Here is a 115343-nt window from a genome sequence, read left to right on the forward strand (position 1 = left end):
AGGCGTAAAAGCGACTCTGATTTTCCCGTGTTTGATTTCGGGGTGCGCAATTAAATATTCCATTGCCGTCATGATTTCAGAGATCCCCGCTTTATTGTCAGCGCCGAGCAAAGTCGTTCCGTCGGTAGTGATCAATGTATGTCCCGCATAATCTGCAAGCTCTGGAAATTCCTTGGGTGATAAGACGACATTGAGGGATTCATTCAGCACAATGTCCTTTCCGTCGTATTGTTCGATAACCTGCGGATTGACGTTCTTTCCGGTAAAATCTGTTGCTGTATCCACATGAGCCAAGAAACCGATTGTCGGCACCTCTTTTTCCGTATTTGAAGGAAGCGTCGCCATCACATAGCCGTTTTCATCGATTGTGACGTCCTTCATGCCGATCTCTTTCAGCTCTTCGACAAGCATATTGGCAAGCGTCAGCTGCCCGGGAGTGGAAGGTGTCGTCTGACTGTTTTCATTTGACTGCGTATCCACTTTCGCATAAGAAATGAGACGTTCAATCAGTTTGTTCTTCATGTTTCCTTCATCTCCAATTGTTGGTTTTATGTTTATCTTATCATTCATGGCGGGCGAATCGAAAACTTTTATTCCTGTATAGGAAAATTTAGTATAATATAGTTCTAAAGGATCATCACAATTGTAAGGGAGTATCACAATGGCTAAAGGTTATACAAATGAAGGAACAAAATGGGAGTTTGCACATTCTTTCTGGCTTGTGTTCACATGGGTTCCTTTTGGATTTTTAAGCTGGTTTGCATTTATTTATATCGCAGCGCGAACTAAACAAGGAAAATGGTTATTTGCCGGAATCGGATACGCAGCGGCAGTTTTATTGGCTGCCTTTACAGCCAGAACGTTTCTCTTCGATTTGGCAATGAAAGCATTACTCATTGTTTGGATCATCTCAATCATTCATGCTTTCAAAACAAGAGCCGAATATTTGGTGCGGCTTGAAGCCGTATATCGGATCAAACGATCAAGTATGAATGACCTGAGGGAAGAGCTTATACATGAACAGACCCCGCACGGCCCAACCGGAACTTCTAAAGTGACGCTGACAAAGAAATAAATAGAATCCGCTATTTTCAGTGAAATAGCGGATTTTTTTAATGCAGAGAAAAAATTCCATCCTTTTGAAACTTTTCTCATCAATTTCCCTCTCTAATGTTTGAAGGAGGCGCAGCAGTGAACCAAATCAGATTAGTTAAAAAAGCTGTCGCAGGCAATGCCAAAGCTTTTGAAATGCTGAAATACTGCAATCATAATTAAAGCTGCAGCAGCTGTAGATGTTATGGATATGTTATGGAAAGATGAGAAATTAAATGCAATTGATAATCCATACGGCACTTGTAGAGCACGTGTAAATGGTAATTGTCCTCTAGCATCTGAACCACCATGTCTTACTGCAAACGTTACCACTGGCACCAGTAAACATCACTTTCATTAGCTTTTCAATAATATCTGATTCAATTAGGTCGGTGCGATATAGATAATCATAAAAGCTTGCGGTGATGTTCTTTTCACAAGTATATGAACGTATAAATGCGCAAGTAACGTTAGATATTCGCTCTTTGTCGTTCGCCATGTTGTCCCATTCTGGTATTATTTCGAATCTTCATCCACCCCCCTCTTATCTCTAACTTTAATTATTATAAATACTACTACTGCAAAAGTGGAGTATTTTAATATCTGCCCTACCCTAATATAGCGCCTTATAATATTTCGATACGCATTTTCATGACAGTCTACATAGGAAATGCTTATTTTGTCCAGGATTCAACCACTTTCACACCATTTCCATCTTCTACAAAGTGCAGGAACTGCATCACATCACCAGCGGTTTTTTTACCTGTTGTTAAGTCCTGATTCGTGATCCTGTAATGAATGGCCGCCCAATCACCACTGATCAGCATATTATCAAAGTAAATCCGCTTCACATCCGTCGATTCAGCAGCTTCCTTTACAGCGTCCTTGTATTTTTCCAATGTCATAGTCCCCGCAGATGTATGGTACTGCATATTGCTATCATAATAGGTGTCCGCCCATGTCGTCCAGGCATCATAGCCTTGGTTCCAGTTATCAAAATCGTTCAAGATAGCGCTTTGAATTTTCTTAGCCATCTCGGTATCAATGGGGGTCGGATAAGCAACAGGGTATTTTTCTTCCAGATTCGAGGTATCCGGTATCGACGTATTGATGATTTTCTCTAATGCGGCCTGCTGCGCCGCCTTTTCCTCTTCGGTTTGGAAGCTAGATAATCCGGCAAAATCGGCTCCCTTTGTTCCAGCCCAGCCTTCCACAACCCGGGTACCCAGTTTGTCCCCATAATCCTTAAAGCGGACGAACTCCATCACACTTCCGTCTACTGCTTCACTGGTTTTCCTGTTAATCGTTGAGATATCATAACGGATCGCAGCCCAGTCCCCGCTGACAATCATATTATTAAAGTTGCCCATCTGAATATCGCTGGCTTTCAGCGTCTCATTCATGGAGTCCTGATATTCCTTCAGAGTCAGTTTCACACCGTGAACATTGTAAAGGGAATCCTCCGTATATAGAATATCTCCCCACGCCTTCCAAGCATCATAACCTCTATTCCAATTTTCAAAGCCATTTAGCAGCCGGTTTTGAATGTCTTTTCCCAGTTCTGTGTCGATGGGAGTAGGATTAATCACTGGAAATTTCCTTATAAGCTCTTTTGTATTTTCATAAGAATTGGAGATCTTGGACGGAGCTTTCTCATCCGTAATTCCCGTGTTCTCCGAGGAAGACTCCGAATCAGAAGAGACATGATCATCGCACCCTACTGCCGATCCTAAAATCAACATTGCCACTCCAGTTGCCATTATTTTTTTCATTTTCATCATAATTGGCCTCCTTACTATTATTTAAAACATTCCTTTAAAAGAACTTTTTTTAAATTAATTGTGCATTTATACCTTGCTGTTGTAGATTTTTAACCACTTGCTCTATTAATGAGCCATTCTTCGTAATAAAACTTATCCGAATTTTACTTTTTTGAACAATCTCATTAATTTTCAAATAAATCCTCCATATGAAAAGAATTGAATCGCTTTCTATCTTGTGATTCACTTTACTTATTTGGTCATGACACGTATACATTGCTCCTTTAACGTTTATTTATTTTCACTAATTTTTCTCCAGCGAATAAGAGCTAAAATTGATACACCACATAAAACTACCTATAGCACCTTATTTTTCATAATATTTAACCTCCTTGATTTTATTTGCTGCTACGAAAGAAGATGTATGACAAACTAATATCTTTAGGATCACTGCCACTAAATGTCCCTTGCATTAAATCTTCAGCTATATGATATTGTCATGTATCTTCTTTCGACAAAGAAGTGTGTCTTATAATTTAGTTTAAACTATTGGCATATTAAAAAACGTACATAAGTACATGTACGTTAGGGCAAATTCTATTCTTAAATCATCTACGATCTAAAATTGAAGCTCACACTGACAAATCATTCTAACTTGACGAAAATCTTACCTTAGTCGTTCAAGTTCCAAAAAAAGGATTGTGCATTTTTGATATGTTTAAAATGTACAATCCTTTTTAATCTAACGTTTTACTAGTCTTACCTAAATATAAAGTTGTCCTTCTTATGATGTGCACCCTTTATTCTCTCTTCGTTGGAAAAATAACCTTAATTTGAGTACCGTGATCAGGTTCGCTGTAAATTTCAATATCACCTTCGTGTGCATAAATGATCTGTCTGGCAATCGTCATGCCCAATCCAGTCCCTGAAGTGTTTGAAGAGGCGTTCGTTCCTCTGTAATAGCGATCAAATAAATGCTCCAATGTTTCTTTTTCCATGCCGATTCCGTTGTCTTCTATTAAAATAGTTAAAGAAAGAGATTCATCTTGCTGAATACTGACCTTTACCTCAGTCCCTGAAGGGTTATGTTTAATACTGTTGGCGATCAGGTTTTCCAAGGCGCGCTGCATGTATTTTTCATCCATATAAAAAGCAATTGCGTCTCGGTCCGTCTGAAATTCGAAATGTTTATCTTTCGATTCCGGCAAGCTTTGTAATGCGGATAAAGTTTCCCTTAACAAGCCTACAATGTCTTTTTCTTCTTTTTGAATCGGAAGGGCATCATTTTTTAAGCGGAAAGTGAGGTTGAATTCTTCTATCAATTCTTCCATATACTCTACCCGCTCGTTCAAGATGTTTGCAAAATCCCGTACTTTTTCCTGGTTCCATTCATGTTTTTCAGATGATAAAAGAATTGTGTATCCTTTAATCACTGACAACGGCGTCTTTAAGTCGTGGGATACGCCTGTCATCCATTCTTCCCGCGTTCTTTCCAGTTTTTCGCTTTCCGCTTTGTTTTTCTGAAGGATCGATGTAAGATTGCTCATTGCATTCATTAGTTCCTGGTACAGCTTATATCCGGGTTTTTTCTTTTTCTTTGGAATGAACGAAGAAAATGCCGGCTCTGCATATTTTCCCTTGGAGAGATTTTCAATCCATGAAACGATATAAAGCAAAGGTGCGCCAAGCTGTTTTCCGAAGTACAGCGCAACAATAATCCCCATCACGATCATGGAAAGGATCCACAGCTGGTTTGTCCAATAGAGAAACGGGTTGTCAGCTTTAAATGGTTCACCCAATATCCACGTCAATGTCCGGGTGTCTTTTGTATCATACCATGTTGAAAGATGGTAGCCTTTTTTAGCGGGATAAACATAATCCGAGACAAGTTCGCCGGGAATATATTGGCTGGGAATATGGCTTGGCTTGTTGGATGAATAAAGTTCGTTTCCTTCTTCATCAAGAATCTGAAGCCACATATGATATTCCTTTAAATGGCTGATCGTATCAGCTTCAACGGATATTTTTCCGTCTTTTATGGTTGTTTGGTGAACTACGCTTGATAAAGAAAGCGGTGATTGATGCGTCTCTCGATCATTGAGAAAAAAAGTAAAAAAAAGTGTGCTGATCACAAATAAAGCGATACAAATAACGATCAGGAGAATGATTCGGGATATAAAGTGAAATGCAATGCGGTCTCTTAGCTTCATTGCTTTCCACCTGTCGGCTGAACTTCAAAAATATAGCCAAGCCCCCTTGCCGTCTTAATCCATTTTGGGCGGCTCGGGTCTTTTTCAATTTTTTCTCTAAGCCGGCGAACATGTACCATGACCGTACTGTCGCCATTATAAAACTCTCCCCAAACATCTCTGTAAATCTTTTGTTTGCTTAATATTTGATTGGGGTGGTTGCAAAAATACAGTAGAAGCTTAAACTCTTGAGCCGGACACTCGATTCTTGTTCCATCAACAACCAGTTTCCCCGATGTCTCATCAACTTGAAAATCCCCGAAATCATAAACCGGCTTGGACGATGAAGGAGTGAAATCTTTATATCGTTTTAACTGGGCTTTAACACGGGCAACGATTTCAAGAGGGTTAAAAGGTTTGGTAATGTAGTCGTCTCCCCCAAAACTAAAGCCTTGCAGTTTATCCAAATCAGATGTTTTAGCTGTAAGAAAAAGAACGGGGATATTTGTAAATTGGCGGAATTGATTGCAAAGAGTGAATCCATCTGAATCCGGAAGCATCACATCAAGCAGGACGATATCCGGCTCTTGATGTTTTAAAAGATGGAGCGTTTCCTCTCCGTTCTTGGCGTTTAAGACATCAGAGAACCCTTCGTTTTCAAACACCACGTTTAATAAATCTAAAATATGCTGGTCATCATCAACGATTAACACTTTGCATTGTCCGAAAGAATGATCCATTTTATGACCTCCATTAATATACGCTTTCATTTTCACATGAAATAGCAGGCAAAGAAAGTTATGGCGGCTGAAATTTAAGTGATGTTCAATTTTCTTAAAATTCTAACTTTTATATTCCTTAACATTGCCTGGCGGAGGCGGTGTATGGACAATCATTTCTGAGTGCATTTGCTCATTTCATCATCATTCATATTGCAAGAGGCTGTTTCTTAACAAGAAAAACAGCCTCTTATTTTATATAGCATATATTTGTCGGGTTCCTTTTTTGGCGATGCAGCAGCTGTTTTCCCGTGTTTAGGCAATGTTCAGGAAGAGTTTAAGGCGCATTAATACAAATGAGTCTATGATGAAGGTGAGGTGAGGAACAGTGGAACAAAATATCGTGTTAACAAAAAATTTAACAAAAAAATTCGGAAAACAAACATCGGTCAGCGGGTTGGAGATGAAAATAGAAAAAGGACAAATATACGGGTTCTTAGGGCCGAACGGTGCCGGAAAAACCACAACGATCAGGATGCTGTTAGGCTTGATTAAGCCTGCAAATGGAAATATTCAGCTATTTGGCCAGGATATCCGTCAAAACCGTCTGCAAATCTTGCAGAGAATCGGTTCTCTAGTTGAATCGCCATCTTATTACGGAAATTTAACCGGAAGAGAAAATCTCGAGGTGATTCGCAGTGTTCGTGATTTGCCAGAGGGACGGATTGGGGAAGTGCTTGAGATCGTTCGTCTGACAAAAGTGGCGGATCGATTAACGAAAGAGTACTCGCTGGGAATGAAGCAAAGATTAGGGATTGCGGCTGCTTTAATGAGCAAGCCTGATCTCCTGGTGCTGGATGAACCGACGAATGGACTGGACCCTGCCGGTATTCACGAAATCAGAGAATTGATAAAGGAGTTGCCGGATAGATACGGCATGACCGTGCTGGTATCCAGTCATTTATTAAGCGAGATTGATCAGATGGCGACACAAGTGGGCATTATTTTGAATGGGAAGCTGATTTTCCAAGATGATATCGAAGCATTACGGAAAAAACAAAAACCGCTTCTGAAGATTGGAGCGAATAATATTCATGAAGCCCAATCCATTATACAAAACAGGGGGCTGCATGCAAAACTTCAGGAAGGAAACTTGTGGATCAGCGAAACATCGCCAGAATTTGTTTCCGAAATCAACGGAATTCTGGTACAGTCGGGAGTCTCTGTTTACAGACTGGAAGAAGTAAAACGGTCTTTGGAAGATATATTCCTGGAGCTGACTGGTACGGAGGGAAGTTTATGAGGCTGCGGGGTGATCTCCTGAAACTGAAGCGGTCCTCTTTGTTTATCGTCGTCTTCTTGGTTCCCCTTGTTGTTCTGGCATATGAGCTGTTGAATTTAACTTACCGTGGAGAGTATGCCCAAAAGCAAGCTGAAATGTTTAAGGCGTCCTCCATGTGGCAGTATATGCTTTTCGACAACAGCATGCTGTTTGGGCTGGGTTTTCCTTTAGCCGTAACGATTATTGCCTCCATTATTGCAAATATAGAGCATCAGACAAATTCGTGGAAGCAAACGCTGTCTCTGCCGGTATCAAGAGTAGGAATTTACTTAAGCAAATATATTTGGCTATTTAACAGCCTGCTCTTAACTGCAACGATATTTGCAATAGGGATGGTTGTACTGGGCAAGGCTTTGGGATTTGAAGGGCCGATACCGTGGGGGCTTTTGTTTGGGGACAGTTATGTCATGCTGCTGACGGCTTTGCCGATCATGTCTTTTCAATTATGGTTGTCCATCACATTTAAAAACCAGGCGTTTGCTATTCTCATTGGTACGGTAAGTTCAATTGTCGGTCTCTTTTTAGCTGCCGGAATGACGACGCGGTGGTTTCCGCTCGCTTATCCGAGCCAGTCTTCAACCATTATCCTGCAATATGAGGGTCTTGGGATCAATCCGGATCTATCGGCTTTTGTCATCATTAATGTTTTTGTCGGAATGCTGCTTTTGTTCATTGGGGCCTTTCATTTTAAAAAGCGAGATGTGCTGTAGGAGGGTGTATCATGTTAAAAAATATAATAGCTGCTGAAAGATTGAAATTAAAACGTTCGAAAATGTGGGTGTTGTATGTATTGGCCCCTTTTATCAGCGTCCTATTGGCTTACACTAACTTTCGCAATAACTATAAACTATTTGTGCAGCCTGGTGATAACGAGTGGATGGAAGCCTGGACACAGGTGGCCGTTTTTATGGGATCCTTTGTGCTGCCGATTCTTGTAGGTATATATGCTGCATTTGTGTGCAGAGAAGAACATGTGGGCGGAGGGTGGAAGCAATTGTTGGCTCTGCCGGTTTTAAGGTCCCGGGTTTTCTTTTCGAAAAGTGTTATGGTTGTGATGATGGTTGCTGCGACGATGGGCCTCTTATTCATACTTTTTATTCTATTCGGGTTCCTTAATGGTTTAAAAGGAGGTCTACCGTTTCTCGCAATTTTAGGATATGTCGTCCAAGGGTCCATTGCCTGCCTTCCGCTTATCGTGTTGCAGCTGATCATCTCCATCAGGTATAAGACATTCGGTATACCGCTGGCTGTCAGCATCGGGTTTACATTGCCTTCCATCCTTGCCGCCAATACTCCATTGGGGCAAATCTATCCCTGGACGCTTCCGATGCTGGGGATGTCCCCTCCCGATGAGTCGCCGATTGATTCATATCCCTTGTTTTATGGTGTGTTAATCGTTTTGTTTGTCCTATTAACGGCGCACGGGGTGAGGGATTTTTCACGGCGGGATATGATGTAGACTTTACATGATACAGTGTTTGAAAGAAACGGAGTATCGAGCGGGTCGACTGTGCTGCTGAAGAATCAGGTTATACATCGAAATCATCCCGTCTATAACCGGGATGATTTGAGGAGCAAAACAATCACATAAAATATTCGGGTCGGTTGATCATAATCTGTTTGTTCATTTGGCTGATAATGCCTTCACAGCGGAGTTTTTTCAGGACGGCGCTTACGGTTTCGCGCGATGTGCCGGAGATTTTCGCGATTTCCGAGGCGGTGATCGGACAGTTGATCACGGTTGAATCGCTTTCTTTTTGGCCGAGGCTTTCGGTCAAATAATAGATGGCCTGTGTCACCCTGTCGTGCGCATGGGAGAGAGTGATTCGTTTGAGCCTTTCTTCGTGAAGGGCAAGGATATCGGATAATTGATTCAGAACATCAAAGAGAAGGTTTTTGTTTTCCCTGACAAGATCTTCAAAAATGTTCATGGGAATATAGTAGAGTTCAATATCGGTTAAGGCTTCAGCGGCATAATGATAACATTCATCGCGAAACAGGCCGCCGAACGGAAAGAGTGTGTGAGGACGTACGTAGTCGGTATAAAACATGGATCCCGTTTCATTGGATTTTTCGAGTTTAATAAAACCGTCGAGAAGAAGATACATGCGTTCCCTGGGGTCTTCCTCCATGAATAAAATCTGGCCTTTATGGTAAGTGCGCCAATAGATAAACTGTTTCATACTTTCAAGCTCTTTTTTATTCAGGGAGGCGAATAGGGAAAACTTTTTCAGCTGATGTACAATGTCTTTGTTCTTCATATGAACGGATCACCCTTTTCGATTTTGTTAAGACTTGAGGTAATATATCTTAAATTTTACTTGTTTTTGACGATCGGCAAAAGGAAGAACCCTTATAGAGCGCTTCCTTTGCCGCGCTTAGGCTTGTTCGACAATGGTCCCTGCATGGCCTTTGAGCGCTTCTTTCGCCAGTTTCAGGGAGGTAATCACCGTCTTGTTTCCTTTTTTGGCTTCGGCAAACTGAATGGCTGCTTTTACTTTTGGCAGCATGCTGCCCTCTGCAAATTGCTTTTCTTTGATATACCCTTTTAATTCCTCAGCAGTCACATGCCCGAGCGCCCGTTCCGTCGGTTTTAAGTAGTTGACGGCGACATGGTCGACACCTGTTAAGATGATCAGTTCATCCGCATGAACAAGCTCCGCTAACTTACAGGCGGCGAAATCTTTGTCAATGACGGCGTCGATTCCGCGGATGGACTGGCTTTGTTCAAGCACGGGAACACCGCCGCCGCCAGCCGCGATGACGATATGCCCTTTTTCAACCAACTCGTTGATGACGTCATGCTCAAGGATCGACACCGGTGCAGGCGACGGGACGACGCGGCGCCAGCCTCTTCCGGCGTCTTCTTTAAATACGAGGTCACCGTTTTGGTTCATCAGCTTTTTCGCTTCCTCTTCGCTGTAAAACGGTCCGATCGGCTTTGTAGGGTTGCGAAAAGCTTCATCATCACTGCGGACGGCAACACGGGTAATCACAGTTGCCGCATGTCCGTCTTTACCTTTTGCACGCAGCGCTTGGTCGATGGCATTTTGCAGCCAGCAGCCGATCATTCCCTGTGTCATCGATACACACGTCTCAAGCGGCATAGCCGGTGTTTTCGGAGAGTCCGCCTGCTTTTGCTGAATCATCAGATTCCCGACTTGCGGCCCGTTTCCGTGCGTGATGATCAGTTCAGTTCCATTGTCGAGCATATCCGCCAAATACACAGCCGTTTCTTCCAATGCCCGTTTTTGTGCTGCTGCGCTGGCGTCATCTCCCGTTTGAATGGCATTACCGCCAAGCGCGACGACAATTTTTCTTTTTTTCATATGAAACACCTCTGTTTGTTAAATTGAAATGCTGCCCGACATTAATTCCGCGATGGCTACAATCGCCAATATTAGAATGATGACGGCGACGACAAGCTCGGCCTTATTGAATACAGGTTCTTTTTTGCTTTTCCGGACCGCCCGGAATACGAGAATGCCGGGTGCGTATAAAATCATCGTCAACAGCAGGTAGTCAAGGCCTGCCGCATAAATGAGCCAGATGCCGTAAATGCTAGCGATCAGCCCGATTGCGATGTTCTTGATACGGTCGGGTTCCTTGTGCAGCCAGCTGTATTTGAGCTGATAAAACCCGGAAAATAAATACGGGATTAAGATAGCTGAGGAAGCCAAGGAAAAAGCGAACTGATATGCCGTATCCGAAATGATAAATGTCAGCAAAAACAGCTGGATGATAGCGTTTGTCAATGTCAGCGCATTTGTGGGTGCGCCGTTTTTGTTTTCTTTTCCGAACCATTTTGGAAAAACGCCTTCACGTGCGGCGATCAGCGGCAGCTCTCCGGCGAACAATGTCCAGGCCAACCAGGCGCCCAACACTGAAATAATCAGTCCAAAGTTGATCAGAACAGCTCCCCATTTGCCGACGATATGCTCCATGATGGCTGCCATTGAAGGGTTGGGAAGACCGGCCAGGTTTTCCTGGTTTATGACGCCAAACGACAGCATGGTGATCATGATGTAAATCGCCAGCACGCTGATCAGGCCGATGACGGTCGCCTTGCCGACATCGCTCGATTTCTTGGCCCGGCTTGAAAAAAGAACGGCTCCTTCAATTCCGGTAAACACCCAGACGGTGACGAGCATCGTGCTTTTCACTTGCGAACCGATTGATCCAAGCGACAGTCCTTGTCCCCAAAAATCCTGAGTAAATAAATCAAGATGAAAAACAAAGATGACGGCGATGATAAAAGCAAAAATCGGCACCAGTTTTGAAATCGTTGTAATCAAATTAATCATGGCAGCGGACTGGACACCGCGCAGAATCAAAAAGTGTACGCTCCATAAAATCACGCTTGCACCGATAACGGATGCGATGTTTTGGCCGTCTCCAAATACGGGGATAAAATAGCCGACAGCGCTAAACAGCAGGGTTCCATATGCGACATTGCCGAGAAGGGCCGCGAACCAGTATCCCCAGCCGCTGTTAAAGCCCATAAAATGGCCGAATCCCTCCCGTGCATAAGTAAAAATGCCGCCGTCTAAATCAGGTCTTTTCGTCGTCAGATTTTGGAAAGAGAAGGCCAAGGCAATCATACCGACACCGGTAATGACCCAGCCGATTAAGATGGCGCCGGCCCCTGCCCCGGAAGCCATATCGCTGGCCAGATTAAAGGCTCCGCCGCCGATCATTGAACCGATCACAAGCGCGATGAGCGCAAACAGCCCCAGTTTTTTTTCTTCCGCCATTGTTGGTCACCTCATTCGGTTTAGAATGGAAAAGGGGATCTTTCACCCTTTTCCTATCAGTCAAGATCGCCCAATGTAGCCGCCATGACAGCTTTGATCGTATGCATCCGGTTTTCCGCTTCATCAAATACTTTAGAGTGCTTGCTGCGGAACACTTCATCTGTCACTTCCATTTCTTTGATGCCGTGTTTTTCGTAGACGCTTTGTCCATATGTTGTATGAAGGTCGTGGAAGGCAGGCAGACAGTGCAGGAAGATGACATGGTCATTTCCGGTTTTCCTCACGAGCTCCATGTTCACTTGATAAGGTTTTAAAAGCTGAATCCGTTCGGCAAACTTGTCTTCTTCCCCCATGGACACCCAAACATCGGTATACAGCACGTCCGCTCCGGAGACTCCTTTGTCTGTATCGCTTGTGACGGTCACTTTTCCTCCTGATTCTTTTGCGAAAGCTTCCGCCATTTCGACGATTTCCCGATCAGGGAAAAGGTCTTCCGGTGAGCAGATTCTGACGTCCATTCCGACTTTGGCTCCGCCGATGAGCAGGCTGTTGGCGACATTGTTCCGTCCATCGCCGATATAGGTGAGCTTGACCCCCTTCACGCGTCCGATATGTTCTTTTACCGTCATAAAGTCGGCCAGCATTTGTGTCGGATGCCACAAGTCTGTTAAGCCGTTCCAGACCGGCACACCTGAATGCTCGGCAAGCGCCATGACTTTTTCGTGTTCAAAGCCGCGGAACTCGATGCCGTCAAACATGCGGCCGAGGACTTTTGCCGTGTCTTCAATCGATTCCTTTTTGCCGAGCTGAATGTCGTCTTTGCCGAGATATTCCGGATGTGCCCCAAGATCGATGCAAGCCGTAGTGAAAGCACAGCGCGTTCTTGTTGACGGTTTTTCAAACAGTAAAGCGATGTTTTTGCCTTCCAAATAGCGGTGTCTGATTCCCTGTGCTTTTTTGTCTTTTAAATCTTGGGCAAGGTCGAGCAAATATAGGATTTCTTCTTCGGAAAAATCCTTTTCAGCCAAGTAGCTTCTTCCTTTTAAGTCAATTGTTTTTGCCATGATCTCTCTCTCCTTTTTCTGTTGAATTCGCCTATTTTACATCCTCACGGTAGAGCGGCATGCTCATGCAGCGCGGGCCTCCGCGGCCTCGGGAAAGCTCTCCGCTTGGGATTTCAATGACTTTGATACCCTGCTCTCTCAGGCAGGCGTTGGAAATATAGTTTCGATCATAAGTCACCACTACGCCGGGAGCGATGGCCAGCGTATTGGAGCCGTCGTTCCATTGCTCGCGTGCTGAAGCGATTTCATCTCCGCCTCCGCAGAAAATCAAGTTGACGTCTGAAAGGCCGAGCGTTTTCTTCAGCACTTCTAGCAAGTTGTGCTCTTCTGTAATATGAATGTCGTCTTCCGTTTCTCCCCGCTCAAGAATGAAGATCCGCATTTGTCCTTCAGGTCCTTGGATGGCGGGATGAATCGTGAATTGGTCGCGGTCGACCATCGTAAAGACGGTATCCAGGTGCATAAACGCCCTGCTTTTCGGTATTTCCACGGCAAGGACCCGCCGAATCCGTTTCTGTTGTTTAAACAAATTGCGAACAAGCCGTTCGATCGCCTGTGCGGTTGAACGTTCTGACACACCGATCGCAACCGTTTCTTCATTCAACACAAGCTCATCGCCGCCTTCGATATTGAAGTTGAAATCCCGGTCAAGCCAGACGGGGATGTCGTGTCCTTTAAACCGCGGATGGTGCTGAATAATGTAGCGCATAAACAAGGATTCTCTCCGGCGTGCGGGTTCCTTCATTTTATTGATGGTGAGTCCGCTGCCGATCGCTGCCGCCGGATCTCTTGTGAAATAAAGGTTTGGCATCGGGTCAAGATAAAATGGATAGTGGTCTTCCATCAGCTCGTGCAGGTGAGAGCGAAGCCCCAGTTCGATTTCATTTTTGCGGACGCCGCTCATCACACGTTCGACCATTGCTTCCGCTTCAAAGGAGAGCAAGTATTCTTTCAGTCTGTGATAAGCCCCGTTGATATCGGCTTTGCTCTCAGATAAAAGCTCGCTGATAAATCGTTCACGGACTGAATCGTCTTCCAAAGCTTCAGCGGTCAGCTTCTCTAAATAAAGAACCTCTGCGCCTTGATTTCTAAGGGTCTCTGCGAATTGGTCATGTTCGTTTTGCACGGCCGGTAAAAAAGGAATGTCGTCAAAGAGAAGCTTTCCCAGGTACTCGGGGGTGAGATTTTCCAGTTCCCGCCCGGGCCGCTTCAGCATGACTGTTTGTAAATGGCCGATTTCTGAGTAAACGTTGATCGGTGCTGTCATGTTCATCCCGCCTCCTACACTCTTTTTGTTACATGTAAAGCTTAAAACAGCGGGAGATCACGCGATGTGAAAGCGATAACAGCAAAAATGTGATCTATTTCACGTGTTTTTTGATGACACAAAAACAAAAATGAATAAATATGACATATCGAAAAACATCTCTTGTCAGGGCAAAGTGAAGAACGTATAAAATGTGTATATTTTACAAGGATCATTTTTTAAAATTTTTTTAGGGAAATATAAAAAGCCGATCCGCATGATGGGATCAGCTTGTTCAAACAGGCAATCAGCAAAAATGTTCACAGAATGATTGCGCGTTTTTCGATGATGGGGTAACCACAAGGCAGGTGTCATTTCCGCATATACAGCCCAACATTTCCGGGCGTCCGAGCTTGTCAAGAAGAACGCCGATAGCATGGGCATTTCCAGGCATTGTTTTAATGATGACCAAGTTTTCCGCACGACTCACCTGCAGGACAACGTCCGATATTTTATCCTTCAAAATTTTTGATGGGTTGACGGATAATGATGCGTTCGTGGTATAGACAAGCTTTCCGTTTTCATTTAGCTGTTTGACGAGGTACATCTCTTTAATATCCCGGGAAATGGTCGATTGGGACGCTGCTGCTCCACGGCTTTTCAGCAAGGCCGCCAATTGTTCCTGGGTTTCCACCGGATGTTCAAGAATGATTTGTTTAATAAGCCAGTGCCGTTTCTGTTTCTCCATATGAGGGCCTCCCTATGGCGAGCACGTATATCTACTATTATAGGATGTTTTGTTGGCTGTGCATGGAAGCTATTTTACAAAAAAACAACTATTTTATACTGGAAAAAGGGCTTGCTTGGCACTGAAAATTCACTTATAATGCTTGAAGATGACAAAATGATAGAACTGTAGAAAAAGTGGTTTTCTAGGGTTCCGCAGGTGCACCGCACTTGGTCTGGTCCGAGAGAAAACACATAACGAACAATCGTTATGACACGGTGGGATAAAAGCCCAGGAGTTTTGGCTCTTTCTTCATAAGAAGAGCGTTCTCCTGGGTTTTTATTGTGTTTTAACATACATCACTTCATTTTCGAAAAAGGAGTTGACGATATGAAAAAGAAAGCAATGGACATGATCATGATTACGATAGGAGCCTTTTTCTTTGCTCTGGCCGTGAATCTATTTGCGATTCCGAACGATTTGGGAGAGGGGGGCGTCACGGGGATCACGCTTATTTTATACTACGTGTTTGCATGGTCGCCGGGCATTACTAATTTTATCCTGAACGGGATTCTCCTCATCATCGGATATCGCTTTTTAGATAAAAAAACGACGATTTACACGATCATTGCGGTCGTCGCCAATTCATTCTTTCTGCATGTCACAGAAGACTGGGTGATACCGGCTGATGAAGTGATCATCAGCACGATTTTTGCCGGTGTATTTGCCGGCGTCGGCATCGGCATGATCATCCGCGTCGGCGGAACCACCGCCGGGTCCGCGATTCTCGCCCGGATCGCCAATAAATATTTTGACTGGAACATCAGCTACGCCTTATTGATGATTGACTTGGTGGTCGTATTCAGCTCCTACTTTATCATCGGGGCGGAGAAATTGATGTTTACGGTTGTCATGCTTTACATCGCAACAAAGGTCATGGACTTCATTATTGAAGGGCTTAACACGAAAAAAGCGATCACGATTATTTCCGAGCACAAGCATGAAATTGCCGCACAAGTCAACACGCTGATGGACCGCGGGGTCACGGTACTGTCAGGGAAGGGCCATTACACAGGCCATTCAAAAGAAATTTTATATATTGTGATCAATAAACAGGAGCTGTCCATGCTGAAAAAAATCATCAAAAGCACGGATAAGAAAGCATTTGTCATCATCCATGATGTCAGAGATGTATTTGGTGAAGGATTTGTTGATATCTCGAAATAAAAAAGGGCTGCCGAACAAGATCGGCAGCTTTTTTCGTTCTTTTGACCTGTTATGAATCATGATTCAAAATGCCTATTATGAATTTCAACCACAAACTTTTCCGCTTTTGTGAATTCCCTTCAAACCGCTTCGTTTAGGCAAGTTGTTCCATACATTTCATGTTTAAGCAAAAATTAAGATAAAAGGAATCCTAAACAATACTTTAGTATGATTTGGCAGATGTGCAAGTTTATTATAATTAAATAAAAAGACCTGGTTTTAAGGAGTGAAAATAGTTGGATTCAAGCAGGGTAATAGCGCTGGCGGAAAAGTATAAATCGGCCGCTGATGAAGTGAAAAAGTCGGAATTGCACCTGAAGACCCGACTGTCCGCCAATTCCGCTTCATGGAAGGGAAAGACCCGGGAACAGTTTGACAGTGAATTTGAGCAGACAACGGCGGCTTATCAGCAATTTGAAGCTGATTTAATCGAAATCAGCCGCGAGTTAATGACCGCGGCGGCAAAAATTGAACAGACGAAAGCGGAAATATTGAGAATGGAAGAGCTTGAAAGAAAAAAGAGAGAGAAATTGAAATAACAGCGGGAGAGGAGCGAGCGTATGGGGAAGGAAATCTTGGTCGATCCGGATAAGCTTGAAGGCTTGGCAAATGATTTTGTTAAAGAGCTGACTGACATGGAGAGATTATACAAAGACCTTCATCTAGAATTAACGACGATGATTTTAGGGTGTGACCCGCGCTACAGCCATTGCTTTTCAGGAGTAGGTGATGCCTGGTCGAGCGGCAATGACCTTGTCGGCAAGCTTGATGCCAATGAGCGATACATACGAAAAACGGCTGATAAGTTCGCCGAGCAGGACGACATTTTAAGAAAGCTGTATAACCTATATGATCAATACGGGACACTCACGGCGATGGCCGGCGTCACCATGAATCAATTTAAATATTACGGACTCGGGATTACAAAGTTTGTTAAGGATGGTTCAGGGCTGTATTCCGTCAGGCATACGAAGCTGCTGATGGACCTTTCGGGTATCATCGATGAGTCAAAATACAGCAGAGCCGCGAGAATTTTGCTGAGTCCAAAATATTTGTTCAAGAATCCTAATCTGCCATTTGCCGATTTGGTGCATAAGAAATTCACGAAATTTTATCCGCAGGATACGGTCGATTTTACCAATAAAATCAAAAGCTTTACGGCCGGTATGATCGATGAAGCGGGAAATAAGACAGCATTTAAAGATGTGTTGAAAGCCGGCGGCAAGTTTGCCAAGGGAAATGCGATTACAGCCGCTTTGATCACAGGCGCCACAGAGACTGTGGGAATGGGTTTGAAAATTTCGGAGAACTACAGTAAATACGGCAATAACCGCGAAGTATTAAAACGGGAAAATGCGAAAGCGGTCGGAAACGCCGTCAATAATACGGCCTGGATTACAGGCGGGTCTGTGGCCGGTGCGGTCATCGGCGGAGCGCTGGGCAGTGCTTTGGGTCCTGTTGGTACTGTTGTTGGAGGTGCAGCCGGTTCGTTTATCGGAGGAATTGTAGGAGAGCAAGCTGCTAAACTTACAGCGGGCATTGCCGAGAAAACAGCCCTTTTGCTGAAAAATCCGATTCAAGCCGGAATCGATAAAGCAAAAAAAGGATTCGAGCTGGCGGGTAAAGGCGTTCAAGCTTTTAATAAAGGCGTCGACACCGTCAATGAAGGCATTAAAAAAGGCGCCGAAACAGTCGGGAAAGGTTTTCAAAAAGCGAAAGAAACAGCCGGTTCTTTAATCAATGGCGCAAAACAATTCTTTGCGGGCAAGCTGTCGTTCGGTTAAGGGGGATATCAATGAAAAATTTGCAATTAAGCATTGAAGAGCTGATCTTCTGTTTTTACAGTGAAGGATTATTCGAGCAGGGCATGTCATTGAAACAAGCGTACTTTCCTGAAATGACAGAGGAGCAGCTTGAATTGATGTTTGAATTCTCATGCCGGTCTCTTCTGGCGAAAGACGTACTGGAATACAAAGAGCATCAATATAAATTAAAAGAACCTTGCAAACCGTTTATTCAAGCGTTGAATGATGCCGCTTTTACAATTAAAGTTGCAAAATTCGCCGGAGATGCAGAAGCAAGCGTTTCTTACCATGCTGCAGCCGATGGATTTTTTGCCCATGAGCTGAAACATGAGCAGCAGGTTCATCAAATCCGTTCTCTCGCTTCGAAAGAAGAAGTTCTCGAGCAAGCCGTTCAGTTTTTGAATATAAAGGAGAAGCAGGGGGAAAAAGGAGCAGCCCTCACTTTACAAAATGATGAATTTGAACAATTATTAAAGGGAGCCAGTGAAGAAAGGTCATTGGCCGATGAATATCTGGACAAATACGCCAATCATCCTCAGGCCGCAAGCTTTATGAAAGACTTGGTGATCCGGCAAGGAAAAATGGACAGTGTCATGTATATAGAATATGATCTGCACAATGCTCCTGATGTGAAAGACCTGATGTTTGTCATTCCCGGTACGGAGCATACATGGTTTGCCGCGGGGAGCGCAAGAAATGAATTCTCCGTTATGGCGGCCGAAAAAGAGATGATCCGCGACATGATATTTGGGGAGAGTCGTTTGCTGAAATAAAGAAGGTCCATGGTTTTTGGAACAGGTCGAAGTGGAAAGCCGGATGTTCTTCAGAATATGGGCGTTTGAGGAACTGCGGGTATCGGTATAGTCGGAATATGGCTCGTTTTTGAGGCGATAAAATTCGAATCGACATATTCATTATTATATTTAGGCGCCGGCCTGCTCGGGATGATTTATGGTTTGCTCACGTTTTCCATGATTTTTCCCGCCTTCACGAAAAAGGCAGCGTCATCTTCAGCATTGTCAAAGGAGAAGACGGGCGGCTGTTTTCCGGAAAAACATCCGTCCATATCAAGGATATCAAAAGCATGAAAATGGGACGGCACCGCTACAGCCCGAAAGGCATTTTCTTCATGGACATCCTGATTCAGACGGGGAAGAATGGCATGGTGCGAATTCCAACTTACAACATTCTGCCCGAGCCGGAGTTCTACAAAGAGGTGGAGCTGCACATCCTGCCGTATATGACGGAGGAAGCGCGCGCGGACTGGATCGGCCAGTTTACAGAAGCGCAAAGAAAAGCATTTTTAAATGAGTTTCATAAGGATATTTAGTTTTTGGGGGGACTTATGATCACAAATCAAAAATCGCCGATAAACGTAAAAAGTAAAATGTTTTTCAGATGTTGGCTTTTTCTAGGCTCCTTTGGTTTAGGCGCCGCGAGTTTGTGGGTGTTTTATATGGGGGCCACTTTTCAAACCAAGTTCTATCTATTGGCTATACCGGCCGGAATATTATTTAGCTTCTTTTTCTTTACTTTATTCGCTATCGCTTTTCCCGCCTTCACGAAAAAAGGCGGCGTTATCTTCAGCATTATCGAAGGAGAAGACGGGCGGCTGTTTTCCGGCAAAACATCTGTCAATATCAAGGATATCAAAAGCATGAAAATGGGGCGGCACCGCTACAGCCCGAAAGGTATTTTCTTCATGGACATCCTGATTCAGACGGGAAATCATGGTATGGTGCGGATCCCGACCTACAACACGCTGCCCGAGCCGGAGTTTTACAAAGCGGTGGAGCTGCACATCCTGCCGTATATGACGGAGGAAGCGCGCGCGGACTGGATCGGTCAGTTTACAGAAGCGCAAAGAAAAGCATACTTGAATCAATTTCATAAAGATATTTAACAGATTCTGAGAATCAGCGCCATCAGGCTATTTTAGTCTATGGCGCTTTGTTTCATTCCCTAGTCTGAGAGATTTCCTCTTTTCATTCGGGAATCCCCGATGCAGCAGGGCCTGTGCCCGCATCTGCCCTCCTTATGATAAGCGAATTGGAAAAGGTGTGAAACCTTTGGGACGGAATATCCGTCATAATTTAGAGGCAATGCAATTGGTTTGACAGGCTGGTAGCTGTAGTTAAGATTTAGAGAAAAGCGTTTTCGTTTTTCCTATTTTATGTTATTGTTAAATTTGTTTATTTTGAATCAGAAAAACTTTAAAAGGTAGAGGTTATCATGAAGAAAATATTTTCTCATAAGCTAAGCTTTTTTCTGTTAGCTGTTATTTTTGTATGGGCTAAAACCTATGCTTCTTACTTTTTAGAATTTAATCTAGGTGTGAAAGGGACCACTCAGCAGGCTCTCTTATTTATTAATCCATTCAGCTTTACGATCGTTGCGCTCGGTTTGGCTTTATTTGCAAAAGGCCGGCGGGCGGCGGTTTGGATCATTATCATTGATGCTGTGATGACGTTCGCTTTATATGCGAATATCATGTTTTACCGTTTCTTTGATGACTTTTTGACTTTTGCAAACTTGAAACAAGCCGGAAACCTCGGCAATATGTCAGACGGAATTTTTGGTGTCATGGCTGCTCATGACGCGATCTATTTCATTGACCTCGTCATTCTGATTGCATTGTGTGTCCGCAGGCCTGAACTCAAGGCTTCCAAGCTGAAAAAAAGATGGGCTGCAGCCATCGTGTTGAGCGGTGTGGCGTTGTTCTTCATCAATCTCTCGATTGCCGAAGAAGACCGTCCCGAGCTTTTGACAAGAACATTTGACCGAAATTATATCGTCAAATATTTGGGGCCGTACAATTACATGATTTATGATGGCGTACAGGCCGCTCAGACCGCAAGCCAAAAAGCGTATGCAAGCAGCGATGATTTGACGAGCGTTGTCAATTATACCAGCTCGCATTATGCGAAGCCGAATGATGAGTACTTCGGCGCTGCAAAAGGAAAGAACATCATCAAAATTCATCTGGAAAGCTTCCAGACGTTTTTGATCGACTACAAACTGAACGGAAAAGAAGTAACACCGTTTCTGAATAAGCTGGCTCACGGCCAGGAGAACACGATCTATTTTGATAACTTTTTCCATCAGACCGGGCAGGGGAAAACCGCGGATGCCGAATTGATGATGGACAATAGCCTTTACGGACTGCCTGAAGGCAGTGCGTTTGTGACAAAAGGACAAAATACGTATCAATCCCTTCCGGCGATTTTAAACCAAAAAGAAGGGTATACAAGTGCCGTCATGCACGGGGACTACAAGTCATTCTGGAACCGCGACCAGGTATACAAACAGATTGGCTATGACAAATTCTTTGATGCCAGCACATACGACATGTCTGAAGACAACCTTGTCAACCTTGGCTTGAAGGATAAGCCGTTTTTTGAAGAGTCGATTCCGAAGCTGAAATCGCTCAAACAGCCGTTTTACGCCCATTTGCTGACACTGACAAACCATTATCCATTCATCCTCGATGATAAGGATGCGACCCTTGAGAAGGGAACGACAGGCGACAAAACGGTAGACGGATACTTCCAGACGGCCCGTTATCTTGATGAAGCCCTCGAACAGTTCTTTAAGGATCTGAAAAAATCGGGATTATATGATGATTCCGTGATCATCATCTACGGAGATCACAACGGAATTTCAGAAAATCATAACCGGGCGATGAAAGAGGTATTAGGCAAAGAGATTACACCGTATCAAAACGCGATGAATCAGCGCGTACCGCTGATGATCCGCATTCCGGGCAAAGAAGGCGGAGTCAACCATACGTATGGCGGGGAAATGGATGTCATGCCGACGATTCTTCATCTCGAAGGAATCGACAGCAATAAATATATCAATTTCGGGACAGATCTCTTCTCGAAAGAACATGACCAAACCGTCCCTTTCCGAAACGGCAACTTTGTCACACCAAAATACACGGTGATCGACACGACGGTTTATGATACAAAGACCGGAAAAGAGATCAAATCGAATAAAGAAGTCGAAAATATTAAATCACAGGTGTCAGAAGAGCTTGAACTGTCTGACCAGGTCCTTTATAAAGACCTGCTGAGATTCCATGAACTTCCTGACTTTACCCCTGTTGATCCGTCAAAATATCATTACGGGAAAGAAAAAGACGGTGAATAAAACAAAAAACCGCTTGGCGCGCCTTAGCCGCCAGGCGGTTTTTTTCTGCAAAAAAGAGCCGATTTTCCTATTCATCTCTGCTACTTTCAGCCTTATAATTTAAATTATGGAAAAAGACCTACAAACACATTTTTGCCAAAATTCAAAAATATGAGTCTCTCATTTTAATACAGAGGTGACGATTTAATGAGCTATTCGGATATGCTGGATCGCATCCATGCGGCGATCTCCAGCCAATCAGCCGATCTTGAAGAAAAAATATCGAGACTGAAACGGGCTAAAAGCAAAATAGAAGCAGAACAAAATACGTCTTTAAAAGAAATCAAAAAGATCCAAAGTCCCAATCTGGGCTCATCGTGGAATGGCAGCCGTTCAGAAAAATTTTCGGAGGCAAGAGATGAAGCGTACAATGAAATGCAAAACATCACCATGAATGATTATGAAAGCTATAAGGCAAGGATCCAATCCAAGATCGTGTTGCTGGAAATCGAGCAGGGTGCTTTATCCGCTGCAAGGGGGCTGGCTCATACGGCAGATGAGCTTCTTTCAAAAGGGGAGGAAGCCCTCGAAGAACTGGGCAGCACCATCGGTGATTTAACAAGGCGTCTGTTCTAGGACCGAAGAGGTTTCAAATCGAAAATAATTAAAGAAAGGGCTTAAGGCCGATGAAAATCTACGAAGCAAAAACCTTAATCTCTGCGATGAAAGAACGCTCGCAGCAATACCGGGATTTAAGAGAGCAAATCGCTTCTTTGAAAAAGCAGTTTCATAATGTCGTAAACCTTGGGGATGATTTTCAGGGAGAAGGTGCTGAAGCCATCAAAGATTTTTATCAGGCACAGGCAGATGTTGCAGATGCATGGCTCGGCCTGATCGATAAACAGGTTGCCTTTTTCGACGGCATCGCCGGCGCTGCCGAAGACCTCGACCTTTCTGGGGATACGGTCGTCAAGCTTGACTTTTTAGAAAATGAGCTGGCAAATGCTCACGCCACATCAAAGTCCATCGTTTCCGAACAAAAAAAAGAGCTGAAAAAAATCTTTGCTGAAATCGATGATGTGCTCACACTGGAAACGTTTTCGAGCGAAACCTTTGAATCCCATCTGAACAAAGCGAAAAAAGAACGTGAGGAAACGGTAACAAAAGTAAACGAATTTGATGCAGACTTAAAGTCAGAGTATGCCTTATCAGAAACAGAAGAAAGTTTTGTCCTGGGCTTGTACGGTGCGCTTGTTCATGCGACACAAAAGGGCAAGGAAGCCTCGCCCTTATACTTTAACGCCAATGCCTACCACAATAGCGAAGTCTACGGGCTGAAGGACGAAGTCGAAAAGGGAACATCCGAATACCTTTCAATCAAAAAAGAGCAGGAAGAAGCAAGACGGATCGCGAAAGAGCAAGAGGAGCTGGCAAACAGGCCATGGTATGAAAAAGCCTGGGATACAGTTTGCACCTTTACCGGGGAAGTGACAGGCTATTATGATTATAAAAGAGCGACGGAAGGAATCGATCCCGTTACAGGCAAAAAGCTCAGCGCTGCTCAACGGGTCACAGCCGGAGCTATGGCCGCTGCAGGCTTCATCCCGGTGGTCGGTTGGGCCGGTCGCGCCTTTAAAGGCGGCAAAGCGATCTATAAAACAGCCAAAGGTGTCAATGCTGCTGAACATGCCCTTGACGCTTACAAGTCGGCAAAATCGCTGGACTACTTGAAAAAAGCAGAATACGGGATTTACGGTTTAACAGCGGCGAACGGTTTCGGAGAAGCGGCGACCGGACGGGATATGTTCGGCAACAAATTATCAGACGAACAGCGGAAGCAAAGCCTGTTCAATGCGCTGGCCATTACAGGCGTGGGAGCGGCGGCGCGTTATGCCGACAAACTTCCGGTGAAAAAGCTTCCATACAAGGCCCACAGCAGCAAGTGGATCAATGATAAGCTGAACCGGGCCAAGCAAGCTGTCGACACAGTCAAAAAGAATGTAGGAAAGATCGAAGTCCCGGTCGGCATTCGCGTCGAACAGCTGGCGACACACGCCGGACCAGCGGTGGCCCGCATCGGTGTTGAGAAAAAATCGCTGCAGGATTTGCTGGCATTTTCTGCGAAGGACGGCCCAAGGCGAGCAAAACCGATATGGGATCCGAAACCGGAAGGCATGTCACAGAAAGACTATGTCGCTCATAACGGCAATCACTACAGCAAGGAAAAAAGAAGGGAATTATACGAGAAGCTTAATAAGAACAACAGGGCTTATGTCAAGGAAAAAAGAGTGCCGCAGGACCACGAAACGTTCCTCAGCGGCGAGGAATTTAAACGAACGAAAATCCGTGTAAAGGGCGCTCAAGTATATGAAAAAGACGGTCTGTATTACTACCGTGATACGCTTCATGTAGGAGAAGCCTCCCATATCGAGGTGTTTGACCGCACAGGGAGAAAACATCTGGGGGAAGCGGATCCGATCAGCGGTGTATTGGACCCGAGCAAAGCGGATCCAAACAAATCGATTTCAAAATTCATCAAATAGCGTGCTGAAAGGAAAATACCATGAAATTACTTGAACTTCATCAAACAGAATCTGAAAAAGACATTTATTTTATGGAAGTGCTGTCTGATAAAGTAGTCGTCAATGACGACTACGAAGGCATCACCGTGTTCAACGGCCATTTAAATGTGCTCAAGGAGTTCAATGTAGAGGACATCGTCATTGATGCTTCTTTTAAAAACGCCTCAGGGGAAGAATTGGTTGTTTTCTTCCAGGGTGAACGGCGGCTGTTTTATTTCAATCTGAAAAACATGAATCAGCAAATATGCGATGTGAAAGACGATCTTCCCGTTTTGTCCAAATATTATGTATGGGGCAAGGATGAGATTGTATTTGTCACATATGATGACGAGTTTTACCAATACAGCATCAAGGAAAATACCTTCGCCAAGATTGGCGGTGCTGAGGTAAAAGACGCATATGAGACGTTCTATTCTTTTTGGTCGGAAACAAAGGGTTCGCCTGTGGTAGGCTATGACATGGATGAGCCGCACATTATAGTGAATACGAGAAATAACAGATACTATGTTTATCCTTCCAACAGGGACAAAATATTTTTGACATCCAGTTATAAGCCTCATGAAGTCCATTATTCCGGTGAAACGGCAATGTTTGTGCAGGAGAACATCATCGAATTATCGACTCAGACTGAGCGCGTCACATTGCAGCCTGAGAACAATATGACATTTTTAAGAGGAAGGTTTTTGGGACAGGATAAAATCGCTGTTTTAAGCAGCCACAACTCAGACCTCCTCAGCCAAATCAAGATATACCATATAGCAGACTGACTTGAAGATTTGATCTTCAAGTTTTTTTGTGCTTCGGTTCTAAAACAAAAGCCCCTGCATAGGCTGGTATTTAAGAGGACGGACTAGTCTATTTATGATATGGGAAGTGAGACGATTGACGAGATTCCATTACTTTTTTAAATTGCATCCATTGAAAATCCAAGAGGGCTGGAAGGTTATCGAAAATCATTTATATCAAAAGCCCGTTCGCGACCGCCGTCAAAAATTGCTGCTCCTTGAACAGGAAGAAAGCCGTGAAATCGTACAAGTCGATCATGACGGAGGGAAGCGATATGCCATCAGGCTGATCGACGCCTGCGGAAAGCGGACAGGCGAGATTTCAGATATTCCGTACGACGAGCTGGTCGAACGATTGGAGAAGGTCATTTTGAAAGAGGATGGCGATCAAGGGAATCCAGGCGATTTGCTGAGGCTGCGCATCCCGACCGGCTGGGCGGTTTTGCGCCATGGCTTAACAGATATCAATCCGGATGAATTAGCTTCTGACAGCAAGCTGTGGCAGTCCCATTTCAAGCAGGATCTGCTCCAGCTAAAATGTCGTGAAAAAAATCTGTTATTAGATGTTGAATGGTTTCCGGAAACCGATCCGGCAGGCCATTATGCGCTTAAACTGATTAAAGATGACGATTGGAAGCATCCAATTGAAGACAAATGGTGCATCCATCCGAAAGAGCTTGCTTATGAAATCGGCTCTGTTTTAAAAAAAACCTGTGAGCTCGAATATAAAACTTGAACCGGCGGGCGCCGGTTTTTTGATTTGAACAAGATGTCATATTTTTCTTGCCGAAAGGAATGAAATGGCATATGATGAAAAAGGTTTCATTAAAACATGAGGGGGTATATAAAATGAAAAAATGGTTTGCTGTTTTCCTTTCCATCGGTCTCGCCATCGGTTTTTCCTGCAGTACCGGCGACACCGCGGAAGCGAAAACAAAAGTGAAAACATATAAAAATTGCAAGGCGCTGAATAAGGCGTATAAAGGCGGTGTTGCCCGCGCTAAATCGGTAAAAAACAAAGGCGGTAAAACGAAGTACAAGCCTTATGTATCCAAAGCGCTGTATGACGCGAATAAAAGGCTTGACCGCGACAAGGATAAAATCGCCTGTGAACGCTGATTCCCTCAAATGAGGGAGTCTTTTTTGATTTTATGAAAATTCAAGACTGTTGAAACATAATGTTTACAGTCAGAAGCTATACTTTTATAGCGAACGGCAAGTCAACAGAAAAAGGGGAGTGGGTCATATGTCAGCAGGTCTAAAAAAATCGGTGTTGTCTTCATTGATTGGAGCGTCCTTCGGTTTACTGCTGTTTGCGCCAAATGCGGCCGCGGCAGAGCAGGAGGGGAAACCTCACAAAGTGGATGTCATTGCGCACAGGGGGGCTTCCGGATATGCACCTGAAAACACGGTGGCCGCTTTTGATTTAGCGTACAAAATGAAGTCCGATTATATCGAATTGGATGTGCAGATGTCAAAGGACGGGGAGCTTGTCGTCATCCATGATACGACGGTAAACCGCACGACAGACATTGATTCAGAGGAGCCGGTCGCTGTAAAGGATCTGACGCTTGCCGAGCTGCGCAAGCTTGATGCGGGGAGCTATTTCGGACCGCAGTTCACCGGTGAACGCATTCCGACGTTTGAAGAAGTCCTTGACCGGTATAAAGGAAAAATCGGCATGCTCATTGAATTAAAGGAGCCTGCCCTCTATCCGGGCATAGAGGAAAAAATCGCCGCAGCTCTAAAAGAACGGCGCATGGATAAGCCGAAACACGATCAAGTGATCGTTCAATCATTTAACTTCAATTCCGTACGGAAAATGCATGAACTGCTTCCGGCCGTCCCGACAGGTGTTTTGACTTCAAAGGTCACAGACCTGACAAATGAAAAGCTGAAGGACTTTTCCGGGTATGCCGACTATGTCAATGCCAATTTAATCAATGTGGCCGTTGATCCGACCCTTGTTTCACGGATTCATGCGCTCGGCATGAACATTACGCCTTGGACCATCCGTTCCCGCCACGAAGTTCCCCCGCTTATCAAGGCTGGAGTGGATGGAATCGTAACAGATTACCCGGACTATGTTCCGAAAAAAATACGCAGGTAAGAAAAAACAGCCTGCAGTATATCTGCAGGCTTGGTTATTCAATAAAACTGGGCCAATAACAGCAATGTAAGCGTGACGGTGATCGCTCCGCCGATCCTTGTGGATACTTGGGCAAACGGCATCAGCTCAAGGCGCTCAGCAGCACTGAGAATGGCGATGTCGCCGGTGCCTCCCTGGCCGGAATGGCAGGCGTTGATGATGGCGGTTTCGATCGGGTACATGTTGAGCCATTTTCCGGTCAAAAAGCCGACGGCCATCATTGTGACGACAACAGAGACGATCGTGATGATGTTGGCAATGTTGAACGCGGCGATCAGCTTGTCCCAAGGTGTCATGGAGACACCGATGGCAAACAGCAGCGGATAGGTGACAGCAGTTGAAAAAAAGCGTGACACACTGTAGGCTCCGTTTTCTAAATGTGCCGGTGCCAGACGGAACAGTTTAACGGCTACGGCCAATAAAAGCATCATCACAGGAGCAGGGAATCCGAATAAATCATGGGAAAGCATGCCGACCAAATACAGTGAAACAGCCAATATCCCGCCGGAAGCAAAATGAGACAGGTTAAACACGTTTTCTTTTTCCTTATCCCGGCTCTCAAGCGGGAGCGTATCATCGGTTTCCGAGCGGTCCACCTTACCATTGCCCGTCCATTCCGGTCTTTTCTTTCCGACAACATTTAAAACGCCTGATAAAATAACAGCACTTAAGCTCCCAAACATAATGGAAGGGATGACCAATGCAAAGGCTTCTCCCTGGGACATCGGCATAATCTCAGAATAGCCGATGGACAGCGGGATCGCCCCTTCGCCGACACCTCCGGCCATGATTGGAATCACAATATAAAGCAATGTGTGCTGAAACCCCAGGCCGAGCAATGTGCCGACCAATAAACCGACTGCCCCCGCAGCGATCGACCCGGCAATCAGCGGGATGAATATTTTAAGAAATGCTTTGATCAAGGTTTCTCTTTTCATTCCTAAAATACTGCCGACAACAATCGCTGCAATGAATAGATAAAGGAAGTTTGAGTTTTCTGTAAATTCAGTTGTTGATTTAATGATATCCTCTGGAATCAAGTGATAATAGACGATCGCCGAAGGTATAAATGTGGCGAGAATCGCGGCCCCGCCAACAGAACGGATGAACGGAATCGACTTGCCGATTTGTGCGAATGTAAAGCCGAAAAACCCCGTAACAGCAATCGCAGTCAAAATGTCGCTTTTAAGGTCATGCATATAAACGAAGGTGACGATCAGAGTGAGTAGCAGTAGATAGACAGGCAGCGGAATGATGCCGATTTTCAGATGCATCGCTTTGGCAAAAAAGTTTTCATCTTTTTCTTTTGGCTGTTGAATCGGAATATGTTGAACTTCTGATTTTGCTTCCATCATTATTTCCCCCATTCTTAAAAAATCCCTTTGCTGTGTTATTTAACTAAATTAAGTATACTAAAAAAGTCAAAATTCAGACAACCATGCAAGAAGACCTACCGGTTCCCTGTTGATTTTAAAGTGTCCGCCTTTGCTTGTCTTGATCATACAAAAGGCAGCTTTTCGGTAGCCGAGAGCTGATTTAAATAGGCTCGGATCCTCAAAACCCTGATTTTGGAAGGTGAATGGACACAAAACGGCTGTTATTCCGTCAAAAATAAATCAAACATTTAGGCGGGAAGACCTTTTCACCTTGAAGAAGACCGTTTCAACAGACGGCTGGCCATCCCCGATTAGCAGAGGCTTCTGCGACCAATGGTTCAGATGCGGCTGAAAACGTAGCAAGGGATGCTGTTGTTTTAATTGAAATGGAATATACATCAAATAAATGAAAAAACAATACGATAGAATCGTTTGTAAAAGGGTCTATAGTTTCATAAAATATTGTGTTATCATCACAAAGAATTAAAAAAATAGTATTTTATAAGGAAATTGAGATTGAAAAGTGGTAATATATTCGAGTGTGAAAAAATTATGGATATGTTGGTAAAAGACCCTGCCTCAACGGGGTTTTTTCTCTGCCATAAAAATTGTCATAGGAGAAAAACATGGAATACATATTACACTACTACCCTCTGGTAATGGTTGTCTTGCTCTTGGTCGGCTTTTTAGGCTGCCTGGCAAGTCCGCGTTTTAAAAAGCCGCTGATTATCATGTGTCTGATCACAAACGCCGTTTATATTGTTTGGCGGTTCGGTTTTACCCTTCCAAGTTCCGGCCCGCTCGATGTGGCCATGGGTGTGATCCTCGTTGCAACCGAATGCATCGGCTTTGTGCAGCTATTGATCTTTTATACGCTCATGTGGAAGGAAAAAAAGCGGGCGCCAGAACCGCTTGATGATCAGGAGCAATGGCCGACCGTTGATATTTTAATTGCGACGTATAACGAAGAGCGGCATGTTTTGAAAAAATCGGTGGCAGGATGTCTGAATCTCGATTATCCTCAAGAGCTTGTCAATATTTATCTTTGCGACGACGGCAAGCGAGCGGATATTCGCAAGCTCGCTGAAGAGTTCGGCGTTCATTATTTGACGAGAAAAAACAATGAGCATGCCAAGGCGGGAAATCTGAATCACGCCATGAGCTGTTCAAATGGCGAACTGATTGTGACAATGGATGCCGATATGGTGCCGCTGCCTGCGTTTTTGCAAAAGACCGTCGGCTATTTTAAAAAGAAAAAGGTCGCTTTTGTACAAACACCCCAAGCCTTCTATAATGAAGATCCATATCAATACAACCTGTTTTCAGGCGCGAATATTCCAAATGAGCAGGACTTTTTCATGAGAAGGCTCCAGGCCGGAAAGGACCGTTTTAATGCTGTTATGTATGTCGGCAGCAACACCGTGTTCCGAAGAACTGCTTTAGAGGAGATCGGCGGTTTTGCAACCGGAGTGATTACGGAAGATATGGCGACGGGAATGCTGTTGCAAACGAAATACAAATCTGTGTTTGTCAAAGAAGTGCTGGCGGTCGGTCTTGCACCCGAAACCTGGACCGATCTTCTGAAACAGCGCGACCGCTGGTGCAGAGGAAATATTCAGTGCGGAAAGAAGTGGAATCCTTTATTTTTAAAAGGCCTCACACCGATGCAGCGGATTCTGTATTTTGACGGCATCCTCTTTTGGTTTTTCGGTGTCTTTAAAATGGTGTATATTTTAGCGCCTTTATTGTTTTTGCTGTTTGGGATTCATAGCTTAAAGACAGATCTCTGGGCGATCACTACGTTTTGGCTGCCGGCGTTTTTGGGGTCTTATCTTTCATTTAAGGTCATTTCCGATAGGCAGCGCAGCATGAGCTGGAGCCATATTTATGATACATCGATGGCGCCGCATATGGCGATGTCGGCTTTGTCCGAATTTATCTTCAAAAAACGGTTTGATTTTAAAGTGACGCCTAAGGGAGTCAATACCGACCGGCGCAAATTTAAATATATGACAGCCTATCCGTGCGCCGTGCTGCTTGGCATGACGTTGGCGGCTCTCGGCAAAACGCTTTACGATTATGTCGTCCTTCATACATTTGACATCAATGTGACATCATACAATTTATTTTGGGTTCTTTATAATATGGCGGGGCTCGTTCTCGCTTTGCTCGTCGCTTTTGACAGGCCGAGGTTCCGCAGCTCTGAGCGTTTCAGCATCAACCAAACGGAATCCTTTTCAACAACCGCTTCAGAGCAAATCCATCAATGTGAATTGAAGGATATCAGCGACACGGGTGCCCGTATCAGCCTGCCTTATTCAGCAGATGCGGATATGTATTATCAAGTGGACGGCCTTATGATTGACGGTGTCGGGAAATTGCCGGTACAGGTGATCTGGACGACGAAGATAGGAAACGAAATCGAAATTGGACTGAGGTTCAAAGAGATGGAGCGCGACCTGTATGTCAAGCTGATCGGCTATATGTTTCAGGCGGAAAATGCGAAAAAAGCCGATCGGGAAAAACGGGCTGACACATTGTCAACGGCTGTGCGCTTTTTGATGAAAACGGAAAAGAGCCCGGAATCATTCAAAAGAAAGTATGTCCGCGAAGCTTTTCAAGGAATGGGGACGCTCCTTTATCCCGCGGCCTCAGAGCAAAATCCGCATCAAATTGTGATCAAGGATATCAGTGTGTCAGGCTGTCAAATCGAAGCCGACGTCCCGCTTGAAATCGACGGGAATGTTTTGATTTCAATTGATGAGAAGCATCCGGAGGAAAGACTGGCGCTCGTTTGCTGGACAAAAAAGAAGCGAAAGCGATATACGGCGGGATTGAAATTTCTCGGGTGAAAAATCAGGCGGGGTTTCTGCCTGACAATTTTAAAAAGACCCTTCAGCATAAGCCTTTAGGGTCTTTTTTGTCATCGATCTTCTTTTACGGTCCGCCCCTGTTCAAATGTCATGTTTTGCTTCAGCGCGTTTTCTTTTGCGGTGATCGTATCCGGCGCGATTTTGAAAACAACGGTTTTGCTGCCTAGAGACGACCGGTACTTTTCTACATGGACTTTTTGCAGCGAAGAACTGTAGTATCCTGGTACATATTTGTCAAGAAGAGTCTGCATGGCAGATGTTGCTTCATCTAAATCAGTGATGATTGACGCTGTGCCAAAAAGTATGACGCTCATATATGCGGTATCTGTTTTTGCGGGAACCGGGTGAACCATTGTTCCATATTGTTCACTGACCGTGAAGCATACGTTTGGATTTTCGTGCAGCATCTCAATCTTTCGCCCTTCTGATGCTCCGTGAAAGTAAATCTGTCCGTTTTTCCAAACGAAGTTCAAAGGGATGACATAGGGTGTCCCTTGAGCGGCCAAGCCGAGGTATCCGGTTTGGGCTTCGCTTAAAAACCGGCCGATTTTTTCTGAATCTGTGCAGGCCCGCTGCTGCTGGCGGATGGAATGGTGCATAGCGGTCACGCTCCTTTTTAGGTGTTATGATATGATTGTAGGTTGTTATTGTCCCTTTAAAAAGAGACAATAGAAGAAAACTTGATGAGGTCAGATGATGATAGAATTAACGCCTTTACTAGACAAAACAGTGAGGACACCGCTTTATATTCAGCTCTATCAATATATTAAAAAGGAGATTGAAGAGGGCGGGATCCCTCCCGGCACGGTTCTGCCGTCTATCCGCTATTTATCCCGGCATTTACATATCAGCAAAAATACCGTTGAGAGCGCCTATCAGCAGCTGACTGCAGAAGGGTATACAGAGAGCAGGCCAAGAAGCGGCATCAAAGTGCTCCCGCTGGAAAAACCGCTTTTTCCGACTCGCCGCTTTACATATCCTGTACGGCAAAAACGCGAGGAAGAACCTTCTGTGCAATATGATTTTCAGTATGGCGATATCGATTTGGACCATTTTCCGCTCAAAACATGGAAGAAGTGTCTGCAAGATGCGATGAACAGTGAGAGTCCGGATTTGTTTCTGTACGGTGATCGTCAAGGCGACAAAGGTCTCCGGGCAGAATTGGCCAAGCATTTATTTCAAGCAAGAGGTGTCCGCTGTTCCTCTGAGCAAATCGTGGTCTGTTCAGGGACGCAGTCCGCGGTCAGCCTGCTTTGTCAGCTGCTCTCCTCCAACGGGCGGATGGTTGCGGTTGAAAATCCCGGGTATGACGGTGTCCGCTCCGTTTTTCTGAACCATGGATACGCCACCCATCCAATCGGGCTTGAAGCGGATGGAATCGATTTGTCGCAGCTCAAGAAGAGCAGGGCGAAGCTCGCCTACATTACGCCATCCCATCAGTTTCCATATGGGATGGTGCTGCCGATTCAAAAACGATTGAAATTGCTGAAGTGGGCTGACCAAAATGATGCCTACATTATTGAAGATGACTATGACAGTGAATTTCGCTATCGGGGTCAGCCTATTCCATCTTTAAAAGCGCTTGATACAAAAGATCATGTCATTTATCTAGGGACATTTTCCAAATGCTTTTTACCGGCGGCCAGATTAAGTTATATCGTTCTGCCGCAGAAGCTGACAGAGCGATTCCGCGAAAGATTAGGCCGCTACAGTCAATCTTCCTCACCGATGATTCAAAAAGCGATGTATTTGTTTATGAAAGAAGGGTTTTTTGAAAGGCACATTCGCAAAATGAAAAAAGTGTACCAGGAGAAGCATCAAACATTGATTTCAGCGATCGAAAAGCATTTCGGCAATGAGGTCAACATCATCGGAGAAAAAGCGGGACTCCATATTTTAATGGAAATCAGACGGGATATAAAGGACCTCATCGGTAAAGCGGAAAAGCATGATGTAAAAGTTTATCCCGTCTCAGACTTTTGGATCGATCCACGTGAGAGCCCCTCTTCCATCGTGATGGCGGGATTTGGAGGACTTTCTGAACAAGACATCGAGGAAGGGATCGAGAGACTCTATCAGGCATGGTTTGCGTGAATGCTCAAAACACCCTGGCGTCCGGCCGATATTAAGAAAGCAAAAAAAGTTAAACCGAAAGCAGGAAAGAAGAGTGAAAAAAACGAAGCTGATCCTCATGTTGTTTATGTTGACGGGAGCGCTTTACGGGTGTTCCAGCCATGAAGCAAAAGGGGAAGAAAAGGCAATATCAAAAGCGGCGCAGCAGGCGCCGGAGCGATCTGAAAAGGATTCTCAGCAAAACCCAGCGTCCATTGATACAGCCGATTGGATCAAAGTAGACGGACCGGCCCGCATTCCGATTCTCATGTATCACAGCATCTCATCGGGAAACAGCCTGCGGGTGCCGGAGACGGAATTTCGCGGACAGATGAAATGGCTCAAGGATAACGGCTATTACACGCTGACGCCCGAAGAAGCCTATATTGTCTTAACACAGGATAAAATGCCGAGTGAAAAATGCGTGCTGATTACGTTCGACGACGGCTATACAGATAACTTTGAAAAAGCATACCCGATTCTAAAAGAATATGAGATGAAGGCGACGGTTTTTATGATCGGCAAATCGATCGGCAGAAAGAATCATTTGACCGAAGCCCAAATGAAAGAAATGGCCGGGCACGGTATTGCCATCGAAAGCCACACGATCAATCATGTCGAACTGAACGGACTGGCGCCGGAGCAGCAGCTGAGCGAAATGACGCGTTCCAAAACATTGTTTGACGGTATGCTCAAGCAAAACACAATTATGCTGAGTTATCCGGTCGGCCGCTATAACGCCGAGACGGTCAAACAGGCTGAAAAAGCGGGCTATCAAATGGCGGTGACGACAGAGCCGGGTGCGGCTCGAAGGGATCAGGGGATGTATGCGCTGCACAGGGTCCGCATCGCGCCGGGCATGTCGCCGGAAGCGTTTGGAAGAATGATAGAGCACAGCAGACAATAGGAAAGGGCATTCACCAATGCCGCTTTCCTTATTTTTTATCGCTTTGGTGCGTCGGGTTGATGATAAGCCGCAGATTCGGGCGCATACCTTCAGAGGTTCGGCGGTTTTCCGTCTGCCCTGGTGCGGTTTCGATTACCCTCAAACATCCGGTCGGCGCTGCTGGCTGGCGGACCAATGTTTCGCTTTTCACGGCCGCTTTGTTATACGGTCTTTTGTTGCTCTTGTCAAAAAAGAATGAATACAAAATAAACAGAGCAAATAAAACCAGTAAAAAAATCATCTGGAAAAACCCCTCCTTGTCATGAATGTCTTCTTTTAATATCGAACAAGCGGGTGCAAAGTTTTATATATTTTGTATCGGAATCGAATTTTTATGACTTTTGTATCGGTTGAAGAGTGGGGAGCTGTTGTCCTAACATCATTCCCAATCGGAAGTCGGGTTAAACAACTGAATTGACTAGAATGTTTTTGGAGTAGATGGTGAACAAATTATGAAGGGAATTGGCCGCTGATTGCAGCAAGAGCTGCATCCAGCCTAAGAATCCGAGCAGGAGCAGGAGAAAGGCGGCCGGCAGGTTTTAACAGCCGCCGCCACCATCGCCGCCGCCACCGCAATCACCGCCGCCGTCTCCGGATGAATCAGGACCCCCGACAAAGAAAGTTGAAGAGCCGCTGTTGTTTCCGTCGGACGGCGCCATGGCGGCGTAGAGGAAGAATATCACCAAGATAAAACCAATTATTCCAACTAGCATATAAAAACCCCCTTCATAATATATAACTTTTGTTTTTATACGATTAGCAGGCTGGAAAGTTTCGCAATTTTGTAAAAAATAGTCTTACATAGATAATATGACTTTATCCATTTTACCCCGCAAGTCTTTTAGAATTTCATGGAGATACATTTCAAGTACAGTGGCAAAATGAGTCGTTACAACGTTTTCAAATCGGTATTTTTCACTTCTCCGCTGCCGGACGAGAGCGATTCCATGATATAAGCGGATGTCAAAGCCTTTTATGTTAAGAATATCATAAAAAGGTTTTTTCATATGAGCGTCTAAGGTTTTTATATACCAGATCATGATTATTCAGCTTCAGTAAGTTAAAATAGGAATGGACGACTGTATAAAAAGGAGAGGATCAAGATGCCGAAGTACAGAGGTTATATCGGAACGTATACAAAAGCAGACAGCGAAGGGATTTATACATTCGAGCTTGATACGGAGAACAAAGCGTTAACGACGCCAAAGCTCGCTGCAAAGTTAGGCAGTCCGACATATTTGAATATCGCCAAAGACAATGAAATGCTGTATGCGGTTGCGAAAGACGGAGACAAGGGCGGAGTTGCCGCGTATCGGATTGATGGCTCCGCCGGTGAGCTGACCTTCATCAACGGGCAAACGGAAGAAGGGCCGTCACCTTGTCATGTCAGTGTCGATCAGGACAATCGCTATGTTCTTTCCGCCAATTACCACAGCGGGACGATCATCTCTTATCCTTTAAATGAGAACCGGGGTCTGCTTGCACCTTCATCAGAGATGCATCATGAGGGATCAGGACCGCATGAGAGACAGGAAAAAGCACACACCCATTATTCCGGATTTACGCCTGATCAGAAATATGCAGTGGCGGTCGATCTCGGAACGGACCTTATCATCACGTATCAATTGAAAGAGGGCCGGCTTGAAGAAGTGAAAAAACACGCTGCTGCACCGGGCTCAGGGCCGAGACATATCGAGTTCCACCCGCAGGAAAAGTATGCATATGTATTAACGGAGCTGAGCAATGAAGTCATCGTGTTGGAATACAACCCTGATTTGGGTGAATTCAGGGAGATTCAAGTGATTTCGGCATTGCCGGAAGGCTTTGACGGTGCGAGCCAGGGCGGCGCCATCCACGTCACAAAGGACGGCAAATTTGTATACGCTTCAAATCGCGGACACGACAGTGTTGCCGTCTTCAGCGTCAACGAACATTCGGGCGAGCTTACCCTTGTTGAACACGTGTCAACTGAAGGGGAATGGCCGCGGGACTTTGCGCTTGATCCATCCGAACAGTTTTTGATCGCTGCCAATCAGGAAACAGGAACACTGACATTGTTTGCAAGAGATGAAAAAACGGGGAGACTGACGCTTTTGCAATCTAATGTCCCGGCTCCGGAAGCGGTTTGTGTAAAATTTTTATATGTCTAGTCATAAAAAAACTTGATTGGCCTCCCTGCCAGTCAAGTTTTTTCGTTCTATGTTTAACTTTTAGAATTGCTGTCAAATTGTTTTTTAACCTTGATAAACGCCGCCATCTGTTTGATGTCTTCTTCAGAAAGAAGCGTCCCGTCGATCGCAAGCTTGTGCTTGCCCCATTCGGTCAACTCAATGGCATCACTTTTATCCTTCCCATTCCGCGGATCGTCAACTCTGCCAAGCAAATAATCGGTTGAGGTGTTGAATAAATCAGCGATTTCGATCAGCGCCTCTAAAGAAGGGCGGCGATAGCCTGATTCATAGCCCGCATAAGTGCTTTTTGCAATCCCGAGAAGGTCGGCAGTATATTGCAATGACCATTTTTTACTTTTTCTCAGTGTTGTTAATCGATCTAAATTCATATTTTACGCTCCTTTTGATTCAAAGTGATTATAGCATAATATCAGGAAAAGTGTACGCGTAATGAATAAACTTTCTTGATTATTTCACATTTGAAGACTATAATTGCATTAAAGGTACGCAAAAAGCGTATACAGCGCTTACATGCAGACCGCCATTGATTTTCTGATCGTGCTTTAGACTGAATAAATTGACTTCTTAAAGAGGTGTTGCACATGAAAAAGTTACTGCTCTTGACCACCGGCGGGACCATTGCTTCAGTAGAAGGAGAAAATGGACTGGCACCGGGGGTTAAAGCGGAAGAGCTTCTCAGCTATTTATCTGATGACTACTCAAATTATACGATAGATTGCCAATCTTTAATGGATATAGACAGTACAAATATGCAGCCTGAACACTGGGTGCAAATGGCGGAAGCGGTTTATGAAAATTACAGCCGCTATGACGGGTTTGTGATCACCCATGGCACAGATACGATGGCCTATACATCGGCAGCGCTTTCATACATGCTGCAGAATGTTGACAAGCCTGTTGTGATTACGGGTTCCCAGGTTCCGATTACATTTAAGAAGACGGACGCAAAGAAAAATATTAAAGACGCGGTCCGCTTTGCCTGCGACGGGATCGGCGGAGTGTACGTCGTCTTTGATGGACGTGTCATTTTGGGAACGAGAGCGATCAAATTGAGAACGAAAAGCTATGATGCTTTTGAAAGTATCAACTATCCTTATATCGCTTTCATCCATGACAAGGAAATCGAGTACAACAAGCGGGCGCCTGAGGCAAAGCCTGGCACATTGAAGATTGATACTTCCTTAAATACTGATGTGTGTCTTTTAAAATTGCACCCCGGCTTAAAGCCCGAGTTTTTGGATTGTCTGAAAGATTCATATAAAGGTATTGTGATTGAAAGCTACGGCAGCGGCGGTATTCCATTTGAAAAAAGAAACATTCTGGAAAAAGTGAACGAGCTGATCGATTCCGGAATCGTCGTCGCCATTACGACGCAATGCCTTGAAGAAGGAGAAGATATGAGCATTTACGAGGTTGGCCGAAAGGTAAACCAGGATGCCATTATCCGTTCAAGAAACATGAACACCGAAGCAATCGTGCCGAAACTCATGTGGGCCTTAGGGCAAACCGGGGATCCCGGTGAAGTGAAGAAAATCATGGAGACACCGATTTCAGACGATATCATCATTTAAAAAAGAAAGCAGGGTTAGCAAATGAAAGCTGAAATGACATACCGGACGGAAAAAGATTTTCTCGGAGAAAAAAGCATTCCGGCCGATGTCTACTACGGTATTCAAACATTGCGGGCAGCGGAGAATTTCCCGATCACAGGCTACAAAATTCACGAAGAAATGATCAAAGCATTGGCTGTTGTGAAAAAAGCGGCCGCGCTCGCGAACATGGAAACAAAGCGCCTTTATAAAGGCCTCGGTGAAGCGATTGTTCAAGCGGCAGACGAGATTATCGACGGCAAGCTGCATGATCAATTTATCGTCGACCCAATCCAGGGCGGCGCCGGAACTTCAATGAACATGAATGCGAATGAAGTCATCGGCAACCGCGCGCTTGAACTGCTCGGCCACGGGAAAGGGGAATATATTCACTTAAGTCCGAATACGCACGTCAACATGTCGCAATCGACAAACGACGTATTCCCGACGGCCATTCACATTTCGACGCTCAAGCTTCTGGAAAAGCTGCTCGATACGATGGATTACATGCTTGACGCCTTTAAGAAAAAAGCGCGCGACTTTGACCATGTCATCAAAATGGGGCGCACCCATCTCCAAGATGCGGTTCCGATTCGCCTCGGCCAGGAATTCGAAGCGTACTGCCGCGTGATCGAACGCGACATCAAGCGGATTAAACAGTCGCGCCAGCATCTGTACGAGGTTAATATGGGCGCTACCGCAGTGGGAACCGGGCTGAATGCAGATCCCCGCTATATTGAACATGTCGTCAAATATTTGGCGGACATCAGCGGACTTCCGCTTGTCGGCGCTGACCACCTTGTCGATGCGACGCAAAATACGGACGCATATACGGAAGTATCAGCGGCATTGAAAGTCTGCATGATGAATATGTCCAAAATCGCCAATGACCTGAGATTAATGGCATCTGGTCCGCGCGCAGGACTGGCTGAGATTTCCCTTCCGGCAAGACAGCCGGGCTCGTCGATTATGCCGGGAAAAGTCAATCCTGTCATGGCTGAGCTGATTAACCAAATCGCCTTCCAAGTCATTGGGAACGACCATACGATCTGCCTCGCTTCTGAAGCAGGCCAGCTCGAACTGAATGTGATGGAGCCTGTGCTCGTGTTTAACCTTCTTCAATCGATCAGCATCATGAACAACGGATTCCGTTCCTTTACGGATCATTGTGTGACAGGCATTGAAGCGAATGAAAAACGGTTGAAAGCCTATGTTGAAAAAAGCGCCGGCGTTATTACGGCCGTCAACCCGCACCTCGGATATGAAGCGGCCGCCAGAATTGCGAGAGAAGCGATTCTGACAGGTCAATCGGTCCGCGATTTATGCCTGCAAAATGATGTATTGACAGAGGAAGAGCTCGATTTGATTTTAAATCCTTTTGAAATGACAAAGCCGGGTATTGCCGGTGCGGAACTTTTGAATCGTGATTAACTAACGACAGGCGAAAACACTCTAAAGCTTATACCGGGATAGAAATACAGAGTGTTTTCGCTTTTCTTGTAAAACGAATGAGAGCAGTGTAAAGGGTTACGGTCCTGGCCTTTTTCATGATATACTGGGCTGTGTTAGTTAAAATTTTATGAAAAACTTGAACTAAATCGCTATTTTTATGTATTTTTCTTTGAAAGCGTTTCAATTGATAAGGGGGATCTCAGGATGAAAAATACACGGTTGCCGTCTATGCTGGAAATTATTTGTGTATTAGGCGCGTTTTTAGCCATAGTATGTTCGTTTACAGTTAAGTTTGATTTGCCTATTCAGCTGGCATTATTCATTTCATGGTTTTTAGTGATTTTGCTCGGATTTCGCCTCGGGCACCGTTATGAGGATTTGCAAAAATCGATTACAACCGGGATATCCAATGGACTTGAAGCGATACTCATCCTGATAGCCGTCGGCGCTCTGATCGGCACATGGATAGCCGGAGGGGTTGTGCCGACGTTGATTTATTACGGACTTGAATTTATCCACCCGAGCATTTTCCTGCTCGCCACGCTCATCATTTGTTCGATTACGTCTGTTGCAACAGGGACATCCTGGGGAACCGTCGGTACGGCCGGAATCGCCATGATGGCGATCGGGGAAGGACTGGGACTGCCGCTTCCGCTTGTTGCCGGCGCTGTTTTGTCCGGCGCTTATTTTGGAGATAAATTATCGCCTCTTTCCGACAGCACAGTGCTTGCTTCGTCTTTATCAAAGGTCGAGGTCATCAGACATGTCAGAGCGATGCTGTTTTTATCCATTCCCGCCTATATCATCACGGCGGTGCTGTTTACGATTACCGGATTTATTTACGGAACGAAAAATGTCGACTTGGCTAAAGTAGAATATTTGAAAGCATCACTGCAGAACACATTTGATATTCACATTTGGATGCTCATTCCGGCCATCGTTGTCATTGTTCTATTGGCGATGAAAAAGCCGTCGGTGCCGACGATTGCGATCGGTGCTCTATTAGGCGCCATCTGGGCCGCGGTATTCCAAGACATGAATTTTTCCGCTGCGATCGGCACAGCTTACAGCGGGTTTTCAATCGATACCGGCATCGACTTTTTGGACAAGCTTTTAAACCGCGGCGGAATCGAAGGGATGCTCGGCTCTGTCGTTGTCATTATTCTTGGACTCGGTTTTGGCGGTTTGCTTGAACATTTAGGCGTTTTACAAGTGATTGTGTCGAAGTTCCAGAAAAAGCTGACATCAGCCGGAAATGTGACATTTTCAACGATCATTGTCGCTTTCCTGGCAAATGTATTTGGCTGTGCGATGTACGTTTCCCTCATCTTGACACCGAAAATCATGGAAAAAAGTTATGACAAGCTGCATATCGACCGCAGGGTGCTGTCAAGAAACGCGGAGGTCGGGGGGACCATGACATCGGGAATGGTGCCGTGGTCAGATAACGGAATTTATATGGCCGGGATTCTCGGCGTATCGACGTTCTCCTATCTGCCGTTTATGTGGCTGAGCTTCGTTTCCATCGGACTTGCGATTCTGTACGGCTATACAGGGAAATTCATTTGGTATACGGACAAAAAAGATTCACCTGCGGGGTAGCTGATCTTTAATCAATCATTGGAGGTATTTCAGTTATGAATGGCAATAACATTATTCGGAATTTGATGCTGGAGATCCCTTCGGCACCCGGAAACCTTGGAAAGGTGACAACGGCCATCGGCCTTGCCGGCGGCGATATTGGAGAAGTTGAAACGATCAAGGTCGGGCCGAATTATACGATGCGCAACATCACCGTTCAGGTTGAGCATGAAGAGCAGCTGACGGAGATTCTTGACGTAATTCGCAATTTAAAAGAAGGCATCCATCTTCATACCGTTTCAGATGATGTCCTTGCCGCACACGAAGGCGGGAAAATCGGCATGAAGAGCAAGATGCCGATTCACTCATTGGCGGACTTGAGAAGGGTCTACACTCCAGGGGTGGCAAACGTCTGCGAGCTTATAAAGGAAGAGCCGCAAAAAGCAAACATCTATACAGGAATCGGCAATTCGGTGGCGATCGTGACGGACGGAACGGCCATCCTCGGCCTCGGCGATATCGGCCCGGTTGCCGGAATGCCTGTTATGGAAGGGAAAGCCGCTCTATTTGACCAGCTGGCGGGCATCAGCGGTGTACCGATTTTGCTCGATACGAAAGATCCTGACGACATTGTGCGGACAGTTCAAAACATTTCGCCCGGATTTAGCGGGATTCTCCTTGAAGACATCGGTTCTCCGCATTGTTTTGAAATCGAAGAGCGCTTGAAAAACAATTTGAACATCCCGGTGATGCATGACGACCAGCACGGCACCGCTGTGGTCACGCTGGCGGCGGCGATTTCAGCCGCTAAAAGCGCCGGCGTCGACTTAAAGCAGGCGCATGTCGGCCAAATCGGGCTCGGAGCAGCTGGGGTTGCCATCTGCCGGATGTTCATGGCTTACGGTGTCAAACGGGTTGTCGGAACGGATAAATCATTGGAAGCGATGGCCCGTTTGGAAAATTACGGGGGACACGCGGCTGAAAGCATTGAAGAGCTGATGGAAAGCTGTGACATCGTCATCGCCACTACCGGTGTTCCAGGTTTGATCAAGAAACAATGGGTTCGTGAAGGCCAGGTGATTTTGGCTCTTTCCAATCCGAAACCGGAGATTGAGCCTGAAGATGCGCTTGAGGCGGGTGCAGCCTACGCCGCTGACGGCCGGTCCGTCAACAATGTCCTTGGATTCCCGGGCATTTTCAGAGGCGTGTTGAACGCAGGGGCGGAATCGATCAGCCATCCGATGCTGGTCGCAGCAGCAGAGGCGATTGCATCCTGTACAAAACAAGGCGACCTTGTGCCAGATCCGCTGAATCCCGACGTTCATGAAATCGTCGCTGAAGCGGTGGAGAGAGTCGCGCTTTCTGCGATGGGAAAAATGAATGAATAAAGAAAACAAACAGCTGCCGTTTTATTGTAAAACAGATAAAGCGGCAGCTGTTTTTCTTGCAAATGTTAACGGCGATTCCACTGACTGAAAATGGATGTATAACAGATTCGGTTCAGTGAACAGCCAATGGTTATGCAACGCGCTGATGATCAGGCCCTGATCGGTCAGCTTTTTTGTGAAAACCGGGATTTCTTTCGGCAAAATCGCGATTTCCGCCATGTTGAGGGCGATGCCGTTTTGATCAAGCGCTTCGAACATGACTTCCTCCATCCCGACTCCCCTGCTCGGCCTCCCCTGAACTCTGATATTTAAGTGCCGGTTGATACTGACGGAGCAAACGCCGTTTTCGACGTGCGGTTCTCCATTTAAAATTTGTCCGAACTGCCGGCAAATCGTTTGAAAATGCTGCATGTCCGCGAACCTCCCATTTTAATGTCACCTGATTTTATGAATGAAGGCTCGGTTTCATGATCATTTATCAGTGCGGTTTTTTGATGATTTCTTCGCCGTTTGCTTCCGGTTTGTTCGCATAGTTATACATGAACCCCATCATAAATGCTCCGCCGACCAAATTTCCCAATGTAACCGGAATGATATTGTGGACGGCACCGGCCAGGGAAATCGTTTCAGGATGGTCTGTCACCAAGGCGACGGCAAAAGTGGCCATGTTGGCAATGCTGTGTTCGTATCCGGAAATAAAGAAAGTAAAAACAAACAGCATCATGGAGAACATTTTCGCCCCGTCGCCCTTTTGTGACATCGGCACAAAGAACGCCAGACAGACGAGCCAGTTGCAAAGAATCGCTTTAAAAAACAATTCGATGGCTGGCGTATTCATTTTATGCTCGGCAACGCTCAGCAAGAAGCCGGTGGAAGACGAATCTTTCAATAGGCCGCTTGCAAAGATGATGGTTGCGAATAGGACGGCGCCCATTAAGTTTCCCGCATAGCTGAAGATCCACATCTTGATGACATCAGTCCAGCGCATTTTTTTGCGAAGCGCTGCAAATGTATAATAAAACGTGTTTCCCGTGAATAAATCTCCCCCGCCATAGACAATCAATATAATGGCTCCCCCGAATGTGACCGCTGCAATTGGATATGTGAACGGAGACCCCTCAAGATAAAAAAGGTTTCCTGTTTTAAATGCTACGATCACGCCGAATCCGATGAACATGCTTGCCAGTATAGAACGAAGAAGATAATGAAGACGGCTTTGTTCGAATATTCCGTATTTTTTCAAAGCAAGCTCTTCTACGCGAATCAGCGATTTAGTTTCCATGTTTACCACCACCAAGTATTTACTAAGAAGTCTTTTGAGTACGACTTAAGTATAGCAGGATATTGTGAAATATTTCACAAATATAAATGACTTTTATGTGAACAACAATCTATAAAACATGTAAACATCTCAGAAACCCTTCACCTGCCGAACTCTTTTCATTTCCGCATAAGGTTTGTTATAAAGTGAGTGGGGGTGACAGTATGGATGTCAAAACAACCATTGAAAAAGCAGTCACATCAGCCGGAGTGGGCCGCTTCATCAAACAGGTGAAGGAAGCGGGAGGAGGCGACATCAACCGGGCGTTTCTCGTAGAAACAGACGAAGCTCATCTGTTTATCAAGTTAAACGAAGGAGTGCCTGCCGACTTTTTCGAAAAAGAAGCCATGGGGCTGCATGAACTTGGCAAAACAGAGGCGGTGTTGGTGCCGGAGGTTCTGGCTTATAACAGCCAGAAGGATTTGGAGCGTTTTCTCGTACTATCATATATCAAAAGCGTTCGGTCGGACAAAACGGAAGAAGAGTTGGGAAGACGGCTCGCGGCCATGCATCATGCGGAAAAACCTTATTACGGGCTGTCGTATGACAATTATATCGGCACATTCAAGCAGGAAAACGGCAAGTATGCGAGCTGGCATGATTACTATCGGGACAAAAGGCTGCTGCCGCAGATTGCGGTTGCGCAGGACAAAGGGTTTTTAAGCGGCCGGCAGGCCAAACGTCATATCCGTCTCGCTGAATCGATCGGCCGCTGGCTCCCGGATCGCCCCCGCGCATCTGTTCTGCACGGTGATCTGTGGGGAGGCAACTGGATAGCGGGGGAAGGCGGCTCTCCCTATCTCATCGATCCGGCTGTTCTGTATGGCGACTGCCGGATGGATCTGGCGATGACCGCTTTATTCGGCGGTTTTACGGATCGGTTTTACCGCGCTTATGAAGAAGCTTCAGGCGAGCCGCTGGACCGGGAAATATGGCCGCTTTATCAGCTTTTTTACGTCTATTTGCATTTGAATTCGTTTGGCTGCAGCTATCTGCCCCATGCTGAGAACATAGTAGAGCGGTATATTGGGTGAAAAATGGATATAGGCAAAAGATACCGATTTTGTGACAGGTATTGGACACCCTTCAAAGGGTGTTTTTTTATTGATCGGCGTGCTTTCTCCATGGGTCATGGTAAATAAATCCTATTAGCTGTCAAAAAAAGTTTAAAGTTTAGTCAATGTTTGGACACAAAATAAACCATTTTTTAGGTAATTAGATCTTTTTTTCTATGAATAAACGGTGTAAATTACTTATATAAGAAGTCGATAGATTGATTTATAAGTCTATTGGATTAATTTTCGGCCAATCACTTCAAAGGGCGTTTAACAGCGTCACCTTTCATCAATCTATTGTGAAATGTTGAACAAACTTCATGATCTGTGATCAACTTTGGAAATGGAGGAAGCAGGGGATGAACGAATTAATCTTAGCCAGATTTCAATTTGCTTCAACAACGATTTTTCACTTTATTTTTGTGCCGATGTCGATCGGGCTTGTCTTTATGGTTGCATTGATGGAAACCCTTTATGTGACCAAGAAAAAAGACATTTACAGGACGGTGGCTAAATTTTGGGGGCATTTATTTTTAATTAACTTTGCCGTCGGTGTAGTGACAGGTATTCTGCAGGAATTTCAGTTCGGAATGAACTGGTCGGAGTACTCCCGCTTTGTCGGGGATGTGTTTGGCGCTCCGCTTGCTGTGGAGGCGCTCTTGGCATTCTTTATGGAATCCACTTTTATCGGCCTGTGGATATTCGGCTGGGATCGCCTGCCGAAAAAGGTTCATTTGCTGTCGATTTGGCTTGTTTCGCTGGGCACTATGCTGTCGGCGTTTTGGATTTTGGCGGCCAATTCATTTATGCAGGAGCCTGTTGGTTTCGCGATCAAAAACGGCCGTGCGGAAATGACCGATTTCTTCGCCATCATCAAGAATCCGCAGCTTTGGGTGGAATTTCCCCATGTCATTTTCGGCGCGCTTGCAACCGGTTCATTTTTTATTGCCGGTGTGAGTGCATATAAAATGCTGAAAAAACAGGAAATGCTGTTTTTCAGAAAGTCTTTTCAAATCGCGCTGGTTGTGGCGCTGGTTTCCGGCCTCGGCGTGGCTTTCAGCGGGCATGAACAGGCACAGCATCTGATGAAAAGCCAGCCGATGAAAATGGCGGCAAGTGAAGCGCTTTGGGATGACAGCGGCGATCCGGCGGCATGGACGGTTTTGGCCAATATTGATTCGGACAAGCAGGAAAACAAATCAGAAATCAGCATTCCGTATGCGCTCAGCTACCTGGCGTACAAACAATTCAGCGGTGATGTGCCGGGAATGAAAACATTGCAAAAACAATATGAAGAGAAGTATGGCGAAGGAAACTACATTCCGCCGGTGAAAACGACGTTCTGGAGCTTCAGAATCATGGCCGGCGCCGGGATATTGATGATTTTTGCCGCTTTAACCGGTCTTTTCCTCAGCTTCCGCAAAAAACTTGAGTCAAGCAAGTGGTATTTGCGGGCGATGGTCGCACTGATCGCGTTTCCGTTCATCGCGAACACGGCGGGCTGGATCATGACTGAGATCGGACGCCAGCCGTGGACGGTCTTCGGCATTTTGACGACGGCGCAATCCGTTTCACCGAACGTATCGGCGGGAATGCTTCTGTTCTCGGTTATCGCGTTTACCGCGATTTATCTCGTGCTGGCGATCGTTCTTGTTTACTTGTTTATCCGCGAGATTAAAAAAGGGGCTGAACATCATGAGCATCATCATGATGGCTCTGTATCGACAGACCCGTTTGATCAGGAGGTTTACCATGGTATCTCTTAATGAGCTTTGGTTCATATTGGTCGCTGTGTTGTTCGTGGGATTTTTCTTTCTGGAAGGTTTTGATTTTGGCGTCGGCATGGCCACCCGGTTTCTGGGACGGAATGAGCTTGAACGGAGGGTGATGATCAATACGATCGGACCTTTCTGGGATGCGAACGAGGTCTGGCTGCTGACCGGGGGAGGCGCGATTTTCGCGGCTTTTCCGAATTGGTATGCGACCATGTTCAGCGGATACTATATACCGTTCGTCTTTGTCCTGTTGGCATTGATCGGCCGGGGCGTCGCTTTTGAATTCAGAGGAAAAGTGGAGGCGGCTAAGTGGAAGAAAACATGGGATTGGGTCGTATTTTTCGGCAGCATTCTGCCTCCGTTTTTGTTCGGCGTTTTATTCACAAGCATTCTGCGGGGCATGCCGATCGATGCTGATATGAATCTTCACGCCGGTTTTACGGATTACGTGAATCTTTATTCTGTGACAGGAGGCGTCACCGTCACCCTGCTCTGTCTGTTGCACGGACTGATCTTTATTACGCTTAGAACCGATGCCGATCTCAGAGATCGTGCAAGACGTCTCGCTCAAAAAGTCGTGTTTGCGGCGCTGGCAGCGCTTGTGGTCTTTGTTGGGATGTCGATTTTTCAAACGGATTTATTTACAGGGCGCGGACAAGTCACGATACCGCTTGCCGCCTTAATCGTCGTTTGCTATGTGCTGTCCATTGTGTTTATGAAACAAAAACGCGACGGCTGGACGTTTGCCATGACTGGAGCTGGAATCGCGCTGACGGTGGCGACGATCTTTACGGCGCTGTTCCCGCGCGTGATGATCAGCTCTATCAAAAGCGCCTACGATTTGACGGTGTATAATGCTTCATCAGGCGACTATTCATTGAAAGTCATGACGATCGTCGCGCTCGCACTGCTGCCGTTTGTGCTCGGCTATCAAGTATGGAGCTATTATGTATTCCGGAAACGGGTCAGCAGCAAGGAGCCAATGATTTATTAATGGGAAAAGAGCTTTTTCAATATAAGGGGATCAAACGGATTCTCGCACTGCTTGCCGTTTTGACATGCATTCAGGCTGCTGCTGTGATCATGCAGGCGGAATGGCTCGCACAAGCGGTGACACGCCTGTTCAATGGCGGGCGAGTGGATTCGGTTTATTCATTGGCGGCCTTCTTTTTGGCGGCGTTTCTTCTCCGCCATGCCATCACAGTCGTGAAGCAGCGGGCTGTGTATGACTACGCCGCAAAGACCGGAGCCGACATGCGGAAAAGCTTTCTTGAAAAGCTTTTTCAATCAGGGCCGCGTCTCGCGAGAACCGAAGGAACCGGCCATGTGGTGACGCTTGCGATGGAAGGGATTGCCCAGTTCCGCCGCTATTTGGAGCTGTTTCTTCCGAAAATGATCAGCATGGCTGTTATTCCGGCGGCTGTCGTCTGCTATGTCTTTTTCAAAGACAGAACATCCGCCGTAGTGCTGATTGTGGCGATGCCGATTTTAATAGCATTTATGATTCTGCTTGGCTATGCCGCGAAAAGAAAGGCAGACCGGCAATGGAAAACATATGAAACGCTGTCCAATCATTTCACAGACTCGCTGCGCGGCTTGGAAACTTTGAAGTTTTTAGGGTTAAGCCGATCACATACAAAAAATATCTTTAAGGTGAGCGAAAGGTACCGGAAGGCGACGATGAACACGCTTAGAATCGCCTTTCTCTCATCATTTGCCCTCGACTTTTTTACGATGCTGTCTGTCGCGACGGTAGCCGTTTTTCTCGGCCTCGGCCTTGTCGAAGGACATATCGCGCTCGGTACGGCCCTCGCGATCTTGATGCTTGCTCCCGAATTTTTTCTCCCGGTCCGGGAAGTCGGCAATGACTACCACGCCACATTAAACGGCCAGGAAGCCGGAAAAGCGATAAAAGTGATTCTTAACGCTCCTTCATTTAAAGAAGAGAAACCGCTTCAGCTTGATGAATGGTCAGCTGAGAGTCAAATCAGGCTTAGAGGTGTCTCTGTACAGCACGGTGAAGAGGGAGAGAGTTCATTAACCGATATTTCCCTTTCTTTTAAAGGAAAGAAAAAAATCGGAATCATTGGTGCAACCGGTGCGGGGAAGTCTACACTCATCGATGTGCTGGGCGGCTTTTTGGAAACAAAAAACGGCGCTATCGAAATCGGAGATGCAAAACGGTCGCATCTTCAGGCGGAAAGCTGGCAGCGGCAGCTGCTTTATATTCCGCAGCATCCGTTTATTTTTCCGGATACACTTGGCGCTAACATCAGCTTTTATCATCCAGGCGCTTCAGACGAAGAAGTCGAACAGGCGGCAAAGGCTGCGGGACTTTCACAGCTGATTGCGCAGCTTCCTTCAGGACTCGGGGAACAAATCGGCGAAGGTGGAAGGGCATTGAGCGGTGGGCAAGCCCAGCGGATCGCCATCGCCCGGGCCTTTCTCGGAAATCGTCCGGTTCTCTTGCTGGATGAACCGACCGCACACTTGGATGTCGAAACAGAATATGACATGAAGCAAACGATGCTGAAGCTGTTTGAGGATAAGCTCGTCTTGCTGGCGACCCACCGGCTGCACTGGATGCTTGATATGGATGAAATCATCGTGCTGCAGGATGGGAAAGTGGCTGAAACCGGAACACATCAAGAACTGATCGAAAAGCGCGGGGTTTACTACGATCTCGTGCAGGCGCAGTCTTTTGGGGGTGCATCATGAAAAAGGAAGACCGGTGGGTGCTGCCGTATGTGAAAAAGAATATGAAGCTTTTAATCATTGTGGTCTTGCTGGGCGGACTAACGGTGTCCTCTGCCGCATCCCTTATGTTTACGTCCGGTTATTTGATTTCCAAAGCGGCGACTCGTCCGGAAAATGTGTTGATGATTTACGTGCCGATCGTAGCCGTCCGCACCTTTGGGATTTTACGCTCTGTTTCCCGGTATGTAGAGCGGCTGACGGGCCACCATATCATATTGAAAATTCTATCGGACATGCGTGTTCGCCTGTACCGGATGCTTGAACCTCAGGCGCTGAAATTGCGTTCGCGTTTTCGTACAGGCGATATGCTCGGAATTTTGGCTGATGATATCGAGCATTTGCAGGATATGTATTTGAAGACGGTTTTTCCGGGCATTTCCGCCTTGCTTTTGTATACCATCTTCATCGTCGCTCTCGGAAGTTTTTCATGGCCGTTTGCCGGACTCATCGCGATCTATGCGGCAGTATTCGTTTTTCTTGTTCCGCTCGTTTCCCTGCTTGTCACAAGGGCGAAAAACATCGAGCTGAAAAAAGGCCGCAGCCGGCTTTACCGCCGCTTGACCGATGGCGTCATGGGTGTGAGCGACTGGGTTTTCAGCGGTCGGCAAAGCGACTTTATCGATGCATATGAAGAAGAGGAGCACAGGTGGTTGGAGATCGAGAGAAAACGCCAGCGTTTTTCGCGCTGGAGGGACTTTGCCGTCCAGTGTCTTGCAGCCGGACTCGTGCTGCTGATGCTGATGTGGGCAGGCGGTCTAAGTGCGGAAGGCGGATTGCCCCATACGTTCATTGCCGCGTTTGTCCTTGTGGTGTTTCCTCTGACAGAAGCATTCTTTCCGCTTTCTGATGCGGCGGGGGCGATCCCGGCGTACGAGGATTCGCTGCGGCGCATGGAGCAGCTCAGGCCCGCACAAGCGGAAGCGGATGCCGTTTCGCCTGAAACTGCCGAGGCAGTCGGTTTAGACGATGTCACCCTCCGCTTTGACAATGTTTCATTTTCATATGAATCCGGCCATCCGGTGTTGCGCGGTGTTTCTTTTACCGTAAAGCAAGGGGAGAAAATCGCGCTCCTCGGACCGAGCGGTGCGGGTAAATCAACGATTTTGACCATGATCGAGGGGGCGCTTTCTCCAGACGCAGGACGAGTCGCTTTTAACGGAATTGAAGCCGTTGCCCTGCAAGATGACATTTCCCGGATTGTCGGCGTTTTAAATCAAAAGCCGTATCTGTTTGATACGACGATTTTAAATAATATCCGTCTCGGCAATCCTGAAGCGAGCGATGAAGAAGTGTACTGGGCGGCGCGGCAGGTCAAGCTTCATGATCTGATTGAATCGCTTCCTGACGGTTATCATACATCAGTGCAGGAGGCGGGGAGCCGCTTTTCCGGAGGAGAGCGGCAGCGGATCGCACTGGCGCGCATTCTATTGCAGGGTGCACCTGTTATCGTTTTGGATGAACCGACCGTCGGGCTTGATCCAATAACGGAAAAAGAGCTGCTTTTGACGATGTTTGAAGCGCTTGACGGAAAGACCGTTCTTTGGATCACCCACCATTTGGCGGGAGCTGAAGCGGCCGATCGGATTCTTTTTCTCGAAAACGGAAGAATTGAAATGGAAGGAAGACATCAAGATTTACTGCAAGAAAACAAGCGCTATCAGCGGCTATATCAGCTGGATGCGCCGGCGTTGCGGCATGAGGATCGAAAGGGCAGCTTCATTTGAAGCTGCTTTTTCTTTAGCAGTTTTTAGCCATTTTTAAGGAGCGGATTAACTGGGGTTAAGCGGCCATTGATATAATCAATTCATATGACAGGTGAGGGAGAGGAAACGATTGAATATTCAACTGCGGGAAGAGCGGGTGATTTGGTTGGATCAAGCGAGGGGGATTGCGCTTTTCGGGATTCTGCTGGCAAACATGCTGTTGTTTCAATACGGGATGTGGGAGGATTTATCCTTTAAACCGTTGCCATCCTATGACCACTGGGCATATGAATGGACAAGGATTTTTGCTGTCGGCAGCTTTATGCCGCTGTTCGCTTTTTTATTCAGCTACGGTATGGTGTTAATGAAAGACAGATTGGAACAAAAGGGAATCGTGACATATCGTCGCATTTTTATACGGCGCTTTCTGATACTGGCTGCCTTTGGCGGTTTGCACGGCTATTTTCTTTGGGATGGAGACATTTTGCTCAGTTACAGCATCATCGGAATCGGCCTGTTGTTTCTGTTTATCAACCGGAAACCGAAGACCATTTTGATTTGGGCGGTCAGTCTATTCGCGTTCTATGTTCTCATCTGCTATGGAAGCGGAGGGGCGGAGCCTGATCAGGAATTAGCGGCATTTAATGAGCGCACGGCCCTGGTGATGCAAAACGGAGACTATTGGGAGATCGTGTCCTACCGGGCGAATGAGGTCGTTCCTTTATTCGGTGTTGAGGATGAGCTTCCGGAATGGATGGTCATGGTGATGATCCTATTGATCGCTCCTATTTTTACGCTGTCTCCTTTTCTGTTCGGTTTATATGCGGCGAAGAAAAAATGGCTCCATCAGCCCCGGCTTTATTTGAAGGGAATCCGCAAAGTTTTCATTGTGACACTCGCTCTCGGTATTCCTTTGAAAACACTGCCGATTGTTTGGGATAATCCGGCCGTTTATATGCTGAGTGAAGGCGTCGGACCGCTGTCGCTGACATTTTGTTACTTGACGGGAATTGTTTTGATCTCGCAGTCTAAAGGGGGACAGCGCGTTTTAAAACCTTTTGGAGCCGTTGGAAGATTATCGCTGACAAACTACCTCACACAAAGCATCGTTATGACCTTTATTTTTTACGGGTATGGTCTGGGGTTGTTCGGAAAGCTCGGCGTATTGGCCGGCATCGGTATTGCCGCTTTGTTTTTTCTTTGTCAGACGGCAGCCAGCGTTTGGTGGACCAGCCGGTTTCGCATAGGGCCGTTTGAATGGCTGTGGAGATTGGGAACATATTTGAAGCCGCCAGCTTTCATGAAGAGGAACATGACGGGCAAAGGGCATTCTGTGGCAAAATAAGAATAGGGTTCACAGTTTAAACAAACGTTTGATTTAAAAGGATGTGAAGAAGAATGGCTGAAGAAAAACCGCCGATTTGGACAAAAGAACGGGTGAAAGCAACCCTTCCGAAAAGGGGAAAGGACAGCCATAAAGGAACATTCGGAACAGGGCTGCTGCTGGCCGGAAGCGATGATATGCCGGGGGCGGCTCTGCTCGCGGGCTATGGCGCGATGAGAAGCGGCATCGGAAAGCTTGTCATCGGCACATCAGCGGGTGCGGTGCCTTTAATCGTTCCTGTTCTGCCTGAAGCCACCTATTGGCGGGACGGCTTGAAAAGGGTGGGAAATGGGGAATTGGAGATGTGCTTTCGGGCGATTGCCCTCGGCCCCGGGCTCCTTCCGTCTGAAGCAACAGAACGGGCAGTACGTATGGTATTGAAGGAAGAATGCCCGGTTGTACTTGATGCCGGTGCTTTGTCAAAACGAATGTACCCGTCTCGCGAAGCACCGACGATTTTGACGCCGCATCCAGGAGAATTTTCGAGAATCACCGGTCTGTCCATTCAAGAGGTGCAAGCAGAGCGCGTTTTTCTTACGAAAGAATGGGCGGCCAAACTCGGTGTAACGATCATTTTGAAAGGAAATGAAACGGTCATCGCTTTTCCCGATGGAGAGTGCTGGAGAAACCAGACCGGTAACAACGCATTGGCAAAAGGAGGTACGGGTGATACATTAACCGGAATGATTCTCGGCATGCTGTGCTGCCACGAAAACCCGAAAGAAGCGGTGCTGAATGCTGTCCATCTGCACGGCGCCTGTGCCGACGCTTGGACAACATCCCGCTCGCCCCATACATTGCTTGCACATGAACTGTCCCAATGGCTGCCTGAGGTATGGAAAAAGTATGAGGAATAAAAGCGGAAACGTCCGAAGAACCCGGACGTTTCCATCTGGAGGTATTAAGGATTGATTTTACCGATGCCGGCATTTTGCCTGACGATTGATTTCACATTGTCCACGCTGTCGAGTGAATAGCTGTAAGGCGGTTTATAGGATGTTGTCGATGTAGTCGGCATGCTGCCTGTCGAGTTGACAAATTTATTGTTGGACACATCCCAATAGCCAGGTTTATCACTGTACCAGGAGACAATTGGATCTTTGGCATTTTCAAAGAGGTTGTTTTCGATTTTGAGACGGGCGCCCATTCTTGAGTTGATGCCGCTGTCGATAATGTTGCTGTAGTAGTTGTTGTAAAGATGGCCTTCACCGAATCGGAATGCTGGAACGCGGGAATTCAAGTTTGCAAACCAGTTATGGTGAAATGTGATCGTCCGGTTGTAATTATCGCTGTCTGAGCTGCCCATCAGCATGGATTTCCACGCATCATGCACATAGTTCCAAGAGAACGTAATGTATTTTGCATCTTTTTTGACATCAAACAATCCGTCATAATAATCTTTGTCAACATTCAAGCTGTGATACAGTTCATTATGATCGACCCAAATATTGTTGGAAGGCCCTTCAATGCTGATCGCGTCTTTATCGCCTGATGCGACTTCATGGATTTTTAAGTTGCGGATGATGATGTTTTCGGCGCGCCACACTTTAATGCCGATCCCTTTTAATTCACCTTTTGTTCCGGAGCCGACAATCGATACGTCTGATACATCTTTGATGTCAATTTTTGATGCCGATGTATTGGAGGTTGTGATTGTGCCGTTGACATAAATTTTTAAGGGCGTGTTTGAACTTTTATTCTTTAGTGCCGCGAGCAACTGATCTCCCGTCGTGACGGTCACTGTCTGGCCGCCTTCTCCGCCGGTTGTTCCGCCGTTTAAAGAAGCGAAGCCCGTCAAGCTGAAATCGGCAAGCGGGCCTGCCTTGAATGAAGATGACGCTTCTGCGGAAACCGCTGTTGATAACGATCCGATAATCCCCAAAACAAAAATGAACATGATACTGATGATTTTCTTCATCGTATTCCTCCTTTTTTCTTTTTTAAAACCCTTTTAGGAAGCGCTTGCATTTATGGCGGATAGACTAGGTTGGACACGATCAACCCTCCCTTTTATTGGAATTACGGAGATCATAGCACATAAAACTGAATTATCTGAATAATCATGAAGTGAGTTGGAGTCGGCTATAAGCTGGTGATTATGACAAAAGGCATGAATCTGAGGCGAAGCGTATCAAGGTGGGGGAGCATTTGTCATATTTGATTGAAAAAAGGGGACGTTTTGCAGATGGGTGTTATGGTTGCTTGTGCCGATGGTGAAGAGGCACACATTTTTATGAAGTACAACAGAGCTGCTAAACCAGCTCTGTTGTAAAATGACCGGCAGTTTTTTTTAATACGACGCGGGCAAGCACATCGATAAAACGGGGGTCGGTATTCGGCATCGGCGGACGGTAATAAGGGGCGCCGAGCTCGTCTGTAATGACTTTGCATTCATAGTCATTATCATAAAGAACCTCCAGATGGTCGGCTACAAAGCCGACTGGAGCGTAGATGAAGGATCTGTAGCCTTCCCGGTAAAGCTTTCGGGTCAGATCCTGTACATCGGGACCGAGCCAAGGGTCAGGTGTATTGCCTTCGCTTTGCCAGCCGGCAGTGACCTGGTCAAAAGGCAGCCGTTCTGCGATCTGTTTTGCGGTTTCTTTAAGCTGATCTGGATATGGATCGCCATGCTCCTTGATCTTTTCCGGCAAGCTGTGGGCTGAGCAAATCACAATGGTTTTTTGCAATTCGTCTTGAGACATCTGTTTAAGAATCCGGTTGATTTCTTCTGTCCAGTAACGGATGAAGCCCTCTTCCTGATGCCACTCATCAATGGACGCGATCCGGGGGCCGCCGATGTTTTCCGCGGCTTTTTGGGCGCGCCGGTTGTAGACTTCGGTACTAAAGGTGGAATAGTGAGGGGCTAAGACGATGGAAACGGCTTCTTCAATGTGGTCCCGCTTCATTTGCTCAACCGCATCCTCGATAAACGGAGAGATGTGTTTTAAGCCGAGATATGAGACATATTCCACTTCATTTTGCCGGGAGTTTAACACATCTTCGAGTTTTTTTGCCTGAGCCTCCGTTATTTTTGCCAAAGGAGAGATCCCGCCGATATGCTTGTAGCGGTTTTTCAGGTCGTCGATCATCTCATCGGTCGGTCTTTTTCCATGGCGGATGTGCGTATAGTAGGGAATGATATCGTCTTCTTGATAAGGAGTTCCATAAGCCATGACGAGCAGGCCGATTTTTTTTCGTTTCATATGTTTTTTCACCTCTGTTGCTCCTGGCATGCCGTACAGACGCCATAAATACCTAAATAATGCGTATTCACTTTGAAATGCGTCAACTGTGCGGCTGCGTGTTCAACCTCTTTGAGCTGTGGATATTCTAAATCTACGATTTTGCCGCATGATTTACAGATGACATGATAATGCTGTGATTCAAACAGTTCATATTTGCTTTTTCCATCTCCATAAGGCAGTTCATTTAAAATGCCGAGCTTCACAAATAATTTCAAATTGCCGTATATCGTCGGCAGGCTCATGTAAGGCAATTCGCGGTGTATATCTTCCGCTGACGGGTGGTCATTTAAAGTAATGATCGTTTTTAAAATCAGCACCCGCTGAGCTGTCACCCGCAAGCCGCGTTTCTTTAATAAAAAAACGAGCTGTTCTTCTTCCACATGTAACATCCCCTGCCATTCTGAATTAAGGACAGGCATCCGCTTGGCTGTGACGGATGCCTGCAAGTTTTAGAAAATGAAAAACTTATGCTTTAGCCTCCTGCGGGACAGATAGGTTCAGCCCTTCTGCGACGCGTGTGCCATATTCCGGATCAGCTTTATAGAAATGCTGAATCTGGCGAAGCTTAATTTCATCTTTTGTTACTTGTTTCATTGAACCTACGATATTGTTGACAAGACGGGTGCGTTCTTCTTCGCTTAAGAGGCGGTATAAATCACCCGCTTGCGTGTAGTGGTCATGATGGTCGTAAGCTACACTGTCAGCCGAACCTGATACCGGATAAGCGGTTGTTTTTTGTTCAGGCGCTTCCGCAGGTCCGCCGAAGCTGTTCGGTTCATAATAGACGGAACCGCCGCCGTTTGAGTCAAAGCGCATTTGGCCGTCGCGCTGATAGTTGCGGACTTCCGCTTTCGGGCGATTGATCGGCAGGCTGTTGTGGTTAGCGCCTACGCGGTAGCGGTGGGCATCCGCATATGCGAACAGGCGTCCCTGCAGCATTTTATCCGGAGACGGTTCAATGCCGGGCACCAATGTTCCAGGAGAGAATGTCGCCTGCTCCACTTCTGCAAAATAGTTTTCCGGATTTCGATTTAGAACCATGCGGCCGACTTCAATCAAAGGATAATCTTTTTGCGACCATACTTTGGTGACATCAAATGGATCAAAACGATACGTATCAGCGTCTTCCAAAGGCATGATCTGAACGTAAAGCCTCCAGGCCGGGAAGTCTCCTTTTTCAATCGCTTCATATAAATCCTGCGTATGATAATCGGGATTTTCGCCCGCAATCTTTGTGCCCACTTCTTCGGTCAAGTTTTTAATGCCCTGCTCTGTCTTGAAGTGGTATTTGACCCAAACCCCTTCGCCTTCGGCGTTGACCCATTTGAATGTATGGCTGCCAAAGCCGTGCATATGCCGGTAAGTGGCGGGAATGCCGCGGTCGGACATCAGGATTGTGACCTGGTGCAGGGATTCAGGGGATAATGACCAGAAATCCCAAACGGCGTCCGGGTTTTTCAAGTGTGTGACCGGATGGCGTTTTTGTGTATGAATGAAGTCAGGGAATTTGATCGCATCGCGGATAAAGAACACCGGTGTGTTGTTTCCGACAAGATCGTAGTTCCCCTCCTCTGTATAAAATTTAACAGCGAATCCGCGCGGATCGCGGACGGAATCCGCTGAACCATTTTCACCTGCGACAGTTGAAAAACGAACGAATAATGGTGTGCGCTTTCCTACGTCTGATAAAAATTTGGCTTTTGTATATGCTGAAACATCATTTGTCACTTCAAAATAACCGTGTGCACCGGCGCCTTTTGCATGAACAACCCGTTCAGGCACGCGCTCTCTGTTGAAGTGTGCGAGCTTTTCAAGCAGGTGGACGTCCTGTATTAGAGTCGGTCCCCGGGAACCAGCCGTCATTGAGTTTTGGTTGTCGCCAACCGGAGCTCCCCAGCTGGTTGTCAGGTTGTTTTGGTTTGTCGTCATTAAAGGATCACCTCGCGTTAAATTTCATTACAAAATAATGATAACACTTCTCAAGAAAAAAACAATATTTATTTATAATAATTATAAACAAAAATTTATTATCGATGATTACATAGTGTCATGATTCCGAATAACTTTCCCGAATTGGGATAAATTAAGGACGATTCCAAATAAAGGAGTGTATAAGATGGAGCACAGCTCAAATCAGCAAAAGTCCGATATGGAAACAGACGACACATTGACAAACCGCCAGGGGCATCCTGTAACAAACAATCAACATATCAGGACCGTCGGCAATAGAGGCCCTTCGACATTGGAGAACTATGATTTCTTAGAAAAGATCAGCCATTTTGACAGAGAAAGGGTTCCGGAGCGGGTCGTCCATGCGCGGGGAGCCGGTGCGCACGGATATTTTGAGGCTTACGGGACGGCAGGCGACGAACCGGTTTCAAAGTATACGAGAGCGAAGCTGTTTCAGGAAAAAGGCAAAAGAACTCCTGTATTTGTCCGTTTTTCCACGGTTACGCACGGGATGTCTTCACCGGAAACGCTGCGTGACCCGCGCGGATTTGCGGTCAAGTTTTACACTGAGGATGGCAACTGGGATCTTGTCGGCAACAACCTAAAGATCTTTTTTATCCGCGACGCCATCAAATTCCCTGACTTGATCCATGCGTTTAAGCCTGATCCTGTTACAAACCTTCAGGATGGCGAAAGAATCTTCGATTTTATCTCAAATACTCCGGAAGCGATGCATATGATCACCTTCTTGTTTTCACCATGGGGTATTCCTGCAAACTACCGGCAAATGCAGGGGTCCGGCGTGAACACATACAAGTGGGTGAACAAAGAAGGGGAAGCCGTCCTTGTGAAATACCACTGGGAGCCGAAACAAGGCATTAAAAATTTGACGCAAAATGAAGCGGAAGAGATTCAGGCGAAGAATTTCAATCATGCCACACAAGATTTGTATGAAGCGATTGAGCGCGGAGATTATCCGGAGTGGGAGCTGTTCGTGCAAATCATGAGCGATGATGATCATCCGGAGCTCGATTTTGATCCGCTGGATGACACCAAACTCTGGCCAGAGGATCAATTTCCATGGCTTCCTGTCGGCAAAATGGTGCTCAATCGAAACCCTGAAGATTATTTTACAGAAGTGGAGCAGGCTGCATTCGGGACGGGCGTGCTTGTGGACGGGCTCGATTTTTCCGATGATAAAATGCTGCAAGGGAGAACCTTTTCCTACTCAGACACGCAGCGCTACAGAGTCGGGCCCAACTATCTCCAGCTGCCGATCAATGCTCCGAAAAAAAGGGTGGCGACCAATCAGCGGGGAGGGCAGATGCAATACAAGGTCGATTTAGGCAAAAATCAAAGTCCGCACATCAACTATGAACCTTCAACCATCAACGGGCTGAAAGAAGCGAAACAGGACGGCAAGGAATACACCCCGCATGTTGAAGGAAATCTGGTCCGCGAATCGATCGACAGGCAGAATAATTTTAAACAGGCGGGAGAGACCTACAGGCAGTTCGATGATCGGGAAAAAGACGAATTGATCACAAACCTGGTCAATACACTCGCTCCATGTGACAACAGAATTCAAACGAAAATGATCGATCTGTTCAAGCAATGTGATTCGGAATATGGAAGCAGGATCGAGGAAGGCTTGAAAAACGCCTCAAGTCAAAATACATCCAGCAGGGAACCGATCGGAGCGGAAGGTGCGGAAGACGCGCCGAAGCAGGCGGAGGAAAAAGGGCATAGTGAAGATCCTTATTAAAAAAGTGACCGTATGCACCCGCATACAAAGAGCAGGCATCATCACCGCCTGCTTTTTGTACGGGTAATAAACTGCCTGGAAACCAGCATCACTCCTGCCCCCCCTAATGACAAAGCGCCTGCAAACCAAAAGACCTCGCGCAGGCCGAACTGTTCGGCCACTTTGCCGGCCGCAATCGGGCCGAGAAAAAAACCGAGCGCATAAAAGGATTGATAAAAGCCCATGACAGACATCTTCAGCTTCGGGGTGCCGATCTGCACGACCTGGCTAACCAGAAGCGGAAAAATAAATCCTAATGTCAGTCCGGTCACAGCGTGTATCAGGCATACGGTGAAAAGCGTTTTCGCAAACGGCAGAAGGCCAAAAAAAACAGCCGTTATCACATAAGACACGAAGATAAGGCCATCCGCGCGCTTCGTATTGTAGAAGATGCACCATATAGATGCTCCCGCCTGAGGAATAAAAAACGCGCACATGATCCAGATCAGCTGTTCTTCATTGATTCCGATCGTCTCTGCATAGATGGGCGTGAATCCGAACACCGTCATAAACAAAACGGCGTGGGCTAAAAACGACAGAATTGCAATCGCTTTCAATCGCGGCAGTCTCCAAGTCTGTTTCACATAGTCTGACAGCCTCATCCCCTTAACCGGCTCCCGCGCCCCCTGATCTTTAATAAAAAACGAGAGAACCAGACCGATAAATGAAACGATGACCCCGATCCAAAACGGAAACATCCAGCCGAATAAATGGACGAGATATCCGCTGACAGCCATGCTGACAAACTGCGGCAAAACCGTCAAAAACTGCAGAATCCCCATCGCTTTCGCAGAACGGTCTTTTGTAAAATACTGCGCGTATAAAACGGTTGCCATCACCCACATGGCTGCGGTAATCCCTGCCATAAGCCGGGCGGTGATCACCATCAAAAACGAATCGAAAAACAAAAAGATCAAACTGCTCAAAAGGGACATGGCAAAGCCCGTGATAAACAGCTGTTTTCTCAGCGGGGCAAGGACATCCGACAGAATCCCGAACGGGAACCTTAACAAAATCTGTGTGATGCCGTAGCTTCCCAAAATAATCCCGATCGCTGAATAGGAGAAACCGATGTTCCCTAAATACAATCCAAAAACAGGGACATAAATATATGTAGCAAACCAGAAGCAAAAGACGGCTCCCCCAAAAATCACATGGTCTTTCTTTAAAATTTGACTTTCTTCATAAACAACTTTTTCCCGTAGTTCCATTCCCTTTATCTCACACCCCTTTAATCTCAAGTACACCATAAATAACGGGCTGAAAACAAGATCATTTTTTATCTTTTTACGATAGAATTGAACGGTTTGCTGGCGGAGATCGTCTTAGATACAGATACAGAAAAGGGGGTTTGGCATTTTAGTGGATCAAGCAGATGAAAAAGAACTGATTAAACAAGCAAAAAATGGGGAGGATGCCGCTTTTACAAAACTGTTTCAGCTCAATTACCCCTTTTTATATCAATATGTGCTGAAATTAACGCTTCATCCTGAGCTGACAGAGGATTTGGTTCAAGAAACAATGTTGAAAGCGTATCTTGGCCTTCAGCAATTTCAGGGAAACGCAAAATTTTCAACATGGCTGATTTCAATTGCTTCCCGGCTGTTTATCGACCATCAGCGCCGAAGAAAGAGCGAGAAGCGGAAAACGCGGGCTGCGGAAGAGGCAGCTTTGCGAAAAATGAAATGGGAATCTTCTTTGCGCGGCCACGAATGGAGCGAATACTTGGAGCTGTTCGCTGCACTTGAGCCTGAGTTCAGAATGCCAATCCTATTAAGACATTACTACGGGTTTTCATACCCTGAAGTGGCAAAAATGCTGAAAATAAAAGAGGGTACTGTCAAATCCCGCGTGCATCATGGGTTAAAGAAAATTCGAAAGGAGTGGGAACGGTGAATGAGCAAGAGGAAAAAGAAATGGTAACACATTTGAAGAGGGAATTGAAAATGATTGACGATACCTTTGATCCTTCGGTTCCTCATCAATTTGAGCTGGATCAGCGTTTGGCCCAATTTAAAAAAGAGCGCAAACGGGCGCTCCAAAAGGAATTGCTTTGTTTTATCGGCGCAGCGTTGGTGATTTTATCGGTTTATTTGACGATCTTCATTCAAGTTCCAGCTGTTTTTATGATGTCGCAGGTAGTGGCGCTTGTATTGCTTCCGGCGCTCGCCGTGTTAGAAAAAAGGCGGCGGACGGCTGATGGGGAGGCTGAGTAGATGAACCTTGAAATGAATCAAGAAAAACTGCTGGTGCTCCTTTTGATCTCACCGCTGTTATTCGCACAGAGCATTTTTCTTTTTCTTGATGCGAAGAAAAAAGGCAGCAACGCGTGGTTTTGGGGAATATGGGGCCTGATTCAAACTCCGATGCCTTTATTATTCTATTATTTATTTGTTGTACGGCCGTTTCATAAGAAAAGGAGGACCCCTTAATGGCTGGAGCAGATATACCTTGGGCGTTGATCGCCCCTTTCATTGTGCTGTATTTGATTTTAATATTGTCCGCATTGGTCAGTTGCTTAAAGGAGGAAACAAATGGTCCGAAGTGGCTGTGGGTTTTGATCATCGCAGGGATCAGTTTTATCGGTCCTGTCTCTTACTTTGTCATCGGTAAAAAAACACACGGCAGGAGGCGTATTTGATGTTGTCCGTCAATCATTTAACGAAAATATATAAACAGCACAAAGCCGTCCAAAATATCAGCTTTGACCTCCGGCATCAGCAATGCACCGCACTGCTCGGACCTAACGGGGCGGGTAAAACAACGACATTGCAAATGCTGTCTGGTCTGTTGACGCCAACATCCGGGCGTATACAGTTTTTAGGCCGGGAATCGATAAACCGGTCGGAAATCGGATACCTGCCTCAGCATCCCGCTTTTTTCTCCTGGATGACGGCTCTGGAATATATGCTGTTTGCTGCAAGGCTTTCAGGGCTGAAACGACGTGAGGCATTGAAAAAGAGTCGAAACGCTTTGCGCTATGCCGGTCTGGAAAGGGATGAAGGCCGGAAAATCGGCGGTTTTTCGGGAGGAATGAAGCAAAGGCTCGGACTGGCACAAGCTCTAGTACACGAGCCAAAGCTATTGATCCTGGATGAACCTGTTGCAGCACTGGATCCGGCAGGACGGCGCGAAGTGCTCGACATGATGAAAGAGTTAAAAAAGAAGATGACGATTCTATTCTCAACTCATGTACTCCATGATGCAGAAGAGGTTTGCGATCAAATTATCATGCTGAAAGAAGGGGCTGTCAAATGGTCAGGCCCGCTTCACCAATTAAAGTATCAGCATCACACACCGTCCTGCATTTTGGCCGCTGAAGAAAGCCTTGAAGGATGGCTGGAACATTTGCCTTACGTCAGCAAGGTTGCATATGAAAAGCCTTCAAAGGCTAAAATTTTTTTAACCGAGCAATCCGATCACCGTCGCTTACTGGCAGAATGCTTGAATCGACATGTATCCATTCTTCGTTTTGAACAAAAAACACAGTCTTTGGAAGATATTTATATGAAGGTGATGGGGCTATGAATTCATTTTATATTTTATTCCAAAAAGAATGGAAGGAAAGTTGGAAGGGCGGAAAGATGCTTTGGATGCCTGCCGTTCTGATCCTTCTTGGCTTGATTCAGCCGATCAGCCTGTATTATATGCCCGAGATCATCGACATGGCCGGGAATCTTCCGAAGGGGGCTGTCATCGACATACCAAGGCCGAGTGGGGGGGAGGTTATGGCAAGCACCTTGTCCCAGTTTGGAACGGTTGGTACTGCGATTTTCGTTTTCAGTGTGATGGGCAGCATTGTCAATGAACGGAACGAGGGCTCCCTTTCATTAGTGATGACGAGGCCTGTCAGTCCGTTGTATTATATTGGCAGCAAATGGCTTCAACAGGGGTTGCTCGCATTGGCTTCATTTGCTGTGAGCTACGGTCTAGCCTTTTATTATACAAATCTTCTATTCAGTAAAGTTGAGATTGAACGTTTTCTATTCAGTTTATTCGTATACAGTATATGGATTCTATTTGTGATGACGATGACAATGTTTTTCAGCGCTTTGTTCCGTCGTGTCGGAGGGATTGCCGGTGCGAGCATCAGTGTGACGGCGGCACTTTCATTGGCGGGTTCGCTGTTTCCCCGCTTTACTAAATGGACGCCGGATAAAGCGCAAAACCAAGCCAGTTATTTTATCCTCCACGGTTCATGGGATGATGCTTTTTACTGGATGGTCTTTTCATCGTCAGCTATTGTGCTTCTTTTGTTTATGTCAACCGTATTTGTTTTTAAAAGATATGAAGCTTACTAATCTGCCGGGCTAGCCCGGTTTTTTTTATTGTCAGGATCATGAAAGTAGGTATACAATACACTGAAAGATCAGTTTTCCGCCTTCAATATGAAAGGAGTGATCCAATGAGTATACCAAACAGCCAGGCAGATATTGCACCTCGGGTGAAAGCGCAGCCGAACAGAGTGTGGATTGCTGTCATATTGGGCATTTTATCCGGAATCGGACCGGTTGTGATCGACTTGTATTTGCCGGGGCTTCCGCAGATGGCGGCTGATTTACATACGAATGCTTCCGTCGTTCAGCTGAGTTTAACATCGTGTTTATTGGGATTGGCGCTCGGGCAAATTGTCATCGGCCCTTTTAGTGATGTATTGGGCAGAAGAATACCGCTTATTGTTTCATTAGCCGTTTTTGCCGCGGCGTCATTTTTATGCGCCTTGACATCATCTGTGTGGGTGTTGATCGCCATGCGGTTTATTCAAGGTGCGGCGGGAGCGGGCGGCATCGTGATATCCCGAGCGATAGCCCGGGACTTATATTCGGGCACAGAATTGACGAAGTTTTTCTCGTTACTGATGTTGGTTAACGGGATTGCGCCTATCATTTCTCCGGTTGCGGGTGGACAGCTGATGAAATTTGCAACTTGGAACGGCGTCTTTTTGATCATCGGTCTCTTTGGCATGATCATGATTCTGTCCGTTATATTTGGAATTCGAGAGTCTCTTTCCCCGGAAAATCGGACGAAGGGCGGTTTCAAGGAGACGTTCGCATCATTTGGAAAACTGTTTGGTCAGCGTTCCTTTATGGGGTATGCTTTGGCGCAGGGGTTGATCGTTGCCGGGATGTTCGGCTATATATCTGCTTCTCCGTTTGTTTTGCAAGACATTTACGGGCTATCGGCACAAGCTTTTAGCTTTTGTTTTGCACTAAACGGTTTAGGCATTATCATCGCTGCCCAAATCACGGGCCGGCTTGCGGAGCGGTTTGGAGAAGCTGCCATGTTGAGATGCGGGCTGGGCATATCTTTGACCGCCAGCCTTGTCCTGTTCATAACCGTCTTCTTTCAAGCAGCGCTGTTTTTCGTTTTAATTCCGCTGTTTGTGGTCGTTTCCTGTATCGGAATCGTGACGACGTCAAGCGGATCATTGGCCATGCAAAGCCAAGGAAAGTCAGCAGGGAGCGCATCAGCGCTTTTGGGACTTTTACCGTTTATTTTGGGAGCGGCGGCTGCGCCGCTTGTGGGCATCGCCGGAAGTCATACGGCTTTGCCGATGGCCGCCGTTATTTTAGTTTGCAATATCGGTGCATTGACCTGTTATAAAGTGCTGGTCGGAAAATAAAACAGCCTGCCGGCGAAACTGCCGGCAGGCTTAAATAGTGATGTTTAACGAGGGAAGATCTCCACTGTGGTTTCAGCGTGATGATAGTTTCTGCCGAATTTTTGCATCTCAGCGGTGATTGTGTGTGTACCTGCGTTAGGCAGCGTTTTCCGGACCATCACCAGCTTAAACTGTGAAGAGCTGAAAGCATAAACGGGCACTCTGACCGTCTGTCCGTCATTTAAAATTTGTGTATAGCTCAATGTTCTCCCGTTCAGAGAATCCCTTGTATTGGCATGAAAGCGGTAAGGGAAGTTAAATTCAACATAGCTGGCGCCGACGAACGAGTTTGGCCTGTAAGTGACTTCGATGTCAGAGGTTGTCCACTCTTTATTACTGTCAACCGTTTCAACATGAAGTGTCGGAGCGCTTCTGAAAAAGGAAGCGTTTGCTTTTTGTGCCGGAAGAATAAATGAAAACAGTGCTGCTGAGGATAATAGACCGACACACAATTTACCGATGAATTTTCGTTTAAACATAAACATTCTCCTCCCTAAAAACGAATAGAAAACAGTCGCTAAAAAGGAAATAATAAGATTTAAAACTACTATATTCCTTTTCCTGCTTATGTTAATCTATCATTCATTACCAATGAAGTAAATATTTTTTATAAAATATTCAAAAAAATATGAAAAGAGTGTGAAAGGGGGAGACCTGTTTATGTGCGGCCTTAAGGCAAAGGCTCATTCCCTCTGCCTTAAGGATGTCCGCTATTTAACGAGGAACAATCTCCAATGTTGTTTCGGCATGATTAATGTTTTTCCCGTTTTGCTTTAGTTCAGCGGTAATTCTGTGCGTGCCTGCGTTCGGAAGCGTTTTCCGCACCATCACAAGCTTAAATTCAGATGAGCTTAACGCATAGACTGGCACTCTGACCGTCTGCCCATCATCTAAAATTTGTGTGTAATCAAGTGTTTTACCATTTAGTGTATCCCTTGTGCTGGCGTGAAAGCGGTAAGGGAAATGAAACTCGACATAGCTTGAACCGACAAATGTATTCGGTTTATATGTGATTTCAATATCGGAAGTTGTCCATTCTTTATTGCTGTTAATGGTCTTGGCCTCAAGCACAGGCTGCTGAGTCGGATTATCCGGCTGCTGCGGGTTGTCCGGATTGCCTGGGTTGCCAGGTTTCTGCGGTTGATCCGGACAAGGCTTCCAAGGATGCGGCTTGTGCGGATGGCAAAAAATCGGGCATCTGTAGTGGCTGGTTTTCACTTCTTTTGCGCTTGCCTCAGAAGTAGGAAGAATAAATGAAATTAATGCCGCTGACGTTAATAGACCAACACTGATTTTACTAATGAATTTCCGTTTTCGCATCTGAATGTTCCTCCTAAATGGCAATGTAAGTGTTAGAGGACGTCCTAAAATATTCAAGAAAAGGTACAATTACGATCGCGATCTACTAAATTCCTTTTCTTGTTTACTTAATCTATCATCATTTACCATACAAGTAAATATTTTTAGTTAATTTTCTAAAAAAATTTAAAATAATTGATAGTTTTCTGTCAATTGAGGGTGTTTTTCTATAAAAAAGAGTCGTATAAAGAACAAAATGGATTAAAATGTATATTTATTGTAGTGTAGAAAAAAGGGGGATGGAACATGCAAGACATTCAATTATTCTTGGCTGGGGACTCAACGGTATCAGACTATGATGCTTCTGTTGCCCCGCGTGCCGGATGGGGTCAAAAAATTGGAGAGTATGTGAAGCCGGGCTTGTTGGTCCGGAACGAAGCGGCATCGGGGAGAAGTTCAAAAAGCTTTATTGAAGAAGGCAGGCTGGAGAAGATATTGAAGCAAATCAGAGGCGGCGACTATTTATTTGTCCAGTTTGGACACAACGATCAAAAACCGGATGAACGCCATACAGATCCCTTTGGAACATTCAAGGTCTATCTCGGCCGCTATGTCGATTCGGCAAGGCGGAAAAATGCCAATCCGGTGCTGATCACACCGGTAGCAAGGAGAGCGTTTGACAATCAAGGCTGTCTAACCGATACGCACGGCGACTATCCCGATGCGGTGAGAGAGCTTGCTTCAGAGCTTCAGACACCGCTTATTGACCTCGCCTTAAAAAGCGGCCGATTGCTGCAATCATTGGGGCCTGAAGCTTCGAAAAAACTGTTTTTGTGGCTTGAACCTGGGGAGCATCCCAATTATCCAGACGGTGTCAGTGACAACACACACTTCTCTGAATACGGCGCGGGAGAAATCGCGAAGCTTGTCGTTCAGGGCGCTCGGGAGGCTGGGCTTCCTTTATGAGGCCGTGTACCGCTTGAGAATAATTTTCAATTATTTTTCAAAACTTTTGCACTTCGCACCGAAAACTATGATACGATCTATTTCGTAAAGAGTTTAGATAAGGAGTGCACATCTATGATACGCCGCTTTTTTTCATACTATAAACCTCATAAACGGCTGTTTTTTATTGATTTCAGCAGTGCGATTATCGTCGCTCTTTTAGAGCTGGCGTTTCCTTTGGTTGTCCAATGGTTCATCGATACGCTGATCCCCGGGGGAGAATGGTTTGACATCGTCTGGGTCAGCATCGGACTGCTTGTGATCTATTTGCTTAGCACGGGTCTTCAGTATATTGTCAATTATCTCGGGCATAAACTGGGGATCAATATTGAAACGGACATGCGCCAGGATCTGTTTCAGCATGTGCAGCGCCAATCGTTCCGCTATTTTGATAACACGAAGACCGGGCATATTATCAGCCGCATTACAAACGATCTGTTTGACATCGGCGAGCTTGCCCATCACGGACCGGAAGATCTGTTTATCGCGGTCATGACCTTTGTGGGAGCGTTTTGGATCATGCTGACGATCAATGTAAAGCTCGCGCTCGTCGCGATTTTGTTTGTCCCGCTTTTGATCATATTGATCACTTATTCAAATATTAGAATGAACCGGGCCTGGAGAGAGATGTACAGTGAGCTTGCCGATGTCAATGCAAGGGTTGAGGACAGCGTGTCAGGTGTTCGCGTCGTTCAATCGTTTACGAATGAACGTTTTGAGATTTCCCGTTTTTTAAAAAACAACCAAAAATTCCGCAAGGCCAAGCTGAAAGGCTATAAAACAATGGCGCTGACGACGGCGGGAACATTTTTGATGACCCGTCTGATGATTCTCGCGGTCCTTGTGTTCGGAGCATGGCTCAGCTTTTCCGGGAACATGTCATACGGCGAATTTGTCGGTTTTGTTTTGTATGTCAATGTTCTGTTTAAACCGATTGATAAAATCAGCGCGATTCTTGAGCTTTATCCGAAAGGGATGGCCGGTTTCAAGCGCTTTACGGAGCTGATCGATACCGAGCCGCAGATCGTTGACCGCGCGGATGCTGTTGATGTTCCCGCATTGGAAGGAAATATTGTATTCTGCAATGTGACGTTTGGCTATGAAGAGCACAAGCCTGTTCTGAATGGAATCGATCTTTCGATTACAGCGGGTGAGACGGTTGCTTTCGTCGGGCCGTCTGGAGCGGGCAAAACGACGATCAGCTCACTGATTCCCCGCTTTTACGATGTGGACGGCGGTGCGATTACGATTGACGGAATCGATGTCCGCGACATGACAAAGCGGTCGCTTCGTTCACAAATTGGGATTGTCCAGCAGGATGTCTTTTTATTTACAGGCACTCTCCGCGAAAACATCGCCTACGGAAAATTGGATGCAACTGATGAAGAAATCAAACGAGCCGCCAAAATGGCGCATTTGGAACAGCTGATAGCGTCGCTTCCGGACGGCTATGAAACACAGGTCGGTGAAAGAGGGCTGAAGCTGTCCGGCGGTCAAAAACAGAGGATCGCGATCGCGCGCATGTTTCTTAAAAACCCGCCGATTCTCATTTTGGATGAAGCCACATCCGCTCTTGATACAGAGACGGAGCAAATCATCCAAAACGCTTTGACAGAGCTTGCAAAAGACAGAACAACGCTCGTCATCGCCCACAGGCTCGCCACCATCCGCAATGCCGACCGGATTGTGGTCGTCACCGAAGACGGAATCGCGGAAGAAGGATCACACGATGAATTGGTTGAAAAAGGCGGGGTTTTCGCCAGCCTGCACCGCGTGCAATATCAATCTTAAAAGGAATGGGCAAGCCTAAAGCAAGGCTTGCTTTTTTCCGTTCAAATGAGCTTGAAATTGGAGAAAGCAGATGTTACACTCCAATTATGTAAAGCCGATATCGGATTTCGATATTGGATATCGATAAAAGGAGGTGCTGTATTGGAAGATAAAGTGCTGCGAAAACTATTCCTTGGATTTATTCAAATACACATTTTGCATCATGCCGGTGAACAACCGATTTTCGGATTATGGATGTTGGAGGAATTAAAAGAACACGGATACAACATCAGTGCGGGCACATTATATCCGATTCTCCATTCGATGGAGTCCGATGGACTTCTCGTCAAAGAAGAACGAAATGTAGACGGGAAAATCAGAAAGTATTATTCCGCCACGGAAAAAGGCATGGGCGTGCTGAAAGAAGCCAGATTGAAAGCATATGAACTGTTTAAGGAAATTAAAGAATAGCCGAAAGGAGTTTAAATCAATGACAAAGCATCAAGCGGATCGAAGATTAAAGACGCTGATTGAAATTCTTTTCGTTTCAACAAGGCTTGGACTGACGTCTTTCGGCGGGCCGATTGCCCACTTGGGATATTTCCACGCAGAGTATGTCCGCAAAAGAAGATGGCTGGACGAAAAAAACTACGCCGATCTGGTCGCGTTATGCCAGTTTTTGCCCGGTCCGGCCAGCAGTCAGGTCGGGATCGGCATCGGCGTCATGCGCGCCGGTGTGCTCGGGGGAATCTTGGCGTTTATCGGATTTACGCTCCCGTCTGTCATCGCATTGGTGATCTTTGCCTTGCTCCTTCAGGGACTTGACATCGGGACAGCCGGCTGGATTCACGGCTTGAAAATCGTTGCCGTTGCCGTGGTCGCACAAGCGATCCTCGGCATGGCGCAAAAACTGACGCCTGATTTAAAGCGAAAGGCGATTGCGTTATTCGCGCTTGTCGCCACACTGCTTTGGCAGACGGCTTTTACCCAGGTTGGCGTCATCATACTGGCCGCTTTTGCAGGCTATCTTTTCTACAAAGAGCAAAGCGAAACGGCCGCTTCCGTCATGGAATTTCCGGTGTCCCGCCGGTTTGCCGCCGTTTGTCTAAGCTTATTTTTCGGACTTCTCGTCCTTCTCCCGGTTTTAAGGGACATGACATCCATAGGCTGGGTCGCGATGTTTGACAGTTTTTACAGATCGGGTTCTCTCGTATTCGGCGGCGGGCATGTCGTCCTGCCATTGTTGGAGCGTGAATTTGTTCCAACAGGATGGTTAAGCGAAGAAGCCTTTTTAGCCGGGTACGGTGCGGCTCAAGCGGTTCCGGGTCCATTGTTTACGTTTGCGTCATATCTCGGCGCTGTGATGAATGGCTGGCAGGGGGGACTGCTGGCAACGGCCGCGATCTTTTTACCGGCCTTCCTGCTCATTTTGGGAACGCTGCCTTTCTGGGATGCGCTGCGGCGAAATCCAAAAATAAAAGGGGGATTAATGGGTGTGAACGCAGCTGTCGTAGGCATCTTGATCTCGGCGTTCTATCAGCCGATCTGGACGAGTTCGATCCTCACGCCGCTCGACTTTGCGTTAGCAGCCGTATTGTTCAGCCTGCTTGTTTATTGGAAGCTTCCGCCTTGGATCATTGTGGCGGCGGGGGCAGCCGGTGGGGCTTTCATGACATTGGTGTAAATGAAAAAGGCTGCCGATTGGCAGCCCTTTCGTTTGGATTAGCGGTTTTCTTTTCCGATCTCGGGCAGTATGGTCTTGGCGATGTTTTCGTCCATTTTTTCATAATCATAGTAATGTATGGCATCATACAGCTCTTCGCGCGTCTGCATATCCTTTAGTGCGCCTTTTTGCGTGCCTTTTTCGTAAATTTCCGTGAAGACCCGCTCATACGCCTTCGCGGCGGCCCTTAGTGAAGTGACCGGATAAATCACCATGCTGCATCCGAGCAGTTGAAATTCCTCCGCCGTGAAATAAGGGGTTTTTCCGAATTCCGTCATGTTGGCGAGCACAGGCGCCTTGATGGCAGAAGCCATTTCTTGAAACTCGGCCGCGCTTGTCAATGCTTCCGGAAAAATTGCGTCAGCTCCCGCCTCAGCATACAGATTGGCGCGTTTGACGGCGGCTTCGGTTCCTTCCACAGCCTTTGCATCCGTGCGCGCTACGACAACAAGTGATGGAGCGGTTTGTTTGATCGCTTTGATTTTTGCGATCATGTCCCTGGCCGGGAGCAGTGTTTTTCCGTTTAAGTGTCCGCATTTTTTCGGAAGCTGCTGATCCTCGATTTGAACGGCCGCGACTCTGTTCTCCGCCATTTCCGCGGCCGTTCGCGCCGCATTCAAAACACCGCCGTAGCCTGTGTCAATATCGACCAAAAGCGGGAGGTTCGCGGCTCTGACAAGTTCACGGGCTTTTTCCGCCATCTCCTCTGAGTGAATCATCCCGAGATCCGGCATTCCCCGGCTTGCCGTATAAGCGGCGCCCGAAAGATAGAGCGCTTGAAAGCCGATTTTTTTAGCGGTTATCGCCGCCATTCCGTCGTGGACACCGGGGATTTTCAAAATATCCGGCGCTTCCATGAGCCGTCTGAAGCTCTCGGCGAGTTCTTTCTGGCTCGCTTGTTTTGAAACAATCCACATGTTAAAACCTCCTAGATAACAAACAGTTCCATAAAGTCTGGGACAGATGTCTTTTTTAATGTTTGCGGATCATTGAGCAAAGCATTGATTCGTTCCGCTTGTCCGGCGGGAAAACGGGTTTTTAAATTGTTCGTAAATTTTTCTTTTAACAGCGGGATGCCTTCACTGCGGCGGCGCCGATGGCCGATCGGGTACTCGATCGCCACTTTTTCCGATTGTGAGCCGTCTTGATAAAAAATTTGCACGGCATTTGCGATAGATCGTTTTTCCGGGTCGAGATAATCGAGAGAGTATTGTTTGTTTTCAACCGTCTTCATTTTTTCGCGGAGCCGGTCGATCTCTGGATTTTGCGCTGTTTCGTCCTCATAATGATCAGCTGTAATGTCGCCGTAGATCAGCCCGATGGCTGTTATATACTGAAGGCAATGGTCACGGTCTGCGGGATTGTGCAACTCTCCCGTTTTGTCGATGATTCTGATGGCCGATTCGTGAGTCGTGATGACCACTTCATCAATTTCATCAAGTCGATCCTTTGCCTCGCTGTGAAGCCTAATCGCCGCTTCTGCCGCCGTTTGCGCGTGGAATTCGGCAGGATAGGCAATTTTAAAGAGAACATTTTCAATGACGTAGGAATCGAGCGGCCTGGCAAGCGTCAATTCTTTTCCGCCGAATAAGACGTCCTGAAATCCCCACATTGGCGCGGACAACGCGGTTTTGTAGCCCATTTCGCCCTTGAGGGTCATGAGTGCGAGCCTCACGCCCCGGCTGGTCGCATCCCCGGCGGCCCATGATTTCCGCGAGCCGGTGTTCGGTGCATGCCGATATGTCCGCAGACTTGAGTTATCAACCCAGGCTTGTGAAACGGCGTTGATGACATCCTGTTTTGTGCCGCCCAAAAGCGAGCATGCCACAGCTGCCGAAGCGACTTTGACAAATAAGACATGGTCAAGTCCATTTCTGTTCAGGCTGTTGTTCAGAGCGAGAACGCCTTGAATCTCATGGGCCTTCACAATCGCTGTCAGCACGTCGGCGATGGTGAGCGGTTCTTTGCCGGCAGCGAGCCGCTGTCTGCTGACGAAATCGGCGCAGGCCAAAATGGCGCCTAAATTATCTGAAGGATGGCCCCATTCGGCAGCAAGCCATGTGTCATTATAATCGAGCCAGCGGATCATGCAGCCGATGTTGAATGCACCCTGCACGGGGTCGAGTTCGAATTGCGTACCCGGCACGCGTGTTCCGTTTGGGACGACGGTGCCCGGTACGATCGGACCGAGTTGTTTTGTACATTCGGGAAACTTCAGCGCCAGCAAACCGCAGCCGAGTGTATCCATTAAGACATAACGCGCCGTCTCAAGCGCCTCTTCACTGGAAATGGCGGTATTGACCGTGTAATCTGCAATTTCTTCAAGCAGCTGATCATATCCTTGAGTCGCTGTCATTTGCGTTTTCATGTAACAATCCCTTCTTTCTTGGCGAATTCTAAGATTATGGATGAAGATCGCGCGGTCCCTTATAGTGAACACGCGGACGGAACAAGCGGTTTTCCGCATGCTGTTCAATGACATGGGCGCTTAAGCCGACTGAGCGGGCCGCAAAGAAAATCGGTGTGTAGAGATCGATCGGAATGCCGAGCAGATAATAGACGGGAGCCGCGTAGTAATCAAGATTCGGATAGAGCCCCTTTTCTTCGCGCATCAGCTTTTCGCCCTCATCACACATTTCAAATAAGTCCTGTCTTCCGGTCTTGTGAGACAGCGTAAAGAGCGCTTTTTTCAAAAGGGCGGCGCGCGGGTCCATTTTTCTCATGTATACGCGGTGTCCAAAGCCCATGATTTTTTCTTTGTTGGCTAATTTGTGCTGTATCAGCTTCACAAAGCCCGATTTTGTTTCTCCTTCGAGCAGCATATGCATGACCGCTTCATTGGCCCCGCCGTGCAAATGACCTTTGAGTGAGGCGGCGGCACCTGTGAATGCTCCGTATATGTCTGAGTTTGTCGAGGCGATGACTCTGGCGGTGAAAGTGGAGTTCGGCATTTCATGCTCGCTGTAGAGCATCAATGTTTGATCAAAGACAGCCGTCTCCTGTTCGTTCGGCGTTTTTCCCGTCAACATGTATAAAAAGTTCTGGCTGTAGGACAAGTCTTTGTCAGGTAGAATGGTTTCTTGTTGATGAAGGATATGGTAGCTGTTTGCGACGATATTCGGCACCTGTGCGATCAGGCGCAGCGCTTTCGCCGTATTGGCTGATTTTGACCGGTCATTTAATTCCGGATCGTATCCCGATAAAGCCGAAATCCCGGTTCTGAGTGCATCCATCGGGTGAGTAGACTGCGGCAGCGATGACAGAATGCTATAGATTCCTTTCGGAAGTTCATAAACATTCTTTAAAGCGCTTTCAATTCCTTTCAGTTCCATCGGATCAGGCAGCTTATGCTGCAGGAGGAGATAGACGAGGTCGAGGTATGTTTTTTGTTCTGCAAGTTCGATGAGATCATAGCCTTTAATGACGATTTCTTCAGCTTCGGTATCCAGAAAGGATATGTTGGTCTCCCCGGCAATGACGCCTTCTAATCCAGGTTTAAATACACCTTGTTTGCCCATTTTTCCACCCCATATTCGTTTTTTTGTTCAAAAACGCGATGTGAAATTGGCGTCGGCTTTTCGGAGGGCTAGTCTAAACGTTCGAGCGTTTCTTCAATGGAACGTAAGCTTCGTCTGATATGAGATCGCATGGCTGCTTCTGCCAAACAGCCGTTTTTTTCTTTCACGGCTTTGAAAATCTCCAAGTGTTCATTGAAGGATATGGACGGTTTGTAGTCGGGGTTTTTGTACCCGCTGATTCTCCGGTACCGTTCAATCCTGCTTTCAAGCTGTTCAAGAAAACGTTTTGCGGTTGCATTTTTGCTGATGGCCTGCAAAATGGAATGAAATTCAGATCCGTATTTGACCGTATCGGCTTTGCGATCTTTCGCGGCGGCCATCTTCATCAATTCGATTCTGTCTTCAAGCTGGTGAAGGCGCTCGGTTTTCACAAGCTGTGCGGCTTCGGCGGTGAGGAGCCCTTCAAGTGCTTCGCGGACCTTAAATACTTCCTTCGCTTCTTCAAGTGAGATTGGACAAACACGAAGCCTGCCGTTTGGCTGTTTGGTGACCAATCCTTCAAGCTCCAGCCGGTAAAGAGCCTGGCGCAGCGGAGTGCGGCTGATTTCTAAATCTTTTGCAAGACTGTCCTCGGCGAGCTGTTCTGAGGGCGGATAGTCGAGTTCGATGATTTTGCTTCTTAATTCATTATAAGCGTAATCACTTGCAGACTGCCTTTTGACTGGATTTGAAGAGTGCATGAAAAACGTTTTCGCCTCCTTTTTCAGAATATAAATATAATTGTATACAATAATACAGATATGTCAATGTCAACCATGTTATGAGCGCTAAAACCAAAAACAAACATCAAATGGTGATGTTTGTTTTTTCATTTCAATATTCATATAAATGAGGCCGATCATCGATCCACTGTTTGAGTTCGGCGAGCATTTGTTCATAGCCGACAGGCTGATAAGGTACATCCTCCCGTGTCATGACAAGGCTTTTATCAGACCGGGTGCGGTATTCGGGTGTAACCGTGATTCCTTTGGAAAAGGTTTGATTGATGAGGACGAGCAGCTCGTATTTGGAGATGAACCGGTTCCCCGTCAAGTGGATCAAGCCGTTTACATTTGAAGTGAGAAGCTGTTCGATCGCCTTTGCCAATTCGAGGGTCGTCAGCCCGTTCCAGAACACGTTTTTATACCCGTGGACGCTGTTCTTTTGCTTCATAAACCAATGGAACAAACCGATGCCGTCCTTAAGCTCGGGCCCGATAATGGAAGTTCTGACCGTCAGGTTTTGACCGTCTGTCACTTCGCCCAAACTTTTCGTCTGCGCATAGATAGAGCTTCCATCCTTCGCATCCGTTTCCGTGTATTTTCCTTTTGCACCTGAAAAGACACAGTCGGTGCTGATGTGAATCAAACGATAGTCATAGATGCTGCTCATCTCGGATAATAGATGCGGCAGAACGCTATTGATATGAATCGCTTCAACAAGCCGCTGGCGAGCGGCATCATTTAAGATGCCCACTGCATTGATCACGGCATCAGGTTTTACCTTTTGCAGCAGCTTTTTTAATTCATCCGTGTTTGCCGCATCGAGAAAAAAGCAATTTAAATCATTGGGCAGTGTTTGCCGCTGTGTCCAAAACACTTCATAGTGTTCTTTGGCAGAGAAATATTCTTTCAATACATGGCCTGCCATTCCATTTCCCCCTAAAATCAGCAGCCTCACTGTAGAAACCCTCCTTTTCTCAACATGTCAGCGATTTCCGGTTTGGTCATGAGCAGGTCATTGGATTGGAATTTCTGAAAATCGGCTTTCGTGAACTTCCGGTAGCGGCGAACCAGCTTTTCTGAAGGGTGTGAAGGCAATATCACATAATATTGAGCATCATATAGATAAGTAAACGGTGCTTCATGATTTGAGACGAGCACTTCATGGAGCTTCTCTCCCGGGCGGATTCCGATTTCTTTGATTCCGATAGGGCTTGAAGCCAATTCTTCGATCAGAACTTCGGCAAGGTCCAAAATATTGCAGGCTTTCATTTTCATGACGAAGATTTCTCCTCCAATCGCTTCTTTGGAAGCTTTGAGCAGCAAATCAATCGCTTCGCCGACGGTGAGGAAAAATCTCGTCATTTCTTTTGATGTCAATGTCAGGTCCTGCCCTTTCATAATCAGGCTTTTAAAAAGCGGAACGACGCTTCCGTTTGTTCCCAGCACGTTTCCGCCTCTGATGCATACAAAATCTGTATCCTCACTATAATCATTGGCCCGGATCATCAATCTTTCGCCAAGCGACTTCGTCATTCCGTAAAAGTTGACCGGATCCGCCGCTTTATCTGTCGAAACATCAATGACTTTTTTGACTTTGTTGGCGATGGCGGCGCGAATGACATTCTGGGTCCCGATGACGTTCGTTTTCAGTGCTTCTTCAGGCTGATCCTCGCAGATTGGAACGTGTTTTAGTGCGGCGAGATGGAAGATATAATCAACATCTTTAGAGGCCTCTTCCAAAGCGGGATAGTCCCTGACATCACCGATCAAAAATTTTATTGAAGGGTGGTGGTCAAATTCCCGCTGCATGCTGATCTGCGTGAATTCATTTCTTGAGAAAATCCTGATCTCTTTCGGCTGATACGGCAGCAATTTTTTCGTGAGCTCCGTTCCCCAGGAACCGGTGCCTCCGGTAAGCAATATTCGGGTGTTTTTAAACATACGTATCCTCCTAAAAACCGATCTATTGATAGACTGTTAAAACTAGCATATAAATGTATATGATTTTTAGAAAAATTTGTGTGATAGAACCGCCTGATTGAAGACAATTCAGCATATTTTTAGAGAAATCATCCCGCTTTTTGAGAAGGGAGCTTCAACCTTTGAAACAGCACAATTTTTCATGAAATGAATATACATATATAGATTTTCGGGGCATGGGCGCAGCCCGGCGCCGGTATGGCTGTTCCATCTATCTTTAGTTCTAAAAAGGAGTAAGATAATGAAGATCATGACGATTATCGGAACCAGACCGGAGATCATCCGCTTAAGTTTGATCATTCGCAAGCTTGATCAGCTTGCAGACCAGCATATATTGGTGCACACCGGTCAAAACTATGATGAAAAACTGAGCGAAATCTTTTTTGAACAGTTGAATGTGCGGCTGCCGGATCATCACATTAAGCTGTCACATCATTCGATCGGCGCACAAATTGGCGAGATTTTTGCAGAGGTCGAGAAGCTGATCGTCAAGCTTAAGCCCGATAAATTGCTTGTGCTCGGCGATACGAACAGTGCGCTGTGCGCGTTCCTCGGCGAACGGTACGGAATTCCCGTGTATCATATGGAGGCCGGCAACCGCTGTTATGACAACTCGGTTCCGGAGGAGATCAATCGGAGGGTGATCGATTCGATCGCATCTTTTAATTTGCCCTATACAAACATCGCCAAAGAAAATTTGGAAAGGGAAGGCATGCATCCTCAAAGAATCTGGGTTTCCGGAAATCCGATTTATGAAGTGATGAACCATTTCGCAGAAGAAATTGCGCAGCGGAATGTGCTCGACGACTTGAAGGTGGAGAGCGGTGCCTTTCTATTGGTCACTGCGCACAGGGCGGAAAATGTGGATGTGAAAGAAAGGCTGCAACATATCGTCACTGCCCTTGAGACGCTGGCGAAATCCCATAAGATGCCGGTTATATGCAGTGTTCACCCAAGGACACGCGACCGTTTGCAGAAGTTTGGCATACAAAGTGACGATGCTTTGCTGACATTTTGTGAGCCGTTTGGCTTTTTTGATTTCATCCGCCTTCAGCAGCATGCAAAATGTGTGATCACAGACAGCGGGACGGTGCAGGAGGAAAGCTGCATTCTCGGAGTTCCTTCCGTAACGATCAGAAACAGCACAGAAAGGCCCGAGACGGTCATGTGCGGGAGCAATGTTGTCTCAGGACTTGAAGCAGAGCGCATCGTCAGCGCCGCAGAATTGATGATGAAAGCCGATACCGATTGGAAGCTGCCTGAGGGGTACGCAGATCCAAAAGTTTCGGACAAAGTTGTTCACTTTATCTTAGGCGGTCTGAGGCATGTTTGACATATAGAGCCCCCATATGAAAGCCTTCCGTTTCTAGTAAAAGACCTGCAAAAGGTGTTAAAATGGATCACAATCAAAGGAGGCTTTTTCAAATGAATCAAGCACAGGAGCATGAGCCGCTGCCGCTCGATTTCTACAAAAAACCTACGATTGAACTGGCGCAGTCTCTATTAGGATGTCTTCTCGTGAAAGAGACTGAGGAGGGGCTGGCCTCAGGATATATTGTCGAAACCGAAGCATATAGAGGTCCTGAAGACAGGGCGGCCCACAGCTATGGAAACCGCCGGACAAAACGGACAGAAGTCATGTTCGGAAAAGCCGGTGTGGTATATACGTACACCATGCATACCCACACCTTGATCAACGTTGTGAGCGCAAGCGTTGATGAGCCGGAAGCCGTCCTCATCAGGGCGATTGAACCGCATGAAGGGCTTTTGCTGATGGAGAAAAGAAGGAGCGGAAAAAAACCACGCGATTGGACGAATGGTCCCGGGAAGCTGACAAAGGCGCTTTCGATAACGATGGATGATTACGGCAAGCTGCTGACGGAGCCGCCGCTTTATATTGCGAAAGGGTATACCCCAAAAGAGATTTCATGCGGCCCGCGCATTGGAATCGAGAACTCGGGGGAAGCGCGGGAATACCCTTGGCGCTTTTGGGTGAAAGGGAACCGCTATGTTTCCAGGTAGGCCATGTTTTGACTCCCGTGTTCCCAGGGTAATGGTGAAGGAAAACGGGAGGGAGCAAAGCGATGAAAAAAATGATGAAATATCTCGTCAAATGGGCGCCTGTCGTCTATCCGATCGCAAGAAAAATCATCAAAAACCGAAGCGGGAAAAAACGTCCGACAGCCGGTTGAACCGGCTGTTTTTCTATGGAATGGGTAAATTGACTTGAAAACGCAATCATAATAGAATTTACTTAAACTATGAGAGAATTTTCACATATTGATTGAATAGATGTAGACCGGCGGAACACAGCCTGCCTGTCAGGTTCTCGATTCAAGCGACTTAAAAGGGGGCCATTTTATGCTCAATGCTCGGCTAAAGCTCATTCTCGGCGAATTGATGACAGCGGAAACACCTTTAACAAGCGCTTATTTGGCAAATCAGTTAAACGTTACCTCCAGAACGGTCAGATCAGATATGAAAGAATTAGACCACCTTCTCCTCAAAAACGGAGCCGCCGTTCAATCGATCAGAGGAGCCGGCTATCGGCTCTCCGTTCAAAACGAACGCCTCTTCCGCCAGCTTTTGCAAAACACCTTTCAAGATGAGCTTTCAAAACCTGTGTTTCCGAATGAACGCATTCTCTATTTATTAAAAAGGCTGCTATTAACCGATGATTATCTGAAACTGGAAGACTTGGCGGACGAGATGTATATCAGCAAGTCGACGGTTCAAAACGATATGAGAGATGTAAGAAAAAGGCTGAAACCTTACGGCATTGAGCTGGAGATCAAACCGAACTACGGCTTTAAGCTGAAAGGGGATGAAATGAAGCTGCGCTATTGTATAGCTGAGCACATTTTTCCTAAACGGGAAACGGATGTTGATATTATGAACGCTAGAATATCCATTCTTCCGAAAGAGGAATTGGGCCTTATCCGCCAGACCATTCTAGAAAAAATAAGCGAAGACCAAATCTCTCTTTCCGATATCGGCTTAAACAACCTCCTGATCCATATTGCCATCGCCTGCAGGCGGATCCGCAAGGGCAGGCATGTCTCTCTTTATTCCAAAGATATTCAAGAAATTATGAATCACAAAGAATATGAAGTGGCGCGCGCGATTGTTCGCACACTTGAACAAAAGCTGAACGTGACATTTCCGGAAAAAGAGACGGCTTATATCGCCATTCATTTGCTTGGAGCCAAAAGGACGGCGATGGCAGCTCTCAACTGCGATAAAATAGAAAGCTTCATCGATGAAAAAACCGACCGGCTGACACGATTGATCATGGAGACGATTGAAGACAAGTTCACGCTTGGCATCAAACACGACAAAGAGTTAAAAATCGGCCTCAGCCTCCACTTAAAACCTGCCTTGAATCGCTGCAGATATGGCATGAATATCAGAAATCCGATGCTTGATGCGATTAAGGCCAACTATCCTCTCGCATTTGAAGCCGGCATCCAGGCCGGTGAGGTGATCAAAAAAGAAACGGGGTTTGACATTCAGGAAAGTGAAGTCGGCTATCTCGCTTTACATATCGGCGCCGCAATGGAAAGGAGAAAGATGAATATCCCTTCAAAGCGCTGTATGATTGTCTGCGCTTCCGGAGCAGGCAGTGCCATGCTTCTGCAGGACAGACTGCGGGCAAAATTCGGCTCGAAGCTTGACATCCTTGGTACGGTTGACTACTACAAGCTCAACCAAATGCCGCTAAACACCCTCGACTTTGTGATCAGCACGATTCCTCTGCCTGAAGAGCTCCCCATTCCGGTTATCAAAGTAAATGCGATCCTGGGGGGAACCGATCTGGCGAAAGTTGAACAAATCCTTACGGCAGATCAGGAACTCGCCGCAAAATATACGAGGGAACAGCTCGTGTTCTTGCAAGAAAGCTTTCAATCAAGAGAGGACGTTCTCCGTTTTTTATGCGAAAAAGTAACACAGCTGGGGCTTGCAGACGAAGGGCTTGAAGGTTCCGTTTTTGAAAGGGAGGCCGTTGCGCCAACCTGTTTTGGCAATCTTGTGGCCATCCCTCATCCGATGGCGCCGCAAACAGCTGTGACATTTTGGGCGGTATGCACGCTGCAAAAACCGATCGATTGGGAGGATAAAAAGGTTCAGCTGATTTGCCTGCTCTGTGTTGAAAAGGATAATACATCAAATCTGCAAGGCATGTACAAGTTGCTGGGCAATGTTTTGGATGATCGGTCCATTGTCAGCGAGCTTTTAAAATGCAGATCATATCAGGAGTTTATGTCCGTTTTCCGAAAAAACAGCCCAAACCCGCCGGCGTTTGGATAAAAATGTTCCCTTGTCTTTTTTCCTCAGAGAAGAGGAAAATCATTAAGTTAATATGAAAGCGGTTTCATATTATGATGGAACTGTACAAGAAAACGAGAACTTATATGTAAAAGGGGGCCATATCAAAATGAATATCTTATTAGCGTGTGCTGCAGGGATGTCAACGAGTCTGCTCGTGACAAAAATGGAAAAAAGCGCAGAGGAACAAGGAAAAGATTATACCATTTGGGCTGTTTCCGGAGGGGAAGTCCAAAATCATATTGATAAAGCGGATGTTTTGCTGCTGGGCCCGCAGGTCCGCTATATGCTTCCGCAGCTGAAAAAATTAGGAGATTCCAAAGGAGTGCCTGTCGATGTCATCAACACGGTCCATTACGGAACTTGTAATGGAGCGGAAGTCCTAAAATCCGCAGAACAGCTTGCCGGTTCTTAAGGGAGGCGGGCGTGTGAATAAGATGAATGCCTTTTTAGAAGAGAAGGTTATGCCGGTTGCCGGCAGGATTGCCGCTCAGCGCCACTTGCAGGCTCTCAGGGACGGAATCATTCTCACCATGCCGCTCATCATCATCGGCTCGCTGTTTCTGATTTTAGCCAACTTGCCAATCCCCGGATATCCGGAATTCATGTCGGGAATCTTCGGAGACAAATGGGCTGAGAAATTAAGCTATCCGGTAGGCGTCAGCTTTGATATTATGGCGCTTATCGCGACATTTGGAATCGCATACCGCCTTGCCGAAAAATACGATATCGACGCTTTGTCATCAGGAGCGATAGCCGTGGCTGCATTCCTGCTTGCTACACCTTATCAGATTCCATTTACACCTGAAGGTTCCACTGAAGAGATTTTGGTGTCGGGAGGCATTCCGATTTCGCTGATGGGAAGCAAAGGCCTGTTTATCGGCATGCTCATCGCCATGCTGTCGACGGAAATTTACCGCTGGGTTGTGCAAAAAGACATTGTCGTTAAAATGCCTGACGGTGTGCCGCCGGCGGTCAGCAAATCATTCATCGCGCTGATTCCGGGATTCGCGGTGATTGGCCTGATCTGGATTGCCCGCCTCATTATTGAATTGACGCCGTTTGAAAGCCTCCATAATGTGGTCAATGTCATTTTGGGCACACCGCTTTCCATTCTTGGGGGAAGCCTTGGCGGGAGCCTTGTGGCGGAAACCGTCAAAATGCTGCTGTGGTCATGCGGACTGCACGGAGCAAATATTGTCGGCGGGGTTATGTCCCCCATCTGGTACAGCGCAATGGATGAGAACCGCCTTGCTTTCCAGGCTGGCGAAGCACTGCCGCACATTTTCACAACCCAGTTTTTCGAAATTTGGATCAATATCGGCGGAAGCGGTGCCACCCTGGCGCTGGTCATCACGATGTGTCTCAGGGCGCGGAGCAAGCAAATGAAGCAGCTTGGGAAACTGGCGATCGGGCCGGCTGTTTTTAACATCAATGAACCGATTATTTTCGGAATGCCGATCGTCATGAACCCGATGCTTTTAGTTCCATTCATCATATCACCGCTTTTAATGATTACGGCAACCTATATCGGAATGAGCACCGGTCTTGTCGCAAAACCGGCCGGCATCGCGGTTCCGTGGACGATGCCGCCGGGCTTCTCGGGGTATTTGGCGACGGGCGGGAAGTTTTCCGGGGCCGTCATGCAGCTGATCAACCTGACCATCTCATTCCTCGTATATTATCCGTTTTTTAGAATGTGGGATAAACAAAAATTCAAAGAGGAAAGCGAACTGGATAAGGGGACGTCTGCAAACGATAACCAGCAGGTCAGCGTATAGAAAAGAGGTGACTTAGATGTCCGCGGAATTGGAGCAAACAATTTTTCAAATTATCCTTCATGGCGGAAACGGCCGAAGCTGCTCTATGGAAGCCATTGCTGAGGCGAAGAAAGGCGATTTTTCGAAAGCGAAAGAAAAGATTCGTGCAGCTGACGAGGAATTGATTCAAGCACATCACTTTCAGACTGCGCTGATTCAAAATGAAGCGAAGGGAACAAAAACAGAGCTGTCATTATTAATGATTCATGCCCAAGATCATTTAATGAATGCGATGACCATGAAAGATTTGGCATCGGAAATCGTCGAGCTGTATGAAAAAATCAATCTTCACGGAGGTGTCAATTGATGAAGAAAGGCTTGAAAATCGTAACAATTGGCGGGGGATCAAGCTATACACCGGAGCTTGTGGAAGGACTGATCAAAAGACACGCTGAACTGCCGGTGAGCGAGCTGTGGCTCGTCGACATACCGGAAGGGCAAGAAAAGCTGAATATCGTCGGCACACTGGCAAAGCGCATGGTGGAAAAGGCCGGTGTTCCGATAGAGATCCATCTGACGCTTGACCGGAGGGCAGCCTTGAAAGACGCTGACTTCGTCACCACTCAATTCCGCGTCGGCTTGCTTGAAGCGAGGGCGAAAGATGAAAGAATTCCGTTAAAGTACGGTGTCATCGGCCAGGAGACAAATGGTCCGGGCGGTCTTTTTAAAGGGCTTCGCACCATTCCGGTCATACTGGAAATCGCAAAGGATATAGAAGAACTGTGCCCTGATGCATGGCTTGTCAATTTTACCAACCCGGCGGGCATGGTGACGGAAGCGCTTCTCCGCTATTCAAATCTGAAAAAAGTCGTCGGCCTTTGCAATGTGCCGATCGGTATGAAAATGGGGGTTGCCAAAGCGCTTGAGGTCGATGAAAGCCGCGTCGACATTCAATTTGCCGGTTTGAATCATATGGTGTTTGGCCTTGATGTCTTCCTTGACGGGATCAGTGTCAAAGACAAAGTGATCGAAGCGATGGCTGATCCGGCAAATGCGATGACCATGAAAAACATTTCCGGAGAGTCGTGGGAGCCTGACTTTATCCGCGGACTCGGCCTGATTCCGTGCGGATACCACCGCTACTATTATAAAACAAAAGAAATGCTTGAACACGAGCTTGAGGCTTCTCAAACGGAAGGAACCCGTGCAGAAGTCGTGCAGCAAGTCGAAAAAGAATTGTTCGAACTATACAAAGATCCGGATTTGGCTATCAAGCCGCCGCAGCTTGAAAAACGGGGAGGCGCATACTACAGTGATGCGGCCTGCAATCTGATCAGTTCGATCCACAATGACAAGCATGATATCCAGCCGGTCAATACGATGAACAATGGGGCGATTGCAAGCATTCCGGATGATTCCGCGGTGGAAGTCAACTGTGTCATAACGAAAAACGGGCCGAAACCGATCGCGGTTGGAGATTTGCCTGTCACCGTCAGAGGCCTCGTCCAGCAAATTAAATCATTTGAACGTGTCGCGGCCGAAGCGGCGGTAACAGGCGACCACAATACGGCGCTGGTGGCGATGGCGATCAACCCGCTTGTACCATCTGACAAAGTCGCGAAACAACTCCTGGATGAAATGCTCGAAGCGCACCGGGCTCATCTTCCACAGTTTTTTAGATCAGTAGAAGCGTGAAACGATCATCAAGGCTCCGGCTATTCCCGCCGGAGCCTTCAGCCGTGAAGATACCAGAACGAAGTCTAGAGGAGGAAGGCCGGACCTCGGTAACATGGCATTCCGCGGAACGAGCCCGGCTTTCAGCGCACAGCGGTGCAGAACTGGAGTCTTACATGTTGGCGGTCGCCTCTTTTTCTTTTTTCAGATCTGATCGCTGCGCTTTGCCAAGCTGGGTAAACAGCAGGATGCCGATACCGGCGAGGACCTCTATAAAACCGCCGATTGCAATAACGTGTCCCGCGCTGAGTGCGTGTGCGGCATAGCCGCAGGCGATTGCACCCAAAGGGAGCGAAAGGTTTGTGATCGTATGTATAATGGCAAACACCTGCGGTTGATCATCCCCTTCGACAGATGTTTGAATGATCGTGAATTCCGGAACATTGATCGAGCTGATGGCTGCCCCAAATGCAAAAGCGGCGAGGAATACGAGCGGCAAAAATGTATTTAATCCCGTCATCAAATAGGCTGCACCTTCAAAAATGCCGGCCGCTATAAAAAGCAGACCATATTTGTTGATTTTGACTTTTGCGAGGATAAAGCCCAATAAAAACGCCCCTCCGGCCGTCGTCGCCTTCAATAGAGAATGGATGAACGGCGTGCCGTTTAAATCTTCGGCAACATAGACAGCCGACAGCGCCTCCCATGGAGATGCGGCCAGGTTCATGAATATGCAGTAAATGGCCAGCGGAAACAAAATTTTATGGTTTCTCACAAGTACAAACCCTCTTTTTAATCTTGCAACATATGTACCTCGTTGACCACTATCCGCGGAATTCGATGCTTTCTGTACGATTTTATACTTAATGCAAAGAACAAAGATGCCCGATATGATATAAAAGGCAAATGCCATGAACAGCGTCGTTGCGGGGCCGATAAATGTCAGAAGCACTCCGCACAGCGTCACAGCGCCGAGCCTTACGATTTCAGATGAGGATTGAAGGATCGCATTCGCTTTTTGAATCAGGTTTTCGTTTACGATTTGCGGAATCAGCGTAATGGAAGCCGGATTGTATGTGGCGCCTGTTGCTGAATGGATAATCATGAGTCCTAAAACAAACCACATCGGTGAAAAACCGTTAAAGTAACATATAGGCACAGTCACGACGACGGCAGCCCTCGTCAAATCCGAGAAATACATCCAGAATTTCAGAGCGCTTCTCTTCACCAAAGGTCCTGTCACCGGCGCTAAAAAGGCCTCGGGAAGAAAAGTGACGGCAATCAGCAGAGAGGTGCCGATAGCCCCTTTTCCATCAAAAATCAAAAACCATAAAATGGAATTGAAGGCGAAGCAGTCGCCCGAAATTTTGATCAGCCTGGAGAAGAAAAGGAATGTAAAGTTCTTTTTCCAGACGGACACGGGTTCAGTGGTCTTTTCCATTATTCAAGTCCTTTCTATATTTACGTGCTGAACATGGGGATGAGATCTTTTTTATAGATAATTTTAGCACAAAAGAAATAAAATGGTATATATTTAGTTGGCTGAAGGAAAGGGTGATGAAGAAGAGGATTGATGGACTGGAGGATATGCGGAAATCATCAGGCAAGGATTTCAGCCCCTTCTTTAAAAGGGGCTGAAAAACCGTTTTAACAGGACTGATGGACTGAATCGACTTCAACCGTCCAGCCGAACGTGTCTTGCAGTGCGCCTTTTTGAATGCCTGTGATCGTCTCGTAGAGCTTTTTGGCGATCTCTCCGGTTTTGCCGTTGTTAATCACAAGGCTTTCGTCTTTCCAGATCAGCTCGCCGACCGGGGAGATGACAGCCGCCGTTCCGGTGCCGAAGGCTTCTTCAAGCAGACCGTCTTTGTGGGCCTCGATCAGTTCGTCAACCGAAATTCTCTTTTCAGTCACGGAAAGCCCCCACTCTTTTAAAAGGTGAAGCACAGAATTTCTCGTAATGCCTTCCAGGATGCTGCCGTTTAGAGCAGGCGTGACGATTTCACCGTTGATTTTGAAAAAGATGTTCATGCTTCCCACTTCTTCAATGTATTTCTTTTCGACACCGTCAAGCCATAATACTTGTGAAAATCCTTTGCTTTCGGCGACTTCCTGAGCCTTCAGGCTTGCGGCGTAGTTTCCTGCCGTTTTGGCGTTTCCCGTACCGCCCGCAACAGCCCGGACAAATTCGTTTTCGACAGCGATTTTCACGGGATGAATGCCTTCTTTATAATAAGAGCCGACCGGCGATAAGATGATCATCATCTTATAGGTCTTGGACGGGGCGACCCCGAGGTATGGCTCAGTTGAAATGATGAACGGACGAATGTAAAGGGACGTTCCCTCCGCTTTCGGAATCCATTCCTTATCAATCTGAAGCAGCTTTTTCAGCCCTTCGAGTACCGTATCCGGATCGACCCGCGGAATGCAAAGGCGGTCGTTCGATTGATTCAGACGCTCAACGTTTTTCTCCGGCCTGAATAAAAGAACTTTTCCTTCATTTGATAAATAAGCCTTTAACCCCTCAAAAACAGATTGGCCGTAGTGGTAAACCATGGCGGCCGGATCCATTTCGACCGGCTGGTAAGGCACGATTCTCGGATCATGCCAGCCGCTTTCAACCGAATAATCCATGATAAACATATGGTCGGTGAACGTGCGGCCGAATTCGAGCTGATCGTCTGCGGGCTTTTGTTTCTTTGCTGTGCTGAGCTGTACGCTGATCGTTTGTTTTGTCATATTCATTCTCCCTGCCGTTTCTAGTCTTTTTCCAAAAAATATTTATCTTCTATTTTAAACCTTCTATTGATAATCGCAATAGATTTCAGAGAAATTTGTAAAATAGAATTTTTGGAAACTTTAAAAAATATTTTTTCGCAGTTTGCAAAACAAAAAAGGATTCCCGCTTGGGGGAATCCTTCTTACGATTTCTTATGATAAAACGCTTCGATTTCTTTATCTACATAAACCCAGCCTTTCCAGCCGAGGTGAAGGGTATCCTTCAGAAAATAAGGATCGTATTCATGGTTCGTTAAATCAGCGACTTGAAAGCCTTCTGCTTCGATTTGTTTTTTGATTTTCGCATAATAGTCCGTCCGTCCTTTTTTAGGAAATCCGGTGTAGTCGTAAAATTGGCCGTGCACCGGAACGGAGATGAACAGAGGATCTGCGCCGGATTCCTTCAGGACATCCAGCATCATTTGAAAATCGCCGAATTCCACCGATTTTGCATAGTTCATTTTTTTATTGTGGCCTTTCAGCTTGGCCAGCTTCGGCTTCATTTTTTTATAGACGCCATTTGTAATCTTAAACTTATTGTTACGGGATTCTTTTTTGCCAAGCTTTTCAGCCATATGCATTAATTCATCCCATGACTTGTTTTTGACGCTTTCTGAAATGGTGCGTTTTGGTCCTTCTCCTTCAACCATGGAATAATAGATATCCTTTTTTTCCAGAATGCTTTTGTAGCCTTTTGCAGCCGGTGTAAGCAGAGCCAGTGTCCCGCTGTCCTGATTGAGCTCAGCTCGGAAAAGAGCTGAAAGGAGGGCGTCGTTTTTGACCGCATTAAATTTCAGCATCCGCTTCATGATTTTCTTTTTCAGCCCTTGGTCGATGTCTTGGTTGAAATAGAGATCGTATGCCTGCAAGGCCGAGAAGTTCGGGGCAAAATGGGATTCATCAGACCCTTTTTTCTGAAACCATTGCGGGGAAATGATGAATACCAATTTCTTTCCCTTAAGATTTTTCGCATGGGCCGCAAAATTGATGGTGTGAATCAGGGATTGAGATCCGCCTTTACCGACGAGATAAGGCGTGAACCCCTGGTCGTTCACTTTGAAATAATTGGACGGATGAAATGGATCCAGCCGGGACAGCTCCGATGATCCGTAGATCGGCAGGTATTCCGGGTCTTCAAGCATTTTATCCTGAAGATATGTCCCCTGAAACATCATCGGATTCAATTCCGTGGCCGAAGTTGCGACCCGGTCTTTAGGAACGAACGCAGTCAGCCATGAAGCTGGAACCATGATCATCGTGAAAAAAAGTAAAAATGCCAAAATGATTGGCCCGAATAAAAAACGCTTTTTCATTATCTCAACTCATTCAGCTGCTTTATAATTTGATTTGGCGTGTTCCATGCGTCGCGGTCAAACTCGGTAATCGGAACAGTGATGTTAAAGCGGTTCTCGAACGCCAACAGCAGTTCTACAGTACCAAACGAATCAAGGATTCCTTCTTCAAAAATATCGATATCCGGATTTTCCATGACGATATCGTCCTGACATACCTCTGCTAAAACTGAAAGTACTTCCTGATTGAAATCCATATTTAAAAACTCCTTTTAGTGAAATAGTTTTCCTGAGAAAATCAAAAATCCAAAGCAGACGAAGTGGAAGGTCACCACAATGGAGACGGCTGTCGTCCACTTATTGTTCGGCCACCATTTATGCTTCTTATTCCATTTCTCAAAGAAATTGAAGCCGACCATGAGCAGTGCGTGATAGATTCCGTATATAATGTACTGAGGTGCGAGGCCGTGCCAGACACCCATCAGAAGAAACAGCAGCACATAGCCGATATTTGAAACCGCCATGCGGTTTTTGATCCATTTCTTCTTTGTCATCCAAAAGACAAAGCGCATGAACACGTAGTCTCTGAACCAAAATGAAAGCGACATGTGCCAGCGGTTCCAGAAGTCTTTAATATTGCGGCTGATAAACGGCATATTAAAGTTTTCCGGAGACTTGATCCCCATGATATAGCTGACGCCGACGGCAAAAGCCGTGTAGCCGGCGAAATCGAAGAACAAGTACAGGCTGTAGGCATACATGTATGCAAGCCCATGGGAAATGCTGCCGTGTGTGATAAACGGCAGTTTTAAAATGATATACGTGTTAATGCAATAGCCGATAATAAATTTGTATAAAAAGCCGAGAAAAATTTTGTTGATTCCCTTATACAGCAGCTCTTCATATTGCTCTTTCGTCCAGACGGTCTGCTCGTCTTTTTCAAAACGGCGGTACCTGTCAATCGGACCGGATGAAATGGTCGGAAAAAAGAGAATAAAGTACAGCAGCCTGCCGAGGGGAACCTGCTTTTTAATTAAGCCGTCCCGGGTTTCAATGATGAGCTGAACCCCTTTAAACGTCAGATATGAGATTCCAAGAAAGCTTGCCCAGTTGTCAACGGCAAAGAACGGCAGCAGCTTTGACAGCGCCAAAGGCAGAATCGACGCTGCCACCGCCAAACAAAAGACGACGCCGCTGTTGGCTTTTTGACGGTAAAAAATATAGGCTTTGATCAGCACCGTCTGCCAAAGCGTAAACAGGCACAGGGTGATGAGCCCGTGCAGGCTGTTGGAAAAAATGAGCGCCAGCACGACAACGGAAACGGCCATATTGTAAAAACGGAAACTTTTTCCGTTTAAGCCGAGGATGATCGTTGGTGCCAGCAGTATACCTAATATGATGAAGAAGAGAAATGAACCATACGGCGTCATACGGTTACCTCTTCTTTTAATCGTTTTCGGTCGATCTTACCGTTTGCTGTCATCGGAATCTCATTTTGATACATGAATTTTCTCGGAATCATATAGGCCGGCAGCTTGCTGCCAAGGTCTTTCTTAATGGCGCTCGTCAGCTGGTATTCCTTTTCAAAATCGTGTTCTTTAGGCACGATCATGGCGATCAGATACTCGATTTTCTCTTCTCTGTAGAATGGAATCACAACAGCCGACTGTACATAACGGGACTGATTGATTTGATATTCAATTTCCTCAAGCTCGATGCGATAGCCGTGCAGTTTGATTTGAAAATCAAGCCTTCCGAGGAAAAACAGCTGGCCGTTTTCGATGTAACCCGCATCCCCTGTGCGATAAGCCGGAGTTCCGTTGTAGGAGAAAAACACTTTTTCCGTCAGCGCCTTTTCGCCGAGATAGCCTTTGCTGACGCTTGCCCCGGTAATGATGATTTCTCCTTTTTCTCCTTCTTGAACGGCTTCTCCGTCTTCATTGATGATGACGATCTCAGTGTCCGGCTTTGCCGAACCGACGGGGAGGGAGGAATACCGGTCTAACACATCGTCTGTCACTTCAATCGAGGTCACGGCGACGGTTGCCTCTGTCGGACCATATGTGTTGAACACGCGCGCTTTTGGAAATCTTTTTTTCAATTGCCTTGCCACAGAAGCGGGAAGCGTTTCTCCGCAAAACATAAACACGGAGAGACCCGGCAGCAGATCCTCTGAAAACGACGGATCCATTAAACACATCTGGGCAAACGAAGGTGTTGAAGTCCAGACATTGACATTCGATTGTTCCAGCGCTTCAAATAAAAGCTTCGGACGGTTAATCATATCTTTCGTGACGGTCCAAAGAGTGCTTCCGGTCTTCAGGCATGGATAAAGGTCCATGACCGACAAGTCAAAGGAGAACGGCGCCTGATTTAAAAACACTTGACCGTTTTCAACCGGAAAATCGTTTGTGATCCAGTCTGTAAAGCTCTGGAGATTATCGGCGGAAATTTGCACGCCTTTTGGATTTCCCGTACTTCCGGACGTGTAGATAATATAAAATGTCTCCCCGTCCTTTACCCAATCGGCGGAATTTGTCTTAGATTCATCCCCCGGGTCAAGAGCGCCCGGTTCGATCACAGTGATCGCAGCATCTCCTGTATCGACATCAGCGCCTGAGTTGTTGAGCAAAAGCTCGGCCTTTGAGCTGCTGATGATTTTCAAAATCCGTTCTCTCGGAATGGAAACATCAACCGGGATATACGGATGTCCGGCTTTCACACAAGCGAGGAAGGAAACCGCCATAATCGGCTTCATATGACCGTAAACGATGATCGGAGAAGCATCTGTCAGCGCTTCTTTTTGCAGCTGAAGGGCAAGGCGCTCAGATTGCGACCACAGCTCTCCGTAAGTCAGCTTTTCCTCTTCATTCACAAAAGCAAGTGTATCGGGTTGTGTTTGTGCGTATTTTTGAATCGTTTCTATCAGTTTCATTGTTTTTTTCTCCATTAAAAGTCATTATAAATATATGAACCTGTATTTGCTGTATGGAATCCATAAATCAAAAACAACAGCAGCAGAATGAGAAAGTAATAGGAAGTGTTGAGCAGCCACTTCGTCGTTGTTTTTTCATACAACACTTTAAGCTTATTTAACATTGTTCTGTTCCTTTCCGTATTGAGAATTGCCTTAACAACAGTATAAGACGAATATGTTGTATAAAAGTTTCATTTGTGGAAAAGTTTTTGGAGGGACACCGCGCCAAAAAGGCCGGGAAGCCCATCAGCCTATTATAAACATTTTCCGCGGAATATCAATCTCTTGTGGAAAAAAATTCATTTATAAACGTTTGAATAGGTCAAGATCAAGCAATTTCTAGTAAATGCTGAACAATTTATGACTTTTAAAAGAAGAATAATTTTTAAAAATTGTAAATTGATATGATCGCCGCTTTTTGATCGTTCATCCTCATTCGAAACCTTACGTAAGATGTGCCCGTCTATTTTTCTGAAGAGAACGAAATCCTGGTATAAGGAGAAATCATAATGGATATTGCAATAGATAAAATGACAAGTATGCCCGCAGATCAAATCGAAGACTTAAGAAGTCTGATGGAAGACTGGAAAAACGAGCTTCTGGTTTATAAATTCGCTTTGGACCAAATGGATACAAAATTTTCGATTATCAGCCAGGAATACAATTTGATTCACGGCCATAATCCGATTGAACATACGAAATCAAGGGTGAAAAGCTTTGAAAGCTTAATCAACAAGCTGGTGAGAAAGGGATGCGATATTACGACAAGCGCGGCTAAGGAGCATATTCACGATATCGCAGGCCTGAGAATCATTTGTTCATTTTTGTCTGACATATACAACATGGTCGAAGTGCTGAAGGAGCATGAAGACATCAAAATTTTGAAAGTGAAGGACTATATCAAGAATCCGAAGCCGAACGGTTACCGGAGTCTCCACTTGATTGTTGAAGTTCCGGTGTATTTGACCAATCGCGTGGAACATGCCAAGGTGGAAATTCAAATCCGTACGATTGCCATGGATTTCTGGGCGAGTCTTGAGCATAAAATCTACTACAAGTTAAATAACGATGTCCCGAACCAGCTGACGGATGAACTGAAGGAAGCCGCGGACATTGCTCATTATTTGGATGAAAAAATGTTTAATATTAGATCAAAAGTGGATCAGTAATACAGCCGGAACGGGGCGGGCTCCGTCCGGCTTATTTTAAATACCAGCGGCCCTCAAATTCATTCTGCTTTGACATTTCCCCGCGCCTGTTCCACAATGACAATCCTGCCGAACAAGGATGGCTCGCGCGTGGTATCCGATACGAATGACATACAGGACATTTTCTAACCAATGCGTATCGAAAAAGGAGATCAAGAAAAAGATAATAGCCATGAGGAGGTCGTCGTCATATGAGCGGACTGCATATTGATTACAATAAAACCGCCTTTGTGCCCGAAATTCCTGGAGGAGATGGCGTTGTGAAACAGGCGTCCAATCGCGCTGAATTCAGTGTGTGCCATTTTACTGTGACGAAGCATCAATGGCACACTTCTTTCGGTGCGGATTTGGATCTCGAGCTTCGGCGCCGCGTTGTCGCGACAAATATCGGTGTTGAAAGCACGGCAAGGGAAGCCTGCCAGCATGGATATCAGCGGACTTTGATTTCAGATGTGATGACAACTTTCGGCGAGGAAGAGCTTCGGACGACGGAAGCGTTTAGATCACAGTTCTGATGAAAATATCTAAAAAAAGCAGGGCCTTGTTTTTAACAACCGTTGCATCCGGAACCATGCTGAATCCGCTGAACTCTTCCATGATCTCACTTGCGCTGCACAGCATTCAAAAAGAATTCCAGCTGTCGTTTTCAACCGTGTCATGGCTGATTTCATCGTTTTATTTGGCGAGTGCGGTTGCTCAGCCTGTGACGGGGAAGCTGGGGGATTTAATCGGCCGGAAAAAGATGTTTTTGTCCGGGCTGATTCTTGTGGCGATCTCAGCCATCGGCGCGCCGCTGGCTCCGGCATTTTTAGTTTTACTTGTGATGCGTTTATTTCAATCGATTGGCAGCAGTGCGATTTATCCGTCCGGAGTGGGGCTGATCCGGAGCCATATCCATGATCGCCAGGCCTCCGCGCTCGCTGTTCTTTCCATCTTTGCTTCCGCGATGACGGCTTTGGGCCCGACAGTGGGAGGGTTTTTAATCGTCTGGGGCGGGTGGCCGGCGATTTTCACCGTCAATTTCCCCTTTATCCTGTTCAGCTTTGTGTTTGGGATGTACATGTTTCCAAAGGATGAGAAAAAACCGGGTTTAAATGCCAGGACCGTCATCAAACAGCTTGATTTGACGGGAATCCTTTTATTTGCCGGCGGAATCGTCCTGTTGTTGTCTTTTTTGCTTTCTTTAAGCACCGCCCCCCATTATGCCGCAGGGATTGGCGGATTTGTTCTGCTGTTCATCTTCGTATGGTGGGAGCTGCGGACGGATCATCCGTTTATTGATATGCGGCTGTTTATATCCCACAGGACACTGTCATCGGTGTATGTCCAGTTTATTATGTTGAACATTTTTAATTACTGTCTGTTCTTCGGGCTTCCGAGTTATTTTCAGGATGAGATGGGGCTTTCCGTTCGCACAAGCGGACTGCTGATGCTGTTTATGTCAGGAATGAGCATCATCGTGTCTCCGCTTGCGGGAAGATGGATCGACCGCTCCGGGGAGACACAGCCTGTATTGATGGGGACTTGTTTGATGGTCATCGGCGCGGTTCTGATGACGCTCTTTTTCGTGGAGGCGCCGATGGTTTGGAAAGGCTTGATGCTTTCTTTATTGGGAATCAGCTACGGCCTCGGCAATGTAGCATTGCAGGCCGCCATGATCAGGACAAGCCCGGAAGATCTGGCCGGTACGACATCCGGGCTGTTTCAAACGTGCCGCTACTTGGGATCGATCTTATCATCGGTTGTTCTCGGATTGCTGTTCGGTCAAGAAATAACGTCCGGCCATTTTCAGGAGTTAGGGATGATCATGATCATCGTCGCCATCGGGAGCCTGATCTTGAGCTTCCGGTTTATCAAGCTGGTCAAGGGTTGAAAAAATGGAGCCGCATCTTGCGCTCCATTTTTTTGCTGATTGATCGGGAAAACGGTGTTGACTTGCATCTATTTATCATCTCGAACGTATCGCTTGACCAACCAGACGTTCTTATAGAAAATCAATGCTTGCGCTTTTTGGTCACAACTATTATCATCACGATGATAAAGATCAGGAAACATATCCATCATCTTCTAATAAATTTTTGAGAATATCATAAATAAAATGCTGACTGTTGCAATAATAAGCGCACCAAGGATTGCAATCATGGTCTGCGCACTCAAGTTTATCAAGTTATTTGCTAGTAAGATAAAAAAAATAAACAGATATCCCATCAAAATAAAATAATGATAAAACATGGCTTTTTGTTTGATTAATTTATGGCGCTCATCATTTTTCTTAAATTGAGGATATAAATAACCTAATGTGAAAAACATGATAAATAAAGAAAAAGGCATAAAAGCCGTTTCGAAACCGAGTCTTCCATAAACCACACTACTAAAAAACTGATAGAGACTTAAAATCAACATCAAAAAACTCAATATGAAATAACCTAACCGTGAACTCATGATTTCCTCCATAAACATCTATATTTCGGCTGCTGTAGCTTCAAATTAGCTATTAGAGAACCGTTACATTCACCCGCTATTCTAGCGTAACGTAAAATGAGCTTTACGTAAAGGGAACTTTACAAAATAAGGCTCAAGGACCCAGACACCCTAGTGTCTGTGGAAAAGCCTCTCATCTTCTATGCGTAACCAGGACAAGCCTGTCTGGCTGGTGCCGCTATCCTCGGGTGGCGGAAATAAAAAATGGAACAGATCAATCCGATCTGCTCCATCCATAGATCAAAGAACTACTTTTCTTTTTTGACCAGGTCATAAATGGCCGTTCCGGCGATTTGCCCGGCTGTTTTCAGTCTGTCCTTGCTGATGTGTTCAATCGTGTCGAAAGGTGTGTGGTACCAGGGCTCCAATGCGCCAGTTCCCGGCTCTCGCCAAATATAATTGGCCGAGTCGATGCCCGCTTCATGGAATGGGACATGGTCGGATGAGCCGCCTTGGTTTAAATATAAAACATCTTTTCCAAGCTTCGCCTGAGCGGCGCGGCTTGATTGCCAGACGAGATTGGCCGAACCGTCAGGCGTGTTGATATAAAGCTGTGAGGCGTTTTCCCAGTTTGTTGCGACCATGTCGAGGTTGAAGTTGGCGGCGCTCCGTTCGATTTCCCGCTTTGACAGGTGCCCGACATAATAGCGCGATCCGACAAGCCCGATTTCTTCGGCTCCAAATGTAATAAAGCGGATTTCCTTATCAGCAGGCACATGTTTCATCAGCCGTGCGAGCTCCAGCACGGCTGATGTTCCCGACGCATTATCATTGGCTCCAGGCGCATCAGGCACACTGTCGTAATGTGAAGTCACATAGACGATCTCCGGGTTTTTCACTCCTTTTGGTTTGCGGACGCCGATGACGTTTTGCGAGGTTTGATTTGTAAAAGCCTTCAGCTGAAGTGTCGCTTCGCGTTCTGTGAGGAGCTTCTCACCGTCTTCCTTTTTGATACCGACAACCGGAATGTCGATTTGATTTCCGCTCAGGTTTGGCGTCAGCGGAACGAGGCTGTCGATGTTGTTATAAATAATAACCCCGGCCGCACCTGCATCAGCGGCGTTTTTTGCTTTCTCATAAAAAGTCAATTCTCCCCTTAAAATAACGGCAATTTTCCCTTTGACATCCGCCGTGAAGTCACCCGGAAGACCGAGTCCCGCCTCATAGAGGGGAGCGGTCAAACCCTCGGACGCTGTCGGTGCGGAACCGGCTGCCGGCCGCGCTGCGACCTTATTTCCATTGACGGTAAGGGTTCCTTCTAATCTATCCGGAATGCTGAATGTTTGTTTGCTTACTTTCAGGCCTGATTTTTTCATCTGTTTCGCGATATATTGAGCGCTCTTTTTTTCTTGGTCGGTGCCTGTCACACGGGGCCCGATTGTTTCGCTTAAATGATGGATGGTTTGGTAAGCGCGGTTTTCATTAAACTTCTTGGCGATCTGGTCCTTATCTTTCGCACTAACGGCTTTCGGTGCCGCTTGAACCGCCTTTCCTATATCGCCGGCTGCCGGAACGGAAATTCCGCCAAGCAAAATAGCTGCAGCAGCTCCGAAAATCATCAGTTTTTTCTTCATCATCAAGCCCTCCCCAATGTTTTTGTTTGCCTTCTTGAGAAGATATTCGCACCGGGGAAAGCAAATCCTGCCACCGCAGGATAAATGAGGCGATAGACTGGTAGTTTCAAGATTGAGAAAAACAAGGTTGACTCAGGACCCTCTTTCTGTTTAGAATACGTCCGATTAATCAGAATCCTGATTTTGAATCACATATGTGAATGATGGAGGTTGTCATGTCCGTAAAATCCGCCGTACGTGTGGTGCGTATATTTGAATTGCTGTCAGTTCATCCGGAAGGGCTGACGGTAAAGGAAATCAGCAGAGAATTATCGATGCCGCAAAGCAGTACCTTTCACTTGGCCACGACTCTTTTGGATGAAGGGTATCTTCAGCAGGATGATGTAAAGCGGTACAGGCTTGGGGCGAAGCTGATTCAAATTGGAACCGCTGCCATGGAGTCGATCGATATTTCGTCCCAGGGTGTTCCTTTTTTAAAGCAGCTGATGGATGGGGTGCAGGAAACGGTATTTATGGCCGTTTTGTCCGATGATCAGCTTGTCTACATCGCCAAAATCGACAATAACAGGTCGATCAGAACAACTGCACAGCCAGGGTCGCGGAAACCGCTTTATTGCACCGGGCTCGGCAAGGCATTTTTGGCTTTTATGCCGGAAGAACAGAAGAATCGGCTTCTTGACCGCATCGAGTTCATCCGTTTTACAAGGAATACCATCACCAACAGAACTTCGTTGGAACATCAGCTGCAGCGGTTTTTCAAACAAGGGTATGCCGTTGATGATGAAGAGAATGAAGAAGGCTTGTTTTGCCTGGCGGCGCCGGTATACGGGCCTGAGGGAGAAATGAAGGCAGCGATCAGCACAGCGGGACCAAAGGATCGCATGCTCGAAAGAAAGACTGTCATTGCCGAGCAGCTGCTCTATACCGCCGCGAAAATTACAGAAAGCATTGGCGGAAAGAAGCCCGTGCACAAAGGGGGATGATTCTGATGGATGTGATAAGCATAGGAGAGACAATGGTGCTGTTTACACCCAATGAAGACGGCCCTCTCAGATATGCGAGAAATTATACGACAAGGATGGCAGGTGCAGAAACAAACACACTGATCGGACTAGCAAAGCTTGGAATGGACACCGGCTGGATAACAAGGCTCGGAAAAGACGAGTTCGGAGCGATGATTCTCTCTTCGGTCAGGGGAGAAGGAGTCGATGTCAGTCAAGTGATGTTTGATGAAGAAGCGCCGACAGGGTTGTTTTTTAAGGAGAGAAAAAGCGCGGCTAAAGTCAATGTCTTTTATTACCGGAACGCTTCAGCAGCAAGCTTTTTGCAAAAGAGCGATATCGATGAGACATACATTGAGAAAGCCGGTTTTTTATACATCACGGGCATTACTCCGGCTTTAAGTGAAAGCGCTTCAGAAGCTGTTTTTTACGCCGTGGAACTGGCCAAAAAGCACAATAAAACCGTTGTGTTTGATCCGAACTTGCGACAAAAGCTTTGGGACGGAGAGAGGGCGAGGCAGACCATGCTTGATCTGATCAAACAGTCTGATATCGTTCTTCCGGGCTTGGGCGAGGGCCGCTTTTTATTCGGAACCGATGATGAGCAAAAAATGGCCGAAGCCATTCACAGGCTTGGAGCTGAAACGGCGGTCATCAAGCTTGGCGCAAAGGGCGCCTATTACTCAAGAAGCAAAGAAAGCGGGTATGCGGCAGGCTTCGACATTCAAAAGGCCGTAGATCCGGTGGGGGCGGGAGACGGTTTTGCAGCCGGTGTGTTGTCCGGGTTGATTGAAGAGCTTCCGCTTTGTGACGCAGTCCGGCGGGGCTGTGCGATAGGCGCCATGGTAGTGGCGGTGAACGGTGATATCGAAGGCCTGCCTGACCGTGACGCACTGTTTGCCTTTATGAAGCGGTCTGAAGAAGACGATGTCAGCCGATAAAACGTGGTAACGAAAGGGTGGGAGATATGCGTGTATTATCACAAATCGAAGACGAAAAAATCATTGCGATCATCCGCGGCTACAATCCGGAGGAGGCCGTAGGCATCGCCGGAGCCTTAAAAGCGGGCGGGATCAGGCTTGTGGAGATGACATTGAATTCCCCTCAAGCGATCAAAGCAATTGAAACTGTTTCAGAACGCTTTGGAGATGACATGCTCGTCGGTGCGGGAACCGTTCTTGATCCTGAATCGGCAAGGGCGGCGCTTTTGGCTGGAGCCCGGTTTATCCTGTCACCCGTTGTCGATGAAGAGACGATCAAGATGACCAAACGGTATGGAGCGGTGAGCATTCCGGGCGCTTTTACCCCGACGGAAATTTTGGCGGCTTATGAAAACGGCGGAGACATCATTAAAGTGTTTCCGGGAACGCTGGGGCCGGGTTATATCAAGGATATTCACGGGCCGCTTCCACAGGTTCCGCTGCTGCCGACAGGAGGAGTCGGGTTGGACAATATCGGCGATTATTTGGATGCCGGGGCAATCGGAGCGGGAATCGGCGGGTCGCTTGTTCCTGCGAATGAAGAGGTCAATGACGTGTTTTTAGAAAAACTGGCCAAAAAAGCGAAGCGCTTTGTTGAGGCCGTAAAACGGCAAAAAGGGGATGAACAGACATGAAAATAACAGGGTTCGAATGTTTTCAAATACCGCCGCGCTGGCTGTTTTTGAAAATTGAAACGGATGAAGGCATCAGCGGCTGGGGAGAGCCTGTGATTGAGGGCAAAGCTGCGACGGTAAAAGCAGCCGTAGGCGAATTAATGGAATATTTAATCGGCAAAGACCCGATGAACATTGAAGACCACTGGAATGTGATGTACAGAGGCGGGTTTTATCGAGGCGGACCGATTTTGATGAGCGCGATTGCAGGCATCGATCAGGCGCTTTGGGATATCAAGGGCAAGTTTTACAATGCGCCCGTGCACCAGCTGCTCGGAGGGAAGAGCAGGGAATCGATCAAAGTCTATTCATGGATTGGCGGAGACCGCCCTCAAGACGTCGGCCTCGCCGCAAAACAGGTGGTCGACAAAGGTTTTACAGCCGTCAAAATGAATGGCACAGAGGAGCTGCAATACATCGATTCGCATGAAAAAATCGATCAGGTGATCGAAAGGATCGCGGCTGTCAGAGAGGCGGTCGGACCTTATATCGGCATCGGCATCGATTTTCACGGCAGGGTGCATAAGCCGATGGCGAAAATGCTGGCAAAGGAGCTTGAGTCTTTTCGGCCGATGTTTATCGAAGAGCCCGTCTTGCCGGAAAACAACGAAGCGCTCCGCGATATCGCAAACCTCGTCTCGATTCCGATTGCAACCGGTGAACGGATGTTTTCAAAGTGGCAGTTTAAAAACCTTCTGACTGACGGTTTTGTGGATATCATTCAGCCTGATTTGTCACACGCCGGCGGAATTACCGAATGTAAAAAAATCCTGTCGATGGCGGAAGCATTTGATGTCGCGGCTGCCCCTCATTGTCCGCTGGGCCCGATCGCCCTGGCGGCATGCCTCCAGGTTGATGCAACATGCCACAATGCGTTTATTCAGGAACAGAGCTTAGGGATTCATTACAACAAAGGCACGGATTTGCTCGATTATATTGTCGATCAAGAGGTGTTTTTCTATAAAGACGGCTATGTCCGGATTCCAGACGGCCCCGGCCTTGGCGTTGAAATCAATGAGAGACACGTCAGAAAAATGGCTGAAATCGGACACAGCTGGCGCAACCCCGTCTGGCGGCACAGAGACGGAAGCGTGGCAGAATGGTAAAAAATGATACCGTTTTCATATGTTCGTGAAACAAATGATTGAGAAGGAGAGGGGCCAATCATGAAAGCAGCAAATATGAAAGAGAAGCCGACAAAGGTTCGTGTGCAGGTATTATTGTTTATTTTCGTTTGTGTTGTGATCAATTATATGGATCGAAGCAATATCTCTGTGGCAGCCTCTGCGATCGGTGATGATTTGAATTTGTCCGCGGTTCAGCTGGGATTGATCTTTTCGGCATTCGGCTGGGCATATTGTGCGCTGCAAATTCCGGGCGGCGGGCTTGTCGACCGTTTTGGCCCGCGGCTTGTTTACAGCCTTAGTTTGATCACTTGGTCGCTTGCGACATTGCTGCAGGGCTTTGTCCGGGGGTTTGGTTCGTTATTCGGCCTGCGACTCGCGACAGGTGCGTTTGAGGCGCCCGCGTTTCCAACGAATAACCGGGTGGTCACTTCATGGTTTCCCGATCAGGAAAGAGCTTCCGCGATTGCTTTTTATACATCGGGGCAATTTGCCGGTCTTGCGTTTTTGACGCCGGCGCTCAGTGCGATTCAGCATGTCGTCGGCTGGCGCGGCTTGTTTATTGTCACGGGGGCGGTCGGTATCATTTGGGGTGTGGTATGGTACATCTTTTATCGAGATCCAGAGCGGCACCCTAAGGTAAACAAGGCTGAACTGGACCACATTGAAAAAGGCGGCGGGCTTGTCCGTCGGAGTCAGTCTGCCAAGGAGGAAAAAACGGCGTTGACCTGGGAGCATTTCAAACAAGTGACAAGCCGGCGGAAGCTGTGGGGGATTTATATCGGCCAGTTCGCCGTTAACTCGACGCTGTGGTTTTTCCTGACATGGTTTCCGACATACCTTGTGAAATACAGGGGGCTTGGCTTCCTGCAATCCGGTTTTCTTGCATCGCTTCCTTTTTTGGCGGCATTTATAGGAGTTCTGTTGTCCGGTTTTCTGTCCGATTTCCTGATCAAAAGAGGTGTGTCCGCCGGAGTTGCCCGTAAAACACCGATCATCACGGGGTTGTTTCTGTCCGTTTCGATCATCGGCGCCAATTATGTCAATCAAACATCCTTGGTCATTTTATTTATGACGCTTGCCTTTTTTGGGAATGGACTGGCCTCGATCACTTGGGTGCTGGTGTCGTCTCTGGCGCCCAAGCATCTGATCGGGCTGACGGGCGGAGTATTTAATTTTGTCGGCAGCCTCGCGTCGGTTATCGTTCCGATTGTGATCGGTTTCCTGGCTGATGGCGGCAGCTTTGCGCCCGCGCTTGTCTTTATCGGCATTCTTGCCTTTTGCGGCGCCCTGTCCTACATCTTTCTGGTTGGAAAAGTCGAGCGCATCGAAATCAAAGGGGATGCTGTTGAAAACCGTGATCTTTCAATATAACGTTCTTGTAAGGGTGGCCGGATTTTCGGCCACCTTTTTTAAGTTTTTGGTGAATAATAATCGAGGCATGTCGCAAACTAACCATTAAAATATTTTGATGAAACAGGTGTTTGAGGATGGCGGCATATTTTCAAAAAGATTATCGGCTCGGGTCTTTTGAGCTTTTTTCAACTTCACATATTCTGACTTTACTGGTGATTGCGGCGCTTGGCGTTTGTCTGTTCGTATTTCGGAAGACGCTGCAAAAGCCCGAAATCAACCGGTTGATTCGCTATGGCTTTGTGACGGTTCTCGTGATTTCAGAAATCAGTTACCACTCCTGGTTCATTTTTGTGAGATCATGGACGCCTCGCTATTGTTTGCCGCTTCATTTAAGCGATCTTTCAGTTTATCTCATCATCATTCTGTTAATAACGAAAAACCTCAATTTGTTTAAATTTCTTTATTTTGCCGGTTTGGGCAGCGCTTTGCAGGCCATACTGACGCCTGACTTAGGAAGGTACGGATTTCCCCATTTCCGCTTTTTTGAATTTTTTATTTCCCACGGAATCGTCGTTCTCGCCTGCCTCCTGATGATAGCAGCCGAAAAGTATAAGCCGACGGTCCGCTCTCTCTGGGTCACGTTTCTTCTTGTCAATGTTTATGGCGCTCTCATTTTTTTGATCAACCGTTTGCTGAACTCGAACTATATGTACATGATGAAGAAGCCCGGCGGCGGAGCATCGCTGTTAGATGTGCTCGGGCCATGGCCATGGTATCTTTTATCAGCTGAAGCGGTCACGATTGTCTTCTTCTATCTTCTCTATTTGCCGTTTTGGATCGCCGGGAAGGTGAGAGAAAAAAAAGATCCTGCATGATCCTCAAGGTGAGGATATAATGCGCCTTTTCCATGGCTGATATTAGCGATAAACCTTTTCTATAAATAAACGTCCATATAGGGGTGGCCGTATCCCATTGGCCAAGTGAGACAAAATCGAAAGCATCAACTAATGATCATTCTAAAATTTGATCAATTTGAAACAAAATTCCATTCATATCGAAAATGAGTGATTGCGCCATAAGTGTCTCCTTTTTTACCTACCGACTTTATCTTCTAATTACGGCTATAGAATCGTTCACAGCATGATCAGGAATATGAAGCAAAAAAGCAGATCTCGTAAAAGATCTGCTTTCTATTACATACTGATTTGTTTCTTTTGTTCATAATCGATTTCTGGCTGTATTTCCTTCGTGAGTTGATGTCCTTCTATGTCTACATTCGGAATCATCTTGTCCAGCCATTTTGGCAAATACCAGGCTGCATTCCCCATCAGCTTCATCAGACTTGGAATCAGTGTCATTCGTACAATAAATGCATCAAAGAGCACACCAAAGGAAAGAGCCAACCCGTTGGCTTTAATAGAAGCTTCACCAGCAAAGATAAATCCTGCAAAAACGAATATCATGATCAGGCCGGCTGCGGTGACAACAGGACCGCTGTGTTTTAATCCAGCTTGAATCGCTTGTACTAGATTCTTTGTTCTCACATATTCTTCGCGCATTCTGCTTACAAGGAATACTTGATAATCCATCGCTAATCCGAACAGAATCCCAATGGATAAAATCGGCAGGAAGGCGAGTATCGGTCCTTTTTCAGGTATTTGGAACAAGTCGATGAGATTTCCGTCTTGTAAGACAAATACACAGACTCCAAGAGTGGCTGTCATCGTCAAAATGAAACCTGCAACCGCGACAAGAGGCACAAGCAACGAACGGAATACGATTGTCAGCAATACAAACGCAAAACCAACAATGAGTACAGCAAACACCGGTATCGCATCATTAAGGCGATCTGAAATATCAATATTCACTGCGGTCGATCCAGTGACGAGCAAATCTATCCCATTTTTATCTGATAAGCTGCGTACATCTTTTACCAAATCCTTCGTTGCTGCATCATTTGGACCTGTTTCAGGAACGACCGTAATGATGGCAAAGTTCCCTTTTTTATTAGGCATTGCAGGAGTGACACTCGCTACATGGTCTAGTTCCTTTATTTCTTTCACTGCGTCTGCGAAGGCTTCCGCTTTATTTTCTGTCACACTTCTGGCATCCGCTACGATTGTTAATTGACCATTAAATCCTTCTCCAAAACCGTCGGCAAGCAAGTCATAAGCCCGGCGATCTGGATTATCCTTCGCTTTCATCCCTGCATCAGGCAAGCCCAGCTCCAAATGCATAGATGGGATACTAATAACGAGCAAAATAAGAATGCTGCATACACTTAGCATGATAGGATTTTTTGTGACAAAGCGTCCCCAGCCATTTGTTTCAGCGCTTTGTTTTTCTTTGTTCTTGTTTGCTTTCGGAACCATCCGTTTCCCTGCTATCGACAAGACGGCAGGCACAAGCGTGATGGAAGCGAGAACAGCCATCAGTACACTAAGCCCTGCTGTCAGCCCCATTGCAGACATAAAAGGAATGTTAACGACAGTCAATCCGCAAAGTGCGACGATAACAGTAAGTCCGGCAAAAACGACTGCACTCCCAGCTGTTCCTGCAGCTCTCGCAATGGATTCATTTTTTTGTATACCTTCGCCTAAAAACTGGCGGTGCTTCGTAAAAATAAATAAAGCATAATCAATCCCAACTGCAAGGCCGATCATTCCGGCCAATGAAAGACTGACGGAAGCAATATCGAATACTTGTGTCCCAATCAAAACGAGTCCAATACTTACACCTAATCCAATCAGTGCTGTTAAAATCGGCAAACCTGCTATTAATAAAGAGCCAAACGTAATGGCCAAAACGACAAAGGCCAAAATAATGCCGACAATTTCAGAGATACCGCCTATCTCCATCTCAGCTCCCGGTACATCTCCGCTTAGCTCCGTTTGCAATCCCTCATCATCAGCCACTTTCAAACTGTCTTTTAAGTGTTTGATAGAGTCATCTTTTATATCATCTGCTGATGTTTTATACTTGATATCAGCATAGGCAACTGTGCCATCTTTCGCGATTGTTCCTGTCACAAAAGGACTTGCAATCGAGTCAACAGAACCATCTTTATCGATTTCCTTTAACGTATTTTCGATTGCTTTTTTGGCTGACTCTGCAGTCAGTTTCTCTCCATCTTCAGCACCGAAAATCACCCGTATGCTCCCTTTATCAGGGCCGTGAGGAAATTCTTTTTGAATGACATCCATCGCTTTTTCCGAAGGTGTGTCAGGTATGGACATATCCTCAGAAAAACTTGGTTTTAATGTGGTTGCAAGGCCTATCGATGCAACTAACACAACGATCCACGCGCATATAACTTTTAAGCGATTGCGAGCAACCCATCCTCCTAATTTATATAACATTTTTGACATGATAATCTCCTTTCAACACATTGCTTGATCATATTCCTTCTCATTGTAGTGGACAATGAAATAAAAAAAACGTACATTCGGACATGTACGTTTGGGCAAATTTCAAATTTGATATTATTAGTCTAATGTCAGAATACCTCTTTGCATGGCAATCGTCACTGCTTCAGTTCTTGAATTCGCGCCTAATTTATTGTAAATGGACGTTAGTCTAGACTTTACTGTTCGCTCAGAGACACCCAAATCAAAGGCAATCGCTTTGCTTTTAAGCCCTTTGGCAATGGCTTTTAGAACAATGACTTCCTTTTCTGTCAGCTGTGTATCACTGTGCTGCTTCTTCATCCGCTCTAATTGGATTTCTTGCAGACGTTTTAAGATATCAGGCTGCAATAGCACGTTTCCTCTTATTGCTGCATCCATCGTATGAAAAAGGGTTTCTGAACTTGTATCCTTCAATAGATATCCTTTCGCCCCTAATTCAATTCCTTCGATCATTAAGTGATCTTCATTATACGTAGTCAAAATAATGATGGGGATGTCGTGTTTTTCTTTTATTAGTTTAATGGCTTCTAACCCGCTCATCTCTGGCATATACAAATCCATGAGAATAATATCCGGTTTTAATTCATCTGCAAGGCGGACTGCTGCTTTGCCATTTTCTGCCTCTCCTATGATGATGTAGTGATCATTCGTTTCAATTAAAAGCTTCAGACCTTCCCTCACGACAAGATGGTCATCAACGATTAAAACCTTATTCATTTTGCATCTCTCCCTGAATTGGTACAGTAATCTCAATTTGTGTTCCTATAGATTTTTTACTCTTTATATTGAATTGGCCTTTCATTGCTCTGACGCGTTCTTCTATGCCGAGAAGCCCATAATGTCCTCTCTTTTTCTTGCCCTTTTCAACATCAAATCCTTTGCCATTGTCCTTGACAGTTAAATGGAGCCTCTGCTTATCATCGTCCCAAATGGATACCGAGATTGTTTCTGCTTCAGCATGCTTTGCTGCATTCGCTATGCATTCTCCAATGATGTAATAACAGTTTTCAGCTGTTCGAACGTCCGGCACTTGATCTAATCTGTAGTCTAAAAAACAAGCCATGCCTGTCGACTCTTGAAAATGATCCATTAATGAGGTAATTCTTTCTTTTAAAAAACCGATTTCTTCTGATTTGCTGCGCAGATCGTCAATCGCTGAACGTGCATCAGCTAATGTGCTTTTCACTCTATTCATAGATTGTTGAACGATTTCTTTTGCTCTCTCTGTGTTGTCTTTGGCGAGATGAACATGAATAGCGTCCAGCTGCATATTTAAACTGACCAGCCCTTGAGCAAGCGTATCGTGTAAGTCCCGGGCCATACGCTGTCTCTCGTTTTGCAGCGTCAGCTGTTCTACCTGCTGATGAGCCAGCTCCAGCCTTTCAAGAGTCAGCTGCGCTTTTATCTTTTCATCGACTTGGGAAAAAAATGTAGCGGCATATGTGATAGTCACGATCATAATAGGTACTGCTATGACAAGAAAATGCAAATATTCACCTTTGTGAATCTGATATACTACATTGATTGACAGCAGAAGCAATAAATAAAGGATGAGGAACGTCTTTCTTCTGTCTGCCATTCCTATAATCTGTCCAATCAAAAATGCATAAAGGCCAATGATGATCAGCACTAAGAAGCCAGGCATGATATTAGCAAGTGTAAAAGTGATCAGACCTTGTACTATGAAGTACAGAATCACCCTTTTCTTAACCCAGCGATATGAGTGCCAATGCAGCAAAACAAAGATGGCGGTCAATACTGTAAACACATTAAGCAATAAAATGGACCAGCTCCCATTCAGAAATTGCAGCACGATAGAGGCTACATAGATCATGAGAATAAAAGCCAGGCCCGGCACTCTGAGCGCAAGCATATTTAATGCCCGCCTATCATGTGAGTAGTACTTTTCTTTGAAAGGATTCCTTATCAGCAAACCTCATCCACTTCCTTTAACAGTTTAACCGAAAAGAGACTAATGAAAATCGATCCCATTTCATTGAACGTGCAACATACATTTATCCAATCATTTTATAGGAAGAAAAGGAACACAACAATACCAAGGTGCATTGAACCATTAGATGTTCCCAACATATGATCATTGCCCAAACGTACATATACATTCTGCCTTTATGTACGTATTATCTTTCCAAATTTACATTTAAAATAATGAGGAACTCACTATTCATTGAAGGAATGATCAACATTGAAATCGATTGATCTCATCATTCTATCATTAAAAAGAAAAGGAATCAGAACTGAGAAAGTGTTAAAAAATCAGTGCCCTGATCGATTAAGCAATGCGAACGAAAAAACAGACAAGCATCGAAACAAAAATAGTCAATCCAAGAACACGTGTAAAGAAAAAGAGGAATGAATATGTATTGGTTTTTAGGTGCTTTATTATATTTTCTCATCGGTACTTGTATATTCATTGGAGTCATTAGAGACAGTCACTCAGGCTCATGGATACTCCTTGCGTTAGCAGCCCCGCTCATTATTGTTGGCTATCCTTACTTTTATTTAAAGCAGCTTCTTGTCAAAAGATAGCCAAAATAGACGCCATACAATCTGAGGATCTTGCATGATCCTTTTTTTTTCGGCCTATCGACGGTGTTTATTTTTTGAAGAAAGGGAATAGAACAAAAAAAGAAAAGGAGATGGAAGACATATGAAAAGCGACCGAACCATGCATATTATTTCTTGTACAGACAATAACTACGCACAGCATTTAAGCGTGTTGTTCGCATCATTGCTGACGAATATGGATCAGAGGCGCGATGTGAAACTGTATGTCATCGACGGAGGGATTGAACCGGAGAATAAAAAGCGGCTGGAAGAGACGACCCTCCGATTCGGGGCTCCTATTACATTTCTTAATGTGGAAAAAAGCCAGTATGACAAAGCGGTCGAAAGCAGCCATATTACAAAAGCGGCTTACTATCGAATTTCCATTCCCGATCTGATTGATGACGAATCCGTTAAACGAATGATCTATGTCGACTGCGACGCCTTAGTGTTAGAGGATATATCGAAGTTGTGGGACAAGGACATTTCACCTTATTTCGCGGCGGCGGTTGAAGATGCAGGCCAGCATGAACGGCTGAAAAAGATGAACATCAGCGATGAAGCAAAATATTTTAACTCGGGCTTAATGATCATCGATATGGAAGCTTGGAGAAAAAACGACATTTCGAAAAAAGTCATCGAGTTTATCAATAACAACGATGAAGACATGTTTGTGTTTCATGACCAGGACGCGCTGAACGCGATTCTTTATGATCAGTGGCTCGAACTTCATCCGAGGTGGAACGCCCAAACACACATTATGTTAAAAGAAAAAACACCGGCTTCTCTCATCGATCAAAAGCGCTATATGGAAACAAGGGCAAATCCCGCAATCGTTCATTTCTGCGGCGGAAACAAGCCTTGGAATTCACAAACCTCACACCCGTACACCCGTCAATATTTTAAATATTTGCAGTCCACGGCCTTTAACCAGACGGACAAGTTGTCTAAAAACCATGTCAGCTAACATGCCAATCTTCTTTTTAAATCCCAGGATGAATCGATATAATGACAACAAACCCTGACGTATCCCCATATTCGCTTGTTTCCTTTCATCGGAAACAAGCATTTTTCTGGTCGGGAAAATTCCTGATGAATGGAGGAGAGCTTTTGCTTAAAGTGCTGTTGACGCTTAACGGACTGTTTTACCGCGCAGCGCCGCGGTTGAAAGAAAGGATCGAACAGCTCGGCGCCGAATTTATGTTTTTGGATTCAAATCGGTTGATGAGACAGGATTTACTGACTCATATCAAGGATGTCCATATTTATATCGCCGGCGTTGAAAAAGCGGACCGGGAGCTGATCGACGCCGCTCCGGGACTCCGGTATATCATGAAATTCGGCGCGGGAATCGACAATATTGATGTGGAATATGCAAACGAAAAAGGAATTCTCGTCACGAATGCACCCGGCCAAAATGCCTCGGCAGTCGCCGATTTGGCATTCGGTCTTCTGCTGTCTGGCGCCCGTTCGATCCCGCAGTCAAACGCCGCAGTCAAAGCCGGCTTATGGCAATCGGCGATGGGTTATGAGCTCGATGGAAAAACGCTGGGGCTTATCGGTTTTGGGGAAATCGGCAAAAAGGTTGCAAGGCGGGCTTCCGGGTTTAATATGAACGTTTTGGCGTACGGCACATACAAAGACTACAATGCAGCCAAACGGCTGAATGTACGGTTCGCCGAGCTTGACGATCTCCTGGCAAAATCGGACTTTGTATGTATCAGCACATCATTGAGACCTGCCACCTATCATTTGATCAATCAAGAAAAACTGGCAAAAATGAAGAAAACCGCGTACCTGATCAACATTGCCCGCGGAGAAGTGGTGGACGAAAGCGCGCTTATTCAAGCGCTTGAACAAAAACAGATCAGGGGCGCAGCATTGGACGTCTTTGAAACCGAACCGCCGGCTGCCCGGATCACCGGTCTCGGCAATGTCATTTGCACGGCGCATATCGGCGGCGCTACGTTTGAGAGCATCAGGCGTATCGAAGAGGTGACCTATCAAAACATCAAAAGGTTTATCGAAAAACAGCAGCCGGCTTTCCGCGTTCGATAAAGACCGGAAACGGCGATAAGCCGCGTCCCGGTTATGTTCTTTGAAAAAACTCAACCATTTCTCCTTCGGGGCCAAAAAGAAAAAAATAGCGGAAGCCGTTCGGCAATACGGTGATCTCATCTTCCATCAGCTTGATGCCGGCGCCTTTTGCGCGAGCGAATTCAGCCTCGATATCATCGGTCGAGACGGCAAAATGATGAACTTTTCCTTCCTGGGGAAGGTTGTCGTTATATCCCTCGATCAGTTCAAGCTCTGTCTCGTCTCTGTTCTCAAAGCCTAAAAAAGCGAGTTTCATGACGCCGTTTGTGTGCGTCATTCTCCCTTTCAATGTCATACCGATCATATCTTGGTAAAAAGCGATCGATGCCTCAATGTCCTTCACCATCAGTCCTATGTGGTCGATTCTTGCCACCTTTAGGATACCTCCTTTTTTCTTATCATCATAGAAGAGTCTGAAATATCCGTCAATTTTTTCGGGAGGGAAATTCCGCTATCATGTATAGGAAGATGAACAAAGCGTTATGGTAGGATAGAACAAGACTTTAATAGAAGGACTGAACACAATGAAGACGCTAAAAATAAAACACAGCTACGCGGCGAAGATGAAAAAAGGCTATCCCTTGATTTCAAAAGATGCCGTCCTTTCGGAAGTCGGCCATTTGACAGAAGGAGAGCTGATTGAAATTTTCGATGAAAATGGAGCTTTCCTGGGGAAAGGCTATTACGGAGAACAAAACAAAGGGATCGGATGGGTGCTGACGCAAAATCGGAACGAGCCGGTCGATAAAAGCTTCTTTCTCGGCAGACTGGCAAAGGCTTTTCAGGAAAGAGAGCCGCTCTTTCAGGATCCGGAAACGACGGCCTTTCGTTTATTTAACGGTGAAGGAGACGGAATCGGCGGCTTCACGATCGATTACTATGATGGATATTATTTGCTTCAGTGGTACAGCAAGGGGATTTATACGTTTAAGGAAATGATCATCTCCGCACTTGACGAGCTTGTCGACTATAAAGCCGTCTATGAGAAAAAGCGGTTTGATGAAGCCGGGCAGTATCTCGAAGATGACGATTTTGTCAAAGGAACGCGAGGAGAATTTCCGATTATCGTGAAGGAAAACGGCATCCATTTTGCCGTTTATCTCAATGACGGCGCCATGACGGGCGTGTTCCTTGACCAGCGTCATGTCCGCAAATCGATAAGGGACCGGTATGCCGAAGGGAAAACCGTGCTGAACACATTCTCATATACCGGTGCTTTTTCCGTCGCCGCAGCCCTCGGAGGCGCCGAAAAAACAACAAGTGTCGATGTGGCCAACCGGAGCTTAAACCGGACGATCGAGCAGTTCAGCGTCAACGGTCTGGATTTTGAAGCTCATGACATCAAAGTAATGGATGTGTTTCGCTACTTTCAATACGCCGCGAAAAAACAAATCAGTTTTGACCTGGTGATTCTTGACCCTCCATCTTTTGCAAGAACGAAAAAGCATACGTTCAGCGCGGCAAAGGATTATAAAAATCTGTTAAAAGAAACGATCCAAATTACAAAAAACCAAGGGGTTATTGTCGCTTCAACAAACAGCAGCGCATTCGGAATGAAAAAGTTCAAAAGCTTCATTGATTCGGCATGCAAAGAAACGGGGACGAGCTACACGATTCTGGAAGAACATTCCTTGCCTGAGGACTTTAAGACGTTGAAAAGCTATCCCGAAGGCAATTATTTAAAAGTTGTCTTTTTGCGGATTCGCCGCTGGTGAATGACATGAAATTTTCTCGGCGATCATCATGGGGGATTTGCTATGCCTTTTGCGATCGTCCCGGTGATTGGAGAATAGAATTCGGAAAAAATAAGACAAAAGCCCGCTCCGGCGGGCTTTTTTCATTGCGCTTACCACGAAATTTCAAAAGAATCGTGATAAAAAACGATACCTGTTGGCGGATGAATCATGTATATTGATAATACGAAAAACTGAATAGGGGGAAGTTATGGATTACGGAGTTTTGATATCGATAGGTATTTACATGGCTGGAATGCTGTTCATCGGATATTTTGCCTATCGGAGAACAGCAAATTTGAATGATTATATGCTCGGGGGGAGAAATCTCGGCCCCGCCGTCACCGCTTTAAGCGCAGGAGCGTCGGATATGAGCGGCTGGCTTTTGATGGGGCTTCCGGGAGCGATGTTTGTCAACGGGCTCAGCAGCGGCTGGATTGTCGTCGGCCTGGCGATCGGAGCCTATTTGAATTGGCTGTATGTAGCCCCGAGGCTGAGAACATATACGGAAGTGGCCGGCAACAGCATCACGATACCCGATTATTTTGAAAATCGTTTTAAAGATCGCTCAAGGATTTTAAGGGTGACCTCAGCTTTTGTGATTCTTATCTTTTTTACGTTTTATACATCTTCAGGAATGGTCGCGGGAGGAGAACTGTTTAAAACCGCCTTCCATCTCGATTACCGGATCGGCATCTGGCTGACGGCCGGCGTGGTTATCCTCTATACGCTTTTCGGCGGTTTTTTGGCGGTCAGTTGGACGGATTTTGTCCAAGGAACCATTATGTTTATCGCGCTCATCTTAATGCCGATTGTCGTTTTTGTTCAATTGGGCGGAGTCGCACCCGCGTTTTCGGAAGTTCGTTCTGTGGACCCCGGCCTGCTGCAGCCGTTCAAGGGAACGACCGCGGTCGGGATCCTGTCGCTGTTGGCATGGGGGCTCGGTTATTTCGGACAGCCCCATATCATTGTCAGGTTCATGGCGATTTCAAGTGTGAAAGAGATGAAAAGAGCGCGGAGAATCGGGATGGGCTGGATGATATTTTCAATCTGCGGAGCGATGTTTACGGGACTCGTCGGCATCGCTTATTTCAGTGCGAACCATTTAACATTAAAGAATCCCGAAACGATCTTTATCGTACTTTCCGAGCTTTTGTTTCCTTCAATGATCACCGGGTTTTTGCTGGCATCGATTTTGGCGGCCGTCATGAGCACGATTTCATCACAGCTTCTTGTGACATCAAGCGCCCTGACAGAAGACTTCTATAAAGCATTTATCCGGAAAGGTGCATCTGATAAAGAACTCGTTCTTGTCGGAAGGCTGTCTGTTCTCGCGATTTCGCTGATCGCCCTCATTATGGCGCTCAACCCGAATGAAACGATACTGAACCTTGTCGGCTATGCATGGGCCGGCTTCGGCGCTGCATTCGGTCCGGTCGTCCTGTTGAGCCTGTATTGGAAGAGGATGACAAAATGGGGCGCGCTTCTAGGAATGCTCTCCGGCGCGCTGACCGTGATCGCCTGGGAACAAGTGGACGCTTTTGCCCCTGTCTATGAAATGATTCCAGGGTTCATTGTTTGTACGGCGGTCATTATTGCCGTCAGCCTGTTGACGAAAAAACCGGCGGCAGTGATTGAAGAAGAGTTTGATAGGGCAGTTAGAAAAGTTAAATAGTAATCAAAAAAGCCATTTCAAACAATAAAATGGCTTTTTACTAGTAAATTGGGTGAAAACTGAAATGATTTTCACCCAATTTACGATTTAACGATCTGGAAAAATATTTATGATATTTTGTCTTCGATAAACAATTCCCCTAAATTGATATTTGACGGGTTCAAACTGTAATAAGCGAAATCAAAAACGGTGCCGCGCAAAGCGTAATGATCGCCGCCAAAATCATGGATACGCTGGAGATGGTTCCGGACACTGAACTCAGCTCAAACGCTTTTGACGTGCCGGCTCCGTGGGCGCTTGTTCCAAGGAGAACGCCTCTTGCGATTTCATTGTCGATCCGGAAATAGCGGATGACCATCGGTCCGATCACTGAGCCGAACAAAGCGGTCAAAATGACAAATACGGCGGTGACCGGAGGCATGCCGCCGATCATTTCCGACACGCTCATCGCGATCGGAGTCGTCACCGATCTTGGCACGAGGCTCTCGATCAGGTCTCCATTCAGCTTGAACAGCTTTGCGATGAAGGCCGTTGACAGGATCGCGATGCAGCAGCCGATGGTTACATTAATCATGATTTCAACAGCGTATTTTTTTAGGATCGGAAAGTATTTGTAGAGCGGAATCGCAAAAGCCACGGTAGCGGGCTGCAGCATATCGGTCAACAGCCGTCCGCCGGCGTTGTATGCTTCAAAAGGTACATTAATCAAAAGCAGAAGGCCGACCAAGATCAGCGGCGTGATCAATAAAGGTGAAGCATATACCTTTGGATGCCGGGTATATACCGCCTTCGCCCCCATATAAATCAAGACTGTAGCAATCAGGCT

The 115343-nt window shown here is 46.2% G+C and carries 110 protein-coding genes, 2 pseudogenes and 1 riboswitch (3 of these 113 cut by a window edge); of the genes and pseudogenes, 66 read left to right on the forward strand and 46 right to left on the reverse strand.

The window, feature by feature from the left end:
* Positions 1–522 carry the start of a peptidase T gene (pepT, locus tag ACINLD_RS11010; RefSeq protein WP_409444394.1) on the reverse strand. 711 nt of this gene lie to the left of the window's left edge, so the window shows 522 of its 1233 coding nt (coding positions 1–522); it begins with the start codon at positions 520–522; its stop codon lies beyond the left edge, outside the window.
* Positions 523–661: 139 nt separating this feature from the next.
* Between pepT and ACINLD_RS11015 the strand changes: the two genes are divergently transcribed.
* Positions 662–1075 carry a hypothetical protein gene (locus ACINLD_RS11015; protein WP_409444393.1) on the forward strand — a complete coding sequence of 138 codons (414 nt, stop codon included), beginning with the start codon at positions 662–664 and terminating at the stop codon, positions 1073–1075.
* Positions 1076–1206: 131 nt separating this feature from the next.
* Here the strand turns inward: ACINLD_RS11015 and ACINLD_RS11020 are convergent, their stop codons facing one another.
* The 4 genes from ACINLD_RS11020 to ACINLD_RS11035 form a co-directional block, all read right to left on the reverse strand.
* Positions 1207–1431, reverse strand: a complete 225-nt coding sequence (locus ACINLD_RS11020) for a hypothetical protein (RefSeq protein WP_277692002.1) — start codon at positions 1429–1431, stop codon at positions 1207–1209.
* Positions 1432–1766: 335 nt separating this feature from the next.
* Entirely contained in the window at positions 1767–2870 is a 1104-nt protein-coding gene (locus ACINLD_RS11025; RefSeq protein ID WP_409444392.1) for a nuclear transport factor 2 family protein, read from the reverse strand.
* Between the two features lie 782 nt (positions 2871–3652).
* Positions 3653–5062 carry a sensor histidine kinase gene (locus ACINLD_RS11030; protein ID WP_277691999.1) on the reverse strand — a complete coding sequence of 470 codons (1410 nt, stop codon included), beginning with the start codon at positions 5060–5062 and terminating at the stop codon, positions 3653–3655.
* Positions 5059–5781: a response regulator transcription factor gene (locus ACINLD_RS11035; RefSeq protein WP_026589295.1), complete on the reverse strand. Its 723-nt coding sequence runs from the start codon at positions 5779–5781 to the stop codon at positions 5059–5061. Before ACINLD_RS11035 ends, ACINLD_RS11030 begins: the two co-directional genes overlap by 4 nt.
* Before the next feature lie 367 nt (positions 5782–6148).
* Here ACINLD_RS11035 and ACINLD_RS11040 point away from each other — a divergent pair, with 367 nt between their 5' ends.
* From ACINLD_RS11040 to ACINLD_RS11050, 3 genes are read left to right on the forward strand one after another with little or no spacing between them, the layout of a single operon-like run.
* Complete coding sequence (locus ACINLD_RS11040) at positions 6149–7063, forward strand: ABC transporter ATP-binding protein (RefSeq protein ID WP_077735967.1); 915 nt, start codon at positions 6149–6151, stop codon at positions 7061–7063.
* Positions 7060–7812, forward strand: coding sequence for an ABC transporter permease (locus tag ACINLD_RS11045; protein WP_026589293.1), 753 nt, complete (start codon positions 7060–7062; stop codon positions 7810–7812). The genes ACINLD_RS11040 and ACINLD_RS11045 overlap by 4 nt, the downstream gene beginning before the upstream one ends.
* An 11-nt stretch (positions 7813–7823) precedes the next feature.
* Positions 7824–8561, forward strand: a complete 738-nt coding sequence (locus ACINLD_RS11050) for an ABC transporter permease (protein ID WP_409444391.1) — start codon at positions 7824–7826, stop codon at positions 8559–8561.
* 124 nt (positions 8562–8685) lie between these two features.
* On the opposite strand, the gene ACINLD_RS11055 is transcribed toward ACINLD_RS11050, so the two are convergent.
* From ACINLD_RS11055 to argR, 6 genes are all read right to left on the reverse strand, one after another.
* The gene (locus tag ACINLD_RS11055; protein WP_026589291.1) at positions 8686–9363 is read right to left on the reverse strand and encodes a Crp/Fnr family transcriptional regulator; all 678 of its coding nucleotides are present in this window, start codon (positions 9361–9363) and stop codon (positions 8686–8688) included.
* 117 nt (positions 9364–9480) lie between these two features.
* Positions 9481–10431, reverse strand: a complete 951-nt coding sequence (gene arcC / locus ACINLD_RS11060; protein ID WP_026589290.1) for a carbamate kinase — start codon at positions 10429–10431, stop codon at positions 9481–9483.
* A gap of 18 nt (positions 10432–10449) precedes the next feature.
* On the reverse strand, positions 10450–11856 hold the full coding sequence (arcD, locus tag ACINLD_RS11065) for an arginine-ornithine antiporter (protein ID WP_277691993.1): 1407 nt from the start codon (positions 11854–11856) through the stop codon (positions 10450–10452).
* 56 nt (positions 11857–11912) lie between these two features.
* Entirely contained in the window at positions 11913–12920 is a 1008-nt protein-coding gene (gene argF / locus ACINLD_RS11070) for an ornithine carbamoyltransferase (RefSeq protein WP_026589288.1), read from the reverse strand.
* Positions 12921–12951: 31 nt separating this feature from the next.
* Positions 12952–14187, reverse strand: coding sequence for an arginine deiminase (gene arcA, locus ACINLD_RS11075; protein WP_026589287.1), 1236 nt, complete (start codon positions 14185–14187; stop codon positions 12952–12954).
* A 286-nt stretch (positions 14188–14473) separates the two neighbouring features.
* The gene (argR, locus tag ACINLD_RS11080; RefSeq protein WP_026589286.1) at positions 14474–14914 is read right to left on the reverse strand and encodes an arginine repressor; all 441 of its coding nucleotides are present in this window, start codon (positions 14912–14914) and stop codon (positions 14474–14476) included.
* Positions 14915–15087: 173 nt separating this feature from the next.
* A riboswitch (guanidine-I (ykkC/yxkD leader) is annotated at positions 15088–15193 on the forward strand.
* 90 nt (positions 15194–15283) lie between these two features.
* Here argR and ACINLD_RS11085 point away from each other — a divergent pair.
* The 13 genes and pseudogenes from ACINLD_RS11085 (at position 15284) to ACINLD_RS11145 (ending at position 27572) form a co-directional block, all read left to right on the forward strand.
* Positions 15284–16120: a YitT family protein gene (locus ACINLD_RS11085; protein WP_026589285.1), complete on the forward strand. Its 837-nt coding sequence runs from the start codon at positions 15284–15286 to the stop codon at positions 16118–16120.
* A 275-nt stretch (positions 16121–16395) separates the two neighbouring features.
* Complete coding sequence (locus ACINLD_RS11090) at positions 16396–16698, forward strand: WXG100 family type VII secretion target (RefSeq protein ID WP_026589284.1); 303 nt, start codon at positions 16396–16398, stop codon at positions 16696–16698.
* Positions 16699–16719: 21 nt separating this feature from the next.
* Entirely contained in the window at positions 16720–17943 is a 1224-nt protein-coding gene (locus ACINLD_RS11095; protein WP_026589283.1) for a hypothetical protein, read from the forward strand.
* Between the two features lie 11 nt (positions 17944–17954).
* Positions 17955–18737: a hypothetical protein gene (locus ACINLD_RS11100; RefSeq protein WP_026589282.1), complete on the forward strand. Its 783-nt coding sequence runs from the start codon at positions 17955–17957 to the stop codon at positions 18735–18737.
* Positions 18738–18780: 43 nt separating this feature from the next.
* Positions 18781–19294: pseudogene (locus tag ACINLD_RS11105) on the forward strand (YfjD family protein).
* Positions 19295–19309: 15 nt separating this feature from the next.
* Positions 19310–19867 carry a YfjD family protein gene (locus tag ACINLD_RS11110; protein ID WP_035428559.1) on the forward strand — a complete coding sequence of 186 codons (558 nt, stop codon included), beginning with the start codon at positions 19310–19312 and terminating at the stop codon, positions 19865–19867.
* A gap of 329 nt (positions 19868–20196) precedes the next feature.
* Entirely contained in the window at positions 20197–22116 is a 1920-nt protein-coding gene (locus ACINLD_RS11115) for an LTA synthase family protein (RefSeq protein WP_026589280.1), read from the forward strand.
* Positions 22117–22302: 186 nt separating this feature from the next.
* Positions 22303–22731 (forward strand): DUF5082 family protein, encoded by a 429-nt coding sequence (locus ACINLD_RS11120; protein WP_026589279.1) that lies wholly within the window; start codon positions 22303–22305, stop codon positions 22729–22731.
* 50 nt (positions 22732–22781) lie between these two features.
* Positions 22782–24638, forward strand: a complete 1857-nt coding sequence (locus tag ACINLD_RS11125) for a ribonuclease YeeF family protein (protein WP_409444390.1) — start codon at positions 22782–22784, stop codon at positions 24636–24638.
* A 20-nt stretch (positions 24639–24658) separates the two neighbouring features.
* A complete protein-coding gene (locus ACINLD_RS11130; RefSeq protein ID WP_409444389.1) occupies positions 24659–25444 on the forward strand; it encodes a hypothetical protein in 786 nt (261 codons plus the stop codon).
* A gap of 106 nt (positions 25445–25550) precedes the next feature.
* Positions 25551–26198 carry a hypothetical protein gene (locus tag ACINLD_RS11135; RefSeq protein ID WP_409444456.1) on the forward strand — a complete coding sequence of 216 codons (648 nt, stop codon included), beginning with the start codon at positions 25551–25553 and terminating at the stop codon, positions 26196–26198.
* 113 nt (positions 26199–26311) lie between these two features.
* A complete protein-coding gene (locus ACINLD_RS11140) occupies positions 26312–26581 on the forward strand; it encodes an excalibur calcium-binding domain-containing protein (RefSeq protein WP_026589275.1) in 270 nt (89 codons plus the stop codon).
* Positions 26582–26708: 127 nt separating this feature from the next.
* Complete coding sequence (locus ACINLD_RS11145; protein ID WP_409444388.1) at positions 26709–27572, forward strand: glycerophosphodiester phosphodiesterase; 864 nt, start codon at positions 26709–26711, stop codon at positions 27570–27572.
* A 38-nt stretch (positions 27573–27610) separates the two neighbouring features.
* On the opposite strand, the gene ACINLD_RS11150 is transcribed toward ACINLD_RS11145, so the two are convergent.
* On the reverse strand, positions 27611–28963 hold the full coding sequence (locus tag ACINLD_RS11150; protein ID WP_409444387.1) for a 2-hydroxycarboxylate transporter family protein: 1353 nt from the start codon (positions 28961–28963) through the stop codon (positions 27611–27613).
* A gap of 650 nt (positions 28964–29613) precedes the next feature.
* On the opposite strand from ACINLD_RS11150, the gene ACINLD_RS11155 reads away from it, so the two are divergent.
* Positions 29614–31839 (forward strand): glycosyltransferase, encoded by a 2226-nt coding sequence (locus tag ACINLD_RS11155; RefSeq protein WP_026589272.1) that lies wholly within the window; start codon positions 29614–29616, stop codon positions 31837–31839.
* A gap of 71 nt (positions 31840–31910) precedes the next feature.
* On the opposite strand, the gene ACINLD_RS11160 is transcribed toward ACINLD_RS11155, so the two are convergent.
* Positions 31911–32459: a pyridoxamine 5'-phosphate oxidase family protein gene (locus ACINLD_RS11160; protein ID WP_026589271.1), complete on the reverse strand. Its 549-nt coding sequence runs from the start codon at positions 32457–32459 to the stop codon at positions 31911–31913.
* A gap of 97 nt (positions 32460–32556) precedes the next feature.
* Here ACINLD_RS11160 and ACINLD_RS11165 point away from each other — a divergent pair, with 97 nt between their 5' ends.
* Both ACINLD_RS11165 and ACINLD_RS11170 read left to right on the forward strand, forming a co-directional pair.
* Positions 32557–33954 (forward strand): PLP-dependent aminotransferase family protein, encoded by a 1398-nt coding sequence (locus tag ACINLD_RS11165; RefSeq protein ID WP_409444386.1) that lies wholly within the window; start codon positions 32557–32559, stop codon positions 33952–33954.
* Positions 33955–34051: 97 nt separating this feature from the next.
* Positions 34052–34879: a polysaccharide deacetylase family protein gene (locus ACINLD_RS11170; protein WP_409444455.1), complete on the forward strand. Its 828-nt coding sequence runs from the start codon at positions 34052–34054 to the stop codon at positions 34877–34879.
* Between the two features lie 28 nt (positions 34880–34907).
* On the opposite strand, the gene ACINLD_RS11175 is transcribed toward ACINLD_RS11170, so the two are convergent.
* On the reverse strand, positions 34908–35159 hold the full coding sequence (locus ACINLD_RS11175; protein WP_026589268.1) for a hypothetical protein: 252 nt from the start codon (positions 35157–35159) through the stop codon (positions 34908–34910).
* Between the two features lie 298 nt (positions 35160–35457).
* Positions 35458–35631, reverse strand: a complete 174-nt coding sequence (locus ACINLD_RS11180) for a hypothetical protein (RefSeq protein WP_179115679.1) — start codon at positions 35629–35631, stop codon at positions 35458–35460.
* 390 nt (positions 35632–36021) lie between these two features.
* Here ACINLD_RS11180 and ACINLD_RS11185 point away from each other — a divergent pair, with 390 nt between their 5' ends.
* Complete coding sequence (locus ACINLD_RS11185) at positions 36022–37068, forward strand: lactonase family protein (RefSeq protein ID WP_409444385.1); 1047 nt, start codon at positions 36022–36024, stop codon at positions 37066–37068.
* A gap of 53 nt (positions 37069–37121) precedes the next feature.
* Here the strand turns inward: ACINLD_RS11185 and ACINLD_RS11190 are convergent, their stop codons facing one another.
* On the reverse strand, positions 37122–37478 hold the full coding sequence (locus ACINLD_RS11190) for a helix-turn-helix domain-containing protein (protein WP_026589265.1): 357 nt from the start codon (positions 37476–37478) through the stop codon (positions 37122–37124).
* A gap of 213 nt (positions 37479–37691) precedes the next feature.
* Between ACINLD_RS11190 and ACINLD_RS11195 the strand changes: the two genes are divergently transcribed.
* The 4 genes from ACINLD_RS11195 (at position 37692) to ACINLD_RS11210 (ending at position 43120) form a co-directional block, all read left to right on the forward strand.
* Positions 37692–38681: an asparaginase gene (locus ACINLD_RS11195; RefSeq protein ID WP_026589264.1), complete on the forward strand. Its 990-nt coding sequence runs from the start codon at positions 37692–37694 to the stop codon at positions 38679–38681.
* A gap of 21 nt (positions 38682–38702) precedes the next feature.
* The gene (gene aspA, locus ACINLD_RS11200) at positions 38703–40130 is read left to right on the forward strand and encodes an aspartate ammonia-lyase (protein ID WP_026589263.1); all 1428 of its coding nucleotides are present in this window, start codon (positions 38703–38705) and stop codon (positions 40128–40130) included.
* Positions 40131–40355: 225 nt separating this feature from the next.
* On the forward strand, positions 40356–41753 hold the full coding sequence (gene nhaC, locus ACINLD_RS11205) for a Na+/H+ antiporter NhaC (RefSeq protein ID WP_026589262.1): 1398 nt from the start codon (positions 40356–40358) through the stop codon (positions 41751–41753).
* A gap of 35 nt (positions 41754–41788) precedes the next feature.
* Positions 41789–43120, forward strand: a complete 1332-nt coding sequence (locus ACINLD_RS11210) for an NAD-dependent malic enzyme (protein ID WP_026589261.1) — start codon at positions 41789–41791, stop codon at positions 43118–43120.
* 21 nt (positions 43121–43141) lie between these two features.
* On the opposite strand, the gene ACINLD_RS11215 is transcribed toward ACINLD_RS11210, so the two are convergent.
* Together ACINLD_RS11215 and ACINLD_RS11220 are read right to left on the reverse strand one after the other, a co-directional pair.
* A complete protein-coding gene (locus tag ACINLD_RS11215) occupies positions 43142–43531 on the reverse strand; it encodes a DUF1259 domain-containing protein (protein ID WP_026589260.1) in 390 nt (129 codons plus the stop codon).
* 67 nt (positions 43532–43598) lie between these two features.
* Positions 43599–44402, reverse strand: coding sequence for a formate/nitrite transporter family protein (locus ACINLD_RS11220; RefSeq protein ID WP_026589259.1), 804 nt, complete (start codon positions 44400–44402; stop codon positions 43599–43601).
* A gap of 203 nt (positions 44403–44605) precedes the next feature.
* Between ACINLD_RS11220 and ACINLD_RS11225 the strand changes: the two genes are divergently transcribed.
* The 7 genes from ACINLD_RS11225 to ACINLD_RS11255 all read left to right on the forward strand — a co-directional run bounded on the left by ACINLD_RS11225 (position 44606) and on the right by ACINLD_RS11255 (position 53972).
* The gene (locus ACINLD_RS11225) at positions 44606–45475 is read left to right on the forward strand and encodes a fructosamine kinase family protein (protein ID WP_026589258.1); all 870 of its coding nucleotides are present in this window, start codon (positions 44606–44608) and stop codon (positions 45473–45475) included.
* A 380-nt stretch (positions 45476–45855) separates the two neighbouring features.
* A complete protein-coding gene (locus ACINLD_RS11230) occupies positions 45856–47262 on the forward strand; it encodes a cytochrome ubiquinol oxidase subunit I (RefSeq protein ID WP_077735977.1) in 1407 nt (468 codons plus the stop codon).
* Positions 47249–48265 carry a cytochrome d ubiquinol oxidase subunit II gene (gene cydB / locus ACINLD_RS11235; protein ID WP_077735978.1) on the forward strand — a complete coding sequence of 339 codons (1017 nt, stop codon included), beginning with the start codon at positions 47249–47251 and terminating at the stop codon, positions 48263–48265. Before ACINLD_RS11230 ends, cydB begins: the two co-directional genes overlap by 14 nt.
* Entirely contained in the window at positions 48265–49989 is a 1725-nt protein-coding gene (gene cydD, locus ACINLD_RS11240) for a thiol reductant ABC exporter subunit CydD (RefSeq protein WP_077735979.1), read from the forward strand. The genes cydB and cydD overlap by 1 nt, the downstream gene beginning before the upstream one ends.
* A complete protein-coding gene (cydC, locus tag ACINLD_RS11245; protein ID WP_277691961.1) occupies positions 49986–51752 on the forward strand; it encodes a thiol reductant ABC exporter subunit CydC in 1767 nt (588 codons plus the stop codon). Before cydD ends, cydC begins: the two co-directional genes overlap by 4 nt.
* A gap of 109 nt (positions 51753–51861) precedes the next feature.
* Positions 51862–53076, forward strand: coding sequence for a DUF418 domain-containing protein (locus ACINLD_RS11250; protein WP_077735981.1), 1215 nt, complete (start codon positions 51862–51864; stop codon positions 53074–53076).
* A gap of 53 nt (positions 53077–53129) precedes the next feature.
* Positions 53130–53972 (forward strand): NAD(P)H-hydrate dehydratase, encoded by an 843-nt coding sequence (locus ACINLD_RS11255; RefSeq protein ID WP_077735982.1) that lies wholly within the window; start codon positions 53130–53132, stop codon positions 53970–53972.
* A 44-nt stretch (positions 53973–54016) separates the two neighbouring features.
* On the opposite strand, the gene ACINLD_RS11260 is transcribed toward ACINLD_RS11255, so the two are convergent.
* The 4 genes from ACINLD_RS11260 to katA all read right to left on the reverse strand — a co-directional run bounded on the left by ACINLD_RS11260 (position 54017) and on the right by katA (position 58289).
* The gene (locus ACINLD_RS11260) at positions 54017–55033 is read right to left on the reverse strand and encodes a polysaccharide lyase family 1 protein (RefSeq protein ID WP_026589252.1); all 1017 of its coding nucleotides are present in this window, start codon (positions 55031–55033) and stop codon (positions 54017–54019) included.
* Positions 55034–55367: 334 nt separating this feature from the next.
* The gene (hemH, locus tag ACINLD_RS11265; RefSeq protein WP_026589251.1) at positions 55368–56318 is read right to left on the reverse strand and encodes a ferrochelatase; all 951 of its coding nucleotides are present in this window, start codon (positions 56316–56318) and stop codon (positions 55368–55370) included.
* An 8-nt stretch (positions 56319–56326) separates the two neighbouring features.
* Entirely contained in the window at positions 56327–56740 is a 414-nt protein-coding gene (locus tag ACINLD_RS11270) for a Fur family transcriptional regulator (RefSeq protein ID WP_026589250.1), read from the reverse strand.
* Between the two features lie 85 nt (positions 56741–56825).
* Positions 56826–58289, reverse strand: coding sequence for a catalase KatA (gene katA / locus ACINLD_RS11275; protein ID WP_026589249.1), 1464 nt, complete (start codon positions 58287–58289; stop codon positions 56826–56828).
* Between the two features lie 187 nt (positions 58290–58476).
* On the opposite strand from katA, the gene ACINLD_RS11280 reads away from it, so the two are divergent.
* The gene (locus tag ACINLD_RS11280; protein WP_026589248.1) at positions 58477–60075 is read left to right on the forward strand and encodes a catalase; all 1599 of its coding nucleotides are present in this window, start codon (positions 58477–58479) and stop codon (positions 60073–60075) included.
* A gap of 41 nt (positions 60076–60116) precedes the next feature.
* Here ACINLD_RS11280 and ACINLD_RS11285 read toward each other — a convergent pair whose 3' ends face one another.
* Positions 60117–61325: an MFS transporter gene (locus ACINLD_RS11285; RefSeq protein ID WP_026589247.1), complete on the reverse strand. Its 1209-nt coding sequence runs from the start codon at positions 61323–61325 to the stop codon at positions 60117–60119.
* 151 nt (positions 61326–61476) lie between these two features.
* Between ACINLD_RS11285 and sigY the strand changes: the two genes are divergently transcribed.
* From sigY to ACINLD_RS11320, 7 genes are all read left to right on the forward strand, one after another.
* A complete protein-coding gene (gene sigY, locus ACINLD_RS11290) occupies positions 61477–62010 on the forward strand; it encodes an RNA polymerase sigma factor SigY (protein WP_026589246.1) in 534 nt (177 codons plus the stop codon).
* A complete protein-coding gene (locus ACINLD_RS11295; protein ID WP_026589245.1) occupies positions 62007–62330 on the forward strand; it encodes a YxlC family protein in 324 nt (107 codons plus the stop codon). The genes sigY and ACINLD_RS11295 overlap by 4 nt, the downstream gene beginning before the upstream one ends.
* Positions 62331–62546 carry a hypothetical protein gene (locus ACINLD_RS11300; protein ID WP_026589244.1) on the forward strand — a complete coding sequence of 72 codons (216 nt, stop codon included), beginning with the start codon at positions 62331–62333 and terminating at the stop codon, positions 62544–62546.
* Positions 62546–62755, forward strand: coding sequence for a PLDc N-terminal domain-containing protein (locus ACINLD_RS11305; RefSeq protein WP_026589243.1), 210 nt, complete (start codon positions 62546–62548; stop codon positions 62753–62755). The genes ACINLD_RS11300 and ACINLD_RS11305 overlap by 1 nt, the downstream gene beginning before the upstream one ends.
* Positions 62755–63642, forward strand: coding sequence for an ATP-binding cassette domain-containing protein (locus ACINLD_RS11310; protein ID WP_409444384.1), 888 nt, complete (start codon positions 62755–62757; stop codon positions 63640–63642). The genes ACINLD_RS11305 and ACINLD_RS11310 overlap by 1 nt, the downstream gene beginning before the upstream one ends.
* Complete coding sequence (locus ACINLD_RS11315; RefSeq protein WP_026589241.1) at positions 63639–64415, forward strand: ABC transporter permease; 777 nt, start codon at positions 63639–63641, stop codon at positions 64413–64415. Before ACINLD_RS11310 ends, ACINLD_RS11315 begins: the two co-directional genes overlap by 4 nt.
* 104 nt (positions 64416–64519) lie before the next feature.
* Positions 64520–65737 (forward strand): multidrug effflux MFS transporter, encoded by a 1218-nt coding sequence (locus ACINLD_RS11320; protein WP_026589240.1) that lies wholly within the window; start codon positions 64520–64522, stop codon positions 65735–65737.
* A gap of 44 nt (positions 65738–65781) precedes the next feature.
* Here the strand turns inward: ACINLD_RS11320 and bslB (ACINLD_RS11325) are convergent, their stop codons facing one another.
* Together bslB (ACINLD_RS11325) and bslB (ACINLD_RS11330) are read right to left on the reverse strand one after the other, a co-directional pair.
* Complete coding sequence (gene bslB, locus ACINLD_RS11325) at positions 65782–66255, reverse strand: biofilm surface layer hydrophobin BslB (RefSeq protein ID WP_409444383.1); 474 nt, start codon at positions 66253–66255, stop codon at positions 65782–65784.
* A 235-nt stretch (positions 66256–66490) separates the two neighbouring features.
* Positions 66491–67096: a biofilm surface layer hydrophobin BslB gene (gene bslB / locus ACINLD_RS11330; RefSeq protein WP_026589238.1), complete on the reverse strand. Its 606-nt coding sequence runs from the start codon at positions 67094–67096 to the stop codon at positions 66491–66493.
* A 285-nt stretch (positions 67097–67381) separates the two neighbouring features.
* On the opposite strand from bslB (ACINLD_RS11330), the gene ACINLD_RS11335 reads away from it, so the two are divergent.
* The 4 genes from ACINLD_RS11335 (at position 67382) to ACINLD_RS11350 (ending at position 71534) form a co-directional block, all read left to right on the forward strand.
* On the forward strand, positions 67382–68041 hold the full coding sequence (locus ACINLD_RS11335) for a rhamnogalacturonan acetylesterase (RefSeq protein WP_409444382.1): 660 nt from the start codon (positions 67382–67384) through the stop codon (positions 68039–68041).
* Between the two features lie 114 nt (positions 68042–68155).
* The gene (locus ACINLD_RS11340; protein WP_409444381.1) at positions 68156–69871 is read left to right on the forward strand and encodes an ABC transporter ATP-binding protein; all 1716 of its coding nucleotides are present in this window, start codon (positions 68156–68158) and stop codon (positions 69869–69871) included.
* Between the two features lie 141 nt (positions 69872–70012).
* Entirely contained in the window at positions 70013–70321 is a 309-nt protein-coding gene (locus ACINLD_RS11345) for a PadR family transcriptional regulator (RefSeq protein WP_026589235.1), read from the forward strand.
* 19 nt (positions 70322–70340) lie between these two features.
* Positions 70341–71534: a chromate transporter gene (locus ACINLD_RS11350; protein ID WP_077735991.1), complete on the forward strand. Its 1194-nt coding sequence runs from the start codon at positions 70341–70343 to the stop codon at positions 71532–71534.
* Between the two features lie 38 nt (positions 71535–71572).
* Here the strand turns inward: ACINLD_RS11350 and prpB are convergent, their stop codons facing one another.
* The 6 genes from prpB to ACINLD_RS11380 form a co-directional block, all read right to left on the reverse strand.
* The gene (prpB, locus tag ACINLD_RS11355) at positions 71573–72490 is read right to left on the reverse strand and encodes a methylisocitrate lyase (protein WP_026589233.1); all 918 of its coding nucleotides are present in this window, start codon (positions 72488–72490) and stop codon (positions 71573–71575) included.
* A gap of 11 nt (positions 72491–72501) precedes the next feature.
* Positions 72502–73941 (reverse strand): bifunctional 2-methylcitrate dehydratase/aconitate hydratase, encoded by a 1440-nt coding sequence (locus ACINLD_RS11360; RefSeq protein ID WP_026589232.1) that lies wholly within the window; start codon positions 73939–73941, stop codon positions 72502–72504.
* 34 nt (positions 73942–73975) lie between these two features.
* Positions 73976–75091, reverse strand: coding sequence for a citrate synthase (gene mmgD, locus ACINLD_RS11365; RefSeq protein ID WP_026589231.1), 1116 nt, complete (start codon positions 75089–75091; stop codon positions 73976–73978).
* 68 nt (positions 75092–75159) lie between these two features.
* On the reverse strand, positions 75160–75831 hold the full coding sequence (locus ACINLD_RS11370) for a GntR family transcriptional regulator (protein ID WP_026589230.1): 672 nt from the start codon (positions 75829–75831) through the stop codon (positions 75160–75162).
* Between the two features lie 133 nt (positions 75832–75964).
* Positions 75965–76810, reverse strand: a complete 846-nt coding sequence (locus ACINLD_RS11375) for an SDR family oxidoreductase (RefSeq protein WP_077735993.1) — start codon at positions 76808–76810, stop codon at positions 75965–75967.
* Complete coding sequence (locus tag ACINLD_RS11380; protein ID WP_077735994.1) at positions 76807–77796, reverse strand: polysaccharide biosynthesis protein; 990 nt, start codon at positions 77794–77796, stop codon at positions 76807–76809. Before ACINLD_RS11380 ends, ACINLD_RS11375 begins: the two co-directional genes overlap by 4 nt.
* Before the next feature lie 280 nt (positions 77797–78076).
* Here ACINLD_RS11380 and wecB point away from each other — a divergent pair, with 280 nt between their 5' ends.
* The 7 genes from wecB to ACINLD_RS11415 all read left to right on the forward strand — a co-directional run bounded on the left by wecB (position 78077) and on the right by ACINLD_RS11415 (position 85616).
* On the forward strand, positions 78077–79168 hold the full coding sequence (gene wecB, locus ACINLD_RS11385; protein WP_026589227.1) for a non-hydrolyzing UDP-N-acetylglucosamine 2-epimerase: 1092 nt from the start codon (positions 78077–78079) through the stop codon (positions 79166–79168).
* Positions 79169–79260: 92 nt separating this feature from the next.
* Entirely contained in the window at positions 79261–79857 is a 597-nt protein-coding gene (locus ACINLD_RS11390; RefSeq protein ID WP_026589226.1) for a DNA-3-methyladenine glycosylase, read from the forward strand.
* Between the two features lie 339 nt (positions 79858–80196).
* The gene (locus ACINLD_RS11395; RefSeq protein WP_026589225.1) at positions 80197–82143 is read left to right on the forward strand and encodes a BglG family transcription antiterminator; all 1947 of its coding nucleotides are present in this window, start codon (positions 80197–80199) and stop codon (positions 82141–82143) included.
* Positions 82144–82270: 127 nt separating this feature from the next.
* Entirely contained in the window at positions 82271–82576 is a 306-nt protein-coding gene (gene licB / locus ACINLD_RS11400) for a PTS lichenan transporter subunit IIB (protein ID WP_026589224.1), read from the forward strand.
* A gap of 13 nt (positions 82577–82589) precedes the next feature.
* Positions 82590–83942 carry a PTS cellobiose transporter subunit IIC gene (celB, locus tag ACINLD_RS11405; protein ID WP_077735996.1) on the forward strand — a complete coding sequence of 451 codons (1353 nt, stop codon included), beginning with the start codon at positions 82590–82592 and terminating at the stop codon, positions 83940–83942.
* Between the two features lie 16 nt (positions 83943–83958).
* Positions 83959–84288, forward strand: a complete 330-nt coding sequence (locus tag ACINLD_RS11410; RefSeq protein ID WP_026589222.1) for a PTS lactose/cellobiose transporter subunit IIA — start codon at positions 83959–83961, stop codon at positions 84286–84288.
* A complete protein-coding gene (locus tag ACINLD_RS11415) occupies positions 84288–85616 on the forward strand; it encodes a 6-phospho-beta-glucosidase (protein ID WP_077735997.1) in 1329 nt (442 codons plus the stop codon). Before ACINLD_RS11410 ends, ACINLD_RS11415 begins: the two co-directional genes overlap by 1 nt.
* A gap of 151 nt (positions 85617–85767) precedes the next feature.
* Here ACINLD_RS11415 and ACINLD_RS11420 read toward each other — a convergent pair whose 3' ends face one another.
* The 7 genes from ACINLD_RS11420 to ACINLD_RS11450 all read right to left on the reverse strand — a co-directional run bounded on the left by ACINLD_RS11420 (position 85768) and on the right by ACINLD_RS11450 (position 92764).
* Positions 85768–87036, reverse strand: a complete 1269-nt coding sequence (locus ACINLD_RS11420) for an MFS transporter (RefSeq protein ID WP_026589220.1) — start codon at positions 87034–87036, stop codon at positions 85768–85770.
* 206 nt (positions 87037–87242) lie between these two features.
* Positions 87243–88334, reverse strand: coding sequence for a branched-chain amino acid aminotransferase (locus ACINLD_RS11425; RefSeq protein WP_026589219.1), 1092 nt, complete (start codon positions 88332–88334; stop codon positions 87243–87245).
* Positions 88335–88516: 182 nt separating this feature from the next.
* Entirely contained in the window at positions 88517–89686 is a 1170-nt protein-coding gene (gene dltD / locus ACINLD_RS11430) for a D-alanyl-lipoteichoic acid biosynthesis protein DltD (RefSeq protein ID WP_026589218.1), read from the reverse strand.
* Positions 89686–89922: a D-alanine--poly(phosphoribitol) ligase subunit 2 gene (dltC, locus tag ACINLD_RS11435; RefSeq protein ID WP_026589217.1), complete on the reverse strand. Its 237-nt coding sequence runs from the start codon at positions 89920–89922 to the stop codon at positions 89686–89688. The genes dltD and dltC overlap by 1 nt, the downstream gene beginning before the upstream one ends.
* 15 nt (positions 89923–89937) lie before the next feature.
* Positions 89938–91095 (reverse strand): D-alanyl-lipoteichoic acid biosynthesis protein DltB, encoded by a 1158-nt coding sequence (dltB, locus tag ACINLD_RS11440; protein WP_026589216.1) that lies wholly within the window; start codon positions 91093–91095, stop codon positions 89938–89940.
* Positions 91092–92600, reverse strand: a complete 1509-nt coding sequence (dltA, locus tag ACINLD_RS11445; RefSeq protein WP_077735998.1) for a D-alanine--poly(phosphoribitol) ligase subunit DltA — start codon at positions 92598–92600, stop codon at positions 91092–91094. Before dltA ends, dltB begins: the two co-directional genes overlap by 4 nt.
* Before the next feature lie 14 nt (positions 92601–92614).
* On the reverse strand, positions 92615–92764 hold the full coding sequence (locus ACINLD_RS11450; protein WP_026589214.1) for a teichoic acid D-Ala incorporation-associated protein DltX: 150 nt from the start codon (positions 92762–92764) through the stop codon (positions 92615–92617).
* A 417-nt stretch (positions 92765–93181) separates the two neighbouring features.
* On the opposite strand from ACINLD_RS11450, the gene ACINLD_RS11455 reads away from it, so the two are divergent.
* The 3 genes and pseudogenes from ACINLD_RS11455 (at position 93182) to ACINLD_RS11465 (ending at position 95723) form a co-directional block, all read left to right on the forward strand.
* Complete coding sequence (locus ACINLD_RS11455; RefSeq protein ID WP_179115692.1) at positions 93182–93811, forward strand: GTP pyrophosphokinase family protein; 630 nt, start codon at positions 93182–93184, stop codon at positions 93809–93811.
* Positions 93812–94077: 266 nt separating this feature from the next.
* Positions 94078–94365: pseudogene (locus tag ACINLD_RS11460) on the forward strand (isochorismatase family protein); the annotation flags it as partial.
* The gene (locus tag ACINLD_RS11465; protein ID WP_026589211.1) at positions 94365–95723 is read left to right on the forward strand and encodes an MFS transporter; all 1359 of its coding nucleotides are present in this window, start codon (positions 94365–94367) and stop codon (positions 95721–95723) included. The pseudogene ACINLD_RS11460 and the gene ACINLD_RS11465, both read left to right, overlap by 1 nt.
* Before the next feature lie 194 nt (positions 95724–95917).
* Here ACINLD_RS11465 and ACINLD_RS11470 read toward each other — a convergent pair whose 3' ends face one another.
* Both ACINLD_RS11470 and ACINLD_RS11475 read right to left on the reverse strand, forming a co-directional pair.
* Positions 95918–96292, reverse strand: coding sequence for a permease (locus ACINLD_RS11470; RefSeq protein ID WP_256860276.1), 375 nt, complete (start codon positions 96290–96292; stop codon positions 95918–95920).
* Between the two features lie 287 nt (positions 96293–96579).
* A complete protein-coding gene (locus ACINLD_RS11475) occupies positions 96580–97905 on the reverse strand; it encodes a M28 family peptidase (protein ID WP_409444380.1) in 1326 nt (441 codons plus the stop codon).
* A 215-nt stretch (positions 97906–98120) separates the two neighbouring features.
* Here ACINLD_RS11475 and ACINLD_RS11480 point away from each other — a divergent pair, with 215 nt between their 5' ends.
* The 6 genes from ACINLD_RS11480 to ACINLD_RS11505 all read left to right on the forward strand — a co-directional run bounded on the left by ACINLD_RS11480 (position 98121) and on the right by ACINLD_RS11505 (position 103915).
* Positions 98121–98888 (forward strand): IclR family transcriptional regulator, encoded by a 768-nt coding sequence (locus ACINLD_RS11480; RefSeq protein ID WP_026589208.1) that lies wholly within the window; start codon positions 98121–98123, stop codon positions 98886–98888.
* A gap of 5 nt (positions 98889–98893) precedes the next feature.
* Positions 98894–99847: a sugar kinase gene (locus ACINLD_RS11485; RefSeq protein ID WP_026589207.1), complete on the forward strand. Its 954-nt coding sequence runs from the start codon at positions 98894–98896 to the stop codon at positions 99845–99847.
* A 26-nt stretch (positions 99848–99873) separates the two neighbouring features.
* A complete protein-coding gene (locus ACINLD_RS11490; protein WP_026589206.1) occupies positions 99874–100521 on the forward strand; it encodes a bifunctional 4-hydroxy-2-oxoglutarate aldolase/2-dehydro-3-deoxy-phosphogluconate aldolase in 648 nt (215 codons plus the stop codon).
* The gene (gene dgoD, locus ACINLD_RS11495) at positions 100518–101666 is read left to right on the forward strand and encodes a galactonate dehydratase (RefSeq protein ID WP_026589205.1); all 1149 of its coding nucleotides are present in this window, start codon (positions 100518–100520) and stop codon (positions 101664–101666) included. The genes ACINLD_RS11490 and dgoD overlap by 4 nt, the downstream gene beginning before the upstream one ends.
* A gap of 60 nt (positions 101667–101726) precedes the next feature.
* Complete coding sequence (locus ACINLD_RS11500) at positions 101727–103058, forward strand: MFS transporter (RefSeq protein ID WP_026589204.1); 1332 nt, start codon at positions 101727–101729, stop codon at positions 103056–103058.
* Positions 103059–103174: 116 nt separating this feature from the next.
* On the forward strand, positions 103175–103915 hold the full coding sequence (locus tag ACINLD_RS11505) for a TIGR02206 family membrane protein (protein ID WP_026589203.1): 741 nt from the start codon (positions 103175–103177) through the stop codon (positions 103913–103915).
* A 318-nt stretch (positions 103916–104233) separates the two neighbouring features.
* Here the strand turns inward: ACINLD_RS11505 and ACINLD_RS11510 are convergent, their stop codons facing one another.
* From ACINLD_RS11510 to ACINLD_RS11520, 3 genes are all read right to left on the reverse strand, one after another.
* Entirely contained in the window at positions 104234–106408 is a 2175-nt protein-coding gene (locus tag ACINLD_RS11510; RefSeq protein WP_077736001.1) for an MMPL family transporter, read from the reverse strand.
* A gap of 117 nt (positions 106409–106525) precedes the next feature.
* Positions 106526–107164, reverse strand: coding sequence for a two-component system response regulator YdfI (gene ydfI, locus ACINLD_RS11515; RefSeq protein ID WP_077736002.1), 639 nt, complete (start codon positions 107162–107164; stop codon positions 106526–106528).
* Positions 107157–108380 (reverse strand): sensor histidine kinase, encoded by a 1224-nt coding sequence (locus tag ACINLD_RS11520; RefSeq protein WP_277691904.1) that lies wholly within the window; start codon positions 108378–108380, stop codon positions 107157–107159. Before ACINLD_RS11520 ends, ydfI begins: the two co-directional genes overlap by 8 nt.
* A 270-nt stretch (positions 108381–108650) precedes the next feature.
* Here ACINLD_RS11520 and ACINLD_RS11525 point away from each other — a divergent pair, with 270 nt between their 5' ends.
* From ACINLD_RS11525 to ACINLD_RS11540, 4 genes are all read left to right on the forward strand, one after another.
* Complete coding sequence (locus ACINLD_RS11525) at positions 108651–108821, forward strand: hypothetical protein (RefSeq protein ID WP_142246068.1); 171 nt, start codon at positions 108651–108653, stop codon at positions 108819–108821.
* Positions 108818–108994 carry a hypothetical protein gene (locus tag ACINLD_RS11530; protein ID WP_142246069.1) on the forward strand — a complete coding sequence of 59 codons (177 nt, stop codon included), beginning with the start codon at positions 108818–108820 and terminating at the stop codon, positions 108992–108994. The genes ACINLD_RS11525 and ACINLD_RS11530 overlap by 4 nt, the downstream gene beginning before the upstream one ends.
* 121 nt (positions 108995–109115) lie before the next feature.
* On the forward strand, positions 109116–109979 hold the full coding sequence (locus tag ACINLD_RS11535; RefSeq protein ID WP_026589198.1) for a glycosyltransferase family 8 protein: 864 nt from the start codon (positions 109116–109118) through the stop codon (positions 109977–109979).
* 41 nt (positions 109980–110020) lie between these two features.
* Positions 110021–111070, forward strand: a complete 1050-nt coding sequence (locus ACINLD_RS11540; RefSeq protein ID WP_236251192.1) for a phosphoglycerate dehydrogenase — start codon at positions 110021–110023, stop codon at positions 111068–111070.
* Between the two features lie 31 nt (positions 111071–111101).
* Here ACINLD_RS11540 and ACINLD_RS11545 read toward each other — a convergent pair whose 3' ends face one another.
* Entirely contained in the window at positions 111102–111482 is a 381-nt protein-coding gene (locus ACINLD_RS11545; RefSeq protein WP_409444379.1) for a VOC family protein, read from the reverse strand.
* Positions 111483–111633: 151 nt separating this feature from the next.
* On the opposite strand from ACINLD_RS11545, the gene ACINLD_RS11550 reads away from it, so the two are divergent.
* Both ACINLD_RS11550 and putP read left to right on the forward strand, forming a co-directional pair.
* A complete protein-coding gene (locus tag ACINLD_RS11550; protein ID WP_026589195.1) occupies positions 111634–112824 on the forward strand; it encodes a class I SAM-dependent rRNA methyltransferase in 1191 nt (396 codons plus the stop codon).
* A 229-nt stretch (positions 112825–113053) separates the two neighbouring features.
* The gene (putP, locus tag ACINLD_RS11555) at positions 113054–114517 is read left to right on the forward strand and encodes a sodium/proline symporter PutP (protein ID WP_277691900.1); all 1464 of its coding nucleotides are present in this window, start codon (positions 113054–113056) and stop codon (positions 114515–114517) included.
* A 160-nt stretch (positions 114518–114677) separates the two neighbouring features.
* Here the strand turns inward: putP and ACINLD_RS11560 are convergent, their stop codons facing one another.
* Positions 114678–115343, reverse strand: partial view of a CidB/LrgB family autolysis modulator gene (locus ACINLD_RS11560; protein ID WP_026589193.1) — the 3' portion only. The gene runs 18 nt beyond the window's last position; 666 of the gene's 684 nt are visible here — the last part of the coding sequence; its start codon lies beyond the right edge, outside the window — the gene reads right to left on this strand; the stop codon is at positions 114678–114680.
* Position 115343 carries a 1-nt sliver of a CidA/LrgA family holin-like protein gene (locus ACINLD_RS11565; RefSeq protein WP_026589192.1) on the reverse strand. 386 nt of this gene lie beyond the right edge of the window, so a 1-nt sliver of its 387-nt coding sequence is all that appears in the window; the start codon falls outside the window, past its right edge; the stop codon is cut by the window's right edge — 1 of its three bases falls inside, at position 115343. Before ACINLD_RS11565 ends, ACINLD_RS11560 begins: the two co-directional genes overlap by 19 nt.

This window comes from Bacillus sp. z60-11, assembly GCF_046464135.1.
Taxonomy (GTDB): domain Bacteria; phylum Bacillota; class Bacilli; order Bacillales; family Bacillaceae; genus Bacillus; species Bacillus sonorensis_A.

Excerpts from the sequence above, each read along its gene's own strand:
- ACINLD_RS11210 (WP_026589261.1), top strand. The coding sequence starts at position 41,789 with ATGAATGGCAATAACATTATTCGGAATTTGATGCTGGAGATCCCTTCG.
- aspA (WP_026589263.1), top strand. The coding sequence starts at position 38,703 with ATGAAAGCTGAAATGACATACCGGACGGAAAAAGATTTTCTCGGAGAA.
- cydC (WP_277691961.1), top strand. The coding sequence starts at position 49,986 with ATGAAAAAGGAAGACCGGTGGGTGCTGCCGTATGTGAAAAAGAATATG.
- ACINLD_RS11335 (WP_409444382.1), top strand. The coding sequence starts at position 67,382 with ATGCAAGACATTCAATTATTCTTGGCTGGGGACTCAACGGTATCAGAC.
- ACINLD_RS11465 (WP_026589211.1), top strand. The coding sequence starts at position 94,365 with ATGAAAATATCTAAAAAAAGCAGGGCCTTGTTTTTAACAACCGTTGCA.
- ACINLD_RS11085 (WP_026589285.1), top strand. The coding sequence starts at position 15,284 with ATGAAAAAGAAAGCAATGGACATGATCATGATTACGATAGGAGCCTTT.
- ACINLD_RS11410 (WP_026589222.1), top strand. The coding sequence starts at position 83,959 with ATGTCCGCGGAATTGGAGCAAACAATTTTTCAAATTATCCTTCATGGC.
- ACINLD_RS11225 (WP_026589258.1), top strand. The coding sequence starts at position 44,606 with ATGGATGTCAAAACAACCATTGAAAAAGCAGTCACATCAGCCGGAGTG.
- ACINLD_RS11130 (WP_409444389.1), top strand. The coding sequence starts at position 24,659 with ATGAAATTACTTGAACTTCATCAAACAGAATCTGAAAAAGACATTTAT.
- ACINLD_RS11045 (WP_026589293.1), top strand. The coding sequence starts at position 7,060 with ATGAGGCTGCGGGGTGATCTCCTGAAACTGAAGCGGTCCTCTTTGTTT.
- ACINLD_RS11390 (WP_026589226.1), top strand. The coding sequence starts at position 79,261 with ATGAATCAAGCACAGGAGCATGAGCCGCTGCCGCTCGATTTCTACAAA.
- ACINLD_RS11450 (WP_026589214.1), bottom strand. The coding sequence starts at position 92,764 with ATGTTAAATAAGCTTAAAGTGTTGTATGAAAAAACAACGACGAAGTGG.
- ydfI (WP_077736002.1), bottom strand. The coding sequence starts at position 107,164 with ATGAATAAGGTTTTAATCGTTGATGACCATCTTGTCGTGAGGGAAGGT.
- ACINLD_RS11470 (WP_256860276.1), bottom strand. The coding sequence starts at position 96,292 with ATGAGTTCACGGTTAGGTTATTTCATATTGAGTTTTTTGATGTTGATT.
- wecB (WP_026589227.1), top strand. The coding sequence starts at position 78,077 with ATGAAGATCATGACGATTATCGGAACCAGACCGGAGATCATCCGCTTA.
- dltA (WP_077735998.1), bottom strand. The coding sequence starts at position 92,600 with ATGAAACTGATAGAAACGATTCAAAAATACGCACAAACACAACCCGAT.
- ACINLD_RS11455 (WP_179115692.1), top strand. The coding sequence starts at position 93,182 with ATGCCCGCAGATCAAATCGAAGACTTAAGAAGTCTGATGGAAGACTGG.
- ACINLD_RS11190 (WP_026589265.1), bottom strand. The coding sequence starts at position 37,478 with ATGAATTTAGATCGATTAACAACACTGAGAAAAAGTAAAAAATGGTCA.
- putP (WP_277691900.1), top strand. The coding sequence starts at position 113,054 with ATGGATTACGGAGTTTTGATATCGATAGGTATTTACATGGCTGGAATG.
- ACINLD_RS11220 (WP_026589259.1), bottom strand. The coding sequence starts at position 44,402 with ATGGAAACTAAATCGCTGATTCGCGTAGAAGAGCTTGCTTTGAAAAAA.
- dgoD (WP_026589205.1), top strand. The coding sequence starts at position 100,518 with ATGAAAATAACAGGGTTCGAATGTTTTCAAATACCGCCGCGCTGGCTG.
- nhaC (WP_026589262.1), top strand. The coding sequence starts at position 40,356 with ATGAAAAATACACGGTTGCCGTCTATGCTGGAAATTATTTGTGTATTA.
- ACINLD_RS11380 (WP_077735994.1), bottom strand. The coding sequence starts at position 77,796 with ATGTTTAAAAACACCCGAATATTGCTTACCGGAGGCACCGGTTCCTGG.
- ACINLD_RS11015 (WP_409444393.1), top strand. The coding sequence starts at position 662 with ATGGCTAAAGGTTATACAAATGAAGGAACAAAATGGGAGTTTGCACAT.
- ACINLD_RS11490 (WP_026589206.1), top strand. The coding sequence starts at position 99,874 with ATGCGTGTATTATCACAAATCGAAGACGAAAAAATCATTGCGATCATC.
- bslB (WP_026589238.1), bottom strand. The coding sequence starts at position 67,096 with ATGCGAAAACGGAAATTCATTAGTAAAATCAGTGTTGGTCTATTAACG.
- ACINLD_RS11155 (WP_026589272.1), top strand. The coding sequence starts at position 29,614 with ATGGAATACATATTACACTACTACCCTCTGGTAATGGTTGTCTTGCTC.
- ACINLD_RS11505 (WP_026589203.1), top strand. The coding sequence starts at position 103,175 with ATGGCGGCATATTTTCAAAAAGATTATCGGCTCGGGTCTTTTGAGCTT.
- dltB (WP_026589216.1), bottom strand. The coding sequence starts at position 91,095 with ATGACGCCGTATGGTTCATTTCTCTTCTTCATCATATTAGGTATACTG.
- ACINLD_RS11550 (WP_026589195.1), top strand. The coding sequence starts at position 111,634 with ATGAAGACGCTAAAAATAAAACACAGCTACGCGGCGAAGATGAAAAAA.
- ACINLD_RS11165 (WP_409444386.1), top strand. The coding sequence starts at position 32,557 with ATGATAGAATTAACGCCTTTACTAGACAAAACAGTGAGGACACCGCTT.
- ACINLD_RS11180 (WP_179115679.1), bottom strand. The coding sequence starts at position 35,631 with ATGCTAGTTGGAATAATTGGTTTTATCTTGGTGATATTCTTCCTCTAC.
- ACINLD_RS11170 (WP_409444455.1), top strand. The coding sequence starts at position 34,052 with ATGTTGTTTATGTTGACGGGAGCGCTTTACGGGTGTTCCAGCCATGAA.
- bslB (WP_409444383.1), bottom strand. The coding sequence starts at position 66,255 with ATGTTTAAACGAAAATTCATCGGTAAATTGTGTGTCGGTCTATTATCC.
- cydD (WP_077735979.1), top strand. The coding sequence starts at position 48,265 with ATGGGAAAAGAGCTTTTTCAATATAAGGGGATCAAACGGATTCTCGCA.
- cydB (WP_077735978.1), top strand. The coding sequence starts at position 47,249 with ATGGTATCTCTTAATGAGCTTTGGTTCATATTGGTCGCTGTGTTGTTC.
- ACINLD_RS11185 (WP_409444385.1), top strand. The coding sequence starts at position 36,022 with ATGCCGAAGTACAGAGGTTATATCGGAACGTATACAAAAGCAGACAGC.
- ACINLD_RS11160 (WP_026589271.1), bottom strand. The coding sequence starts at position 32,459 with ATGCACCATTCCATCCGCCAGCAGCAGCGGGCCTGCACAGATTCAGAA.
- ACINLD_RS11485 (WP_026589207.1), top strand. The coding sequence starts at position 98,894 with ATGGATGTGATAAGCATAGGAGAGACAATGGTGCTGTTTACACCCAAT.
- ACINLD_RS11285 (WP_026589247.1), bottom strand. The coding sequence starts at position 61,325 with ATGGAACTACGGGAAAAAGTTGTTTATGAAGAAAGTCAAATTTTAAAG.
- ACINLD_RS11300 (WP_026589244.1), top strand. The coding sequence starts at position 62,331 with ATGAACCTTGAAATGAATCAAGAAAAACTGCTGGTGCTCCTTTTGATC.
- ACINLD_RS11125 (WP_409444390.1), top strand. The coding sequence starts at position 22,782 with ATGAAAATCTACGAAGCAAAAACCTTAATCTCTGCGATGAAAGAACGC.
- ACINLD_RS11215 (WP_026589260.1), bottom strand. The coding sequence starts at position 43,531 with ATGCAGCATTTTCAAACGATTTGCCGGCAGTTCGGACAAATTTTAAAT.
- ACINLD_RS11035 (WP_026589295.1), bottom strand. The coding sequence starts at position 5,781 with ATGGATCATTCTTTCGGACAATGCAAAGTGTTAATCGTTGATGATGAC.
- ACINLD_RS11510 (WP_077736001.1), bottom strand. The coding sequence starts at position 106,408 with ATGTCAAAAATGTTATATAAATTAGGAGGATGGGTTGCTCGCAATCGC.
- ACINLD_RS11120 (WP_026589279.1), top strand. The coding sequence starts at position 22,303 with ATGAGCTATTCGGATATGCTGGATCGCATCCATGCGGCGATCTCCAGC.
- ACINLD_RS11360 (WP_026589232.1), bottom strand. The coding sequence starts at position 73,941 with ATGAAAACGCAAATGACAGCGACTCAAGGATATGATCAGCTGCTTGAA.
- ACINLD_RS11195 (WP_026589264.1), top strand. The coding sequence starts at position 37,692 with ATGAAAAAGTTACTGCTCTTGACCACCGGCGGGACCATTGCTTCAGTA.
- ACINLD_RS11055 (WP_026589291.1), bottom strand. The coding sequence starts at position 9,363 with ATGAAGAACAAAGACATTGTACATCAGCTGAAAAAGTTTTCCCTATTC.
- ACINLD_RS11475 (WP_409444380.1), bottom strand. The coding sequence starts at position 97,905 with ATGAAGAAAAAACTGATGATTTTCGGAGCTGCTGCAGCTATTTTGCTT.
- ACINLD_RS11025 (WP_409444392.1), bottom strand. The coding sequence starts at position 2,870 with ATGAAAATGAAAAAAATAATGGCAACTGGAGTGGCAATGTTGATTTTA.
- ACINLD_RS11500 (WP_026589204.1), top strand. The coding sequence starts at position 101,727 with ATGAAAGCAGCAAATATGAAAGAGAAGCCGACAAAGGTTCGTGTGCAG.
- ACINLD_RS11305 (WP_026589243.1), top strand. The coding sequence starts at position 62,546 with ATGGCTGGAGCAGATATACCTTGGGCGTTGATCGCCCCTTTCATTGTG.
- ACINLD_RS11140 (WP_026589275.1), top strand. The coding sequence starts at position 26,312 with ATGAAAAAATGGTTTGCTGTTTTCCTTTCCATCGGTCTCGCCATCGGT.
- ACINLD_RS11050 (WP_409444391.1), top strand. The coding sequence starts at position 7,824 with ATGTTAAAAAATATAATAGCTGCTGAAAGATTGAAATTAAAACGTTCG.
- ACINLD_RS11110 (WP_035428559.1), top strand. The coding sequence starts at position 19,310 with ATGATCACAAATCAAAAATCGCCGATAAACGTAAAAAGTAAAATGTTT.
- ACINLD_RS11255 (WP_077735982.1), top strand. The coding sequence starts at position 53,130 with ATGGCTGAAGAAAAACCGCCGATTTGGACAAAAGAACGGGTGAAAGCA.
- prpB (WP_026589233.1), bottom strand. The coding sequence starts at position 72,490 with ATGTGGATTGTTTCAAAACAAGCGAGCCAGAAAGAACTCGCCGAGAGC.
- ACINLD_RS11350 (WP_077735991.1), top strand. The coding sequence starts at position 70,341 with ATGACAAAGCATCAAGCGGATCGAAGATTAAAGACGCTGATTGAAATT.
- ACINLD_RS11280 (WP_026589248.1), top strand. The coding sequence starts at position 58,477 with ATGGAGCACAGCTCAAATCAGCAAAAGTCCGATATGGAAACAGACGAC.
- licB (WP_026589224.1), top strand. The coding sequence starts at position 82,271 with ATGAATATCTTATTAGCGTGTGCTGCAGGGATGTCAACGAGTCTGCTC.
- ACINLD_RS11540 (WP_236251192.1), top strand. The coding sequence starts at position 110,021 with ATGACAACAAACCCTGACGTATCCCCATATTCGCTTGTTTCCTTTCAT.
- ACINLD_RS11230 (WP_077735977.1), top strand. The coding sequence starts at position 45,856 with ATGAACGAATTAATCTTAGCCAGATTTCAATTTGCTTCAACAACGATT.
- ACINLD_RS11530 (WP_142246069.1), top strand. The coding sequence starts at position 108,818 with ATGAATATGTATTGGTTTTTAGGTGCTTTATTATATTTTCTCATCGGT.
- ACINLD_RS11315 (WP_026589241.1), top strand. The coding sequence starts at position 63,639 with ATGAATTCATTTTATATTTTATTCCAAAAAGAATGGAAGGAAAGTTGG.
- ACINLD_RS11030 (WP_277691999.1), bottom strand. The coding sequence starts at position 5,062 with ATGAAGCTAAGAGACCGCATTGCATTTCACTTTATATCCCGAATCATT.
- ACINLD_RS11100 (WP_026589282.1), top strand. The coding sequence starts at position 17,955 with ATGAAAAATTTGCAATTAAGCATTGAAGAGCTGATCTTCTGTTTTTAC.
- katA (WP_026589249.1), bottom strand. The coding sequence starts at position 58,289 with ATGACGACAAACCAAAACAACCTGACAACCAGCTGGGGAGCTCCGGTT.
- dltD (WP_026589218.1), bottom strand. The coding sequence starts at position 89,686 with ATGAAAAAGCGTTTTTTATTCGGGCCAATCATTTTGGCATTTTTACTT.
- mmgD (WP_026589231.1), bottom strand. The coding sequence starts at position 75,091 with ATGGGCAAACAAGGTGTATTTAAACCTGGATTAGAAGGCGTCATTGCC.
- arcA (WP_026589287.1), bottom strand. The coding sequence starts at position 14,187 with ATGACAGCACCGATCAACGTTTACTCAGAAATCGGCCATTTACAAACA.
- argR (WP_026589286.1), bottom strand. The coding sequence starts at position 14,914 with ATGGAGAAACAGAAACGGCACTGGCTTATTAAACAAATCATTCTTGAA.
- ACINLD_RS11535 (WP_026589198.1), top strand. The coding sequence starts at position 109,116 with ATGAAAAGCGACCGAACCATGCATATTATTTCTTGTACAGACAATAAC.
- ACINLD_RS11480 (WP_026589208.1), top strand. The coding sequence starts at position 98,121 with ATGTCCGTAAAATCCGCCGTACGTGTGGTGCGTATATTTGAATTGCTG.
- ACINLD_RS11175 (WP_026589268.1), bottom strand. The coding sequence starts at position 35,159 with ATGATTTTTTTACTGGTTTTATTTGCTCTGTTTATTTTGTATTCATTC.
- ACINLD_RS11370 (WP_026589230.1), bottom strand. The coding sequence starts at position 75,831 with ATGCACTCTTCAAATCCAGTCAAAAGGCAGTCTGCAAGTGATTACGCT.
- ACINLD_RS11425 (WP_026589219.1), bottom strand. The coding sequence starts at position 88,334 with ATGACAAAACAAACGATCAGCGTACAGCTCAGCACAGCAAAGAAACAA.
- ACINLD_RS11415 (WP_077735997.1), top strand. The coding sequence starts at position 84,288 with ATGAAGAAAGGCTTGAAAATCGTAACAATTGGCGGGGGATCAAGCTAT.
- ACINLD_RS11150 (WP_409444387.1), bottom strand. The coding sequence starts at position 28,963 with ATGGAAGCAAAATCAGAAGTTCAACATATTCCGATTCAACAGCCAAAA.
- ACINLD_RS11395 (WP_026589225.1), top strand. The coding sequence starts at position 80,197 with ATGCTCAATGCTCGGCTAAAGCTCATTCTCGGCGAATTGATGACAGCG.
- ACINLD_RS11340 (WP_409444381.1), top strand. The coding sequence starts at position 68,156 with ATGATACGCCGCTTTTTTTCATACTATAAACCTCATAAACGGCTGTTT.
- arcC (WP_026589290.1), bottom strand. The coding sequence starts at position 10,431 with ATGAAAAAAAGAAAAATTGTCGTCGCGCTTGGCGGTAATGCCATTCAA.
- ACINLD_RS11320 (WP_026589240.1), top strand. The coding sequence starts at position 64,520 with ATGAGTATACCAAACAGCCAGGCAGATATTGCACCTCGGGTGAAAGCG.
- ACINLD_RS11115 (WP_026589280.1), top strand. The coding sequence starts at position 20,197 with ATGAAGAAAATATTTTCTCATAAGCTAAGCTTTTTTCTGTTAGCTGTT.
- ACINLD_RS11310 (WP_409444384.1), top strand. The coding sequence starts at position 62,755 with ATGTTGTCCGTCAATCATTTAACGAAAATATATAAACAGCACAAAGCC.
- ACINLD_RS11095 (WP_026589283.1), top strand. The coding sequence starts at position 16,720 with ATGGGGAAGGAAATCTTGGTCGATCCGGATAAGCTTGAAGGCTTGGCA.
- ACINLD_RS11420 (WP_026589220.1), bottom strand. The coding sequence starts at position 87,036 with ATGGAAAAGACCACTGAACCCGTGTCCGTCTGGAAAAAGAACTTTACA.
- arcD (WP_277691993.1), bottom strand. The coding sequence starts at position 11,856 with ATGGCGGAAGAAAAAAAACTGGGGCTGTTTGCGCTCATCGCGCTTGTG.
- hemH (WP_026589251.1), bottom strand. The coding sequence starts at position 56,318 with ATGAAACGAAAAAAAATCGGCCTGCTCGTCATGGCTTATGGAACTCCT.
- dltC (WP_026589217.1), bottom strand. The coding sequence starts at position 89,922 with ATGGATTTCAATCAGGAAGTACTTTCAGTTTTAGCAGAGGTATGTCAG.
- ACINLD_RS11260 (WP_026589252.1), bottom strand. The coding sequence starts at position 55,033 with ATGAAGAAAATCATCAGTATCATGTTCATTTTTGTTTTGGGGATTATC.
- argF (WP_026589288.1), bottom strand. The coding sequence starts at position 12,920 with ATGGCAAAAACAATTGACTTAAAAGGAAGAAGCTACTTGGCTGAAAAG.
- ACINLD_RS11145 (WP_409444388.1), top strand. The coding sequence starts at position 26,709 with ATGTCAGCAGGTCTAAAAAAATCGGTGTTGTCTTCATTGATTGGAGCG.